103 protein-coding genes and 1 riboswitch (1 of these 104 cut by a window edge) are annotated in these 112528 nt (G+C 67.7%); of the genes, 63 read left to right on the top strand and 40 right to left on the bottom strand.

All coding sequences use genetic code 11. The annotated features are described in order from the left end of the window. The 3 genes from BM198_RS09905 to BM198_RS09895 all read right to left on the bottom strand — a co-directional run. A partial coding sequence (locus tag BM198_RS09905; RefSeq protein ID WP_279626028.1) for a thiolase family protein occupies positions 1-642 on the bottom strand: 642 nt, incomplete at its 3' end. Between the two features lie 105 nt (positions 643-747). Next, positions 748-1404, bottom strand: coding sequence for a CoA transferase subunit B (locus tag BM198_RS09900; protein WP_044405779.1), 657 nt, complete (start codon positions 1402-1404; stop codon positions 748-750). Positions 1405-1434: 30 nt separating this feature from the next. After that, positions 1435-2130: a CoA transferase subunit A gene (locus tag BM198_RS09895; RefSeq protein WP_069560239.1), complete on the bottom strand. Its 696-nt coding sequence runs from the start codon at positions 2128-2130 to the stop codon at positions 1435-1437. A 120-nt stretch (positions 2131-2250) separates the two neighbouring features. On the opposite strand from BM198_RS09895, the gene BM198_RS09890 reads away from it, so the two are divergent. Next, the gene (locus BM198_RS09890; RefSeq protein WP_074969618.1) at positions 2251-3168 is read left to right on the top strand and encodes a LysR family transcriptional regulator; all 918 of its coding nucleotides are present in this window, start codon (positions 2251-2253) and stop codon (positions 3166-3168) included. 46 nt (positions 3169-3214) lie between these two features. Here BM198_RS09890 and BM198_RS09885 read toward each other — a convergent pair whose 3' ends face one another. From BM198_RS09885 to BM198_RS09860, 6 genes are all read right to left on the bottom strand, one after another. After that, on the bottom strand, positions 3215-3817 hold the full coding sequence (locus BM198_RS09885) for a flavin reductase family protein (protein ID WP_074969616.1): 603 nt from the start codon (positions 3815-3817) through the stop codon (positions 3215-3217). Between the two features lie 64 nt (positions 3818-3881). Further along, positions 3882-4496: a LysE family transporter gene (locus tag BM198_RS09880; protein ID WP_074969613.1), complete on the bottom strand. Its 615-nt coding sequence runs from the start codon at positions 4494-4496 to the stop codon at positions 3882-3884. Between the two features lie 65 nt (positions 4497-4561). Then, the gene (locus BM198_RS09875; protein ID WP_074969611.1) at positions 4562-5365 is read right to left on the bottom strand and encodes a helix-turn-helix transcriptional regulator; all 804 of its coding nucleotides are present in this window, start codon (positions 5363-5365) and stop codon (positions 4562-4564) included. Positions 5366-5435: 70 nt separating this feature from the next. Beyond that, a complete protein-coding gene (locus BM198_RS09870; RefSeq protein WP_074969609.1) occupies positions 5436-5720 on the bottom strand; it encodes a hypothetical protein in 285 nt (94 codons plus the stop codon). Positions 5721-5908: 188 nt separating this feature from the next. Next, on the bottom strand, positions 5909-6154 hold the full coding sequence (locus tag BM198_RS09865; RefSeq protein ID WP_044405788.1) for a DUF1145 domain-containing protein: 246 nt from the start codon (positions 6152-6154) through the stop codon (positions 5909-5911). Positions 6155-6255: 101 nt separating this feature from the next. Next, positions 6256-8043, bottom strand: coding sequence for an alkyl/aryl-sulfatase (locus tag BM198_RS09860; RefSeq protein ID WP_074969646.1), 1788 nt, complete (start codon positions 8041-8043; stop codon positions 6256-6258). 98 nt (positions 8044-8141) lie between these two features. Here BM198_RS09860 and BM198_RS09855 point away from each other — a divergent pair, with 98 nt between their 5' ends. Next, positions 8142-9062, top strand: a complete 921-nt coding sequence (locus BM198_RS09855; RefSeq protein ID WP_074969607.1) for a LysR family transcriptional regulator — start codon at positions 8142-8144, stop codon at positions 9060-9062. Position 9063: 1 nt separating this feature from the next. On the opposite strand, the gene BM198_RS09850 is transcribed toward BM198_RS09855, so the two are convergent. Next, a complete protein-coding gene (locus BM198_RS09850; protein WP_074969605.1) occupies positions 9064-9492 on the bottom strand; it encodes a hypothetical protein in 429 nt (142 codons plus the stop codon). Between the two features lie 306 nt (positions 9493-9798). Continuing rightward, positions 9799-9898, top strand: a riboswitch (guanidine-I (ykkC/yxkD leader). Between the two features lie 64 nt (positions 9899-9962). Between BM198_RS09850 and BM198_RS09845 the strand changes: the two genes are divergently transcribed. The 6 genes from BM198_RS09845 to uca all read left to right on the top strand — a co-directional run bounded on the left by BM198_RS09845 (position 9963) and on the right by uca (position 17950). Next, entirely contained in the window at positions 9963-11030 is a 1068-nt protein-coding gene (locus BM198_RS09845; protein ID WP_074969603.1) for a putative urea ABC transporter substrate-binding protein, read from the top strand. 70 nt (positions 11031-11100) lie between these two features. After that, positions 11101-11916 carry an ABC transporter permease gene (locus BM198_RS09840; protein ID WP_074969601.1) on the top strand — a complete coding sequence of 272 codons (816 nt, stop codon included), beginning with the start codon at positions 11101-11103 and terminating at the stop codon, positions 11914-11916. Beyond that, positions 11913-12713: an ABC transporter ATP-binding protein gene (locus BM198_RS09835; RefSeq protein ID WP_074969599.1), complete on the top strand. Its 801-nt coding sequence runs from the start codon at positions 11913-11915 to the stop codon at positions 12711-12713. Before BM198_RS09840 ends, BM198_RS09835 begins: the two co-directional genes overlap by 4 nt. A gap of 13 nt (positions 12714-12726) precedes the next feature. Further along, complete coding sequence (locus BM198_RS09830; protein ID WP_074969597.1) at positions 12727-13455, top strand: urea amidolyase associated protein UAAP1; 729 nt, start codon at positions 12727-12729, stop codon at positions 13453-13455. Between the two features lie 10 nt (positions 13456-13465). Then, complete coding sequence (locus tag BM198_RS09825; protein ID WP_074969595.1) at positions 13466-14101, top strand: urea amidolyase associated protein UAAP2; 636 nt, start codon at positions 13466-13468, stop codon at positions 14099-14101. 207 nt (positions 14102-14308) lie between these two features. After that, complete coding sequence (gene uca / locus BM198_RS09820; protein ID WP_074969593.1) at positions 14309-17950, top strand: urea carboxylase; 3642 nt, start codon at positions 14309-14311, stop codon at positions 17948-17950. A gap of 48 nt (positions 17951-17998) precedes the next feature. On the opposite strand, the gene BM198_RS09815 is transcribed toward uca, so the two are convergent. Genes BM198_RS09815 through BM198_RS09805 form a run of 3 tightly spaced genes read right to left on the bottom strand, consistent with a single transcriptional unit; the run spans position 17999 to position 22921 of the window. Then, on the bottom strand, positions 17999-19123 hold the full coding sequence (locus BM198_RS09815; RefSeq protein WP_044405802.1) for an ABC transporter permease: 1125 nt from the start codon (positions 19121-19123) through the stop codon (positions 17999-18001). Position 19124: 1 nt separating this feature from the next. Beyond that, positions 19125-21851 (bottom strand): ribosome-associated ATPase/putative transporter RbbA, encoded by a 2727-nt coding sequence (gene rbbA, locus BM198_RS09810; protein ID WP_074969591.1) that lies wholly within the window; start codon positions 21849-21851, stop codon positions 19125-19127. After that, entirely contained in the window at positions 21851-22921 is a 1071-nt protein-coding gene (locus BM198_RS09805; protein ID WP_074969589.1) for an HlyD family secretion protein, read from the bottom strand. Before BM198_RS09805 ends, rbbA begins: the two co-directional genes overlap by 1 nt. Before the next feature lie 181 nt (positions 22922-23102). Between BM198_RS09805 and BM198_RS30135 the strand changes: the two genes are divergently transcribed. From BM198_RS30135 to BM198_RS09785, 5 genes are all read left to right on the top strand, one after another. Next, complete coding sequence (locus BM198_RS30135; RefSeq protein ID WP_164707328.1) at positions 23103-23279, top strand: hypothetical protein; 177 nt, start codon at positions 23103-23105, stop codon at positions 23277-23279. A gap of 144 nt (positions 23280-23423) precedes the next feature. Beyond that, positions 23424-24005 carry a murein L,D-transpeptidase catalytic domain-containing protein gene (locus BM198_RS09800; RefSeq protein WP_074969587.1) on the top strand — a complete coding sequence of 194 codons (582 nt, stop codon included), beginning with the start codon at positions 23424-23426 and terminating at the stop codon, positions 24003-24005. Between the two features lie 105 nt (positions 24006-24110). Further along, positions 24111-26120, top strand: a complete 2010-nt coding sequence (locus BM198_RS09795; protein ID WP_074969585.1) for a PhoX family protein — start codon at positions 24111-24113, stop codon at positions 26118-26120. Between the two features lie 104 nt (positions 26121-26224). Continuing rightward, the gene (locus BM198_RS09790) at positions 26225-26725 is read left to right on the top strand and encodes a DUF4442 domain-containing protein (protein WP_074969583.1); all 501 of its coding nucleotides are present in this window, start codon (positions 26225-26227) and stop codon (positions 26723-26725) included. Between the two features lie 34 nt (positions 26726-26759). Further along, on the top strand, positions 26760-27413 hold the full coding sequence (locus BM198_RS09785) for a hypothetical protein (RefSeq protein ID WP_074969581.1): 654 nt from the start codon (positions 26760-26762) through the stop codon (positions 27411-27413). Positions 27414-27446: 33 nt separating this feature from the next. Here the strand turns inward: BM198_RS09785 and BM198_RS09780 are convergent, their stop codons facing one another. After that, the gene (locus BM198_RS09780; RefSeq protein ID WP_074969579.1) at positions 27447-28841 is read right to left on the bottom strand and encodes a pectin acetylesterase-family hydrolase; all 1395 of its coding nucleotides are present in this window, start codon (positions 28839-28841) and stop codon (positions 27447-27449) included. A gap of 565 nt (positions 28842-29406) precedes the next feature. On the opposite strand from BM198_RS09780, the gene BM198_RS09775 reads away from it, so the two are divergent. The 14 genes from BM198_RS09775 to BM198_RS09710 all read left to right on the top strand — a co-directional run bounded on the left by BM198_RS09775 (position 29407) and on the right by BM198_RS09710 (position 44998). Then, complete coding sequence (locus tag BM198_RS09775; RefSeq protein WP_044405810.1) at positions 29407-29820, top strand: NADH-quinone oxidoreductase subunit A; 414 nt, start codon at positions 29407-29409, stop codon at positions 29818-29820. A 10-nt stretch (positions 29821-29830) separates the two neighbouring features. Beyond that, positions 29831-30508: a NuoB/complex I 20 kDa subunit family protein gene (locus BM198_RS09770; RefSeq protein ID WP_074969577.1), complete on the top strand. Its 678-nt coding sequence runs from the start codon at positions 29831-29833 to the stop codon at positions 30506-30508. A 62-nt stretch (positions 30509-30570) separates the two neighbouring features. Next, entirely contained in the window at positions 30571-32352 is a 1782-nt protein-coding gene (nuoC, locus tag BM198_RS09765) for an NADH-quinone oxidoreductase subunit C/D (protein ID WP_044405812.1), read from the top strand. 1 nt (position 32353) lies between these two features. Continuing rightward, on the top strand, positions 32354-32845 hold the full coding sequence (gene nuoE, locus BM198_RS09760; protein WP_044405814.1) for an NADH-quinone oxidoreductase subunit NuoE: 492 nt from the start codon (positions 32354-32356) through the stop codon (positions 32843-32845). Further along, positions 32842-34188: an NADH-quinone oxidoreductase subunit NuoF gene (gene nuoF, locus BM198_RS09755; RefSeq protein WP_044405816.1), complete on the top strand. Its 1347-nt coding sequence runs from the start codon at positions 32842-32844 to the stop codon at positions 34186-34188. The genes nuoE and nuoF overlap by 4 nt, the downstream gene beginning before the upstream one ends. A gap of 96 nt (positions 34189-34284) precedes the next feature. Then, positions 34285-37008 (top strand): NADH-quinone oxidoreductase subunit NuoG, encoded by a 2724-nt coding sequence (nuoG, locus tag BM198_RS09750; protein WP_074969575.1) that lies wholly within the window; start codon positions 34285-34287, stop codon positions 37006-37008. Further along, a complete protein-coding gene (gene nuoH / locus BM198_RS09745) occupies positions 37005-37994 on the top strand; it encodes an NADH-quinone oxidoreductase subunit NuoH (protein ID WP_074969573.1) in 990 nt (329 codons plus the stop codon). The genes nuoG and nuoH overlap by 4 nt, the downstream gene beginning before the upstream one ends. Positions 37995-38004: 10 nt before the next feature. Further along, positions 38005-38553, top strand: a complete 549-nt coding sequence (gene nuoI / locus BM198_RS09740) for an NADH-quinone oxidoreductase subunit NuoI (protein WP_044405822.1) — start codon at positions 38005-38007, stop codon at positions 38551-38553. 11 nt (positions 38554-38564) lie between these two features. Continuing rightward, positions 38565-39065 carry an NADH-quinone oxidoreductase subunit J gene (nuoJ, locus tag BM198_RS09735; protein WP_074969571.1) on the top strand — a complete coding sequence of 167 codons (501 nt, stop codon included), beginning with the start codon at positions 38565-38567 and terminating at the stop codon, positions 39063-39065. 4 nt (positions 39066-39069) lie between these two features. Further along, a complete protein-coding gene (gene nuoK, locus BM198_RS09730) occupies positions 39070-39378 on the top strand; it encodes an NADH-quinone oxidoreductase subunit NuoK (RefSeq protein WP_044405825.1) in 309 nt (102 codons plus the stop codon). Continuing rightward, the gene (nuoL, locus tag BM198_RS09725) at positions 39375-41222 is read left to right on the top strand and encodes an NADH-quinone oxidoreductase subunit L (RefSeq protein ID WP_074969569.1); all 1848 of its coding nucleotides are present in this window, start codon (positions 39375-39377) and stop codon (positions 41220-41222) included. Before nuoK ends, nuoL begins: the two co-directional genes overlap by 4 nt. 25 nt (positions 41223-41247) lie before the next feature. Beyond that, a complete protein-coding gene (nuoM, locus tag BM198_RS09720) occupies positions 41248-42777 on the top strand; it encodes an NADH-quinone oxidoreductase subunit M (RefSeq protein WP_074969567.1) in 1530 nt (509 codons plus the stop codon). A gap of 20 nt (positions 42778-42797) precedes the next feature. Next, positions 42798-44273: an NADH-quinone oxidoreductase subunit NuoN gene (gene nuoN, locus BM198_RS09715; RefSeq protein WP_074969565.1), complete on the top strand. Its 1476-nt coding sequence runs from the start codon at positions 42798-42800 to the stop codon at positions 44271-44273. Between the two features lie 194 nt (positions 44274-44467). Then, positions 44468-44998, top strand: a complete 531-nt coding sequence (locus BM198_RS09710; RefSeq protein ID WP_074969563.1) for an alpha-ketoglutarate-dependent dioxygenase AlkB family protein — start codon at positions 44468-44470, stop codon at positions 44996-44998. On the opposite strand, the gene BM198_RS09705 is transcribed toward BM198_RS09710, so the two are convergent. The 3 genes from BM198_RS09705 to BM198_RS09695 form a co-directional block, all read right to left on the bottom strand. Continuing rightward, on the bottom strand, positions 44995-46062 hold the full coding sequence (locus tag BM198_RS09705; RefSeq protein WP_044405834.1) for an AI-2E family transporter: 1068 nt from the start codon (positions 46060-46062) through the stop codon (positions 44995-44997). The two genes, BM198_RS09710 and BM198_RS09705, sit on opposite strands and share 4 nt — an antisense overlap. 168 nt (positions 46063-46230) lie before the next feature. Further along, positions 46231-47913 carry a methyl-accepting chemotaxis protein gene (locus BM198_RS09700; RefSeq protein WP_074969561.1) on the bottom strand — a complete coding sequence of 561 codons (1683 nt, stop codon included), beginning with the start codon at positions 47911-47913 and terminating at the stop codon, positions 46231-46233. Positions 47914-48030: 117 nt separating this feature from the next. Further along, entirely contained in the window at positions 48031-49350 is a 1320-nt protein-coding gene (locus BM198_RS09695) for a Na+/H+ antiporter family protein (protein ID WP_074969559.1), read from the bottom strand. A gap of 249 nt (positions 49351-49599) precedes the next feature. Between BM198_RS09695 and BM198_RS09690 the strand changes: the two genes are divergently transcribed. Together BM198_RS09690 and BM198_RS09685 are read left to right on the top strand one after the other, a co-directional pair. Next, a complete protein-coding gene (locus BM198_RS09690) occupies positions 49600-51744 on the top strand; it encodes a methyl-accepting chemotaxis protein (protein ID WP_074969557.1) in 2145 nt (714 codons plus the stop codon). Between the two features lie 99 nt (positions 51745-51843). Then, positions 51844-52440 (top strand): NADPH-dependent FMN reductase, encoded by a 597-nt coding sequence (locus BM198_RS09685; RefSeq protein WP_074969555.1) that lies wholly within the window; start codon positions 51844-51846, stop codon positions 52438-52440. 52 nt (positions 52441-52492) lie between these two features. Here BM198_RS09685 and BM198_RS09680 read toward each other — a convergent pair whose 3' ends face one another. Further along, complete coding sequence (locus BM198_RS09680) at positions 52493-53239, bottom strand: anti-sigma factor family protein (protein WP_074969553.1); 747 nt, start codon at positions 53237-53239, stop codon at positions 52493-52495. Then, a complete protein-coding gene (locus BM198_RS09675; RefSeq protein WP_074969551.1) occupies positions 53236-53748 on the bottom strand; it encodes a sigma-70 family RNA polymerase sigma factor in 513 nt (170 codons plus the stop codon). The genes BM198_RS09680 and BM198_RS09675 overlap by 4 nt, the downstream gene beginning before the upstream one ends. Before the next feature lie 130 nt (positions 53749-53878). Here BM198_RS09675 and BM198_RS09670 point away from each other — a divergent pair, with 130 nt between their 5' ends. From BM198_RS09670 to BM198_RS09655, 4 genes are all read left to right on the top strand, one after another. After that, a complete protein-coding gene (locus BM198_RS09670) occupies positions 53879-54937 on the top strand; it encodes a catalase family peroxidase (RefSeq protein ID WP_074969549.1) in 1059 nt (352 codons plus the stop codon). Beyond that, positions 54934-55470, top strand: a complete 537-nt coding sequence (locus BM198_RS09665; protein WP_074969547.1) for a cytochrome b — start codon at positions 54934-54936, stop codon at positions 55468-55470. Before BM198_RS09670 ends, BM198_RS09665 begins: the two co-directional genes overlap by 4 nt. A 137-nt stretch (positions 55471-55607) precedes the next feature. Next, entirely contained in the window at positions 55608-55931 is a 324-nt protein-coding gene (locus BM198_RS09660) for a hypothetical protein (protein WP_044404231.1), read from the top strand. Between the two features lie 68 nt (positions 55932-55999). After that, entirely contained in the window at positions 56000-56302 is a 303-nt protein-coding gene (locus tag BM198_RS09655) for a DUF5629 family protein (RefSeq protein WP_074969545.1), read from the top strand. A gap of 6 nt (positions 56303-56308) precedes the next feature. Here the strand turns inward: BM198_RS09655 and BM198_RS09650 are convergent, their stop codons facing one another. Further along, positions 56309-56899: a helix-turn-helix domain-containing protein gene (locus BM198_RS09650; RefSeq protein WP_074969543.1), complete on the bottom strand. Its 591-nt coding sequence runs from the start codon at positions 56897-56899 to the stop codon at positions 56309-56311. A gap of 60 nt (positions 56900-56959) precedes the next feature. On the opposite strand from BM198_RS09650, the gene rhtA reads away from it, so the two are divergent. The 6 genes from rhtA to BM198_RS09620 all read left to right on the top strand — a co-directional run bounded on the left by rhtA (position 56960) and on the right by BM198_RS09620 (position 65934). Next, positions 56960-57850, top strand: coding sequence for a threonine/homoserine exporter RhtA (gene rhtA / locus BM198_RS09645; protein WP_044404225.1), 891 nt, complete (start codon positions 56960-56962; stop codon positions 57848-57850). Positions 57851-57924: 74 nt separating this feature from the next. After that, positions 57925-58866 carry a serine O-acetyltransferase EpsC gene (gene epsC / locus BM198_RS09640; protein WP_074969541.1) on the top strand — a complete coding sequence of 314 codons (942 nt, stop codon included), beginning with the start codon at positions 57925-57927 and terminating at the stop codon, positions 58864-58866. A gap of 361 nt (positions 58867-59227) precedes the next feature. Next, positions 59228-60721 carry a sensor domain-containing diguanylate cyclase gene (locus BM198_RS09635; protein WP_244165688.1) on the top strand — a complete coding sequence of 498 codons (1494 nt, stop codon included), beginning with the start codon at positions 59228-59230 and terminating at the stop codon, positions 60719-60721. A gap of 94 nt (positions 60722-60815) precedes the next feature. After that, the gene (gene imuA, locus BM198_RS09630) at positions 60816-61442 is read left to right on the top strand and encodes a translesion DNA synthesis-associated protein ImuA (protein ID WP_074969537.1); all 627 of its coding nucleotides are present in this window, start codon (positions 60816-60818) and stop codon (positions 61440-61442) included. Positions 61443-61444: 2 nt separating this feature from the next. Continuing rightward, the gene (locus BM198_RS09625) at positions 61445-62857 is read left to right on the top strand and encodes a Y-family DNA polymerase (protein ID WP_074969535.1); all 1413 of its coding nucleotides are present in this window, start codon (positions 61445-61447) and stop codon (positions 62855-62857) included. Continuing rightward, positions 62854-65934, top strand: coding sequence for an error-prone DNA polymerase (locus BM198_RS09620; RefSeq protein WP_074969533.1), 3081 nt, complete (start codon positions 62854-62856; stop codon positions 65932-65934). Before BM198_RS09625 ends, BM198_RS09620 begins: the two co-directional genes overlap by 4 nt. 50 nt (positions 65935-65984) lie before the next feature. Here BM198_RS09620 and BM198_RS09615 read toward each other — a convergent pair whose 3' ends face one another. The 3 genes from BM198_RS09615 to BM198_RS09605 are packed head-to-tail and all read right to left on the bottom strand — an operon-like array spanning position 65985 to position 67707. Then, the gene (locus BM198_RS09615) at positions 65985-66653 is read right to left on the bottom strand and encodes a DUF799 domain-containing protein (protein ID WP_044404210.1); all 669 of its coding nucleotides are present in this window, start codon (positions 66651-66653) and stop codon (positions 65985-65987) included. Continuing rightward, entirely contained in the window at positions 66650-66997 is a 348-nt protein-coding gene (locus BM198_RS09610) for a DUF4810 domain-containing protein (RefSeq protein ID WP_044404236.1), read from the bottom strand. The genes BM198_RS09615 and BM198_RS09610 overlap by 4 nt, the downstream gene beginning before the upstream one ends. Before the next feature lie 26 nt (positions 66998-67023). Next, positions 67024-67707, bottom strand: a complete 684-nt coding sequence (locus tag BM198_RS09605) for a CsgG/HfaB family protein (protein ID WP_044404206.1) — start codon at positions 67705-67707, stop codon at positions 67024-67026. 533 nt (positions 67708-68240) lie between these two features. Here BM198_RS09605 and BM198_RS09600 point away from each other — a divergent pair. After that, positions 68241-68615, top strand: coding sequence for a hypothetical protein (locus tag BM198_RS09600; protein WP_139233598.1), 375 nt, complete (start codon positions 68241-68243; stop codon positions 68613-68615). Positions 68616-68658: 43 nt separating this feature from the next. Here the strand turns inward: BM198_RS09600 and BM198_RS30765 are convergent, their stop codons facing one another. Then, positions 68659-68880 carry a NotI family restriction endonuclease gene (locus BM198_RS30765; protein WP_394328341.1) on the bottom strand — a complete coding sequence of 74 codons (222 nt, stop codon included), beginning with the start codon at positions 68878-68880 and terminating at the stop codon, positions 68659-68661. A gap of 477 nt (positions 68881-69357) precedes the next feature. Between BM198_RS30765 and dusA the strand changes: the two genes are divergently transcribed. After that, positions 69358-70368 carry a tRNA dihydrouridine(20/20a) synthase DusA gene (gene dusA / locus BM198_RS09590; RefSeq protein WP_074969525.1) on the top strand — a complete coding sequence of 337 codons (1011 nt, stop codon included), beginning with the start codon at positions 69358-69360 and terminating at the stop codon, positions 70366-70368. Here the strand turns inward: dusA and BM198_RS09585 are convergent. Continuing rightward, positions 70338-70640 carry a hypothetical protein gene (locus tag BM198_RS09585; RefSeq protein WP_044404196.1) on the bottom strand — a complete coding sequence of 101 codons (303 nt, stop codon included), beginning with the start codon at positions 70638-70640 and terminating at the stop codon, positions 70338-70340. The two genes, dusA and BM198_RS09585, sit on opposite strands and share 31 nt — an antisense overlap. Positions 70641-70899: 259 nt before the next feature. On the opposite strand from BM198_RS09585, the gene tal reads away from it, so the two are divergent. Continuing rightward, positions 70900-71826: a transaldolase gene (gene tal / locus BM198_RS09580; protein WP_074969523.1), complete on the top strand. Its 927-nt coding sequence runs from the start codon at positions 70900-70902 to the stop codon at positions 71824-71826. 61 nt (positions 71827-71887) lie between these two features. Here tal and rssC read toward each other — a convergent pair whose 3' ends face one another. Further along, a complete protein-coding gene (gene rssC, locus BM198_RS09575) occupies positions 71888-72370 on the bottom strand; it encodes an anti-sigma factor antagonist RssC (RefSeq protein ID WP_044404192.1) in 483 nt (160 codons plus the stop codon). Continuing rightward, complete coding sequence (gene rssB, locus BM198_RS09570; RefSeq protein WP_074969520.1) at positions 72367-73551, bottom strand: two-component system response regulator RssB; 1185 nt, start codon at positions 73549-73551, stop codon at positions 72367-72369. The genes rssC and rssB overlap by 4 nt, the downstream gene beginning before the upstream one ends. Before the next feature lie 216 nt (positions 73552-73767). Here rssB and BM198_RS09565 point away from each other — a divergent pair, with 216 nt between their 5' ends. Beyond that, entirely contained in the window at positions 73768-74070 is a 303-nt protein-coding gene (locus tag BM198_RS09565) for a PilZ domain-containing protein (RefSeq protein WP_044404188.1), read from the top strand. 67 nt (positions 74071-74137) lie between these two features. On the opposite strand, the gene BM198_RS09560 is transcribed toward BM198_RS09565, so the two are convergent. Next, on the bottom strand, positions 74138-74839 hold the full coding sequence (locus tag BM198_RS09560; RefSeq protein WP_074969518.1) for an MlaA family lipoprotein: 702 nt from the start codon (positions 74837-74839) through the stop codon (positions 74138-74140). A gap of 109 nt (positions 74840-74948) precedes the next feature. Here BM198_RS09560 and BM198_RS09555 point away from each other — a divergent pair, with 109 nt between their 5' ends. The 3 genes from BM198_RS09555 (at position 74949) to BM198_RS09545 (ending at position 76564) form a co-directional block, all read left to right on the top strand. Continuing rightward, on the top strand, positions 74949-75377 hold the full coding sequence (locus BM198_RS09555) for an acyl-CoA thioesterase (RefSeq protein WP_074969516.1): 429 nt from the start codon (positions 74949-74951) through the stop codon (positions 75375-75377). Between the two features lie 57 nt (positions 75378-75434). Next, positions 75435-76175 (top strand): HAD superfamily inactivated hydrolase PcrP, encoded by a 741-nt coding sequence (locus BM198_RS09550; protein ID WP_074969514.1) that lies wholly within the window; start codon positions 75435-75437, stop codon positions 76173-76175. A gap of 128 nt (positions 76176-76303) precedes the next feature. Continuing rightward, positions 76304-76564: a DUF4404 family protein gene (locus tag BM198_RS09545; RefSeq protein ID WP_074969512.1), complete on the top strand. Its 261-nt coding sequence runs from the start codon at positions 76304-76306 to the stop codon at positions 76562-76564. Positions 76565-76645: 81 nt separating this feature from the next. Here the strand turns inward: BM198_RS09545 and queF are convergent, their stop codons facing one another. The 4 genes from queF to copI all read right to left on the bottom strand — a co-directional run bounded on the left by queF (position 76646) and on the right by copI (position 80494). After that, the gene (gene queF / locus BM198_RS09540) at positions 76646-77476 is read right to left on the bottom strand and encodes an NADPH-dependent 7-cyano-7-deazaguanine reductase QueF (protein ID WP_074969510.1); all 831 of its coding nucleotides are present in this window, start codon (positions 77474-77476) and stop codon (positions 76646-76648) included. A gap of 84 nt (positions 77477-77560) precedes the next feature. Next, the gene (locus BM198_RS09535) at positions 77561-78262 is read right to left on the bottom strand and encodes a copper resistance protein B (protein ID WP_074969508.1); all 702 of its coding nucleotides are present in this window, start codon (positions 78260-78262) and stop codon (positions 77561-77563) included. After that, on the bottom strand, positions 78249-79928 hold the full coding sequence (locus BM198_RS09530) for a copper resistance system multicopper oxidase (RefSeq protein WP_074969506.1): 1680 nt from the start codon (positions 79926-79928) through the stop codon (positions 78249-78251). Before BM198_RS09530 ends, BM198_RS09535 begins: the two co-directional genes overlap by 14 nt. Further along, positions 79928-80494, bottom strand: a complete 567-nt coding sequence (gene copI, locus BM198_RS09525; RefSeq protein WP_074969504.1) for a copper-resistant cuproprotein CopI — start codon at positions 80492-80494, stop codon at positions 79928-79930. The genes BM198_RS09530 and copI overlap by 1 nt, the downstream gene beginning before the upstream one ends. 142 nt (positions 80495-80636) lie before the next feature. Between copI and BM198_RS09520 the strand changes: the two genes are divergently transcribed. The 9 genes from BM198_RS09520 to BM198_RS09480 all read left to right on the top strand — a co-directional run bounded on the left by BM198_RS09520 (position 80637) and on the right by BM198_RS09480 (position 91448). Beyond that, positions 80637-81317, top strand: coding sequence for a heavy metal response regulator transcription factor (locus BM198_RS09520; RefSeq protein ID WP_044404171.1), 681 nt, complete (start codon positions 80637-80639; stop codon positions 81315-81317). After that, complete coding sequence (locus BM198_RS09515; protein WP_074969502.1) at positions 81314-82645, top strand: heavy metal sensor histidine kinase; 1332 nt, start codon at positions 81314-81316, stop codon at positions 82643-82645. Before BM198_RS09520 ends, BM198_RS09515 begins: the two co-directional genes overlap by 4 nt. Positions 82646-82816: 171 nt before the next feature. Further along, complete coding sequence (locus tag BM198_RS09510; protein ID WP_074969500.1) at positions 82817-83671, top strand: aromatic ring-hydroxylating oxygenase subunit alpha; 855 nt, start codon at positions 82817-82819, stop codon at positions 83669-83671. A 19-nt stretch (positions 83672-83690) separates the two neighbouring features. Beyond that, complete coding sequence (locus tag BM198_RS09505; RefSeq protein ID WP_074969498.1) at positions 83691-85400, top strand: Rieske 2Fe-2S domain-containing protein; 1710 nt, start codon at positions 83691-83693, stop codon at positions 85398-85400. Between the two features lie 8 nt (positions 85401-85408). Further along, positions 85409-86047 carry a glutathione S-transferase family protein gene (locus BM198_RS09500; RefSeq protein WP_074969496.1) on the top strand — a complete coding sequence of 213 codons (639 nt, stop codon included), beginning with the start codon at positions 85409-85411 and terminating at the stop codon, positions 86045-86047. Between the two features lie 127 nt (positions 86048-86174). Further along, positions 86175-87575: an NCS2 family permease gene (locus BM198_RS09495; protein ID WP_083422362.1), complete on the top strand. Its 1401-nt coding sequence runs from the start codon at positions 86175-86177 to the stop codon at positions 87573-87575. 9 nt (positions 87576-87584) lie between these two features. Further along, the gene (locus BM198_RS09490; protein WP_074969494.1) at positions 87585-88934 is read left to right on the top strand and encodes an amidohydrolase family protein; all 1350 of its coding nucleotides are present in this window, start codon (positions 87585-87587) and stop codon (positions 88932-88934) included. 63 nt (positions 88935-88997) lie between these two features. Beyond that, positions 88998-90017, top strand: a complete 1020-nt coding sequence (locus BM198_RS09485; RefSeq protein WP_074969492.1) for a LysR family transcriptional regulator — start codon at positions 88998-89000, stop codon at positions 90015-90017. Between the two features lie 429 nt (positions 90018-90446). Then, positions 90447-91448 carry a DctP family TRAP transporter solute-binding subunit gene (locus tag BM198_RS09480; RefSeq protein ID WP_052807561.1) on the top strand — a complete coding sequence of 334 codons (1002 nt, stop codon included), beginning with the start codon at positions 90447-90449 and terminating at the stop codon, positions 91446-91448. A gap of 249 nt (positions 91449-91697) precedes the next feature. Here BM198_RS09480 and BM198_RS09475 read toward each other — a convergent pair whose 3' ends face one another. The 4 genes from BM198_RS09475 to BM198_RS09460 are packed head-to-tail and all read right to left on the bottom strand — an operon-like array spanning position 91698 to position 100702. Continuing rightward, a complete protein-coding gene (locus BM198_RS09475; protein ID WP_074969490.1) occupies positions 91698-93188 on the bottom strand; it encodes an efflux transporter outer membrane subunit in 1491 nt (496 codons plus the stop codon). After that, positions 93185-96292, bottom strand: a complete 3108-nt coding sequence (locus BM198_RS09470; RefSeq protein WP_074969488.1) for an efflux RND transporter permease subunit — start codon at positions 96290-96292, stop codon at positions 93185-93187. The genes BM198_RS09475 and BM198_RS09470 overlap by 4 nt, the downstream gene beginning before the upstream one ends. A 37-nt stretch (positions 96293-96329) precedes the next feature. After that, complete coding sequence (locus BM198_RS09465; protein WP_074969486.1) at positions 96330-99425, bottom strand: MdtB/MuxB family multidrug efflux RND transporter permease subunit; 3096 nt, start codon at positions 99423-99425, stop codon at positions 96330-96332. Beyond that, positions 99422-100702, bottom strand: coding sequence for an MdtA/MuxA family multidrug efflux RND transporter periplasmic adaptor subunit (locus BM198_RS09460; RefSeq protein ID WP_083422361.1), 1281 nt, complete (start codon positions 100700-100702; stop codon positions 99422-99424). Before BM198_RS09460 ends, BM198_RS09465 begins: the two co-directional genes overlap by 4 nt. 237 nt (positions 100703-100939) lie before the next feature. On the opposite strand from BM198_RS09460, the gene BM198_RS09455 reads away from it, so the two are divergent. Together BM198_RS09455 and BM198_RS09450 are read left to right on the top strand one after the other, a co-directional pair. Continuing rightward, positions 100940-102370 carry a TldD/PmbA family protein gene (locus BM198_RS09455; RefSeq protein ID WP_074969484.1) on the top strand — a complete coding sequence of 477 codons (1431 nt, stop codon included), beginning with the start codon at positions 100940-100942 and terminating at the stop codon, positions 102368-102370. After that, the gene (locus BM198_RS09450) at positions 102370-103710 is read left to right on the top strand and encodes a TldD/PmbA family protein (protein ID WP_074969482.1); all 1341 of its coding nucleotides are present in this window, start codon (positions 102370-102372) and stop codon (positions 103708-103710) included. Before BM198_RS09455 ends, BM198_RS09450 begins: the two co-directional genes overlap by 1 nt. A 37-nt stretch (positions 103711-103747) precedes the next feature. Here the strand turns inward: BM198_RS09450 and BM198_RS09445 are convergent, their stop codons facing one another. Then, positions 103748-104791, bottom strand: a complete 1044-nt coding sequence (locus tag BM198_RS09445) for an amidohydrolase family protein (protein WP_139233596.1) — start codon at positions 104789-104791, stop codon at positions 103748-103750. 102 nt (positions 104792-104893) lie between these two features. Between BM198_RS09445 and BM198_RS09440 the strand changes: the two genes are divergently transcribed. The 3 genes from BM198_RS09440 to BM198_RS09430 are packed head-to-tail and all read left to right on the top strand — an operon-like array spanning position 104894 to position 107214. Next, complete coding sequence (locus BM198_RS09440; protein ID WP_074969477.1) at positions 104894-105853, top strand: substrate-binding periplasmic protein; 960 nt, start codon at positions 104894-104896, stop codon at positions 105851-105853. Positions 105854-105875: 22 nt separating this feature from the next. Beyond that, entirely contained in the window at positions 105876-106295 is a 420-nt protein-coding gene (locus tag BM198_RS09435) for an OsmC family protein (protein ID WP_074969475.1), read from the top strand. 55 nt (positions 106296-106350) lie between these two features. Further along, a complete protein-coding gene (locus BM198_RS09430; RefSeq protein WP_074969473.1) occupies positions 106351-107214 on the top strand; it encodes a pirin family protein in 864 nt (287 codons plus the stop codon). Between the two features lie 92 nt (positions 107215-107306). Here BM198_RS09430 and pobA read toward each other — a convergent pair whose 3' ends face one another. Continuing rightward, the gene (gene pobA, locus BM198_RS09425; protein ID WP_074969470.1) at positions 107307-108494 is read right to left on the bottom strand and encodes a 4-hydroxybenzoate 3-monooxygenase; all 1188 of its coding nucleotides are present in this window, start codon (positions 108492-108494) and stop codon (positions 107307-107309) included. A 192-nt stretch (positions 108495-108686) separates the two neighbouring features. Between pobA and BM198_RS09420 the strand changes: the two genes are divergently transcribed. After that, positions 108687-109577, top strand: a complete 891-nt coding sequence (locus BM198_RS09420) for a helix-turn-helix domain-containing protein (protein ID WP_074969468.1) — start codon at positions 108687-108689, stop codon at positions 109575-109577. 18 nt (positions 109578-109595) lie between these two features. Here the strand turns inward: BM198_RS09420 and BM198_RS09415 are convergent, their stop codons facing one another. Next, on the bottom strand, positions 109596-110096 hold the full coding sequence (locus BM198_RS09415; RefSeq protein WP_044407880.1) for a lactoylglutathione lyase family protein: 501 nt from the start codon (positions 110094-110096) through the stop codon (positions 109596-109598). Positions 110097-110191: 95 nt separating this feature from the next. Between BM198_RS09415 and BM198_RS09410 the strand changes: the two genes are divergently transcribed. Together BM198_RS09410 and BM198_RS09405 are read left to right on the top strand one after the other, a co-directional pair. After that, positions 110192-111070, top strand: coding sequence for a LysR family transcriptional regulator (locus BM198_RS09410; RefSeq protein ID WP_074969466.1), 879 nt, complete (start codon positions 110192-110194; stop codon positions 111068-111070). Positions 111071-111136: 66 nt separating this feature from the next. Further along, positions 111137-111958 carry an ROK family protein gene (locus BM198_RS09405; protein WP_074969464.1) on the top strand — a complete coding sequence of 274 codons (822 nt, stop codon included), beginning with the start codon at positions 111137-111139 and terminating at the stop codon, positions 111956-111958. A gap of 9 nt (positions 111959-111967) precedes the next feature. Here the strand turns inward: BM198_RS09405 and BM198_RS09400 are convergent, their stop codons facing one another. Then, positions 111968-112528, bottom strand: partial view of a helix-turn-helix domain-containing protein gene (locus tag BM198_RS09400; protein WP_074969462.1) — the 3' portion only. The gene runs 381 nt beyond the window's last position; the window shows 561 of its 942 coding nt (coding positions 382-942); the start codon falls outside the window, past its right edge — the gene reads right to left on this strand; it ends in the stop codon at positions 111968-111970.

Below are 112528 nucleotides of genomic sequence, written 5' to 3'. Positions count from 1 at the left end.
GAAGGCGATGGGCTCGCCCTTCTTCTGCGGGATCAGGATGGGGGTGATCTCGTCCTTGAAGCGCCCACCTTCGATGGCCGCGCAGGCCTTCTGCTGGGAGGCGGCGGCGAAGGCGTCCTGGGCTTCCCGGCTGATGCCGTACTTTTCCACCAGGTTCTCGGCGGTGATGCCCATGTGGTAGTCGTTGAAGGCGTCCCACAGGCCGTCCTGGATCATGGTGTCCACCAGCTTGGCGTGGCCCATGCGCAGCCCGGTACGGGCACCGGGCATCACGTAGGGGGCGAGGCTCATATTCTCCTGGCCGCCAGCGATCACCACCTCGGCATCGCCGCAGCGGATGGCCTGGGCCGCGAGGTGCAGGGCCTTGAGGCCGGAGCCGCAGACCTTGTTCAGGGTCAGGGCCGGCACGGCGTGGGGCAGCCCGGCGAGGATGGCGGCCTGGCGGGCGGGGTTCTGGCCGGAGCCTGCGGTGAGTACCTGGCCGAGGATGACCTCGTCGACCTGGGCCCCGTCGAGGCCGGTCTGGGCCAGCAACTGGCGGATCACGGCGGCGCCCAGCTCCGACGCGGGGATGTTGGCCAGCGAGCCCTGGAAGCTGCCGACGGCGGTACGGGTGGCGGCAACGATGACGACGTCTTGCATGTCGATTCCTCCTCTCGGCCACGCCACGACGGACCTGGCCGGTCAATAAAAAACCGCCCCGGGAACCGCCATGCGTGGTGGCGGCGCGTCGGGGCGGCAGGGTAATCAGAAGCTCATTTCGATCACATCGTCCGGCACCACCAACGGGCCGGCGGTCTTGGCGACGATCTCCTCCACGCTCACCCCGGGGGCGCGCTCGCGGAGGATGAAGGTGCCGTTCTCGATCTCCAGGTAGGCCAGGTCGGTGAGCACCTTGCGGATGCAGCCGCACCCGGTCAGCGGCAGGCTGCAATGGCGCAGCAGCTTGGACTCGCCGTCCTTCGAGGCGTGGGTCATGGTGACGATGATGTTGTCGGCACCGGCCACCAGGTCCATCGCGCCGCCCATGCCCTTGACCAGCTTGCCGGGGATCATCCAGGAGGCGATGTTGCCGTTGACGTCCACCTCGAACGCCCCCAGCACGGTGAGGTCCACGTGCCCGCCGCGGATCATCGCGAAGGACTCGGAGGAGTCGAAGATCGCCGCGCCCTTGACCGCCGTGACGGTCTGCTTGCCGGCGTTGATCATGTCGGCGTCCACTTCCGCCTCGGTGGGGAAGGCGCCCATGCCCAGCAGGCCGTTCTCGGACTGCAGCATCACTTCCATGCCCTCGGGCACGTAGTTGGCCACCAGGGTGGGGATGCCGATCCCCAGGTTCACGTAGTAGCCGTCCTTCAGTTCGCGGGCCACGCGCTGGGCCATCTGTTCGCGGGTCAGTGCCATGTCGGTTTCCTCGGATTCGTCGTGTCGTGGTCAGCGAGTGGTGCGCTTTTCGATGCGCTTCTCGAAGGAGCCCTGGATGATGCGGTCGACATAGATGCCCGGGGTGTGGATCTGCGCCGGGTCCAGCTCGCCCGGCTCGACGATCTCCTCCACCTCCACCACCGTGATGCGCCCGGCGGTGGCCACCACCGGGTTGAAGTTGCGCGCGGTGTGGCGGTAGATCACGTTGCCGTAATGGTCGGCCTTCCAGCCCTTGACGATGGCGAAGTCACCGGTGATGGACGGTTCGAGGATGTAGTGACGGCCGTTGAACTGGCGCGCTTCCTTGCCCTCGGCCACCGGGGTGCCGTAGCCGGTGGCGGTGTAGAAGGCCGGGATGCCGGCGCCGCCGGCGCGCAGCTTCTCGGCCAGGGTGCCCTGGGGCGTGAGTTCCACCTCCAGCTCACCGGAGAGCAGCTGCTGCTCGAACAGCGCGTTCTCGCCCACGTAGGAGGCGATCATCTTGCGGATCTGCCGGTCCTCCAGCAGCACGCCCAGGCCGAAGCCATCGACGCCGCAGTTGTTGGAGACCACGGTGAGGTCACGCACCCCGCGCCGCCGGATCTCGGCGATCAGATTCTCCGGAATGCCGCAGAGGCCGAAGCCCCCGGCCAGGACGGTCATGCCATCGGTGAGCCCGTCGAGGGCTTCCGCGTAACTGCCTACACGCTTGTCGAGTCCGCTCATCGCTGATCCTCTGTTGTTGTTCTGCCTGGCCTGCCGGCCGGTGAGTGGGATGCAGCTTCTCGCGCACGGACTCATTTGTTAATTTTGTTTTTCCTCAGCATTGATCCGAAATCCTGATAAATGACCGTCAAGCAACTGCGCGCCTTCCTCGCCGTCGCCCAGAGCCTGAGCTTCGCCCAGGCCTGCGAACGCCTGCACCTGTCCCAGCCGGCCCTCTCCCTGGCGATCAAGACCCTGGAGGAATCCCTCGGCGGGCAGTTGCTGGTGCGCACCACCCGCAGCGTCGCCCTCACACCCGAGGGCGAGACCCTGCTGCCCATCGCCCGGCGCCTGCTGGCCGACTGGGACGACGCCGAAGAGCTGCTGCACCAGCACTTCACCCTGCAACTGGGCAAGGTCGCCATCGCCGCCATGCCCTCCTTCGCCAGCAACCTGCTGCCGGTGGCGCTGAAGGCGTTCCGCGACCGCCACCCGAAGGTGAACGTCGCCGTGCATGACGTGATCAATGAACAGGTACTGGAAATGGTGCGCAGCCACCGCGTGGAACTGGGCATCGCCTTCGAGCCGTCGAGCCTGGAAGGCCTGGCCTTCACACCCTTCTACAGCGACCGCTTCGTCGCCGTGGTGCCGGCCGGCTGCGCGCTGGCCGAACGCGACACGGTGAGCTGGGCGGAGCTGCTGGGCGAACCCTTCATCACCCTGCAACGCCCCTCGGCCGTGCGCCTGCTGCTGGAAGACAGCGTCGCCGCCCGCCACGGCCACCTGCCCGTCGCCTTCGAAAGCCACCAACTGGTCACCGTCGGCCGCATGGTCGCCCAGGGCCTGGGCGTCAGTGCCGTCCCCAGCCTGTGCATCCAGCAGATGGAAGAACTGGGCGCCCGCTGCGTCCCCCTCGACACCCCGCAAGTGGAACGCCGCGTCGGCCTGCTGCGCCTCGCCAGCCACCAACTCTCCACCGCCGCCCAGGCCCTGGCCGACGTGCTGCTGCACCTGCGCGATTGGGAGCACCAGCTGACCCCAGCGCGCCGAGCGCGCTAGAGCAGAAGAGCTGTTTTGGTACTCACAAGGTAAGCGGGCGTACGCCCTATTCCCCGTTCAACAACGCCTTCCCGTCCACACCCTCACCGATCACCAGGTAATGCCCACCGGCGACGTGGTGGAGGGTGCGCAGGTCGTCCTGGCCGTCGAAATGCCAGCGGCCTTCGCTGAACACCCGGCTGTCGGCCTGGGCGGCGATGACTTCGCCGAGGAAGAGGTCGTAGCCCTGCTGAATGTGCGCTTCCGGCAGCAGGCGGCATTCCAGCCAGGCGACGCAGCCGTCGATCAGCGGCGCAGCAACCTGTTCGCCCGGGAAGTGCCCGACCTGCCAGGTGGCGAACTTGTCGTGCCCGGCGGCGTCCAGTTCATGGCCCGAGCTGGAGCCGAGGGTCTGTACCAGGTCCACCTGGTGGCGGGCCGGCACGCTGAGCACGAAATGGCCGTCGGCCTCCAGCAGGCGCCGGGTCCAGGTGGACTTGTCCAACACCACGGCCACCTTCGGCGGGTCGAAGTCCAGGGGCATCGCCCAGGCGGCGGCCATGACGTTGCGCTTGCCGCCATGGGCGGCGCTGACCAGCACGGTGGGGCCGTGGTTGAGCAGGCGATAGGCCTTGGTGAGGGGGACGGGACGGCGGAATTCAGCGGACATGGCACGCTCCAGCAGGGACACGGGCCCGGCAGCCTGCCTCAGCGCGGGCGCCGCCGTCCAGTGGCTACAGCCCGCGCAGAGCGAGCGCTGCCAGGCCCAGCAGGAGCACGCCGCACAGGCCGTGGCTAGCCCGCTGCCAGAAAGCCGAGGCGTTGCGCCGCAGCCAGGCCACCAGGCCGGCGCAGAGGAAGCAGCAGGCCACCGAGGCGGTCATGAAGCCGGCAAAGAAGGTGGCGGTCTGGGCCAGGCTCGGGGCCTCGCCGACGATGCCGGCCAGGGCACTGCCCAGGGCGCCCCAGTAGACGATGTTCTTCGGGTTGGTCAGGGAGATCGCTGCGCCGGTCAGCAAGGCGCCCCGGTCCGCCGCTGGCGCGGCTTCGTCGTCGGCCTCGGGCAGCCTCCAGGCATCCTCCAGGCTGCGCCAGCCGAGCCAGGCGAGGTAGGCGGCGCAGGCCAGGGTCAGCGGCACGCGCACCGCGTCCTGGGCCAGCAGCAGGGTCAGCCCGGCCAGCCCCAGCAGCGCCCAGAGGGCATCGCCAGCCAGGGAGCCCACCTGCACCATCAGCGCCGGGCGGAAGCCATGCAGCAGGCCCCGGCGCAGGGTCTCGGCCAGCACGGCACCGGGCGACAGGCAGAACGCCACGCCGAACAGAAAGGCGGAAATGAACACCATCGACATCGAATGCTCCCAGGGCACGGCCAGAAAGGCGCGAGTATGCCGGCTCGCCCCAGGGCGGACTTGGATCAGATTGCAGCCTGGCCGCGCAGGCGCCGTCCCAGTTCACCGGGGGTGATGCCGTAGGCGGCGCGGAAGTGCCGGTTGAGGTGGCTCTGGTCGGCGAAGCCCAGGGCGTGGGCCACGTCGGTGGCCGGCACGCCCGCCCGCAGCAGCCCACGGGCGCGGCAGGTGCGCAGTTGCATGGCCCACTGGCGCGGGCTCAGGCCGGTTTCCTTCTGGAAGGCGCGCAGCAGGTGGAAACGCGAGACGCCCACCAGCGCAGCCATTTCCTCCAGGTCGGGTGTGTCCTGCAGGCGGTCGGCGAGCAGGGCCTGGACCCGGGCCACCGGGCCGCGCCCGAGGGCGGTGCTGCGCGGCAGGCGTGCGGCGCAGGCATCCACCAGGTGCGCCAGCGCCTCCAGCAGGCGCTCCTCGGCGCGCTCGCGGGCGTGGGGATCGGCCTGCAGGCCCAGCACGACCGCTTCGCTGAGGCACTGGCCCAGGCGCGGCTGGCGCCAGCAGGCACGCTCGAACTCAAGGTGGGCCAGGCCGAAGTCGGCAGCCAGTCGGTCTGCGCAGAGGTAGAGGCCGGCGAAGCGCCAAGGCTCTCCCTCCTTCACGCCGCCGCCCTGGATCTGGCCGGGGTTGTAGAGGGTGATGTCGCCCGGTTGTGCGCTGAAGGTGCGCCGGTCCAGCCACACCTCTTCCACGCCGACGAGGTTGACCCCGACGACGCATTCGTCGTGGCTGTGCTTGGCGAAGCGATGGCCGGTGCCGCTGCAATGGGCGACTTCCATCTGGCCCAGCATGGCCTGTCGGGAAGAGAACATCGCATCCGGCCTCGGTGGGAAAGGCGCCGAGCATACGGCGCCCGCCACCGGGCCGGCAATGTGCAGGCGGTCAGGCCACCTGGGCCGGGGACGGCTCGGCGACGCTGCGGCCCAGTGGGAGGTGGGCCACGGGCAGGCTGTGCAACGCGGTATCGGCTTCCAGGCGCAAGGCATCGGCCTCGTCGAGCAGTTGACGCCACTGCTGGGCGTCGATCACGGCGAAATCGTGCAGCGCATCGATGTAGCCGCGCGCCACCGCGAAGCGGTAGGCAAGCGCCCGGCGGTCCGGCGCGCTGCGCATCAGGGCCAGTTGCGTGCGCGCATTGTTCAACGCCAGTTCGGCGGAAATCTTCATGGTGTGGACTCCTTGCATGCGTCCTCGCAAGTCGGCGCCCCCTGGCGCATCGACAGGGTTTTGAACACGCCACCCCGCTCCAGGTTCAGCCAATCGTTCAACGGACGGGACCCCGCCAGGTGCGACGGGGTCCGACATCTCCTACGCAGTTGCCATTACAGGGCCATGACAGGCGATGGCCCCCGGCCTCAACGCAGGCTGCGCAGGTGCAGGAAGCCGAACAGCAGGACCTGGATGCGCTCCAGCCAGGGCGAAGGCCGGGCCCGCAGCTTGCGGTTGAACAGCGCGGCCTCGCCGACATGGGCCAGGAGGACCAGGGCGGAAACCAGCAGCAGCGGCCGGTGCAGGGTCTCGCCGAAGGGGTAGATGACGTTGAGCAGCGCCACCAGCCAGAACATGGCCAGCGCGCCCTTGAGGAAGGAAGGCAGGTGCATGGTGTCTCCATCGTGAGGGGCGGGAGACAGAGTGTGCCGCCTGGCGGCGGCACGGCTCTCCGCACTTTTGGTTGGCAGGGCGCCCCGGCGCCCTGCCCGGCTCAACGCACGGTGAGGGCGATGGGGGCGTCCTCGAAGTCGAAGCAACCGAGGAAGGTCTTGATGTCCAGCAGGTTGCCGTCGACCTTCACGTCCCCCAGCAGCGCACCCTTGAGCAAGCTGTTCTCGCCGCTGATGACGGTGTCCAGGTAGCGCTTGTCGAGGGTCAGGCGCAGGGGCACGGCGGGGTCGATGCCGGACTTGAGCTGGGCCACGCCGCGGCGCACCTCCAGGGTCCAGGCTTCGTCGATGTCGGGGAAGGCGAAGCCCAGGGCCAGTTCGACGTCGCCGCTCTTCTCCGGGTCGATGCGCGTCACCCAGTTCTGCAGGAAGATGCGTGCCGGCAGGTTCTTCAGCATGTCCGGGGAGAGGAAGGCAGCGCGCACCCGGCGGGACATTTCCAGCGCCACGTCGCCCTCCAGCTTGCCTTCCAGCTCCATGGCACTCATCAGGTACCAGTTGCGCCAGTTGATGTTCATGCTGGCGTAGCCCAGGCGGCGGAAGCTGCGGGCCTTGATGTCGCGGGCGAGTTTGTCGTCGTGGTCGACGCGGATGGCGTAGCCGGACAGTTCGGCCGCCCATTGCCAGTCTCCCTTCAGGTAGGCATCGCCGGCCGCCATCAGCACCTTGTCGCGACCGCCCATGAGGGCGATCAGGCGCTTGGCCTTCTCCGCCGGCGGGATGGGGTCGAGGTCCACCGGGTCGCCCTGGAACCAGCCCAGGTAGCCCTGGTAGATCTGCCGCACGCTGTGCTTCACGGTGCCGTAGTACTCGCGCAGGTAGGGCGTGTAGCCAGCCAGGTGCGGCGGCAGCTTGACCTTCTCCACCAGCTCGTCGGGGGTCAGGCCCTTGTTCATCCAGCGCACGGTCTGGTCGTGGATGTAGGCGATGGCGTCGCGGGTCATGCGCAGCACCTCCTCCACCTTCTCCCGCCCGCTCACCGGCTGGCCGTGCAGCGGCACCATCACGTCGGCCTGGAAGGCCCGCAGCTTGTCCAGGCTCGCCACCCACACCACCGGGTCGCGGAACTTGGTGCCGCGCAGGGTGTGGACGTTGGGCAGGGTCGGGCCCTGGGTCACCTCGGCGCTGATGAGCACGCGGTTGTCCGGCAGGTAGAGGACGATTTCGTCCGGCGCCTCGCTGGGCACGTGGAGGAACTGCACCTTAAGCCCGGCGATGGTGGTGTCGAGGCTGTCGCGGAAGGTGTCGGTAGGGGCGATGAAGGTGGAGGCGCCCTCGTGGGCCAGCGGGCCGAGGCCGGCGTTCATGTCGCGCTTGTCCTCGTCGGAGAGCGCAACGCCGAAGCTGTAGCCCGAGCGCATGGCGAGGATCGGCCCCACCAGCGAGCCCTGGGTGACGACGTTGTCCAGCAGGGTTTCCTGGGCGTAGATGCGCACCTCGCCGTTCTTCACCTGCTCTTCGCTGACGAAGGCCTTCACACCGTTGATGTGGTCCGGGTGGAAGTGGGTGTAGACGATGGCCTTGATGGGCTTGTCGCTGATCTTGCGGAACTCGGCGAGGACCTTGCGCGACTGGTCCACCGACTCGCCGGTGTCGACGATGATCAGCCCCTCGGGCGCCTCGATCATCACGCTGTTGGCGAGGTTCCAGCCCACTGCCGACCAGACGTTGTCGGCCACCTGGTAGACCTTCTGGTTGAAGTGCCGGGTGTGTTCGGCCAGTTCGGGGTTAATGCTGGCTTTCAGGGTTTCGTCGGGCAGGGCGGCGTCGGCCCCCAGGGGCAGGGTCGCGGCCAGCAGCAGGCCGCTGAAGCGGGTAGTCAGTCGCATGGTCGGCTCGTTGTTGTTGTGGATGAGCGCAGACAGGCTGGCAGCGGCCGAATGATAATGCCAATGCATTCTTATCCAGCTTTCAATGCAGGCAACGCATGAACGACCTTCGCCAGCTCCGTCACTTCGTCGCCCTGGCCGAACACGGCCACTTCGCCCGTGCCGCCGAGGCGGTGAACCTCAGCCAGCCGGCACTGAGCCGCAGCATCCAGGCCCTGGAGAACGGCCTGGGCTGCCGCCTGCTGGACCGGGGGCCACGCCAGGTGAGCCTGACCGCCCACGGCCGGCTGGTGCTGGAACACGCCCGGCGCCTGCTGGACGGCGACCGCGCGCTGCGCAGTGCGGTCTCCCAGTTGGACAACCTGGGCAGCGGCGAACTGCGCCTGGGTGCCGGCCCCTACCCCGCCGCCCGCCTGGTGCCCCGGGCGCTGGGGCGCTTCGCCGGGGCACACCCCGGGGTGCGGGTGCAACTGGCCATCGACACCTGGTACAGCCTGCACCAGCGCCTGCTGGACGATGCCCTGGAGCTGTTCGTGGCCGATGTGCGGGAACTGCGCGACGACCCGCAGCTGGAGGTCACGCCGCTGCGCAGCTGGCCCGGGGTGATCTTCTGCCGACCGGGGCACCCGCTGCTGGGCCAACACCAGCACCGGCTGACGGCGGCCGACCTGGCAGCCTACCCGCTGGCCGGCACCCAGGTGCCCGCCGAGGTGGCGCAGGCCCTGGGGCAGTTGGCGGAAAGCGGCCAGCCGCTGGGCATCGAGTGCGACAACTTCATGGTGCTGAAGGCGCTGGTGGCGGAAAGCGACGTGCTGAGCATGGCGCCACTGGACGTGGTGGCCGAAGAGATCGAGGCCGGGCGCCTGGCCCTGCTGGAGCTGGCGCCCGGCCTGCTGTCGCAACGCTCGGCCTACGGCCTGGTCAGCCGCGCCGGGCGCACCCTGTCACCGGCTGCCGAGGCGATGCGCGGGCTGATCCTCGACGAGGACGCCCGCACCCCACCGGCCTCGACCCGCTGAGCTAGCGCCCCCAGCCGCCGCGGCCATCGTGGTCGTGACGGTCGTGGCGGTCACGGCCCTGCCAGTAGCGGGGTCCGCCGTCCGGCTGGCCGCCCCAGTTCTGCAGGCGCGGGGTGTAGTCGTGGCGGCGTTCGTCCCAGTCGTTCCGGGGTTGCTGGCGCCAGTCCTGGCGCTGGTACTCGTGGCGCTCGTAGCGCGGCGGGTCACGCCGTTCCGGCCAGCCGCGCACCACGGGTGGCGGAGGCGGCGGTGCATAGCGGCGCTCGCGGATGATGTAGGTGGGGTACGTCGGGTAGCCGGGATAGGACTCGACGCGGTAGTAGCCGCCGGACTGGCGCGGGTACTCGCGGTAGTCGTCGTAGTCATAGGCGGCGCAGCCCGTCAGGGGCAGGCCCAGTAAAGCCATCAGCAACAGGGTTCGATTGGACATGGCGGCCTCCTTCGACCGCTGGGACGGTGCCCACGAATGTCGGCACCCGGGATTGCTCCCGCCGGATTCGACAGCGGGCCGGTGCGGCGGTGCGCAACCTGCCCTCGGCAAAATCCTTTACGGCGTATTTCCACGCACCACGGCGAGGCAGCACGCCCCATCCCTGGGCGCCGGAGGGCGGCCGACGAACCACGGGGCGGCGCCTGGCCCTTCTGCTGCGGGCCTTTGCCCGTGTTGGCACGGCCTTCGCTTTGTGACTGGCGTGCAGGAGCTACCCGGCCCACCGGGATCGCGGCACCACAATTTGCAATGGCTGGCTAGGGTTCCGGTCCGCGCAGGCGGATGACTGGTCCGAGAGCTGGCGACCTCCAGCGAGGTTACACGGCGGGACAAAAGCCCGGGAGAACGCGCCCCTTGATCGGGATGTGCCGCGCCGCTCCGCCCGCCCTCAACCGAACTGGAGGTACCCCATGCGCAAACCCCGTCTGTTCGCCCTCGCTGCCGCCGCCCTCGCTGCGGCCTTCAGCCTCAACGCCTCCGCCGCCCAGAAGAGCAGCTTCGACGTCTGCTGGACGATCTACGCCGGCTGGATGCCGTGGGAGTACGGTGCCACCCAGGGCATCGTCGACAAGTGGGCGAAGAAGTACGGCATCGAGATCAAGGTCACCCAGCTCAACGACTACGTCGAATCCATCAACCAGTACACAGCGGGCCAGTTCGACGGTTGCACCATGACCAACATGGACGCCCTGACCATCCCCGCCGCCGGCGGCGTGGACAGCACCGCGCTGATCGTCAGCGACTTCTCCAACGGCAACGACGGCATCGTGCTCAAGGGTGAAGGCAAGACCCTCGGCGACCTCAAGGGCCTGCCGGTGAACCTGGTGGAGCTGTCCGTCTCCCACTACCTGCTGGCCCGCGCCCTGGAGCGCGCCCACCTGGCCGAGAAGGACGTGCAGGTGGTGAACACCTCCGATGCCGACATCGCCGCCGCCTTCGACACCGACGAGGTGCAGGCGGTGACCACCTGGAACCCGATGCTCGCCGAGATCAAGGCCAAGCCCGGCACCAGCCTGGTCTTCGACTCCAGCAAGGTGCCCGGCGAAATCATGGACATGATGGTGGTGAACACCGAGACCCTGAAGGACAACCCGGCCCTGGGCAAGGCGCTGACCGGCGCCTGGTTCGAGATCGTCGCGCTGATGAAGGCCGGCACTGTCGAGAGCACCGCCGCCCTGACACACATGGCCAAGGCCTCGGGCACCGACCTGGCGGGTTACCAGGCCCAGCTGGACGCCACCCGCCTGTTCGGCACGCCGGCCGAAGCCCTGGAGTTCGTCACCAGCCCGAAACTGCCGGCGACCATGGACAAGGTGGCCACCTTCTCCTTCGCCCACGGCCTGCTGGGTGAAGGCGCCAAGGACGCCCACGCAGTGGGCATGGGCTTCGCCAAGGGGCTGGTCACCGGCGACAAGGCCAACGTGAAGCTGCGCTTCGACCCGACCTACGTGCAGATGGCCGCCGACGGCACGCTCTGAGCCGCCCCCAACCGCTGGCGGGCGCCACCCCGGCCCCGCCTGCGCCGCCCCACGCCACCGAGTGCTCGCCATGCGCCTGATCAACCGCCACCCGGACCGTGCAGGAAGGCTGCTGCTGATCCTGCTGCCCTTCGCCCTGCTGTTGCTGGCCTACTTCACCGGCTCGGCATCGCGTCTGGCGGAGAACCCCAACGACAAGCTGCTGCCCAGCGCCACTCAGATGGTCGAGGCGGTGCAGCGCCTGGCCTTCACCGAGGACAAGCGCTCCGGCGACTACCTGTTCTGGCAGGACAGCGCCTCCAGCCTCAAGCGCCTGGCCACGGGCCTGGCCATCGCCGCGCTGCTGGGCCTGTGCCTGGGCATCGCCGCCGGCACCCTGCCGCTGTTCGGCGCGCCGCTGTCGCCGCTGCTCACGGTGCTGTCGATGGTGCCGCCGCTGGCGATCCTGCCGATCCTGTTCATCGTCTTCGGCCTCGGCGAGCTGTCCAAGGTGATGCTGATCGTCATCGGCATCACCCCGGTGCTGGCCCGCGACCTGGAGCAGCGCGCCCGGGAAATCCCACGCGAGCTGCTGATCAAGGCGCAGACCCTGGGTGCCAACACATGGACCCTGATCCTGCGCGTGGTGCTGCCGCAGCTGCTGCCGCGTCTGCTCATCTCCCTGCGCCTGGTGCTGGGCTCGGCCTGGCTGTTCCTCATCGCCGCCGAGGCCATCGCCTCCACCGACGGCCTCGGCTACCGCATCTTCCTGGTCCGCCGCTACCTGGCCATGGACGTGATCCTGCCGTACGTGGTGTGGATCACCCTGCTCGCCTGGCTGATGGACCTGAGCCTGCGCCAGCTCACCCGCCTGGCCTTCCCCTGGTACGAAGGAGCCCAGGCATGAGCGCCTTCATCGAAGTGAAGAACCTGTGGCAGGCCTACGGCGACCAGGTGGTGCTGGAGAACCTCAACCTCAAGGTGAACGAAGGCGAGTTCTGCACCCTGGTCGGTGCCTCGGGCTGCGGCAAGTCCACCTTCCTGCGCATGCTGCTGGGCCAGGAAACACCCAGCCGTGGCCAGCTGCTGCTGGACGGCCAGCCCCTGGTGGCCGAGCCCGACGCCAGCCGCGGCGTGGTGTTCCAGCGCTACTCGGTGTTCCCCCACCTGACGGTGCTGGACAACGTCGCACTCGGCCTGGAGCTGCCCCGCTCGCCCCTGCCCGGCCGCCTCTTCGGCAGCGCCCGGCGCGAGGCCCGCGAGCAGGCCGCCGCCATGCTGGCCAAGGTCGGCCTCGGCCACGCGCAGGGCAAATACCCCGCGCAGCTCTCCGGCGGCATGCAGCAGCGCCTGGCCATCGCCCAGGCCCTGGTGATGAAGCCACGCGTGCTGCTGCTCGACGAGCCCTTCGGCGCCCTCGACCCGGGCATCCGCAAGGACATGCACGAGCTGCTGCTGGGCCTGTGGCAGGAAACCCGGCTGACCGTGTTCATGGTCACCCACGACCTGGCCGAAGGCTTCAGCCTCGGCACCCGGCTGATGGTCTTCGACAAGGTCCGCCACGACCCGCACGCGCCCAACGCCTACGGCGCGCGCATCACCTACGACATCCCCCTGAACAGCGACCGCCGCGCCGCGCGCGCCGCCGTCGAAGCCCTGCCGGAGCGGGTCACCCGCGCCCTGCAGACCGCCCCGGCCCATTGAAAGGAGCCTGCCCATGACCGCATCCCTGGCCCTGCGCCCCACCCTCTTTGAGGAAACCGTCCCCGGCGGCGGCCACACCTCCTTCGTCCTCAAGCGCGGCCAGTTGCTGCGCATCAGCGACATCGAGGGCGGCGCCAACGTCAGCCTGCTGCTGTTCAACGCCACCGAGAAGAGCGAGCGCCTGAACCTGCCGGACAGCCTCAAGTGCCAGCACACCGCCAAGCTCACCGCCGGCCACTGCCTGTACTCGGACATGGGCCGCGTGCTCGCCGCCATCACCGCCGACAGCTGCGGCTGGCACGACAGCTTCGGCGGCGTGCTCAACGCCGAGGAAGTGCGCGAGAAGTACGGCCAGGGCCGCTACCAGGAACTGCGCAACGGCTTCTTCCGCAACGGCGTCGACAACCTGCTGGTGGAAATGGGCAAGTGGGACCTGAACCTGCAGGACCTGCTGATGTGCCTGAACCTGTTCAGCAAGGTCACCGTGGACGCCGACGGCTGCTTCCACTTCGCGCCCGGCAACAGCCAGGCCGGCGATTACATCGAGCTGTACGCGCCGATGGACACCCTGGTGGTGCTCACCGCCCTGCAGCACCCCATGGACCCCGACCCCGTCTACGCGCCCAAGCCCGTGCAGCTGGCCTGGCACAAGGTCGAGAGCGACGGCATCACCCTGCTCTGCCGCACCTCGCGCCCGGAGAACGGCCGCGGCTTCCACAACACCGAACGCCTGTACATCTGAGGGCCACCCGATGAACCCGACTCCCAGCGACAAACACCCCGAAGCCGCCGTCTACACCGCCGTGATCGCCGCCGGCGAACCCTTCATGACCGAAGTGAAGGCCGGCCAGACCCTGCGCCTGCTCGACCTGGAGGGCAACCAGGCGGTGGACACCCTCTTCTACAGCGCGCGCAACCCGCGCGAGCGCTATGACGTGCAACGCACCCTGCGCAAGCAGAACCGCGTCTACCTCGGCCCCGGCAGCGTGCTCTGGTCCAACCTCGGCAACCCGATGCTGAGCATCGTCGCCGACACCTGCGGCCGCCACGACACCCTCGGCGGCGCCTGCGCCCAGGAAAGCAACACCGTGCGCTACGCCCTCGGCACCCGCTACATGCACAGCTGCCGCGACAACTTCCTGCGCGCCAGCCTGCACGACGGCCGCCTGGCCAAGCGCGACATCAGCGCCAACATCAACTTCTTCATGAACGTGCCGGTCACCCCCGAAGGCGGCCTCACCTTCGAGGACGGCATCTCCGCCCCCGGCAAGTACGTCGAGCTGCTGGCCCACATGGACATCATCGTCCTCATCTCCAACTGCCCGCAGCTGAACAACCCCTGCAACGGCTGGAACCCGACTCCGGCGCAGGTGCTGGTATGGGACTGATTCGCCGCTGGTTGTTCCTCCTGTGCCAGAGCCGTTCGGGGCAATGCCTCGGCAAGAACCCCGGACCACGACCGTAGGAGCGAGCTCTGCTCGCGAACGCTTCGCCCGCAGAGCGGGCTCCTGCAGGTCACAGCACGCCAGCCACGGACGACCGTGGTGCAGACGAACACGGCGGGACGGCCCGCCATCCCTTTCGAGGGTTCTGCAATGTTCAAGAAACTCCTGATCGCCAACCGCGGCGCCATCGCCTGCCGCATCCTCCGCACCCTGCGCCAGCTCGACGTGCGCGGCGTCGCCGTGTACGCCGAGGCGGATGTCGCCAGCCTGCACATCCAGCAGGCCGACGAGGCCCACAGCCTGGGCGACGGCCCGGCCGCCAGCACCTACCTGGTGGTGGACAAGATCCTCGCCGTGGCCCGTGAGAGCGGCGCCCAGGCGATCCACCCCGGCTACGGCTTCCTCTCCGAGAACGCCGCCTTCGCCGAGGCCTGCGAGGCGGCCGGCATCGCCTTCGTCGGGCCGACGCCAGCGCAGCTGCGCGTGTTCGGCCTCAAGCACACCGCCCGTGCCCTGGCCAAGGCCGAGGGGGTGCCGATGCTCGAAGGCACTGAACTGCTGGAAAGCCTCGACGCGGCGCTGGTGGCCGGCGAGCAGGTGGGCTACCCGGTGATGCTGAAAAGCACCGCCGGCGGTGGCGGCATCGGCATGCGCGTATGCCGCTCGGCCAGCGAGTTGAGCGAAGCCTTCGAGGCGGTGAAGCGCCTGGGGCAGAACAACTTCAGTGACGCCGGGGTGTTCATCGAGAAGTACATCCAGCGGGCCCGCCACCTGGAGGTGCAGGTGTTCGGCGATGGCCAGGGCGAGGTGATCGCCCTCGGCGTGCGCGACTGCTCGGTGCAGCGGCGCAACCAGAAGGTGCTGGAGGAAACCCCCGCGCCCAACCTGCCCGCCGGCATGGCCGAGGCGCTCTGCGCCGCCGCCATCCAGCTGGCCAGGGCGGTCAGCTACCGCAGCGCCGGCACCGTGGAATTCGTCTACGACAGCGAGGCCGAGCGCTTCTACTTCCTGGAAGTGAACACCCGCCTGCAGGTGGAGCACGGCGTCACCGAACAGGTCTGGGGCGTCGACCTGGTGCGCTGGATGGTCGAGCTGGCCGCCGGCACCCTGCCCCCGCTCGCCGAGCTGGCGAAGGGCCTGCGCCCCAGCGGCCACGCCATCCAGGCGCGGCTCTACGCCGAGGACCCGGGCCGCGACTTCCAGCCCAGCCCCGGGCTGCTCACCGCCGTGCGCTTCCCCGAGGCGGACGGCCGCGCCCTGCGCATCGACACCTGGGTGGAAGCGGGCTGCGAGATCCCGCCCTACTTCGACCCGATGATCGCCAAGCTGATCACCTGGGCAGCGAACCGCGATGAGGCCAGCGTCGCCCTCGACCGCGCCCTGGCCGACACGCAGCTCTACGGCGTGGAAAGCAACCTCGACTACCTGCGGCAGATCCTGGCCGATGCGCCCTTCGCCAGCGGCCAGCCCTGGACCCGCTGCCTGGAACACCTCGCCTACCGCGCCCACACCGTCGAGGTGCTCGGCGCCGGCACCCAGACCACCGTGCAGGACTACCCCGGCCGCCTCGGCTACTGGGCCGTGGGCGTGCCACCATCCGGCCCCATGGACAGCCGCGCCCTGCGCCTGGGCAACCGCCTGCTGGGCAACGAGGAAGGCGCCGCCGCGCTGGAAATCACCATGAGCGGCCCCACCCTGCGCTTCAACACCGACGCGGTGGTGGCCGTCACCGGCGCGCCGATCCCGCTCAGTCTCGACGGCCAGCCACAGCCATTGGGCACCGCGATCCTAGTGCCCGCCGGCGCCACCCTCGCCCTCGGCACACTTGCCGGGGCCGGCGCACGCAGCTACCTGTGCCTGCGCGGCGGCCTGCAGGTGCCGGACTACCTGGGCAGCAAGAGCACCTTCACCCTCGGCCAGTTCGGCGGCCACGGCGGCCGGGCCCTGCGGGCCGGCGACGTGCTGCACCTGGCGCCCTTGGCCGACCGCGCAGCCGGCGCCCGCCTGCCCGAAGCCCTGTACCCACCGCTGCCCGAGGTGCGCCGCCTCCGCGTGATCTACGGCCCCCACGGCGCACCGGAATACTTCACCGCGGCCTCCATCGAGACCTTCTTCGCCACCGCCTGGGAAGTGCACTTCAACTCCAGCCGCACCGGCGTGCGCCTGATCGGCCCGAAGCCGGAATGGGTGCGCGAGAGCGGCGGCGAGGCCGGCCTGCACCCCTCCAACATCCACGACAACCCCTACGCCATCGGCGCGGTGGACTTCACCGGCGACATGCCGGTGATCCTCGGCCCGGACGGCCCCAGCCTGGGCGGCTTCGTCTGCCCGGTGACGGTGATCGAGGCCGACCTCTGGCAGCTCGGCCAGCTCAAGGCCGGCGACAAGGTGCGCTTCGAGCCGGTGGATATCGCCACGGCGCGGGAGCTGGCCAAGGCAGGTGACCGCGAATGCAACACTCTTCGTGGGAGCGAATTCATTCGCGATGCGGGTAGCAGCCAAATCGCGGATGAATCCGCGCCTAGAGGCGCGGCCGAGCTTTCGAGCCCCATCGTCCTCGACCTCGGTCAGGACGCCACACGCCTGGTCGCACGCCTCTCCGGCGACACCCACCTGCTGCTGGAGATCGGCGCGGCGGAGCTGGACCTGGTGCTGCGCTTCCGGGGTCACGCGCTGATGCAGGCGCTGGAGGCCGAGGCGCTGCAAGGCGTCATCGACCTCACCCCGGGCATCCGCTCGCTGCAGGTGCACTACCAGCCGGAAACCCTGCCCCTGGAACGCCTGCTGCAAGTGGTCGCGGGGCTCTGGGACGGCGTCTGCGCCGCTGGCGATCTCAAGGTGCCGTCGCGCATCGTCCACCTGCCGCTGTCCTGGGACGACCCGGCTTGCCAGTTGGCCATCGAGAAGTACATGACCACCGTGCGCAAGGACGCGCCCTGGTGCCCGAGCAACCTGGAATTCATCCGCCGCATCAACGACCTGCCCAACCTCGACGAGGTGCAGCGCACGGTGTTCGACGCCCGCTACCTGGTGATGGGCCTGGGCGACGTCTACCTCGGCGCGCCGGTGGCCACCCCGCTGGACCCGCGCCACCGCCTGGTGACCACCAAGTACAACCCGGCGCGCACCTGGACCGCGGAGAACTCGGTGGGCATCGGCGGCGCCTACATGTGCGTCTACGGCATGGAAGGCCCCGGCGGCTACCAGTTCGTCGGCCGCACCCTGCAGATGTGGAACCGCTACCGCGAGGTGGCCGCCTTCGACGGCAAGCCCTGGCTGCTGCGCTTCTTCGACCAGATCCGCTTCTACCCGGTGAGTGCCGAGGAGCTGCTGCGCATCCGCCGCGACTTTCCCCTGGGGCGCTTCCCGCTGCGCATCGAGCACAGCGAACTGCGTCTGGCGGACTACCAGGCCTTCCTCGCCGCCGAGGCCGAGGGCATCGCCGCCTTCCGCGCCCAACAGCAGGCGGCCTTCAACGCCGAGCGGGAACGCTGGCTCGCCTCCGGCCAGGCCCATTTCGACAGCGAGGACCCGGCGCCGGAGCTGGGCGAGGACGCCCCGCTGGACGCCGGCCAGCACGCCATCGAAAGCCATATCGCCGGCAACCTCTGGCAGGTGCAGGTGGAGGCCGGCGCCAGCGTGAAGGCCGGCGATGTGCTGGTGATCCTGGAGTCGATGAAGATGGAGATCCCCCTCACCGCCCCGCGCGATGGCGTGGTCCGCGAAGTCCGCGTGCAACCCGGCTCGCCGGTGCGCGCCGGGCAGCGGGTGGTGGTGCTGGAGGAGGCCTGAGCCACGCGGCGGTGACGGGGACGCCCCCGTCACCGCGCCGGGCCCGCATCAGGCCATCTGCGTGATGGTGGCGCGGAAGCGGCGCAGGGCGGCGAGGAAGAAGGCACTGCCGATGGCGAGGATGGCGAGGAACTGCGGCCAGACGATGTCGAGGCCGGCGCCACGATAGAGGATGCCCTGGGCCAGGGCGACGAAGTGGGTGGTGGGGGCGATCAGCATCACGTGCTGCACCAGCTCCGGCATGCTCTCGCGCGGGGTGGTGGCACCGGAGAGGATCTGCAGCGGCATCAGCACCAGGATGGTGAGCAACCCGAGCTGCGGCATGGAGCGGGCAACGGTGCCGAGGAAGATCCCCATGGAGGTGGTGGCGAACAGGTGCAGCGCGGCCCCTACCAGGAACAGCGAGAGCGAGCCGCTGATGGGCACGGCCAGCCAGCCGCGTACCACGAACACCAGGCTCAGCGCGGTGGCCACCAGCACCACCAGCCCCATGGACCAGACCTTGGCCAGCATGATCTCGAAGGCGGTGAGCGGCATCACCAGCAGATGCTCGACGGTGCCATGTTCGCGCTCGCGGATCAGTGCGGCGCCGGTGAGGATGATGGAGAGCATGGTGATCTGGTTGATCACCTCCATCACCCCGCCGAACCAGGCCTGGGTGAGGTTGGGGTTGAACAGGGTGCGCATCTCCAGTTCCACCGGCATGGCCTGCTGGCCCCGGTGCCGGGCGACGAATTCGTTGACCTCGGTGGAGATGATGTTCTGCACGTAGCCGGCGCCGCTGAAGGCCTGGCCGATCTGCGTGGCGTCGACGTTGAGCTGCACCACCGGGTTGCGCCCGGCGAGCACGTCGCGCTGGAAGTCCGGCGGGATGTCGAGGGTGAAGGTGTAGCGACCGGTGTCCATGCCACGGTCCATGCCGGCCTGGTCGATCAGCTCGGGCGTGCGGAAGTACGGCGGCTGGAAGGCATTGACCAGGCGGTTGGAGAGCTGCGAGCGGTCCTCGTCGACCACGGCGATGGGCGCGTGGTGGAGGGTTTCCGGCAGGCCGGTGGCGGAGCTGTAGACGCCCATGCTGAAGGCCCAGAGGATCAGCGCCAGCATGGCGTAGTCACGCTGCAGGCTGCGGAACTCCTTGAGCCCCAGTTGCAGGATGTTGCTCAGGCTGCCCATGTCAGACCTCCTGCTTCTTCAGCGACAGGACGCTGAGGCCGAGCAGCACGGGGATGGTGATCAGCAGGGGCACGAAGTAGCCGGCCAGGTCGCTGAACCCCAGGGCCTTGGAAAACACCCCGCGGCTGATGATGAGGAAGTGGGTGGCCGGGTAGGCCTGCCCGACCAGGGCGGCCGCCCCCTCCAGGGACGACACCGGGTGGATCAGCCCGGAGAACTGGATCGCCGGGACCATGGTGGCGATGGCCACGCCGAACACGGCGGCGATCTGGCTGCGCATGAAGGTGGACAGCAGCAGGCCGAGCCCGGTGGCGGTGATGACGTAGCACAGCGCGGCCAGCACCAGGGTGACGAAGCTGCCCTTGAGGGACACCCCGAACACCACCACGGCCAGGGCCACCATGAGCAGGAAGTTGATCATGCCCATGGCGACGTAGGGCAGCTGCTTGCCAAGGAGGAACTCCAGGCGGGTGACCGGCGTGACGTAGAGGTTGGTGATGGAACCCAGTTCCTTCTCGCGCACCACACCGAGGGCGGTGAGCATGGCCGGGATCATGATCAGCAGCAGCGGGATCACCGCCGGCACCATGGCTTCCAGGCTCTCCACGTCGGGGTTGTAGCGGTAGCGCACTTCGGTGGTGACTGCCGTGGTGTAGCCGCCGGAGGGCGAGCGCCGCGCCAGTTCGGCGAGGTACTCCAGATGCAGGCCCTGCACGTAGCCCTTGACGGTGTTGGCGCGGGTGGGCATGGCACCGTCGACCCACACGCCGACGGTGGGCCGGGCGCCGCGCTTGAGGTCGCGACCGAAGCCCGGCGGGATCTCCACCGCCAGGCTCAGCTCGCCGCTGCGCATGCGCCGGTCCAGTTCGGCGTAGTCGTGGATCGGTGCGCGCTCGATGAAATAGCGCGAGCCGGCCAGGTTGAGGGCATAGGCCTCGCTGGTGGTGGTCTGGTCACGGTCGAGCACGGCATAGGAGAGGTCTTCGACATCCATGCTGATGCCGTAGCCGATGATGAACATCAGCAGCACGGTGCCCAGCAGCGCGAGGGTCAGGCGGATCGGGTCACGGCGCAGCTCCATGCTTTCGCGCCGGGCGTAGCTGAACAGGCGGGCGAAGCTGAAGCCCCGGTCCTTGCTCGCGCCCTCCCCGCCCTTTGCCAGCACCGGCGCGGCCTGGGGCGATTGGCCGCTGATGCCGGCGGCCTCTTCGAGGTAGGCGATGAAGGTGGCTTCCAGAGTGGGTAGGTTGCGCTTGGCCATGAGGCCGGCGGGGGTGTCGCTGTCCAGCACGCGCCCAGCGTGCATGAGGGAGATGCGGTCGCAGCGCTCGGCTTCGTTCATGAAGTGGGTGGAGATGAAGATGGTGACGCCGTCGTTGCGCGAGAGGTCGATCATCAGCTCCCAGAAGCCGTCGCGGGCCACCGGGTCCACGCCGGAGGTGGGTTCATCGAGGATCAGCAGCTCGGGGCCGTGGATCACCGCCACGGCCAGCGAAAGGCGCTGGCGGATGCCCAGTGGCAGGCCTTCGGGCAGCTCGTCCTGCACGCCGTCGAGGTCGAAGCGCTGGAGCATTTCGTCCACCCGCGGGCCGATGCGCTCGGGCGGGAGGTGGAACAGCCGGGCGTGCAGTTCGAGGTTCTGCCGCACCGTCAGTTCACCGTAGAGGGAGAAGGCCTGGGACATGTAGCCGACCCGCCGGCGGGTGGCCAGGTCGCTGGCGTCGACATCCTGCCCGAACAGGGCGCAGCGCCCTTCGCTGGCCGGCAGCAGGCCGGTGAGCATCTTCATGGTGGTGGACTTGCCGCAGCCGTTGGAGCCGAGGAAGCCGAAGATCTCGCCGCGCTCGATGCGGAAGCTCACGCGGTCCACGGCGACGAAATCACCGAAGCGGCAGGTGAGCCCTTCGGCTTCGATGGCGATCTCGCCGTTGCCGCGCTCGCGGGGCGGGATGCTCAGGCGGTGGTGGCCGCTGCGCTTCTCTTCGGGCAGCAGGGCGATGAAGGCTTCTTCGAGGGTGTCGCAGCCGGTGCGCTGGCGGATCTCGGCCGGGGTGCCGGTGGCGAGTACCCGGCCGGCGTCCATGGCCACCAGGCTGTCGAAGCGGTCCGCCTCTTCCATATAGGCGGTGGCCACCAGCACGCTCATGCCTTCGCGGCCCTGGCGGATGCGCCCGATCAGTTCCCAGAACTGGTTGCGCGACAACGGGTCGACGCCGGTGGTGGGCTCGTCGAGGATCAGCAGGTCGGGGTCGTGGATCAGCGCGCAGCACAGGCCGAGCTTCTGTTTCATGCCACCGGAGAGCTTGCCGGCAGGCCGTTCGCGGAAGGGGTCGAGGCCGGTGCTGCGCAGCAGGTCGTCGATGCGCCGTTCGCGTTCGGCGCGGTCGTGGCCGAACAGGCGTCCGAAGAAGTCGACGTTCTCGAACACGGTGAGCGTCGGGTAGAGGTTCTTGCCCAGCCCCTGGGGCATGTAGGCGACCCGCTGGCAGATGGCACGGCGGTGACGGGCCGAGCGCATGTCGCCGTCGAGCACGCGGATGCTGCCGTCCTGCATGCGCCGGGCGCCGGAGAGCAGCGCCAGGAGGCTGGACTTGCCGACACCGTCGGGGCCGATCAGCCCGACCATGCAGTTGGCGGGGATGGCCAGGTCGACATCGTTCAGGGCGAAGGTGTCGCCGTAGCGCAGCGAGACCCCGCTCAGCTGCGCCACGTGGCTGACGGCGTCCATCAGGGCACCTTGATTTCGAGGTGCTCGGGCCAGGTGGCCGCTTCATCCAGCTTGAGGTAGGCCATGCCGGGTACGCCGGTCTTCACGGCGGTGATGTGCTGCTTGAGCAGCGCCGGGTCGATGCGGGCCTTGACGCGGAACACCAGTTTTTCGCGCTCGCTGGCGGTTTCCACGGTCTTGGGGGTGAACTGGGCGACGCTGGCGACGTAGGAGACCTTGGCGGGGATGACGTACTGCGGCACGGCGTCGATCACCAGCCGCGCTTCGGAGCCGAGGGTGACGCGGCCGGCCTGGGGCGCGGGGAGGAAGAAGGTCATGTAGACGTCGCCCAGGTCCACCAGGTTGAGCAGCTTGCCACCGGCTCCCAGCACTTCGCCGGGCTGGGCGACGCGGTACTGCACGCGGCCGTCGCGCGGGGCCTTGAGCAGGCTGTCCTCGATGTCGGCCGCCAGGCGGGTGACGGAAGCGCGTGCGGCTTCGATGGCGGATTCGGCCTCGATCACCTGGGAACGGGCGGCTTCGATGCCGGCCTTGGCCGAGACCACCTGGGAGCGCGAGGCGACCAGGGCAGCCTGGGCGCTCTGCATCACGGCGCGGTCATCGTCCAGTTGCTGTTGGGGCAAGGCATTGCGCTTGACCAGGGCCTCGGTACGGGTGAAGCGCTTGCTGGCGGCGGTCAGCTCGGCCTCGCGCTGGCCGACCACGGCTTCGGCGGTGGCCTGCTCGCTCTGCCGCTGGGCCACCAGGGCCTGAGCGGTGAGGCGGGCGTTCTCGGTCTGGCGCACCTGGGCTTCAGCCTGGGCGAGCTGGGCCTGGAGCACCTGGGTGTCCATGCGCGCGACCACCTGGCCGGTCTTCACGAAGTCGCCCTCGTCCACGAGGATTTCGGCCACGCGGCCGGCCAGCTTGGTGGCCACGTCCACTTCAGTGGCCTCGATGCGGCCATTGCCGCTGGCGAAGCCCTCTCCCAGGCCGACCGGGCGCAGCACCCACCAGGCGCCGGCGCCGAGCGCGGCGACCACGAGCGCGGTGACGATCCAGCCTCGAACCTGTTTGCTTGGCTGCTTCATTTTTCAGTCCATTTCCTTGTGATGGTGGGGATCATCCGATAACTCCACGGAAATCACCTTGATACAGGTCAGGGTGCCTCCGTCGAGGATGAGGGCGCTTCCAGCGACTTGCGATATGATGGCGCCCGGCCTGATTGGCCAGACTCTCCAGTGACCGGCGCCAAGGCGCCATGGACCTTGTATGAACGACACCCTTCAAGACACCGACGCTCCGGCCGCCCCCGAGACCAGCACCGAGGCGACCGAGAAAAAGCCGAAGCAGAACCTGCCCTGGTACCAGACCCTGAAAGGCCACGACCGTGGCCAGCGCCCCGGCATGCCGCCGCGCGGCTCGCGCCGCTCCATGGGCAAGCGCTGACGCTCCGTGCCCCACCGGCGACCCCTTGCGGGTCGCCTGGGTGCGGCCTTCGATCCCTGGCTGACCGCGTCGATACCTGTCCCTCATCTTGCGTCCTCCGTGACTCCGGGGTTTAGGGGCGGCTGCTCCAACGAGACCGCCTCCATGCGCCGATCCCTCGCCCTCTTCCTGCTGTTGCTCTCGCCTGTTGCCGCCCTGGCCGACGACTTGCGCCAGTGGGTGCCGGCGCGCGAACTGCCTGGAATCCTAGAGCGGCTTCGCCGCGATCACCACCCGCATTTCGCCGTCGTGGATTACGGCCAGCGCTCCAGCGAGCCACGCTTCCTGCTGTTCGAGCGGCGCAGCCACGCGCTGCTGGGGCGGTTTCGCGTGGCCCACGGGCGCGGCTCGGACGCGGACCACGATGGCTACGCGGAGCGTTTTTCCGATCGACCGGGCAGCCTGGCTTCGTCACTCGGGGTGTTCCGCACGGCCGAGGTGTTCCAGAGCGAGGCCCCGGGCCACGGCCTCTCCATGCGCCTGGAAGGGCTGAGCCGCAGCAACCGCAATGCGATGGCGCGGGCCATCGTGGTGCATGCGCGGAACTACATGGAACGCGACTTCATCGAGGCCCACAGTGTGGCGGGACGCAGCAATGGCTGCCTGGTGCTGGCCAGCGCCGACCGTGACCGGGTGATCCGCCAGTTGCAGGGCGGTGCGCTGATCTTCGCCATCGGTCCACGCTGACGATTCTGCGTACCGGCTCACGCTGCTGGATGGCGCTGTCATTTTCCGGTCGCTTTTGGGCTTTAGCGTCAGGTCTCCGTCGATTCGCCCGTATGGAGACATGCCTTGAACCACGAAAACAACGACACCGCCGTGCTGTTCGGCAACGGCGACGAGCTGCCCAGCAACGGCTCGGAAAACCTGCACATCAATGATCTGATCGCCGGCCTGAAGCGCCGTGAGGTGCTGGCCGGTGGCGCCACCCTGGGCGCCCTCGCCTTCCTTGGCGTGAGCCTGCCCGGCCAGGCCCAGGCCACCGAGATCGAGGCCGAGGCACGCGGCCTGGGCTTCCCCTTCCGCCCGCGCAAGCGCCTGGGCTTCGAGGGCATTCCCACCGGCCGCGCCGATACCGTGACGGTGCCGCCGGGCTACAAGGCCACCGCGTTCATTCCGTGGGGTACGCCCATCACCGGCCGCTACCCGGCCTTCGCCGATGACGCCAGCAACAGCGCCCAGGACCAGGCCGAGCAGACCGGCATGCACCACGACGGCATGCACTTCTTCCCCATCGATGCCCGCCACGGCATCGGTGCGCGCTCGGACCACGGCCTGCTGGTGCTGAACCACGAGTACATCGACGCGCCGCTGCTGCACCCGAACGGCCCGACCGTGGTGAACGGCAAGCGCACCAGTGCCGAGGAGGTCCGCAAGGAGATCAACGCCCATGGCGTGTCGGTGGTGGAAATCCGCCGTGACGTGCGTGGCGAGTGGAATGTAGTGCCCAGCCCGCGCAACCGCCGCATCACCGCGGCGACACCGATGCGCATCAGCGGCCCGGCACGCGGCCACGCGCTGATGCAGACCCGCTACAGCCCGGACGGCACCCAGTCGCGCGGCACCCAGAACAACTGCTCCAACGGTTTCACCCCCTGGGGCACCTACCTGACCTGCGAGGAGAACTGGGCCGGCTACTTCGCCACCCGCGACGCCGACCTGCCCCGCGAACTGAAGCGCTATGGCCTGCGTAACACCAGCCGCTTCGGCTGGGAAACGCTGGCGGGCGATGAGTTCGAGCGCTTCGACGCGACCCGCAAGGCCGCCGATGCCAAGGGCGACTACCGCAACGAGCCGAACCAGTTCGGCTGGATCGTGGAGATCGACCCGTTCGACCCCACCTCCATACCGGTCAAGCGCACGGCCCTGGGCCGCTTCGCCCACGAGGGCCTGATCTTCGCGCCGGTGAAACCAGGGCGCCGGGTGGTCTGCTACTCCGGCGACGATTCGCAGAACGAGTACATCTACAAGTACGTGAGCCGCGACACCTTCCGCCCGGGCAAGCGCAACCATCGCCTGCTGGACGACGGCACGCTCTACGTAGCGCGCTTCAACGCCGATGGCAGCGGCCAGTGGCTGGCCCTGGACATCAACGACCCGGTCTTCCAGCAGGCCTGCCAGAAGGCCGGCGTGACCTTCGCCGACCAGGGCGATGTGCTGGTGAACACCCGCCTGGCTGCCGACACCGTGGGTGCGACCAAGATGGACCGCCCGGAATGGGGCGCGGTGAACCCGGACAACGGCGAGGTGTACTTCACCCTGACCAACAACACCGCGCGCACCACGCCGGACGCACCCAACCCGCGCCCGAACAATGCCTACGGTCACATCATCCGCTGGCGCGAGCAGAGCCGTGACTACGCGGGCGCACGCTTCAACTGGAACCTGTTCCTGCTGGCCGGCCCGCAGAGCGACAGCCGTGGCCCGAACGGCCAGCCGCTAGACGCCGGCACCATCCTCGCCAGCCCGGACGGGTTGTGGTTCGACGAGGACGGCCGCCTGTGGATCCAGACCGACATGAGCGGCAGCCAGCTGGCATCCGGCCCGTTCGGCAACAACCAGATGCTGGTGGTGGACCCGCGCACCGGGGAGATGAAGCGCTTCCTGGTGGGACCGCTGGGCGCGGAGATCACCGGGATCACGGCGACGCCGGACTTCCGCACGCTGTTCGTCAACATCCAGCACCCGGGCGAGGGCTCGACCCCGACCAACCTGACCAGCACCTGGCCGGACGGCCCGGGTCGCCGGCCGCGCTCGGCGACGGTGGTGATCACCCGGGAAGACCGTCGGCGCATCCTCTGACCCCTCCGCCACTGGCCGAACTGCCAGGGCACTCCGACCGGCCAGCAATGGCCGGTCCCTTTTGACACTGGAAGACTGGCGGCTCACTCACCACGAGCCTCGCCATGCCGACCAACCGCCTCGCCAAAGCCACCTGGCTGATCACCCGCCTCCCTGCTGCACTGCACACACCCTTGCTGAGCCTGCTGATCGGCAGCCAGGTGAAGTTCGCCGGCACCGGGCGCATCCGCGTCCACCACCTGGGCCGCGACCGGGCGGTGATGAGCCTGGCCAACCGCAAGCGCGTGCAGAACCACATCGGCGGGGTGCACGCCGCTGCCATGGCGCTGCTGGCGGAGTCGGCGACGGGCATCCTGGTGGGCATGAGCGTGCCGGACACCCGCATTCCGCTGATCCGTACCCTGCACGTGGATTACCTGCGGCGGGCGAGTGGCGGCCTCAGGGCCGAGGCGCGGCTCTCACCCGAGCAATTGCGCCGGATCGAAGACGAGGAAAAGGGCGAGGTGACCGTGGAGGTGCGCGTGACCGACGAGAGCGGTGCCGAGCCGATCCGCTGCCGGATGGTCTGGGCCTGGGTGCCGCGTAGGAAGGATCGCGTCGACTAAGCTTCCCGGCATTTCACACCATGCAGGAGGCACGATGCCCAACAAGACACTGCTGCTGAGCGCCATCGCGCTCGCGATTACGACGGCCAGCGCCACCCTCTATTGGCGCCTGCAAGCGGATACCGAGGCAGTTGCTCCCGTTGCAGCGGCACCAACCGCCAGCGCCCCCGCAACAGCCCGCGCCGAACAGCCTGGCGAGCAACCCCCAAAAGCAGAGACAGAGACCAAGCCAGCCGTGGATCCGACGCTGGTGGATGCCTACTCCAAACGCTTGGCGTTCGACAGCGAGTACCGGGGCTTCTTCGACAAGGCCTCCCAGTTGCCGGAGGCGGAACGGGAGGCGGAAGCCGAGCGGTTGCGCAAGGGGCTGGAGGAGCGCGAGGCGCGAGGCGAGCTGGCGGCGAGCGAATCGCTGATGCTGCAGATTGCGCTGATCCAGGCGACCGAGAGCGATCCGGAGGAGCAGAAGAGCCGTGCAAACGCCCTGCTCCGCCGCTACCAGGAGGCCAGCGAGGCCCGCGAGAAAGCACTGGCGCAGCAGCCTTCACCGCAGTTCAAGCGCTACAAGCAGGATGAGAAACGCATCGTCGAGGAAGTGATGGCGTTGGAGGCAATACCGGATGGCCTGTCTCGCAACGAGTACCTGCGCCAACGGCTGCAGGAAGCCCGGGAGCAGGCCTATCAGTGAGGTGACCGGGGCGCGCAAGGCGCCCCGGCAGGTTCAGAGCAGTTTGTTGATGGCGTCGTAGATCGGGTTGTTGGGCTTGGCTCGGTCCGCCGAATCGCTGAGCTCGGAGGCGTCCAGCACCGGACCTTGGCCATTCAGCACGTTGTCGATGAAGTGGCTGAGCTCCAGACCCTGCTCCTGGATATCGCCGTTGGCGAAGTCGACGATGGTGGTGCAGTGGCTCTCGTTAAGAGCCCGGTACTGCGGGAAATAGCCCCCGAAGTTCGGCAGGTTGGCCAGGGTGTCGCGCAGGCGCGCGGTGTCCACCTGCCACTTGGCCTTGATCAGCGCCTCCTTGGCGGCCTTGTCCGGAGCATTGGCGATTTCCGGGTAGAACCGCTCATAGGAATAGGACGAGTAGTTCAGGTCCTGCCAGAAGTGCGTGTGACCCAGGCGGTCCCCCGGGAAGTTGGCCGCCAGGGCCGGGTAGAGGCTGCCCAGGTTGGAGAGACTCACGCCCGGCAGGCGCGACTGCAGGAACTGCAGCGGCCCCTGGTCAAGCCCCCAGGCGCTGCGGATGAGGTTCTGCAGTGGCAGCGAGGGGTAGGTCTGGCTGTCGCCGCCCACGGCAGCGCTGAAAACCGGCCCGGAGTCGTCGATCAGGAAGCCGCGATCAGGCGCGAGGTCCTGGCGAAGCACCGAGTGACTGATCAGGCTGCCCGCACCGCCGGCACTGCAGCCGGTGGAGAGCATCTGGCCGGGGCGCTCCAGGTTGTCCTTCAGCCAGCCGAGCACTGCCCGGCCGTTGCGCAAGCCGTTGTGGTGCCAGACCAGGGGAGGCTTCTTCCCGCTCGGGTCGTCATAGACCGCTACCTTGTCGCCGGCATACAGGTCACCGGTGCAATAGGGGATGTAGACGATGTTCCAGCCCTGGGTCTTCACCCGGGAGTACGGGTGGAGGCGCACGACGAAGGGGCTGACCAGGCTGGCTTGGGGGTTCGCCAGCTTCATGTAGTCATCCGGAATGCCATTGGGGTTGCGCGCGCCGCGGATGCCGGCCTGGCCGGAACAGCTGGCGTAGTCCCAGCAGGCGCCGCCGCCTTCCATGTAGATCAGGGTGTTGCTGGTGTTCGGCATCCGGTTGACGAAGAACTTGTAGGGTGAGCCGTCACCGCATACCGCCCCGGTCTCCGGTGCAAGCTGGACGGTCTGCCAGGCGAAGTAGGCCGTCGGCGTGAAGCCGGACTTGAAACCGGCCGGGTTGGCCAGCATCGGGTAGGGGCCAACGCGCTGCTCGGCCCGCACGGGGTTATCAGCCTTGGGCGGAGAGGTCAGGTTGAGAAGTGTCTTCCAGGCACCGTAGTCACCGAGTTCGGCGTGGGCTTGGAAGGTTGGCAACAGGCAGGACAACAAGATGATGCTGCAGCGCAGGCGCGTAGCGAGCCTCATGGGCAGTTCCCTCTTTTCTTGATGTTTTGATGAGACCACCAAGCCCGGAAAGGCCGAGGACATGGGGGTCCGATTGACCCCCTGAGTACCGCCGGGAAACAGGGGAAACGCTCTGAAAAAGCGCAGCTGGTACGCTAGTACAGCATTCAGGGTGCCTCAATAAGCCGCTGCCAGAATTATTCGGGATAGAAACCGCTACCTTTGTAGTAGTTGGCGCTAATGCACCGGTAACTTTTAGTCGCCTCTGTAGGATTAATTAGGTAGTGATTAAATATTCTCCAGTCAAACGAGAATGAATATCAACTACAGGCCATCTAACTTGCCGCTGCGGCATAGCGACGCAATCCGACCAAGGCCTAACAAAAAACTGAAACCCGCGACCCATCTGGCTTTCATAGCAGTACAAGGTCCTTTTACTGCCCTCGGAGTTAATTTTTCGACCTGAAAAATTTACTTGTTCCCCCTTACGGGCATAAAATTGTTCGAATAGATTGCCGGGTGCTTCTGCTCCGGCATAACCCTAATAACACGAGTGAACGCCGTTCCTTGTAGAAGGAGTTCGGGCATGTCGGAAGCCACTGCCATCCTGTCCCATAACTGGGGTTTCGCTGTTTTCCTGCTGGGCGTCTTCGGCCTGATCGCATTCATGCTCGGCGTCTCAGCCCTCCTCGGTAGCCGCGCCTTCGGCCGCGCCAAGAACGACCCCTTCGAATCCGGGATGCTCCCCACCGGCAGCGCCCGCCTCCGCCTCTCCGCCAAGTTCTATCTGGTCGCGATGCTCTTCGTGATCTTCGACGTCGAAGCCCTCTTTCTCTTCGCATGGGCCGTATCTGTTCGCGAAAGCGGATGGGCCGGGCTCATCGAGGCCACCATTTTCATAGCAATTCTGTTGGCAGGTCTTGCCTATCTCTGGCGCATCGGAGCCCTCGACTGGGCCCCCGAAGGTCGTCGTAATCGGCAGGCGAAGCTAAAACAATGAGGCTTTGGCAATGCAATACAAACTTACTCGGATCGATCCGACTGTTCCCAACGAGCAGTACCCGATCGGCGAGCGGGAGGTCGTCACTGACCCTCTGCTAGAAGATCAGGTCCACAAGAACATCTTCATGGGCAAGCTCGAGGATGTTCTGAGCAACGCGGTCAACTGGGGTCGCAAGAACTCCCTGTGGCCGTACAACTTCGGTCTGTCGTGCTGCTACGTGGAGATGACCACCGCCTTCACTGCGCCCCACGACATCGCCCGCTTCGGTGCCGAAGTCATTCGTGCATCACCCCGCCAGGCTGACTTCATGGTCATCGCCGGCACCTGCTTCATCAAGATGGCGCCGATCATCCAGCGCCTCTACGAGCAGATGCTGGAGCCCAAGTGGGTGATCTCGATGGGCTCGTGCGCCAATTCCGGTGGCATGTACGACATCTACTCGGTGGTCCAGGGTGTGGACAAGTTCCTCCCCGTGGACGTGTACATCCCTGGCTGCCCTCCCCGCCCGGAGGCATTCCTGCAAGGCCTCATGCTGCTGCAGGAATCCATCGGCCAGGAGCGCCGCCCGCTTTCCTGGGTCGTCGGCGACCAAGGCATCTACCGTGCCGAAATGCCGTCGCAGAAGGAACAGCGCCGCGAACAGCGTATTCAGGTCACCAACCTGCGCAGCCCCGACGAAGTCTGATACGGGTCTTTCCACGAGAAGGCCCGTTTCACTCTGTACGTTGACCGAAAGCGACCGAGACCATGACTGCAGACACCGTTCTGTCTATTCCGCCTTACAAGGCTGACGACCAAGATGTCGTCGTTGAGCTGAACTCCCGCTTCGGCGCCGAGAGCTTCACCATCCAGGCAACCCGCACCGGCATGCCGGTGATCTGGGTCCCCCGCGAAAAACTTGTCGAAGTACTGACCTTCCTGCGCAACGCCCCCCGCCCCTTCGTCATGCTGTACGACCTGCATGGCGTCGACGAGCGTCTGCGCACCCAGCGCCGCGGCCTGCCGGGCGCCGACTTCACGGTGTTCTACCACCTGATCTCGCTGGAACGTAATAGTGACGTGATGATCAAGGTCGCCTTGTCCGAGGGCGACCTCAACCTGCCCAGCGTCACCAGGATCTGGCCCAACGCCAACTGGTACGAACGCGAGGTCTGGGACCTCTACGGCATCACCTTCACCGGGCACCCGCACCTGACCCGCATCATGATGCCGCCGACCTGGCAGGGTCACCCGCTGCGCAAGGACTACCCGGCGCGCGCCACCGAATTCGACCCCTTCAGCCTCACGCTGGCCAAGCAGCAGCTCGAGGAAGAAGCCGCCCGCTTCAACCCCGAGGACTGGGGCATGAAGCGCCAGGGCGAGAACGAGGACTACATGTTCCTCAACCTCGGCCCCAACCACCCCTCCGCCCACGGTGCCTTCCGCATCGTGCTGCAGCTGGACGGTGAAGAGATCGTCGACTGCGTCCCGGACATCGGCTACCACCACCGTGGCGCCGAGAAGATGGCCGAGCGCCAGTCCTGGCACAGCTTCATCCCCTACACCGACCGCATCGACTACCTCGGCGGGGTGATGAACAACCTGCCGTACGTACTGGCCGTCGAGAAGCTCGCCGGCATTCAGGTACCGCAGAAGGTCGACACCATCCGCATCATGCTGGCGGAGTTCTTCCGCATCACCAGCCACCTGCTGTTCCTGGGCACCTACATCCAGGACGTGGGCGCCATGACCCCGGTGTTCTTCACCTTCACCGACCGTCAACGCGCCTACAAGGTCATCGAAGCCATCACCGGCTTCCGCCTGCACCCGGCCTGGTACCGCATCGGCGGTGTCGCCCATGACCTGCCGCGCGGCTGGGACAAGCTGGTCAAGGAATTCGTCGATTGGCTGCCCAAGCGCCTGGACGAGTACACCAAGGCCGCGCTGCAGAACAGCATCCTCAAAGGCCGCACCATCGGCGTTGCGCAGTACAACACCAAGGAAGCCCTGGAATGGGGCACCACCGGTGCCGGCCTGCGTGCCACCGGCTGTGACTTCGACCTGCGCAAGGCCCGCCCCTATTCCGGCTACGAGAACTTCGAGTTCGAAGTCCCGCTGGCCCACAACGGAGACGCCTACGACCGCTGCATGGTCCGCGTGGAAGAGATGCGCCAGAGCATCCGCATCATCGACCAGTGCCTGAAGAACATGCCGGAAGGCCCGTACAAGGCCGACCACCCGCTGACCACGCCGCCGCCGAAAGAGCGCACGCTGCAGCACATCGAAACCCTGATCACCCACTTCCTGCAGGTTTCCTGGGGCCCGGTCATGCCGGCCAACGAAGCCTTCCAGATGATCGAGGCGACCAAGGGCATCAACAGCTACTACCTGACGAGCGATGGCAGCACCATGAGCTACCGCACCCGGATCCGGACGCCCAGCTTCGCCCACCTGCAGCAGATCCCCTCGGTGATCCGCGGCAGCATGGTGGCCGACCTGATCGCCTACCTGGGCAGTATCGACTTCGTTATGGCTGACGTGGACCGCTGACATGAGCATTATCCAGACCGACCGTTTCGTCCTCAGCGAAACCGAACGCTCGGCCATCGAGCACGAGATGCACCACTACGAGGACCCGCGCGCGGCGTCCATCGAAGCCCTCAAGATCGTCCAGAAGGAGCGCGGCTGGGTGCCGGACGGCGCTGCTGACGCCATCGGCGAGATCCTCGGCATCCCTGCCAGCGACGTCGAAGGCGTTGCCACCTTCTACAGCCAGATCTTCCGCCAGCCGGTCGGCCGCCACGTGATCCGTGTGTGCGACAGCATGACCTGCTTCATCGGTGGCCATGAATCCGTGCTGGGCCGTATCCAGGAACAGCTCGGCATCGGCCTTGGCCAGACCACCGCCGACAACCGCTTCACCCTGCTGCCGGTGTGCTGCCTCGGCAACTGCGACAAGGCACCGGCCCTGATGATCGATGACGACACCTACGGCAACGTCAGCGCCGACGGCGTCTCGCAACTGCTGGAGGCCTATCAATGAAGACCCTCACCTCCATCGGTCCGTCGAACCGCATCCAGCGCAGCGCGGAAACCCACCCGCTGACCTGGCGCCTGCGTGACGACGCCCAGCCCGTCTGGCTGGAGGAATACCAGCAGAAGAACGGCTATGCCGCCGCGCGCAAGGCACTGGGCGAGATGGCCCAGGCCGACATCGTCCAGCAGGTCAAGGACTCCGGTCTCAAGGGCCGTGGCGGCGCAGGCTTCCCCACCGGTGTGAAGTGGGGTCTGATGCCCGCCGACGAATCCATGAACATCCGCTACCTGCTGTGCAACGCGGATGAAATGGAGCCCAACACCTGGAAGGACCGCCTGCTGATGGAGCAACTGCCCCACCTGCTGGTGGAAGGTATGCTGATCAGCGCCCGCGCGCTCAAGGCCTACCGTGGCTACATCTTCCTGCGTGGCGAGTACGTCGACGCGGCGCGCAATCTCAACCGCGCCATCGACGAAGCCAAGGCCGCCGGCCTGCTGGGCAAGAACATCCTCGGGTCGGGCTTCGACTTCGAGTTGTTCGTCCACACGGGCGCCGGCCGCTACATCTGCGGTGAAGAAACCGCACTGATCAACTCCCTCGAAGGGCGCCGCGCCAACCCGCGCGCCAAGCCGCCCTTCCCCGCCGCCGTCGGCGTCTGGGGCAAGCCCACCTGCGTCAACAACGTCGAGACTCTCTGCAACGTCCCGGCGATCGTTGCCAACGGCGTGGACTGGTACAAATCCCTCGCCCGTCCGGGCAGCGAAGACATGGGCACCAAGCTCATGGGCTTCTCCGGCAAGGTGAAGAACCCCGGCCTCTGGGAGCTACCCTTCGGCGTCAGCGCCCGCGAGCTGTTCGAGGACTACGCTGGCGGCATGCGCGACGGCTTCAAGCTGAAGGCCTGGCAGCCCGGCGGCGCCGGCACCGGTTTCCTGCTGCCCGAGCACCTGGATGCCTCCATGTACGCCGCCGGCATCGCCAAGGTCGGCACCCGCATGGGCACCGGCCTGGCACTCGCCGTGGACGACAGCATCAACATGGTCTCGCTGCTGCGCAACATGGAAGAGTTCTTCGCCCGCGAGTCCTGCGGCTGGTGCACCCCTTGCCGGGATGGCCTGCCCTGGAGCGTCAAGGTCCTGCGCGCCCTCGAGCGTGGCGAAGGACAGGCCGGCGACCTCGAGACCCTCGAGGGCCTGGTGAATTTCCTCGGCCCAGGCAAGACCTTCTGCGCCCACGCTCCGGGTGCCGTCGAGCCACTGGGTAGCGCACTGAAGTATTTCCGACCGGAGTTCGAGGCAGGCATTGCCCGCAACGCACCGGCGAACCGACCCGAAGTGGTCGGCGCATAAGAGCCAGTTCCGACGGTTGGCGGCCGCCACAAGCGGCCCCGATCGCAACCAGATTCCATTAGCCAAGCCCGGTAACGGGCAGATGAAGACTGAACCATGGCCACTATCCACGTAGACGGCAAGACGCTCGAAGTCGATGGTGCAGACAACCTCCTGCAGGCCTGTCTGTCACTCGGACTCGACATCCCCTACTTCTGCTGGCACCCGGCGCTCGGTAGCGTCGGCGCCTGCCGCCAGTGCGCGGTCAAGCAGTACACCGACGAGAACGACAAACGCGGTCGCCTCGTCATGTCCTGCATGACCCCTGCCACTGACAACACCTGGATCTCCATCGAAGACGAAGAGGCGAAGCAGTTCCGCGCCAGCGTCGTCGAATGGCTGATGACCAACCACCCGCACGACTGCCCCGTGTGCGAGGAAGGTGGTCACTGCCACCTGCAGGACATGACGGTGATGACCGGCCACAACGCCCGTCGCTACCGCTTCACCAAGCGCACCCACCAGAACCAGGAACTCGGCCCGTTCATCGCCCACGAGATGAACCGCTGCATCGCCTGCTACCGCTGCGTGCGCTACTACAAGGACTACGCCGGTGGCACCGACCTGGGCGTCTACGGCGCCCACGACAACGTCTATTTCGGCCGCGTCGAGAACGGCACGCTGGAAAGCGAATTCTCCGGCAACCTCGTCGAGGTCTGCCCCACGGGCGTGTTCACCGACAAGACCCACTCCGAGCGCTACAACCGCAAGTGGGACATGCAGTTCGCCCCGAGCATCTGCCACGGCTGCTCCAGCGGCTGCAACATCAGCCCCGGTGAGCGCTACGGCGAGATCCGCCGCATCGAGAACCGCTTCAACGGCTCGGTGAACCACTACTTCCTCTGCGACCGCGGCCGCTTCGGCTACGGCTACGTCAACCGCGAAGACCGTCCTCGCCAGCCGCTGCTGGCAGGTGCTCCGCTGAGCATCGACGCAGCGCTGGACAAGGCCGCCGAACTGCTCAAGGGCAAGCGCGTCATCGGCATCGGTTCGCCCCGCGCCAGCCTGGAAAGCAACTTCGCCCTGCGTGAGCTGGTGGGCGAGGCCAACTACTACTCCGGCATCGCCGCCGGTGAGCTGGCCAACATCCGCCTGATCCGCGACGTGCTGCAGAACGGCCCGCTGCCGGTGCCGACCCTGCGCGAGATCGAAGACCACGACGCCGTCTTCGTCCTCGGCGAAGACCTCACCCAGACCGCTGCACGCGTGGCACTCGCCCTGCGCCAGGCAGTGAAGGGCAAGGCCACCGAGATCGCCGCCTCGATGAAGATCCAGGACTGGCACATGGCAGCCGTGCAGAACGTCGCCCAGCACGCCCTGAACCCGCTGTTCATCGCCAGTGTCACCGAGACCCGCCTCGACGACGTCGCCACCGAAAGCGTGCATGCCGCCCCGGCTGACCTGGCCCGTATCGGCTTCGCCGTGGCCCACGCCATCGACCCGAACGCACCCGCCGTGGACGGGCTGGAGGCCGAGGCCCGCGAGCTGGTCCAGCGCATTGCCGATGCCCTGCTGGCCGCCAAGCGCCCGCTGATCGTCTCCGGCGCTTCCCTGGGCGAAAAAGCCCTCATCGAAGCCGCCGCGAACATCGCCAGCGCCCTGAAGAACCGCGATAAGAATGGCTCCATCAGCCTGGTTGTACCGGAAGCCAACAGCATGGGCCTGGCCCTGCTCCTGGGTGAAGAGCTCGGTGGGAAATCCGTGGACGCCGCCCTGGAAGCCCTGACCTCCGGCCAGGCCGACGCGGTCGTCATCCTCGAGAACGACCTCTACCGCCGCGCCGAAACCGCCAAGGTGGACGCTGCCCTGGCCGCAGCCAAGGCCGTGATCGTCGCCGATCACCAGCAGACCGCCACCACCGAGCGCGCCCACCTCGTGCTGCCGGCCGCCTCCTTTGCCGAAGGCGACGGCACGCTGGTCAGCCAGGAAGGTCGTGCCCAGCGCTTCTTCCAGGTGTTCGAGCCGAGCTACTACGACGCCAACATCCTCGTTCGTGAGGGCTGGCGCTGGCTGCACGCCCTGCACAGTACCTTGCAAGGCAAGCCGGTCGACTGGACCCAGCTGGACCAGGTCACCAGCGCCTGCGCCGAGACCTCCCCGCTGCTCGCCGGCATCCGCGATGCCGCCCCGAGCGCCTCGTTCCGTATCAAGGGCCTCAAGCTCGCACGCGAACCTCACCGTTACAGCGGCCGCACCGCCATGCGCGCCAACATCAGCGTGCACGAGCCCCGCCAACCGCAGGACCAAGACTCCCCGTTCGCCTTCTCCATGGAAGGCTACGCCGGCAGCGCCGAGCCCCGTCAGCAGATCCCGTTCGCCTGGTCCCCGGGCTGGAACTCGCCCCAGGCCTGGAACAAGTTCCAGGACGAAGTGGGCGGCCACCTGCGTGCCGGTGATCCGGGCGTACGCCTGATCGAAGCCAAGGGCAATGTCCTGCCCTGGTTCGCCGTCGCCGCGCCGTTCAACCCGGCGCAAGGCACCTGGCAGGTCGTCCCGCTGCATCACCTGTTCGGCAGCGAGGAGAACTCCTCCCGCGCCGCGCCGATCCAGGCACGCATTCCCGAGGCCTACGTGGCCCTGGCCAAGGATGAGGCGGACCGCCTCGGCGTGAACGATGGCGCGCAACTGACCGTACGGGTCAACGGCCAGGCCCTGCGCCTGCCGCTGCAAGTACGCGAAGAGCTGGCCGTCGGCCTGGTGGGCCTACCCGCCGGTCTGCCGGGCATGCCGGCCGCGCTGGCTGGTGCCACCGTCACCCTGCTGCAGGAGGCCGCGCAATGAGCTGGCTCACTCCCGAGCTGATCGACATCGTCATCGCGGTGGTCAAGGCCGTGGTGATCCTGCTTGCCGTGGTCATCTGCGGCGCCCTGCTCAGCTTCATCGAGCGGCGCCTGCTGGGCTGGTGGCAGGACCGCTACGGTCCAAACCGCGTCGGCCCGTTCGGCATGTTCCAGATCGCCGCCGACATGCTGAAGATGTTCTTCAAGGAAGACTGGACCCCGCCGTTCGCCGACAAGATGATCTTCACCCTCGCTCCGGTGATCGCCATGAGCGCCCTGCTCATCGCCTTCGCCGTGGTGCCGATCACCCCCACCTGGGGCGTCGCGGACCTGAACATCGGCATCCTGTTCTTCTTCGCCATGGCCGGCATCACCGTCTACGCGGTGCTCTTCGCCGGCTGGTCGAGCAACAACAAGTTCGCCCTGCTCGGCAGCCTGCGCGCCTCGGCCCAGACCGTCTCCTACGAGGTGTTCCTGGCGCTGTCGCTGATGGGCATCGTCGCCCAGGTCGGCTCGTTCAACCTGCGCGACATCGTCGAATACCAGGCCCAGCACCTGTGGTTCATCATTCCGCAGTTCTTCGGCTTCTGTACCTTCTTCATCGCCGGCGTCGCCGTGACCCACCGTCACCCCTTCGACCAGCCGGAAGCGGAGCAGGAACTGGCCGACGGCTACCACATCGAGTACGCCGGCATGAAATGGGGCATGTTCTTCGTCGGCGAGTACATCGGCATCGTGCTGGTGTCCGCGCTGCTGGTGACCCTGTTCTTCGGCGGCTGGCACGGTCCGTTCGGCCTCCTGCCGCAGATCCCGTTCATCTGGTTCGCCCTGAAGACCGCCTTCTTCATCATGCTGTTCATCCTGCTCCGCGCGTCGATCCCGCGTCCGCGCTATGACCAGGTGATGGCCTTCAGCTGGAAGTTCTGCCTCCCGCTGACCCTGATCAACCTGCTGGTGACCGGCGCCGTCGTGCTCGCGGCCCAGTAAGGAGAAGCCCATGATCAAGTACATCTATGACGTGGTAGCCGGCACCTTCACCCAGCTTCGCAGCCTGGTGATGGTGTTCTCCCACGGCTTCCGCAAGCGTGACACCCTGCAATACCCCGAAGAGCCCGTGTACCTGCCGCCGCGCTACCGTGGCCGCATCGTGCTGACCCGCGACCCCGACGGCGAAGAGCGCTGCGTGGCCTGCAACCTGTGCGCCGTGGCCTGCCCGGTCGGCTGCATCTCGCTGCAGAAGGCCGAGACCGAAGACGGCCGCTGGTACCCCGAGTTCTTCCGCATCAACTTCTCCCGCTGCATCTTCTGCGGCCTGTGCGAAGAGGCCTGTCCCACCACCGCGATCCAGCTGACGCCGGATTTCGAGATGGGCGAGTACAAGCGCCAGGACCTGGTCTACGAGAAGGAAGACCTGCTGATCTCCGGCCCCGGCAAGAATCCGGACTACAACTTCTATCGCGTGGCGGGCATGGCCATTGCCGGCAAACCGAAAGGTGCCGCGCAGAACGAGGCCGAACCGATCAACGTGAAGAGCCTGCTGCCCTAAGGAGACGTTGCGTGGAATTCGCTTTCTATTTCGCTGCCGGCGTCGCCGTGGTGTCCACCCTGCGGGTGATCACCAACACCAATCCGGTGCATGCCCTGCTCTACCTCATCGTCTCGCTGCTGTCGGTGTCGATGTGCTTCTTCGCCCTGGGTGCGCCCTTCGCCGGCGCCCTGGAGATCATCGTCTACGCGGGCGCCATCATGGTGCTGTTCGTCTTCGTGGTGATGATGCTCAACCTCGGCCCGGCCGTGGTGGAGCAGGAACGCAAGTGGCTCACGCCCGGTATCTGGGTCAGCCCTGCCGCCCTCTCCTTCGCCCTGCTCGCCGAGCTGCTGTACGTGCTGTTCAGCCAGCAGAGCGGCGCTGCCATCGGCCACACCACCGTGGACGCGAAAGCCGTCGGCATCAGCCTGTTCGGCCCCTACCTGCTGGCCGTGGAGCTCGCCTCCATGCTGCTGCTGGCGGCATTGGTCGCGGCCTACCACCTCGGCCGCTACGAAGCGAAGGAGTAATGCCATGAGTGCAATCCCACTGGAACACGGGCTCGCCGTCGCCGGCATCCTCTTCGCCCTCGGGCTCGCCGGCCTGATGGTGCGCCGTAACATCCTCTTCGTCCTCATGAGCCTGGAAGTCATGATGAACTCGGCCGCCCTGGCCTTCGTGGTCGCCGGTGCCCGCTGGGCCCAGGCCGACGGCCAGATCATGTTCATTCTGGTGATCACCCTCGCAGCCGCCGAGGCCAGCATCGGCCTGGCGATCCTGCTGCAGCTGTATCGCCGCTTCCACACCCTCGATATCGACGCTGCCAGCGAGATGCGCGGATGAACCTTCTATTCCTGACCTTCCTGTTCCCGCTGCTCGGCTGGTTCGTCCTGTCGTTCTCCCGCGGGCGTCTCTCCGAAAACGCCTCCGCCGTGATCGGCGTCGGCTCCGTCGGCCTCTCTGCCCTCACGGCGGCCTGGGTCATCTGGCAGTTCCACGTGTCGCCGCCGGAAGGCGGTGTCTACACCCAGGTGCTCTGGCATTGGATGAGCGTGAACAACTTCGCGCCCAGCTTCACGCTCTACCTGGACGGCCTATCGGTCACCATGCTCGGCGTGGTCACCGGCGTCGGCTTCCTGATCCACCTGTTCGCCTCCTGGTACATGCGCGGTGAAGAGGGCTACTCGCGCTTCTTCTCGTACACCAACCTGTTCATCACCAGCATGCTGTTCCTGGTGCTGGGCGATAACCTGCTGTTCCTGTACTTCGGCTGGGAAGGCGTGGGCCTCTGCTCCTACCTGCTGATCGGCTTCTACTACAGCAACCCGAACAACGGTAACGCCGCGCTCAAGGCCTTCATCGTCACCCGCATCGGCGACGTGTTCATGGCCATCGGCCTGTTCATCCTGTTCATGCACCTCGGCACCCTGAACATCCAGGAGCTGATGAAGCTGGCACCCGAGAAGTACGTGGCCGGTGACAGCTGGCTGTGGTTCGCCACCCTGATGCTGCTCGGCGGCGCCGTGGGCAAATCCGCCCAACTGCCGCTGCAGACCTGGCTGGCCGACGCCATGGCCGGCCCGACCCCGGTTTCCGCGCTGATCCACGCGGCCACCATGGTCACCGCGGGCGTCTACCTGATCGCCCGGACCCACGGCCTGTTCCTGCTCACCCCCGAGATCCTCGAACTGGTGGGCATCGTCGGTGGCGTCACCCTGGTGCTGGCCGGCTTCGCCGCGCTGGTGCAGACCGACATCAAGCGCATCCTCGCCTACTCCACCATGAGCCAGATCGGCTACATGTTCCTCGCCCTGGGCGTGGGGGCATGGGACGCGGCGATCTTCCACCTGATGACCCACGCGTTCTTCAAGGCCCTGCTGTTCCTTGCCTCCGGTGCGGTGATCAACGCCTGCCACCACGAGCAGAACATCTTCAAGATGGGCGGCCTGTGGAAGAAGCTCCCCCTCGCCTACGCCAGCTTCATCGTCGGCGGCGCGGCCCTGGCGGCTCTGCCCCTGGTCACCGCGGGCTTCTACTCCAAGGACGAGATCCTCTGGGAAGCCTTCGCCAGCGGTCACCAGTGGCTGCTCTACGCAGGCCTGGCGGGTGCCTTCCTGACCTCGATCTACACCTTCCGCCTGATCTTCATCGCCTTCCACGGCGAAGCGAAGACCGAGGCCCATGCCGGCCACGGTGTGGCCCACTGGCTGCCGCTGTCGGTGCTGATCGTGCTGTCCACCTTCATCGGTGCGCTGATCACCCCGCCGCTGGCCGGCGTGCTGCCGCAGAGCGTCGGCCATGCCGGTGGCGAAGCCAAGCACAGCCTGGAAATCGCCTCGGGCGCCATCGCCCTGGCGGGCATCCTGCTGGCCGCACTGCTCTTCCTCGGCAAGCGTCGCTTCGTCAGCGCCGTCGCCCAGAGTGCACCGGGCCGCTTCCTCGGGGCCTGGTGGTACGCCGCCTGGGGCTTCGACTGGCTCTACGACAAGCTGTTCGTCAAGCCCTACCTGCTGGCCACCCGCCTGCTGGGCAACGACCCGATCGACTCCGGCATCGGCCTGATCCCGCGCCTCGTTCGTGGCGGCAACGGCATGCTGAGCAGCAGCCAGACCGGCCAGCTGCGCTGGTACGCGGTCTCCCTGGTGGGTGGTGCCGTGCTGGTGCTCGGCGCCGTGCTGCTGACCTGAATCTTCTTAAGGAATTGAGCCCGTCATGATTCTGCCCTGGCTAATCCTGATTCCCTTCATCGGCGGCCTGCTGTGCTGGCAAGGTGAGCGCTTCGGCACCACCCTGCCTCGCTGGATTGCGCTGCTGACCATGTCCCTGCTGTTCGGCCTCGGCCTCTGGCTGTGGGCCACCGGCGACTTCACCCTGGCCCCTGCCCCGGGTGCCGATCCGGTCTGGGCGCACGAATTCAAGGTCAACTGGATCGAGCGCTTCGGCATCACCATCCACCTCGCGATGGATGGCCTGTCGGTGCTGATGGTGACCCTCACCGGCCTGCTCGGCGTGCTGTCCGTGCTGTGCTCCTGGAACGAGATCCAGAACCGCGTCGGCTTCTTCCACCTCAACCTGATGTGGATCCTCGGCGGCGTGGTCGGCGTGTTCCTGGCCGTCGACCTGTTCCTGTTCTTCTTCTTCTGGGAAATGATGCTGGTGCCGATGTACTTCCTCATCGCGCTCTGGGGTCACAGCGGCAGCAAGGGCAAGACCCGCATCTACGCCGCCACCAAGTTCTTCATCTTCACCCAGGCCAGTGGTCTGGTGATGCTGGTGGCGATCCTCGGCCTGGTGCTGGTGCACTACAACGCCACCGGCGTGCTGACCTTCAACTACGCCGACCTGCTGAAGACGCCGCTCACGCCCACTGCCGAGTACCTGCTGATGCTGGGCTTCTTCATCGCCTTCGCGGTGAAGTTCCCGGTGGTGCCGTTCCACTCCTGGCTGCCGGATGCCCACGCCCAGGCGCCCACCGCAGGCTCCGTGGACCTGGCCGGCATCCTGCTGAAGACCGCTGCCTACGGCCTGATGCGCTTCGCCCTGCCGCTGTTCCCCAACGCCTCGGCCGAGTTCGCGCCCATCGCCCACTGGCTCGGCGTGTTCGCCATCGTCTACGGCGCCCTGCTCTCCTTCGCGCAGACCGACATCAAGCGCCTGGTGGCCTTCTCCAGCGTCTCGCACATGGGCTTCGTGCTGATCGCCATCTACTCCGGCAGCCAGATCGCGCTGCAGGGTGCAGTGGTACAGATGATGGCCCACGGCCTGTCGGCCGCCGCGCTGTTCATTCTCTGTGGCCAGTTGTATGAGCGCCTGCACACCCGCGACATGCGCCAGATGGGTGGCATCTGGAGCCGCATGCCCTACCTGCCGGCCATCAGCCTGTTCTTCGCTGCCGCAGCCCTCGGCCTGCCCGGCACCGGCAACTTCGTGGGTGAGTTCCTGATCCTCCTGGGCTCCTTCGAGAAGGCCATGTGGGTGACCATCATCGCCGCCACCGGCCTGGTGTTCGGCTCGGTCTATTCGCTGATCATGATCCACCGCGCCCACTTCGGTGCCGCCAAGTCCGACGCGCCGCTGCAGGGCCTCAAGCCCCGCGAACTGATCATGGTGCTCGGCCTCGCCGTGCTGCTGATCCTCCTGGGCGTCTACCCGCAACCGGTGCTGGACACCTCCGCTGCCAGCATGCACGGCGTGCATCAGTGGCTGGATGCAGCCTTCACCCAACTCGCCTCGGCCCGGTAGCTGTCATGGAACATCACGCTGTGGAATTCACGACTCAACACCTGATCGCCCTGCTGCCGCTGCTGGTTGCCTGCGCCACTGTCGTCGCAGTGATGCTGGCCGTGGCCTGGAAGCGTAACCACACCCTCACCTTCGGCCTGTCGGTGGTCGGCCTCAACGCCGCCCTGCTGGCCATCATCCCGGCGCTGGGCGTCACCCCCATCGAGGTGACCCCGCTGCTGAAGGTCGACACCTTCGGCTGCTACTACATGGCGCTGGTACTGGCCTCTACCCTGGCGTGCGTCACCCTGATCCACGCCTACCTGGGCGGCAACACTGGCCAGGGCTACCCGGGCAACCGCGAGGAGATGTACCTGCTGATCCTCCTGTCCGCCTGCGGTGGCCTGGTGCTGGTCACCGCGCAGCACATGGCCGGCCTGTTCATCGGCCTGGAACTGCTGTCGGTGCCGGTCTACGGCATGGTGGCGTATGCCTTCTTCAACAAGCGCTCACTGGAAGCCGGCATCAAGTACATGGTGCTTTCGGCCGCCGGTTCCGCCTTCCTGCTGTTCGGCATGGCCCTGCTCTACGCCGACGCCGGCACCCTGAGCTTCGCCGGCATCGGCGCCAAGTTCTCCGGCCAGGGCGTGCCCGGTGGCCTGGTGCAACTGGGCATCGGCATGATGCTGGTCGGTCTGGCGTTCAAACTGTCCCTGGTGCCCTTCCACCTCTGGACGCCGGACGTCTACGAAGGCTCCCCGGCCCCGGTGTCGGCCTTCCTGGCCACCGCCAGCAAGGTCGCCGTGTTCGCCGTGCTGGTTCGCCTGTACCAGATCTCCCCGGCCACTGCCGGTGGCTGGCTGAACGACCTGCTGGCCGCCATCGCCGTCGCCTCGATCCTGTTCGGCAACCTGCTGGCCCTGCTGCAAAGCAACATCAAGCGCCTGCTGGGCTACTCCTCCATCGCCCACTTCGGCTACCTGCTGATCGCCCTGATCGCCACCAAGGGCATGGCCGTGGAGGCCATCGGCGTCTACCTGGCCACCTACGTGCTGACCAGCCTGGGTGCGTTCGGTGTGGTGACCCTGATGTCCACGCCCTACAACGGCCGTGACTGCGACGCCCTGTACGAATACCGCGGCCTGTTCTGGCGCCGTCCGTACCTGACCGCCGTGCTCACCGTGATGATGCTGTCGCTCGCCGGCATTCCGCTCACTGCGGGCTTCATCGGCAAGTTCTTCGTCATCGCCGCCGGTGTCGAATCCCACCTCTGGCTGCTGCTGGGCGTGATGATCCTGGGCAGTGCCATCGGCGTGTTCTATTACCTGCGGGTCATGGTCACGCTGTTCCTGGTGGAGCCGAACCTGCGTCGTCACGACGCCGACCTGCACTGGGCCCAGCGCGCCGGCGGCATCATGCTGCTGATCGTCGCCCTGCTCACCTTCCTGCTCGGCGTCTACCCGCAGCCGCTGCTGGACCTGGTCCAGCACTCCAGCCTGGTCGCACTCGGCCACTGAGTGCCCCACGGCAGCAACGAAAAAGCCCGGCGAATGCCGGGCTTTTTCATGGCCGTTCACTTCGGGGTCCCCTCCCCTTCCGCCTCCAGGCAGGTGAAACCAGCAAGACCATGGCGCCAGCCGGCAAGTCCCGGCATCATCGGCAGCCTGCTCCAGCGGGCGCCCCGCCGCCGCACCCCATCAAGGACGAAGCCGTGCACCCAAGACCCGACCTGCTGTTCATCCCCGATTTCCTCGACGAGCCGGACAGCCACTTGCGCCAACTGCTCGAAACGGTCACCTGGGACACCCGCATGCGCGCGCGGCGCACTGCCAGCTACGGGGTCGCCTACAACTACTCGCAGATCCACTACCCCGCCACGCCACTACCGGCCTGGGCCCAACGGCTTGGCGAGCGCCTGCAGCCGGTCATTGGCTTCTCTGCCAACAACTGCCTGCTCAACCTCTACGAAGACGGCCAGTCATCCATGGGCTTTCATTCCGATGAGTGCGAGGTGCTGGAATCCGGCACCGGGGTGGCCATCCTCTCCCTCGGGGACTCCCGCGAGATCCGCTTCCGCAGCAAGGCCGACCGCGAGCACGAAGTGGCCTGGACGCTACCGTCCGGCTCGCTGCTCTACATGGACCAGGCCGTCCAGGCCCACTGGCTGCACGCCATTCCCCGGACCGAAGCCGCCGGCCCGCGCATCAGCCTCACCTTCCGCCGCCTGCGGGCAGCGCCTTAAGGCAGGCGGACCCGCCGACGGGTGCTGACGAACAACCCCCAGCTGGCCATGAACAGCGCCGCCACCAGCGGGCCGATGACGAAGCCATTGAGGCCGAACAGCGAAATCCCGCCCAGGGTGGAGAGCAGCACCAGGTAGTCCGGCATGCGCGTGTCCTTGCCCACCAGGATCGGCCGCAGCAGGTTGTCCACCATGCCGATCACCAGCACGCCCACCAGCACCAGCACCACGCCCTGCCAGAGGTCACCGCTGAGCATCAGCCAGGCCGCCACCGGCGCCCAGATCAGCCCCGAGCCCACTGCCGGCAGCAGGGACAGGAAGGCCATCAGCACGCCCCAGAGCAATGCACTGGGGATGTCCAGCAGCCAGAACACCACGCCACCCAACCCGCCCTGGATCACCGCCACCACCACGTTGCCCTTGACCGTCGCCCGCACCACACGGGTGAACTTCAGCTGCAGGCGACGCTTGTGGTGATCCGCCAAGGGCACCGCCGTGCGGATGTGCCGCACGATTTCCGGGCCGTCGCGGAGGAAGAAGAACAGCAGGTAGAGCATCAGGAAGAAGCCGATCACCACCTGGAAGGTGTCCTGCCCGATGGAGAACGCCTGGGTCGCAAGGAACTGGCTGCCCTGGGTGGCGGCACCCACCAGGCGGTCACGCAGGCCGTTCAGGTTGTCCAGGCCGAAGCGCCCCAACTGATGCTGTAGCGCCTGCGGGAGCAGGTCGATGAAGCGTTCCAGGTACATGCCCAGGTCCAGCTCGCCGGACTCCAGACGGCTGTACAGATCGGCCCCCTGCTGCACCAGCAGCAGGCCGATCAGGCACACCGGGATGATCGCCACCAGCAGGCACACCCCCAAGGTCAGCAGCGCCGACAGGTTGCCCCGCCCACCCAGGCGCAGGGCCAGGCGGCGTTGCAGTGGTGCGAACACCACTGCCAGCACCACCGCCCAGAAGGCGGCGCCATAGAACGGCAGCAGGATCCAGATGAAGGCCAGGGAGACCAGCACCAGCAGCAGGATCAGCGAGCGAAGTTCGAGGGGATAGCGAGAGGCGGACATGGGCGGGCGGTATCCAGTGGGGTTACCGGTTTAGTCCGCCAGTGTCGGCACAAAGTGCGAAGACTTTGCAGGTGCAGCGCCCGAAAGCGCCAGGGGTGGAGTCGCCTTGGCCCGGGCTTCAGCCCGGAACACGAATGGCCTCGCGCCCCGAGCCGAACGGGCCGGCAATCAGATGCGGAACTGACGCACCAGTGCACCCAGGCGGTCGCCCAGGGCGGCCAGGGAGCGGGCGGTCTCGGCACCCTGGCGGGTGTCGTCGGCGACGCTGTCCACGGCCACGGCGATCTGGTGCACGCTGCGGTTGATCTCCTCGGCCACCGCCGTCTGCTCCTCGGCAGCGCTGGCGATCTGCGCGTTCATGGCGTTGATGGTGCCGATCAGCCCGGCGATGGCGTCCAGCGAGGCGCCGGCCTGGTTGGCCTGCTCGCTGGTGACCTCGCCGGCATCGCTGGAGCGGCGCATGGCGGTCACCGCTTCCTGGGTGCCCTGTTGCAGGCGGTCGATCATGCCCTGGATTTCCTGGGTGCTCTGCTGGGTGCGGCTGGCCAGGGCACGCACCTCGTCGGCCACCACGGCGAAGCCGCGACCGGCCTCACCCGCGCGGGCCGCCTCGATGGCGGCGTTGAGGGCCAGCAGGTTGGTCTGCTCGGCAATGGAGCGGATCACCCCCAGCACGCTGACGATGGACTGCACGTCCTGCTGCAGGCTGTCCAGGGACACGCCGCTCTCGCGGATGTCACCCACCAGCGAATGGATACGGGTGATGCTGCCGTCCACCACGCGCTTGGCGGCCTGGCCTTCCTGGTCGGTCTTCTGTGCGGCCTCGGCAGCCCCCTGGGCGCTCTGGGCCACCTCATGGGCGGCGGCGCTCATCTCGTTGATGGCCGTAGCCACCTGGTCGGTCTCGTGGCGCTGGCGCTCCATGGCCTGCTCGGAGCGGTGGGCCTGGGCGGACACCTGGTCCACCAGGCCGGTGAGCTGCACGGTCATCTCGACGATCTGGCGCACCAGGCCGTGGATCTTCTCGACGAAGCGGTTGAAGGAGCCAGCCAGCTCGCCCAGCTCGTCCTGGCTGTTGATCGGCAGGCGGTGGGTCAGGTCACCGTCACCGGCGGCGATGTCGTCAAGGTTGGCCTTGATCTGCTGCAACGGACGCAGGAAGGCGTTGGCCAGGGTCGTGCCGACGATGCCGAATACCACCAGCAAAATCACCGCAATCACCACGATGCTGGTGAGGATGGTGCTGATGCGCGCGTCGATCGCCTCCTGCACCTCGGCCACCTGGGCCTCGACGCCGTCCAGGTTCACCGCCGTGCCCAGGGCCATGTCCCACTTGGGCAGGTAATAGCTGTAGGCGAGCTTGGGCACCTGCACGCTCTCGTTGCCCGGCAAGGGCGAGCTGTAGAACACGTAGCGGCTGTCATCCTTGGCGACCCGGACCAGTTCGTCGTTCACGGCCACGCCGTTGACGTCCTTGCGGCCGGAGAAGCTCTTGCCCACGTCCACTGGGCTGTCGCCACGGAACAGGCGGATCACCTGGGAGTCGTAGGCGAAGAAGTAGCTGTCCTTGCCGTACTTGATCTTCTTCAGGATCTCGATGGCTTTTTCGCGGCTCACCATGTCATTGGCGGCCGACGCGTCATACAGCATCTGCACCGAGCCCAGGGCGATCTGCATGTAATGCTGCAGTTCACGGCGGTTCTCATCGATCAGACGCTCGCGGGTTTCCTTCACCTCACCCTCGGCGAGGCTCAGCAGGACCTTGGCTGCTGCGCCGCTGAGCACGACGGCGAACAGTATCACCGGCGCGAGCGCCAGCAGCAGGACCTTGGTTTTGAGTGTCAGGCGCATGTATCCATTCCTCAGGGCGGCAGACCGGGAAAACGAAAGGGGGACAGCCGAGGTATCGGCTGTCCCTTCATTAGCTATAGCGAATCGTGGGGAAAACGCGGCGGAACGAGCGCTCCGTCACAACACCATGGCCGCCAGCCAGCCGAAGGCCAGCAGGGGCAGGTTGTAATGCAGGAAGGTGGGCACCACGGTGTCCCAGATGTGGTTGTGCTGGCCGTCCACGTTCAGGCCGGAGGTAGGGCCCAGCGTCGAGTCGGAGGCCGGCGAACCGGCGTCTCCCAGTGCGCCGGCGGTGCCGACGATGGAGACGATGGCCAGCGGGCTGAAGCCCAGCTGCAGACACAGCGGCACGAAGATCGCCGCGATGATCGGCACCGTGGAGAACGACGAGCCGATGCCCATGGTCACCAGCAGCCCCACCAGCAGCATCAGCAGCGCGCCAAGCGCCTTGCTGTTGCCGATCAGCCCGGCGGAGGCCTCCACCAGGGTGGCCACCTGGCCAGTGGCGCGCATCACCTCGGCGAAGCCGGCGGCGGCGATCATGATGAAGCCGATCATCGCCATCATCTTCATGCCCTCGGTGAACAGGTCGTCCACCTGGCGCCAGCGCACCACGCCGCTGGCGGAGAACAGCAGGAAGCCCACCAGTGCGCCGACGATCATCGAGTCCAGCCACAGCTGCACCACGAAGGCGGCGACAATGGCCGCCCCGGCCGCCAGCAGGCTGCGGCGGTCGTAGGCCACCTCCACCTGCTCGGCAGCGGCGATGCGCTCCAGGTCGTAGACACGCTTGCGCCGATAGCTGAACAGCACCGCGATCAGCAGGCCCGCGACCATGCCCAGCGCCGGGATGGCCATCGCCTGGGTGACGCTGACGCCACTGATGTCCGCCCCGCTGCGGGCCACGTTGGCCAGCAGGATCTCGTTGAGGAAGATGTTGCCGAAGCCCACCGGCAGGAACATGTACGGCGTGATCAGGCCGAAGGTGATCACGCAGGCCACCAGCCGGCGGTCGATCTGCAGGCGGGTCAACACGTACAGCAGCGGCGGCACCAGCAGCGGGATGAAGGCGATGTGGATCGGCAGGATGTTCTGCGAAGCGATCGCAACGCCCAGCAACAGCGCCACCAGGCCCCATTTCAGGGCACCGCCGCCGTTGCCATCCTGGCGCCCCACCAGCGCCAGCACCCGGTCGGCCAGCGCATGGGCTAGCCCGGAGCGGGAAATTGCCACGGCAAAGGCCCCCAGCATCGCGTAGGACAGCGCAACGGTCGCACCACCGCCCAGCCCCTTGTTGAAGGCCTCCAGCGTGCCGTCCACGCCAAGCCCACCCAGCAGGCCGCCCACCAGCGCACCCAGGATCAGCGCCAGCACCACGTGCACGCGCAGCAGGCTCAGCACCAGCATCACGCCGACTGCCACGATCACCGCATTCATTCCACTCTCCCGAAGGCCGCCCTGTTCAAGGAGAGCGGCAAAAAAAGCGGCGTACTCTGCCGAAAGCGAACGATACTGTCAAAACGGATATATGTTCAGAATGCTGAACGATGCGTGCATAATCCTTGCATGCTGCGCCCGCAGCAGTCGTTTCGAGTTGGAAGCTCCATCGCCAGGACCGGCCTGATCAAGTAAGTGGCCAACTGGCCGATAGCCGCCTTGTAGTCTGACGAGAAGAAGGAAAAGACCATGCCGTTCAGTCGCCTTTCCATCCAGTGGAAGATCACCCTGCTCGCCGGCCTCTGCCTGCTGGCCATCGTGACCCTCCTGGTAGGCGCCTCCCTCTACCAGTCCAAACGCAGCGCCGAACTGGTGAAGGCCTCCAGCTCCCAGATGCTCGACCACAGCGCCCGACAACGGATGCAGGCGCGTGGCGAACTGCAGGCCATCCGCATCCAGCGCTACTTCATGGACGCCTACCAGTACGGCAAGGGTTTTTCCCGCCAGATACTGTTCCTCAAGGAACAGGCCGAGAAGCGCTTCCTCGACGCCTTCGACCTGCGCGAGGACCTGACCCGCCAGGTGCGCACCAGCCTGGAGGCCAACCCCAGCCTGCTGGGCCTCTACGTGGTGTTCGAGCCCAACGCCCTGGACGGCAAGGACGAACTGTTCACCGAACAGGGCGAGCTGGGCAGCAACGAAAAGGGCCGCTTCGCCCTCTACTGGTCCCAGGCCACGCCCGGCAAGCTGCTGTCGGAAACCATGGACGAGAAGATGCTCGCGGACGACAGCACCGGCCCCAGCGGCTCGCCCTACAACGCCTGGTACACCTGCCCCATCCAGACCCGCGACTCCTGCGTGCTGGAGCCCTACTTCGACGATGTCGGCGACCGCAAGATCCTCATGACCAGCATCGCCTTCCCGCTGATTCAGAACGACAAGGTCGTCGGCGTCATGGGCCTGGACATCAGCCTCGACAGCCTCCAGCAGCTCAGCCAGCAAGGCAGCCAGGAGCTGTACGACGGCAAGGCCCACATCAGCATCCTCAGCCCCGCCGGCCTGCTCGCCGGCCACAGCCAGGACATCGGCAAGCTCAGCCAGAAGCTCGACGCCGTCTTCGGTGCCGACGCCGCCGCCCTCACCTCTGCCCTCCAGAGCGGCAAGCCCAGCAACGTCGACAAGGACGGCATGCTGCGGGTGATGGAGCCCTTCAAGCCGATCCCCACCGCCTCGCCCTGGAGCGTGCTGCTGGAAGTGCCGGACAAAGTACTGCTCGCCCCCGCCATCAAGCTGCAGCAGGAGCTGGACGCCCAGCGCGACGCCAGCAGCCTGGTTTCGGCCCTCATCGGCCTCGCCGCCGCCGTGCTCGGCCTCGGCCTGATGTGGCTCACCGCCCTCGGCGTCACCCGGCCGATCCTCGGCGTGGCCGCCATGCTGAAGAACATCGCCAGCGGCGAAGGCGACCTCACCCGCCGCCTGGAGTACGCCCGCCAGGATGAACTGGGCGAGCTGGCCGGCTGGTTCAACCGCTTCCTTGACAAGCTGCAGCCGATCATCGCCGACGTGAAGCGCTCGGTTCAGGATGCCCGGGGCACTGCCGACCAGGCCTCCTCCATCGCCGAGCAGACCAGCGCCGGCATGCAGCAGCAGTACAAGGAAGTCGACCAGGTGGCCACCGCCTCCAACGAGATGAGTGCCACTGCCCACGACGTGGCCCACAGCGCCGCCCAGGCCGCCGAAGCCGCACGGGGCGCCGACCTGGCCACACAGGAAGGCCTGGCGATGATCGACCGCACCACCAGCGCCATCGAGCAGCTGGCCAGCGAGATGAGCGCCGCCATGGAAGAGGTGCAAGGCCTCTCCAGCAGCAGCGAGCAGATCGGCTCCGTGCTGGAGGTGATCCGCGCCATCGCCGAGCAGACCAACCTGCTGGCCCTCAACGCCGCCATCGAAGCCGCCCGCGCAGGTGAAGCCGGCCGCGGCTTCGCCGTGGTCGCCGACGAGGTGCGCAGCCTGGCCAAGCGCACCCAGGACTCGGTGGAAGAGATCCGCCAGGTCATCGAAGGCCTGCAACACGGCACCCGCGAAGTGGTCGGCTCCATGCACAGCAGCCACCGCCAGGCCCAGAACAGCGTCGAGCAGGTCGGCCAGACGGTGACCTCGCTGCGCAAGATCGGCGATGCCGTCACCGTGATCACCGACATGAACCTGCAGATCGCCAGCGCCGCCGAGGAGCAGAGCGCCGTGGCCGAGGAGATCAACCGCAACGTCGCCGCCATCCGCGATGTCACCGAATCCCTCTCGGTGCGGGCACGGGAGTCGGCCGAGGTCAGCCAGAACCTAAACCGCCTGGCCAACCACCAGCAGGGCCTGATGGACCAGTTCAAGGTCTGACGCCATCGGCTCCACGCCCTGGCACGCCGGCGCTTGTTCGCCGGCGTGCCGCTCGCTAGCCTGCCCCTCCCCCTTCCTCGTTCCTGCAAGGACAACACAATGCTCAACTACGCCATCGTGGCCGGCTCCAGCCGCGCCAACAGCCAGTCCGGCAAGGTCGCCCGCTTCATCCGCCAACGCCTGGTCGACCTGAAGCTGGCCGATGAGGCCGGCACCTCGGTCATCGACCTCGGCCAGCAACCGCTGCCACTGTGGCCCGCCGAAGACACCGGCCCCTGGGCCGGCTTCCAGCAACAGCTGAAGGCCGCCGACGCGGTGGTGATCATCGCCCCCGAGTGGAACGGCATGGCCTGCCCGGCCATCAAGAACTTCTTCATCTATGCCAGCAAGGCCGAACTGGCCCACAAGCCGGGGCTGCTGGTGGGCGTCTCCTCCGGCATCGGCGGCGGCTACCCGATCAGCGAGCTGCGCGCCTCCAGCTACAAGAACTGCCGCCTCTGCTACCTGCCCGAACACCTGATCGTCCGCGGCGTGGAGAAGGTGCTCAACGGCGCCGAGGTGGTCAGCGAAGACGACCAGCGCATCCGCGACCGCCTGGACTACGACCTGGACATCCTCGCCAAGTACGCCAGCGCCCTGCAGCCGGTGCGTGCCAGCATCGACTTCAGCAACCCCGCCTTCACCAACGGCATGTAAGCGCGCCGGCCCCGCCACAGTACGCGGGGCTGTCCCTCACAGCGCCCGCCCCTTACAGCGAAAGCGCCCGCTGCACCACCGCACCACGCGGATCACCGCTGGGGCCCACCAGCGCGTAGTTGTAGCCATTGCGCGACCAGTAGCGCGCCTCCAGGTCACCGTCCTGGCGGCTGCCGCTGGGCATCTCGGCATAGAGCGCGCCGGGCGAGCGCAGGTACAGGCTGACCCGCTGGCCGTTGGCGTCCTCGAACAGCAGGATCGCCGCCGCCCCCTGCTCGTTGGTCAGCAGCCGCCCACCCACCGGGCGCAAGCCGTAGGGCGACAGGTCGGGAATACGCGACGCGTGGGTGAAACGCCGGTCCAGCCAGGCCTGGAGGTTGCCGGCATCGCCCTGCACATCCACCGCGACGCTGCCCAGGGCGAACAGGCGGTGCGCCTCCAGGGCGTCCTGCATGGGCGGGATGTCCGCCAGCAGGGTCTGCTCACGGGCCTGCCAGCCACCCACGCCCCCCAGCCCCAGGGCCAGCAGCAATGCGGCCGCCGTCGCCCATTGGCGCCGTTGTCGGGCCAGCCGCGCACGGCGGATGGCACGCGGGTCCAGCGCCGGGTTGGGCGGCAGCCCCTGCAGGTCGGCGAGGCCGGTACGCAGGTGCTGCATGTCCTGGCGCCAGCCCTCCACCTGGGCGGCAGCCTCGGGGTGGCGGGCCAGCCAGGCCTCCACCAGGCGGGCCTGCGCGGGGTCAAGCTGGCCGTCCAGGTAGGCGTGAAGATCGTGTTCGCTGGGTTCGAAGGAAGTCATTTGAGTATCCGCAACGAAGGGGATGCGATTTCGCCCTCGGCCAGCGCGCGCAGGGCCTTGCGCGCGCGGGAGAGGCGGGACATGACGGTGCCGATGGGCAGATCCAGGGCCTCGGCGGCCTCCTTGTAGCTGAGCCCCTCCACCCCCACCAGCACCAGCAGCGCGCGCTGCTCGGCCGGCAGGCGGGCGAAAGCGTCGAGGGTCGAGCGTGCCTCCACCTGCGCCTCCAGCGACGGGGTCTCGTCGGCACCGGCCAGGCCGAAGAAGCCCAGCACCTTGGCGTAGCGCCGAGCACGCCGCTGCCCGTCGAGGAACTTGCGGTAGAGGATGGCGAACAGCCAGGCCCGCAGGCTCTCGGCCTGGCGCGGCCCCTGGCGATCGCCCAGGGCGCGCTCCACCGTGGCCTGCACCAGGTCATCGGCACTGGCGGGCTCGCGGGTCAGCCAGAGGGCGAAACGGCGCAGGCGCTGCAGCAGTTCGCGAAGTTCGTCGTCATCGATGTCATGCATGGGGAACGGGGCTCGGGGCAAGGATGCTGTGGAGGAAGACGCCCCAGCCGCAACTTTATTCCAGCCGGCGGGAATAAATCCTCCGCTCGTACGTCCCACCGGCTCAATGACCTGGCCAGAGGAGCCATCCATGACCCCTTCCCCCCTCAGCCGCGCCCAGCTCGCCGGCCGGCTCTCGCTGATCGGCCTGGCGGTCGCCGGGCTGGCCGGCGCCTTCGCCTGGACTGCCGGCTGGATCGGCCCGCAGCGCCTCACGCCGCAGCGCATCATCGACACCTTCGAAGCCAACGCCGGCCACTACCCCGGCTACCGCAAGAACCACGCGAAGGGCCTGTGCATCAGCGGCCAGTTCCAGTCCAGCGGCGCGGCTGCCGCTTATTCCCGCGCCCAGGTCTTCGCCCCGGGCGACATCCCGGTGACCGGGCGCCTGGCCATCGGCGGCAGCAACCCCTTCGCCGCCGATGCCAGCGTGCCGGTGCGCAGCCTGGCCCTGCGCCTGCGCAGCGCCGACGGCCAGGAGTGGCGCACCGGGATGAACACCCCGGCGGTGCTGGCGGTGGGCACGGTGGAGGCCTTCTTCGAGCAGGTGCTCGCCTCGGCCCCCGATCCGGCCACCGGCAAGCCGGACCCGGCGAAGGTGCAGGCCTTCTTCGACGCCCACCCGGAGAGCGCGGCCTTCCGCCAGTGGGCCCAGACCAACAAGCCGTCCAACAGCTTCGCCAACGCCCGCTACCACGGCCTCAATGCCTTCCGCCTGGTGAACACCGAGGGCCAGCCCCGCTACGTGCGCTGGGCGATGGTGCCGGAAGCGCCCTACGAACCCCTGGACGCCCAGGTGGACGACCCGGACTTCCTCGCCCACGACCTCCACCGCCGCCTGGCCCAGGGCCCGCTGCGCTGGCACCTGGTGCTGACCCTGGCCGAGGACGGCGACCCGGTGGACGACCCGTCCCGCGCCTGGCCCGCCGAGCGCCAGCAGGTGGAGGCCGGCACCCTGGTGATCGACCGCGCCCAGCCCGAGGACCGAGGAGACTGCCGCGACATCAACTTCGACCCGCTGGTGCTGCCCGACGGCATCGAGCCCTCGGCCGACCCGATCCTCGCCGCCCGCTCGGCCGCCTACGCCGTGTCCTTCAACCGCCGCACCCACGAAGGCGCCCCCGCCCCTCGCCCCGGAGCCCAGCCATGAATTCCACCCGCCCCGTCTTCACCCCGCTCGCCCGCCTGCTGCACTGGCTGATGGCGATCCTGATCCTGGCCATGCTGTTCATCGGTGCCGGCATGGTGGTGGAGCTCAGCCCCTGGCACACCACCCTGGTGGCCGTGCACAAACCGCTGGGTGTCGCCCTGCTGGTGCTCGCCGTGCTGAGGCTGGGCGTACGCCTGCGCCGGCCGGCGCCGCCACTGCCGACCGACATGCCGGCCTGGCAGCAACGCCTGGCCCATGCCTCCCATGTGCTGCTCTACGGCCTGATGCTGGCCATGCCCCTGGTGGGCTGGGGCATGCTCTCCGCCGGCGGCTACCCGGTGCAGCTGGGCAGCGCCCTGCAGTTGCCGGCCATCGCCCCGCACGACGCCCAGCTCTACGCGGTGCTGCGCAGCGCCCACCGCTGGCTCGCCTACCTGTTGCTGGCCTGCGTCCTGGCGCACCTGGGCGCCGCGCTGTTCCACGGCCTGGTCCGTCGCGACGGCGTGCTCGGCAGCATGCTCGGTGGCCGCTGAACGGCGTGATCCGGCCCAAACCAATCCAGACGGCCGTGGTCTAGGAGCTGTACGCACCCTCCATTCCCGACGCGGCAGGCCGACAAGCGGCCTGTCACGGAATGGGCGGTGCCTGGCCTTCACCCTGGAGAACCTCCGTGAGCCGCACCCCCTGCCTTCTGATCACCCTGCTGTGCTGCGCCGGCAACGCCCTGGCGTCCAGCGACGATGCCTGGAAACAGCACGACCGCCGCGTGCTGGCGGCCTGCACCGCCGTCAGCAAACTCAAGGATGCAAAGCCCGCCGGCCAGACCGTGGTGTTCGACGATCGCCTCGGCCTCACCGCGCTGATGATCACCGGGCGCTACCCCCAGCCGCACATGAAAGGGCGCAGCGGCAACGAGCTGTGCCTGTACGCCCGCAAGACCGGCAACGCCTACATCAGCGAAGCCGATCGCCTGGTGGGCAGCGGCACGCCCTGAGCCCAGGGTCGCCCTGGCGACGGGCGTGCTCTATCATCGCGGCCTTTTCACAGCACCCGAGCCGCACCATGAGCGAACCGACCACCCTCCTCGACACCCTCGGCAACAGCGACATGCTGGAGATCGACGGCCTGCATGCCTGGCAATTCGACCTGGTCGACGGAGCCCTGCGCATCGAATGCATCGACGGCCGCGACCGTCGCGTCTGGCAATTCAGTGCCGAGCAGGTGCAGCAGGCCCGCGCCGAAGCCGATGGCAGCTGGCGGATCGACAGCGACCAGGGCGAGCACCACCTGGTGTGCATGGAGGCCTTCAGCGGCAGCAATGACGACGATGAAGAAGACGAGGACGAGGCGCCCGAGCAGGCCTGAACAGGCTCAGCTCACCACGTTGCGCAGGTAGCGCAGGGGCGCCGTGCCCAGGTTCGAGTAGGCATAGGGCTGGCTGCTGGCGAACACATGGAAGTCCCCCGCTCGGACCGTCACCGGCCCCTCCGGCAGTTCCAGCGTCAGCTCCCCCTCGATGACGTAGACCATCTCCCGCCAGCCCTCGGCATCCGCCTCCGAGGCGTAGCGCTCGCCCGGCTCCAGGGCCCAGGACCACAGCTCCACCTCGCGCCGCGCCGGGGCGCTGGCCAGCAGCACGGCGCGGCTGCGCGGGTCTTCGCCGACCCAGGCCACCGCTTCGATGCGCGAGCGATCCGGGCGGCTCGGCGCCTGCACCAGGTCGGGGAACAGCACCCCCAGGGCCTCGGCAATGCGGTCCAGAGTCGCCAGGCTGACGTTCACGTCCCCGGCCTCGATGCCGACGATCATCCGCCGGCTCACCCCGGATTCCGTAGCGAGCGCATCCTGGCTCATGCCCAGCGCCTTGCGCAGACGGCGAACGTTCTCGGAGACGTGTTCCAGTACGTTGGGTCGGTCCATGGGCTTGGGCAATATATTGCTCATTGAGATGAATTTGCGCATTATGTTGCACATCCCGGCGCACCACAAGCACGCGCCCTTCCCTGCCTGATCCGGAAAACCATGACCCAGTCCCGCAACCTGGCCGCGACGCTCCTGCCCGTCGGCGTGCTGATCATCGCCATGACCTCCGTGCAGAGCGGCGCGTCCCTGGCCAAGAGCCTGTTCCCCCTCATCGGCGCCGAAGGCACCACCACCCTGCGCCTGGTGTTCGCCGCGATCTTCCTGATCCTGGTGCTGCGCCCGTGGCGCGCCCGCATCAACACCGGCGCCCTGGGCAGCGTGGTGGCCTATGGCGTGGCCCTGGGCTTCATGAACCTGCTGTTCTACATGTCCCTGCGCACGGTGCCCCTGGGCGTGGCGGTGGCACTGGAGTTCACCGGGCCGCTGGCGGTGGCGATCTTCTCCTCGCGGCGCCTGCTGGACTTCGTCTGGATCGCCCTGGCGGTGGCCGGCCTGTTGCTGCTCCTGCCGGTGGGTGCCAACGCCAGCGGCATCGACCCGCTGGGCGCTGCCTACGCGCTCGGCGCCGGCGTGTGCTGGGGGCTGTACATCATCTTCGGCCAGCGCGCCGGGGCGGACCACGGCATGCAGAGCGCCTGCCTGGGGGTGATCGTTGCCGCCTTCGCCGCCGCACCCTTCGGCGTGGTCCATGCCGGCACCGACCTGCTCAACCTGGCCCTGATCCCCACCGCGCTGGGGGTGGCGCTGCTCTCCACGGCCATTCCCTACACCCTGGAGATGTACGCCCTGCAACGCATGCCGGCGCGGACATTCGGCACTCTGATGAGCATCGAGCCGGCCCTGGGGGCGCTCTCCGGGCTGCTGTTCCTCGGTGAAAAGCTGACGCTGCTGCAGTGGGCCGCCATCGGCGCCATCATCCTCGCCTCGGTGGGCACCACCGCGAGCATGAAGCGCAAGGAAGAGGTGCAGGGACTGATTCCCGCCGACTGAGCGCAAACCCCTTGCCGAGCGAAGCCCTCCTGCGCAAGGCTATCGCCCTGCCTTGCGCCCTCACAGGATCGTCCATGAACAAGTTCCCCTACGTTTCCACCGGCTGCCGCCCGGTCAACTGGCAGCTGGACCAGATCGTCAGCGAGTTGCGCAGCGCCCGCGAAGAGTGGCGCAGCCGCAACGGTCGCGGCCAGGATCGCGGCGGACGCGAGCTGCCCTCGCGCACCACCATCGGCCAGATCATCGAAGCCATCAGCGGCGCACTCTTCCCCATGCGCCTCGGCCCGGCGGACCTGCGCGAAGAAAGCGAAGACTTCTACGTCGGCCACACCCTGGACGTGGCGCTCAACGCCCTGGCCGGCGAGGTGCGCCGCGAGCTGGGCTACACCGCCCGGCAGAACAGCACCAGCGCCGCCGACATCGAGTGCGAGGCCATCACCATCGTCCAGGGCTTCGCCGCCGCCCTGCCGCAACTGCGCCGCCTGCTGGACAGCGACGTGCTGGCCGCCTTCCAGGGCGACCCGGCCGCCCGCAGCGTCGACGAAGTGCTGCTGTGCTACCCCGGCATCCACGCGGTCATCCACCACCGCCTGGCGCACTACTTCTACAAGAACGGCCTGCCGCTGGTGGCGCGCATCATCGCCGAGATCGCCCACTCGGCCACCGGCATCGACATCCACCCCGGCGCCACCATCGGCAAGAGCTTCTTCATCGACCACGGCACCGGCGTGGTGATCGGCGAAACGGCGATCATCGGCGAGCGCGTGCGCATCTACCAGGCGGTGACCCTGGGCGCCAAGCGCTTCCCCGCGGACGAGTCGGGCAACCTGCAGAAGGGCCAGCCCCGCCACCCCATCGTCGAGGACGACGTGGTGATCTACGCCGGCGCCACCATCCTCGGGCGCATCACCATCGGTAAAGGTTCGGTCATTGGCGGCAACGTCTGGCTGACCCGCAGCGTGCCGGCCGACAGCAACATCACCCAGGCCAGCCTGCAGAGCGATTGCGGCGCCTGACCGGTACGCGCCGTGGCCCCCCGCCACGGCGCGCCCCCGGACGGACGGCACGCGGGCAGCCGATGAATGACCGGTCCTGGCCACTGGCCAGTGGCCTGCATTGATCTAGCATCCAAGGGACGACAGCAGTCACGTCGCTCCCGGTTGCACGACCCGGCCCGGCTCGCCGGGCACGCCATGGACAGGCGCCCTGAAACCATGGCACCCACCGATACAGCTCCAGAGGTCCTACGTGACACCCCCGGCGACGAGCTTCACCCCCCTGCTGCACCTGGTGCGGCGGCTTTTTCGTGTGCGTGCGGCAGCCCTTCTGGGCGCCGAGGGCCTGCTCGCCTGTGACGGATCACCTGCGGAACAGGTCGTGGCCGCCTGCCATGGGCAATCGCCCGAGCTGCGCGCCCTTCATCACCAGCCCCTGCCCGGCACCGACGCCCGCCTCATCCTGCTCGACACCGCCCCCCTGGCAGACAACCTCGACACCACGGCCCTGGCCGACTTCGCCCACTTGGCGGCCGAGTTGCTGGACCAGCAGCAGCGCCTGCAACGCATGCAGGACGAGACCACCGCCCTCAAGGAAAACGAGCAGCGCCTGGCCCTGGCCGTGGCCGGCAGCGGCACCGGCATCTGGGACCGCGACGTGGTCAACGGACGCATCCACTACTCGCCGGGCTGGAAGTCCATGCTCGGCTACGCCGTCGGGGAAATCAGCGACCGCATCGAGGACAGCTACGGCCGCATCCATCCTGATGACCTGGACTACGTGCGTCGCACCATGCTCGACCACTTCGAGCAGCGCACCCCCGACTACCAGGTGGAACACCGCCTGCAACGCAAGGACGGCAGCTACATCTGGGTCAGCAGCCGCGGCAAGGTGGTCGAGCGCGACGAACAGGGCCGTGCCCTGCGGATGATCGGCACCACCACCGACATCACCGAGATGAAGCGCATGGCCCGCCGGCTGGAACAGAACATCGAATTGCTGACGGACCTCACCAACGAGATCCCCGGCATGGTCTTCCAGTACCTGCGCCACCCCGACGGCCGCGGCGAATACCGCTACGTCAGCGCCGGCAGCCTGGACATCTACGGCCTCTCCCCCGAGCAGGTGAAGGTCGGGCGCGAACGCATCCTCGCGCTGATCCACCCCGACGACCTGCCGGGCTACCTCAACGCCCTGGAAACCTCCGCCATGGCCCTCACCCCCTGGCACCGGGAATACCGCGTGTGCCTGGCCAGCGGCGAAGTGGGCTGGCGCCTGGGCAATGCCCATCCCAAGCGCCTGGGCGATGGCAGCGTGCTCTGGCACGGCTTCATCACCGACATCAGCGAGCAGAAGCGCATCGAGGCCGAGCTGCAGGCCCTGGCCATCACCGACTTCCTCACCCAACTGCCCAACCGCCGGCACTTCATGACCCGCCTGGAAGAGCAGCTGGCCCGCCTGCAACGGCCCGGCAACAGCGGCGCAGCACTGCTGATGTTCGACCTGGACCACTTCAAGGGCATCAACGACCGCTGGGGGCACAGCGCCGGCGACGAGGCCCTGCGCCACTTCGCCGCCCTGCTCAGCGAGCAGATGCGCCGGGTCGACTTCGCCGGGCGCATGGGCGGCGAAGAGTTCGCCGTGGTGCTCAACGACGCCGACCACCGCAGCGCCATGGTCTTCGCCCAGCGCCTGCAGCAGCGCCTGGAAGACGTGCCACTGCTGTACCAGGGCGAGCGCATCCCCCTGACGGTGAGCATCGGCATCACCACCCTGGGCGCCGACGACATCACCGCCGCCGGCGCCCTGTCCCGCAGCGACATGGCCCTGTACCGGGCCAAGGCGGAAGGCCGCAACCGCATCGAGGTGCACTGACGCGCCACCCATCCGGACGCCGCACGGCAGCTTGACCGCCTTCGGGGAGTGAAATTACTGTATTTATATACAGTAATTTACGACACACCTTCCCATGTCCACCGTCGTCGCCCTCGACCGCCTGTTCAACGAGCGCCGCCTCTGGCGCGGCCAGGCCACGCCCGCTGCACCTGCCAGCCGCTACCCCAGCGGGCACGCCGCGCTGGACGCCGTACTGCCTGGCGGCGGCTGGCCGGAAGCGGCCCTGAGCGAGCTGCTGGTGGGCCTGCCCGGTGTCGGCGAACTGAGCCTGCTGCTGCCCACCCTTGCCCGCCTCAGCCAGGCCGGTGAGCGCATCGTGCTGGTGGGGCCGCCCCACCTGCCCTACCCGCCCGCCTGGCAGGCCGCCGGGGTGGACCTGGGTCAGCTCAGCCTGGTCCAGGCCCAGGGTCGGGATGCCCTGTGGGCCGCCGAGCAGTGCCTGCGCTCCGGCAGCTGCGGCGCCGTGCTGGCCTGGCCGGACCGGGCCGACGACCGCGCCCTGCGTCGCCTGCAGGTAGCCGCCGAAAGCGGCCAGACCCTGGCCTTCGCCTACCGTTCCCTGGGGGAAGCCCAGAACCCCTCGCCCGCCGCCCTGCGCCTGGCCATCGAAGCCAACCCGGCGCGCCTGCGGGTGATCAAGTGCCGGGGCGGCCAGCCCAGTGCCCGACCGATCCCGCTGGATGCGCGGGTGGGACCCTGACCGTGCGCTGGGCCTGCATCCTCTTGCCCCAGTTGGCGCTGGACGGCGTGCTGCGCGGCCGGGATGACCGCCAGGTGCCGCTGGTGCTGCTCACCGGTCCCGCCCAGCGGCGCATCCTGCAGGCAGTCAGCGAACCGGCGCGGGCCCTGGGGCTGCGCCCGGGGATGGCCCTGAGCGCCGCCCAAGCCCTGACCTCAGGCTTCGAACAGGCCGAGTACGACACCGAGGCCATCGAGCGCTGGCGCCTGTTCCTCGCCGCCTGGGCCTACGGCTTCAGCTCTCAGGTCAGCCTGCACTACCCACGCTGCCTGCTGCTGGAGGTGCACAGCAGCCTGGGCCTGTTCGGCCCCTGGCCACGCTTCGAGGCCCGCCTGCGGGCCGAGCTGCAAGCCCTGGGCTTTCGCCACCGCATCACCCTGGCGCCCAACCCGGCGGCTGCACGCGCCCTGGCCAACGTGCACGACGGCCTGGCCGTGGACGACCCGGCCCTGCCCTCGGCCATCGGCGCGCTGCCGCTCGCCCGCATCGGCCTGGAGCCGTCGCAGGCCACCGCCCTGGCCCGCATGGGCCTGCGCCAGGTGACACAGGTGCTGGCCCTGCCGCGCAACGAACTGGCACGACGCTTCCCGGACGGGGTGCTGCAGCACCTCGACACCCTGCTCGGCCGACAGCCCCAGGCGCTGGCCTTCTACCGCCCGGCGGACCGCTTCAGCACCCGCATCGAGCTGAACTTCGAGGTGGAGTCCGCCCAGGCTCTGCTCTTCCCCCTGCGCCGCATGACCGCCGACCTGGCTGCCTACCTGGCCAGCCGCGACCAGGGGGTGCAGCGCTTCAGCCTGTACCTGGAACACCGCACGGGCGCGCCGACCCTCGTCGAGGTGGGCCTGCTGAATGCCGAACGCGAGGCGGCCCTGCTGCTGGAGTTCGCCCGCGGCCGCCTGGAGGCCCTGCAACTGCCCGGCCCGGTCATCGCCCTGCGCGTGGACGCGGAAGACCTGCCGGCCTTCGTGCCGGACCGTTACAGCCTGTTCGATGACCGCCCCCAGCAGAGCCTCGGCTGGGAGCAACTGCGCGAACGCCTGCGCGCGCGCCTGGGCGACGACGCCGTGCAGGGCCTGATGACCCAGGCCGACCACCGCCCCGAACGGGCCTGGCGCCCGTGCTTCGTGCCCCTGGCGACCCCGCTGCCGGCCACGGGGCCACGCCCGGCCTGGCTGCTGGCCGCGCCCCAGCCCCTGCCGGAAGGCTCGGTGCGCCTGCTGGGCGGGCCCGAGCGCATCGAGTCCGGCTGGTGGGACGGTGACGACATCCGCCGCGACTACTACCGCGTGCTGACCCATCGGGGCCAGCAGGGCTGGGCCTTTCGTCCGCTGGGTGAAACAGGCCCGCTGCAGTTGCAGGGCTGGTTCGCATGAGCGCGCCGGACTACGCCGAGCTGCACTGCCTGTCCAACTTCAGCTTCCAGCGCGGTGCCTCCAGCGCAGCGGAACTCTTCGAGCGCGCCCGGCAACTGGGCTACCGCGCCCTGGCGATCACCGACGAATGCACCCTGGCCGGTGCCGTGCGGGCCTGGCAGGCCGCCAAGGCCACGGACGTGGCGCTGATCCTCGGCAGCGAGCTGCAAGGGCCCGACGGCGAGCGCCTGGTGCTGCTGGTGGAGGACATCGCCGGCTACCAGGCGCTGTGTCAGTTGATCACCCGCGCCCGCCGACGGGCGCAGAAAGGCGACTACCGCCTGCTGGACGCGGACTTCGAAGTGCCCCTGGAGGGATTGCTGGCGATCTGGTTGCCCACGCCGACCAGTTGCCCCGAGGCCGGCCAGCGCTGGCTGGCGCGCTTCCCCGGCCGGCTGTGGCTGGGCGTCGAGCTGCACCGGGGGGCAGACGACGACGTCCGGCTGCAACGTCACCTTCACCTGGCCCGCCAACTGGCGATACCGGCGGTAGCCTGTGGCGACGTGCACATGCATGCCCGGGGCCGGCGCGCCCTGCAGGACTGCATGACCGCCATCCGCCATCACCTGCCTGTCGCCGAGGCCGGGGCACGGCTGTTCCCCAACGGGGAGCGGCACCTGCGCCGCCGCGAGGAGCTGGCCGCGCTCTACCCGCCCGAGCTGATGGCCGAGACCCTGCGCATCGCCGAACGCTGCCGCTTCGACCTGGGCCAATTGAAGTACCACTACCCCCGCGAGTTGGTGCCGGAAGGCCATACGCCCGCCACCTGGCTGCGCCAGCTGGTGGAAGACGGCGCGTGCTGGCGCTGGCCAGGCGGAGCCAGCGAGAAGGTCCGTACCCAGATCGAGCATGAGCTGGCCCTGATCACCGAGCTGGGCTACGAGAGCTACTTCCTCACCGTCCACGACATCGTCCGCTTCGCCCGGGAGCAGGCCATCCTCTGCCAGGGCCGGGGCTCGGCGGCCAACTCGGTGGTGTGCTTCGTGCTCGGCATCACCGAACTGGACCCGGCCCACAGCCGGCTGCTGTTCGAGCGCTTTCTCTCCCGCGAGCGCAAGGAGCCGCCGGACATCGACGTCGACTTCGAGCACGAGCGCCGGGAAGAGGTCATCCAGTACGTGTTCCGCCGCTACGGCCGTGATCGGGCCGCGCTGACCGCCGTGGTCAACACCTACCACGCCGCCGGTGCGGTGCGTGACGTGGCCAAGGCCCTCGGGCTGCCGGCCGATGCCATCAACGCCCTGGCCACCTGCTGCAGACGCTGGAGCGACCACCTGCCCACCGAGGCGCGCCTGCGCGAGGCGGGCTTCGACCCGGGCAGCCCGCTGCTGCACCGCATCCTGGTGCTGTGCGGCGAGCTGATCGGCTTCCCCCGCCACCTGTCCCAGCACCCGGGAGGCTTCGTCATCTCCGAGCACCCGCTGCCGACGCTGGTGCCGGTGGAGAACGCCAGCATGGCCGAGCGCACGGTGATCCAGTGGGACAAGGACGACCTCGATGCCGTCGGCCTGCTCAAGGTGGACGTACTGGCCCTGGGCATGCTCAGCGCCCTGCGCCGCTGCTTCGACCTGCTGGCCGCCTACCGGGGCCAGCGCTGGACCCTGGCCAGCCTGCCCCGGGAAGACGCGGCCACCTACGCGATGATCAGCAAGGCCGACACCGTCGGGGTGTTCCAGATCGAGTCGCGTGCGCAGATGGCCATGTTGCCACGCCTGCGGCCGCAGACCTTCTACGACCTGGTGATCCAGGTGGCCATCGTCCGCCCCGGCCCGATCCAGGGCGACATGGTCCACCCTTACCTGCGGCGGCGTAACGGCGAGGAAAAGGTGGAGTACCCCTCCAAGGAGCTGATCCCGGTCTTCGAGCGAACCCTGGGGGTGCCGCTGTTCCAGGAGCAGGTCATGGAGCTGGCGGTGGTGGCGGCGGAATACACCGCCGGGGAAGCGGACCAGTTGCGCCGGGCCATGGCCGCCTGGAAGCGTCATGGCGGGCTGGAGCCGCACCGCATCCGGCTGACCGAGCGGATGCTGAAGAAGGGCTACACCCCCGAGTTCACCGCGCGCATCTTCGAGCAGATCAAGGGCTTCGGCAGCTATGGCTTTCCCGAGTCCCACGCGGCCAGCTTCGCCCTGCTCACCTACGCCAGCTGCTGGCTCAAGTGCCACGAGCCGGCAGCCTACGCCTGCGCCCTGGTGAACAGCTGGCCGATGGGCTTCTACAGCCCCGACCAGGTGCTGCAGGACGCGCGCCGCCACGGCATCCGCGTGCGCCCGGTGGACGTGCGCTACAGCGACTGGGACTGCAGCCTGGAGGACGAAGGCGAGCCGCAGCCGGCCATCCGTCTTGGCCTGCGCCTGGTGAAAGGCTTCCGCCAGGACGACGCCGAGGCCATCGGACAGGCACGCCGGCAAGCCCCCTTCCAGGACGTGACCGACCTCTGCCTGCGCGCCCGCCTGGATGCCCGCGCCCGTGAGCGGCTGGCCGATGCCGGCGCCCTGCGGGCCCTCGCTGGGCACCGTCACCGCGCGCGCTGGGCCATCGCCGCCGTGGAGCCGCAACTGCCGCTGTTCGCCGCCCTGCCCGCTCCGGTCGAAGCGCCGGTGGCCCTGCCGCTGCCCAGCGTCGGCGAGAACCTGATGGCCGACTACGCCACCCTCGGCACCACCCTGGGGCCCCACCCGCTGACGCTGCTGCGCGGCGCCTTGCGGGCCCAGCGCTGCCGCAGTTCGCGGGAGCTGGCCGAGGTGGAATCGGGGCGCCCCATCAGCGTCGCGGGCCTGGTGGTCGGCCGGCAGCGCCCGCAAACCGCCAGCGGAGTGACCTTCGTCACCCTGGAGGACGAGTTCGGCATGATCAACGTGGTGGTCTGGCGCGACCTGGCCGAACGCCAGCGCCAGGCCTTGCTGCGCTCGCAGCTGATGCGGGTGGACGGTCACTTCGAGTGTGCGGACGGGGTGCGCCACGTGATCGCCGGACGCCTGCGGGACCTGTCCGAGCTGTTGACCGGGCTGGATGTGCGCAGCCGGGACTTCCACTGAGCAGAAGCCCGGCTGGGGGGATGGCGCCCCGTGAAGGGGCGCCGAACGGATCAGTCGGTGCCGTACTTCGGCGAACGCGGACCGTAGAGCAGGCCACCGTTGTAACCGGTGGAAAGCAGCCGGGCACTAGTGATACCGGCGATGGGATAGGCGGCATCCTCGACGGAGCTGTTGATGATCTGCTTGACGGCTGCGGTGACCAGCATGCCGACCAGGCCGCCCCCGTTGTTGTTGTTGCCCTCTTCGCTGGAGGCACTGGCCGAGCCGGTCCACAGGGTGGTGCCGGTCTTCAGGTCCACCAGGCGGGCGCTGGCAGTGACGATGGCGGCGCTGCTGAACACCATGTACTGGGTGCCGTACTGGGTGACGGTGATGTACAGCGCCGCATCAGCCCCGTAGACCTCATGCAGCTTGGCCGGCGGCAGTTGGTGGATATCGCCCGGGGAAGTCAGGCCGTTCTGGCGGAAGGTCTCGTCCACCAGGGCCACCGGCAGCACGTAGTAACCGGCCTCGGCCAGCGGGTAGGTGACCTGGGACATCATGCCGTAGGTGGCCTTGACATCCGGCGACTCGTTCAGCGGCGGCAGCACCAGGATCGAGCGCGGGCGGGCCTCCTTGTAGGCGGAGTAGTCGACGCTCTTCTGGGTCGAGGCGCAGCCGGTGACCAGGGCGCCGAGGACGCAGCAGACCAGCAGTCGGGACAGGTGGCGAAGGCTCATTGCGCACCTCCCTTGGCGTTCTTCAGCAGCATGTCCATGTAGGTGGCGGACTCGGGGAACAACGCCTTCTCGGTTTCGAACTCACGCACCATCTGGTCATCCTTGCCGATGCTGGAATACAGCAGGCCGAGCTGGGCGTGGTAGCCCGGCGGCACGGCGCCGTTCTTGGCCTTGATCTTCTGCAGGTCGGCTTCCAGCGCCTCCACCTGGGCTTCCTTGGACTCGCCCTTGAAGTACTGGTTGACCTGGGTCTGGTAGCCCTCCCACTGGTAGAGGGTCTTGGGCCCGCTGCAGCCGGCCAGCATGGCGCTCGCCAGCAGCAGCGCGGCGAGCGAGGTGTTCATCGGTTGCATTGCATGACGTCCTTGTTTCAGTTCTGCGGTTTCCAGGCGCCGCTGTCGACGGCCGCGACCAGCTTGTTGACGGCTTCGCGCATGGCCAGGTCGAGCACCTTGCCGTTGAGGGTGGAGTCGTAGCTGGCAGTGCCGCCGAAGCCGATCACTTCACGGTTGGACAGGGCGTATTCGCCCGCACCCTGGGTGGAATAGACGACTTCGGAGGTGGAGATGTTGACGATGTTCAGCGCCACCTTGGCGTAGGCGATCTGGGTCTTGCCACGGCCGAGGATGCCGAACAGCTGGTGGTCGCCCACTTCCTTGCGGCCGAACTCGGTGACATCACCGGTCACCACGTAGTCGGCCCCCTTCAGGCGCTGGGCCTGGCCCTTGATGGCGGCTTCCTGCTGGATCTCGCTCATGTTGTCGCGGTCCAGCACGTTGAAGCGGTTGGTCTGCTGCAGGTGGGTGATGAGGATGGTCTTGGCCTGGCCACCGAGGCGGTCGACGCCGTCGGAGAAGATGCCGCGCATGTAGCTGGAGCGGTTGTCGAACTTGCCGACGGCGATGGGTGCACGCGGGCCGCTGTAGGGACGGTTGACGCTCTCGACCTGCTGCACCGCGACGGCGGTGGAGGTTTCGGTGGCGCAGCCGGACAGGCCGGCCAGGGCCATGGCTGCCAGGACCGGCAGCAGGGCACGCTTCGAGACGATGCTCATGGAGACTCTCCTTGTTTTAAAAGCCAAGGCCTTCGCCACCGGCAGACCGGGCGAAGACCGAAATAATGAGGGGGAGCGGCCGCAACCGGCTCATCGGGCAGGACGCGCCAACGAGGGTGCGATCAATAACGGAGAAAGGCGTGAAAAACGACGACATCCGATGTCCTGCGACTGCGACAACTCCTGGATTCACCCCGCCGCCAGTGGGTTGCAGGGCAAGGCCTGGGCCGGGCGCGCGGAGATTAATGGCATTTGGCCTTTACGCGCAGCACCTGCCGACGGACGGCTTGATAGCACGGCTTGCGGGGTGTTGTCGCGGGTGACATGGCAGGGCTGTGACGGACTTGCCGGCACGGCATCGCGTGGTCGGAAATCTCCGAACCAAGATCACCCATCGCGCCCGTTACCAAATGCTGAGCGAAGCGGCTTGCCCCTCCCGGTTCATCTCCTCCCCATCCTTCACAGGTCGATTGCCCAGCCTGCAACTATGCTTGCCGACGAGGTAGCCCGCTGGACAACGAGGAGATGGAACGATGAGAAAGACAATGCATGTGCTGGCCGGAACCGCACTGATCCTGATGAGCGCCGGCGCATCGGCCAGTGATGTCGGCTTCGGGATCGGCATCAGCTACGTGTTTGGCGAAGGCCCTGCCCTGGGGATCAAGGCCTTCTCGAACGACGAGGACAACGAAGCCGTTGTCTCGGTAGGCCTCGATTACGTGTTCTCCAGTCAGTCGATCCGCCCGAACATCGGCGTCGGCTACCAGGGGGAAGGCTATTACGGCGATGCCAACGTGGGTTACTCGCTGGAGAAACAGACCGTGGACTTCGGACTGGGCGGTGGCTGGTCCAACTCCGACGACCATAAGAAGCACCGGCCAGAACCGGCACCGCCCGTGATTATCTGACCAGCGCCCGGCACGTAAACCCTCCCTGGGCCCGGCGTCAAGCCTAGGGACACACCGAAAAGCCCGCCATTACGGGCTTTGCATCAGCGCCAACTGCCAGGCTGCTGGACCAACGGCGAAGTGTTGGACGCGTCCTTGCAGGCGCGGTAAGCAATGGCCTGGGATTTTTCGTCAGACTTGACCGGAAATCCGGCCTCCTCCCCGTTGTATCCCCACTCGCCCAACGCGCAATCGACCCACAAGACCTCCGTGCCGCTGCTTCCATTGTCGAGTTCTATCACCGCCTGGGACTCCGCCAGCAGCTCGACCGAGACCACCTTCAGCCCGCCGCCGATCAGTTCCTCTGCAGACGCAGCGACAGGAATCAGAGCCGCCGCAGCAACCGCCAAGAGCACAATACGCATCGATCACCCCTCCATGGTCTGGAGCAATGACTGTAGTAGAGCACCGCCCATGCAGATACTGCCTAACGAGATAAAGCGCGAATCGCGCTCTCACGACGAGAGGCTTGCTCCAAGAAGCTGCTTTCAATCGATGACTCGGGATTCTTGATAAACTGCGCGCCCTTCGCGCCAGACACGGATCTGAGCGGTGCAACCCACACTACCGTCTTTCCGTTTCCGCTGGTGATCGTGCCCATTTCCCTATTTGCTACACGGCGAGTTTGACTTGCTACCTGTAGCGAGCGCGGCCCGAGAACCAGTGAAACGGGGTAAAACGGGCAGAAATCAGACGTACCAAAATGCCCCTAGAATCAAGCTCTACGCCAGAAACAACGAGCCCTGCGCTGTCCCGCCGCTTCTCCGTGGCGCCGATGATGGATTGGACCGACCGGCATTGCCGCTTCTTCCTCCGCCAACTGTCCCGGCACGCGCTGCTGTACACGGAGATGGTGACCACTGGTGCGATCCTGCACGGGGATCGCGCTCGCTTCCTCCGCCATGACGAGCAGGAGCATCCGCTGGCGCTGCAGCTGGGCGGTAGCGTGCCGGCCGACCTGGCAGCCTGCGCGCGGCTGGCGCAGGAAGCGGGTTACGACGAGGTGAACCTCAACGTCGGCTGCCCCAGCGACCGGGTGCAGAACAACATGATCGGCGCATGTCTGATGGGGCACCCGACGCTGGTGGCCGACTGCGTGAAGGCCATGCGCGATGCGGTGGAGATCCCGGTGACGGTCAAGCACCGCATCGGCATCAATGGCCGCGACAGCTACGAGGCGCTCTGCGATTTTGTCGGGCAGGTGCGGGAGGCCGGCTGCCGGAGCTTCACCGTGCATGCACGCATTGCCATCCTCGAAGGACTCTCACCGAAGGAGAACCGCGAGATCCCGCCGCTGCGCTATGACGTGGCCGCCCAGCTGAAGCGGGACTTCCCGGACCTGGAGATCATCCTCAACGGCGGCATCAAGACCCTCGATGAGTGCGAGGCGCACCTGACTACCTTCGATGGCGTGATGCTGGGCCGCGAGGCCTACCACAATCCCTACCTGCTGGCATCGGTGGATGGGCGCCTGTTCGGCTCGGAGGCCCAGCCGATCACCCGCGCCGCCGCACTGGAGGCCATGCGCCCCTACATCGAGCGGCACATCGCCGAGGGCGGGCAGATGCATCACATCACCCGCCACGTGCTGGGCCTGGCCCAGGGATTCCCGGGGGCACGACGCTTCCGCCAACTGCTCTCGGTGGACGTGCACAAGACCCAGGCGCCGCTGGAACTGCTCGATCAGGCCATCGACCTGCTGCGCGGCCACTGAGCCGCGTTCTGCGGGGCCAGGGCATAGCCCTTGTGCCCCTCCGGCACCACCAGGCCGCTTTCCAGCATCCGCCCCAGCACCTGCCGCACGCTGACCAGGGAGAGCGGCTCGCCGGCGGCGTTCAGCCGCTGGTGCAGCAGGCGGGTGGAGATGCCGCCGTCTTCGTTCTGCGCGTCGCAGAGTATCTCCAGCACCTTCAGGCGCGGCAGGCTGGCCTTCAGGCCGGCGTCCTGCAGCATCTGGCGCAATCGGGAATGGTCGCTGTGGGGCATGGCGAAGCTCCTTCTGGTCTGTTGCCTGTGGCGTGTCGGCACCGAGGCGGCCTTCCTGCGCCACCCCACCCGCTCAGCGGGCCCTCATCAATAAAGACGAACCAGCACGGAAAACCCGCAAGGAAATACGGAATTTTTTTCGCGGCCATGGTCTGACGAACGTGGCGGCAGCGCCGCCATGAAATTCCCCTGGCCGCCCGTTGAGCCCGCCCGGGCTGCTCGGGTAAGGTCACGCAATCTGCAACGACAAGGCCTCGTCATGACTTCCAAGCTGGACCAACTGAAGCAGTTCACCACCGTGGTGGCCGACACCGGCGACCTGGATGCCATCGCCCGCCTCAAGCCGGTGGATGCCACCACCAACCCCTCGCTGCTGCTCAAGGCAGCAGCCCTGCCCCGCTACGCCGATCTGCTGGACCAGGCCGTGGCGGGCAGCGCTGGCGACCTTGGGCTGGCATGCGATCGTTTCGGGGTGGCCGTGGGCCAGGAGATCCTCAAGGTGATTCCGGGGCGCATCTCCACCGAAGTGGACGCGCGCCTGTCCTTCGATACCGAGGCGACCCTGCGCCGTGCCGAGCGCCTGGTGGAGCTGTATGACAAGGCCGGCATCGGCCGCGAGCGCGTGCTGATCAAGATCGCCTCCACCTGGGAAGGCATTCGCGCCGCCGAACGCCTGGAGCGCAGCGGCATCCAGACCAACCTGACCCTGCTGTTCAACTTCGCCCAGGCGGTCGCCTGCGCCGAGGCCGGGGTGTTCCTGATCTCTCCCTTCGTCGGGCGCATCTACGACTGGTACAAGAAGGCCGAAGGCCGCGACTACGCGGGCGCCGAGGACCCGGGCGTGCAGTCGGTCTCGCGCATCTACCGCTACTACAAGGCCCACGGCTACGAGACGGTGGTAATGGGTGCCAGCTTCCGCAACCTGGGGCAGATCGAGGCCCTGGCCGGCTGCGACCGCCTGACCATCAGCCCGGACCTGCTGCAGAAGCTGGCCGAAGATGACGGCCAGCTGGTTCGCCAGCTGAGCGCCGAGGGCACGGCAGAACCGCGCCAGACACTGGATCAGCCGGCCTTCCGCTGGCAGTTCAACGAAGACGCGATGGCCACCGAGAAGCTGGCCGAGGGCATCCGCCTGTTCGCCCGGGATCAGGAAAAGCTCGAAGCCCTGCTCAAGGCACGCGCCTGATACGAAAGCGCCTGGCTGCAACGGCCAGGCGCATCAGGTTCAAGCGGGGAAGGTTGAAAGGTCAGCTGCGCTCGAGCGCGCTGACCAGATCATGGAAGGCTTCGCGGTTGGACTCGTTCAGCCCCATCAGGATGCGGTGTGCTTCGAGCACCTTGGTGCGCACCACGTCCTCGGTCTGGTCCTGGGGCGGCAGGTCCTCCAGGCACTCAGGGCACGGCAGCGGCTTGTCGACGATGTTGAACACCTGATCGAAGCCCATCGACTGCAACAGCCGGGTGATGTCCGGGTGGGTGGTGACGACGGTGGGCAAGAGCCCGACCTTCTGCCGGGAGAGGATCGACAGCTTGGCCAGCAGGCCCAAGGTGGTGCTGTCGATGCTGCGCGTTTCGGTCAGGTCGATGACGATCGCCGAAAAGTTAAGCGCGGAGAAAATCTTCTCGATAGTGGCGTCCAGGGCCGAACACAGGGTCAGGCGGATTTCACCGACGAACTTCAGGACAAAGGTGCCGTCCTGCTCGGCAAACTGGATTTTACCGGTACTCATGCAAGGTTCCTGCTCAACACCAGCAAGGCGATATCATCTGGCATATCCCCCAGGTTGGCCAGGCCAAAGGCCTTCTTGAGGCCATCCAGGGATCCACCGGCTGCCTGCACGATTTCCGGCAGGGCAGCTTCTTTCTCTTTGAGCGTGTCGCCCGGCAAAAGGTCCAGGATGCCGTCGGACATCAGCGTCAGGCTGAACGAGGTCGGCAGGTCCATCACCTGGTCCTCGTAGGCCGCTTCCTCGAACAGGCCAACGGGCAGGCCGCGCCCTGTGAGGTAATGCGCCTGGCCTTCGCTGTACAGCACAGGCAGGGGCAGGTGCCCGCCGATGCTGTAGGTCAGCTTGCCGCTCTCCTCGTCGATCACCCCGCCCAGCATGGTCACGTGCTTGCCCAGCTTGCAGTTGATCAGGCCACGGTTGATGTGGCCGAGCACCTCGGAGGGCTTGAACTCCGGCAAGGTACCGCCACGGCGCGACTCGTAGAGCAGCCGGGTGGTCATGAACTTGAGCAGGACGGTGACGAAGGCGGACGAGGCGCCATGGCCGGAGACATCCGCCAGGTAGAAGGCGATGCGCCGCTCGTCGACCCGGAAGTAGTCGACGAAGTCCCCCGACAGGTAGAGGGACGGGATGATCTGGTGGGCGAAGTGCAGCCCGTCCACCGTCCAGGGCGTGACCGGCAGCATGTTCATCTGCACCTGGCGCCCGGCGTTCTGGTCTTCCTGCAGCAGGTGCAGGCTGGCCTGGAGTTCGCGGTTGGCGGCTTCCAGCTCCTCGCGGTAACGCTGGTTCTCCAGCCGCAGGGCGTGGCGATCCAGCGCGCGGCGCACGGAGTGCTCCAGCACCGCCAGGTCTTCCAGGGGCTTGATCAGGTAGTCCGCCGCTCCGAGGCGCAGGGCTTCGACGGCGTCGCTCATCACACCAGCACCGGACACGACGATCACCGGCGTGTCGGTTTCCAGCTGGTTGATGCGGCGGATGAGTTCCAGCCCGTCGACCTGGGGCATGCGCAGGTCGCAGATGATCAGATCGGGATGTTCCTGCTCGAAGACCTGCAACCCCTGCAGACCATTACCTGCCTGCAGGACGTTGAAACCACTGTCTTCCAGATAGGCTGCGAGGCTGGTGCGGACAACCTCGTCGTCGTCGATGATCAGCAGCTTGGCACTGGTATTGTGCATGGAGTATCCAGGCAAACGGCGCCGGGGGTGGGCTGGTTGAGGCACCGACCTAGGCCGGATGCGGGTAAGGGGTTCGCTTCAAGGCGCAGACGGTACTCCCATCCGCAGGGCGATTCAAGCGTGCGCCGATTGTCGAAACCTGCCTTTACACATGAAAAGAGCGGGAGTTATAAGAGGCCGGGGGTCAGTCCATCCAATACCAGAGGACAGCAGATAATGAGTCAGAACGATCATCGTTCTTACAGCGAGAAGCGCGACTTCATCCGCATGCAGGTCGAGGCGCAGGTCGTTCTGCACCATGGAGGCCGCGAGTACCCGGCCCTGTGCCGCGACCTGTCGAGCACCGGCATGCAGCTGGAAGCCGATGCCCACCTGTCGATAGGTGACAAGGTGCGCGTCCACATCCCGTCCGACCACGCCGAGCTCAAGGGCCTGGACGCCGAAGCCGAGGTGGTCCGCATATCGGCCGGCGACGATGGGCGCATGTCCATCGGCCTCGCCATCACCTCGATGAGCTGATCGGCGCACATAGAAAGAAGGCGGCCCATTGGCCGCCTTTTTCATACCCGCAAAACGAGGGAGGCGATCAGAAATCGTCCTCGACCTCGCCATCGCGCACCTTGAACTCGCGGTTCTGCAGGTAGGCGTTGCGGATGAACACGTACTTGTCGCCGGTGATCATCTTCTCCGCCGACAGCAGGCTGGCACGGGTGTCCACGGTGTTCACCCCGAGGATCACGTTACGGGTCGGCACGTGGTCGATGTAGGGATAGGGCGTGGTGTAGCTGTCGACGAAGCGCGCCGGCGCATCGCGCAGGGTGCTCGGGCCCAACAGCGGCAGCACCACGTAAGGGCCGCTGCCCACGCCCCAGGTGCCCAGGGTCTGGCCGAAGTCCTCGTCGCTGCGCTGCAGCCCCATGCGGGTCGCCACGTCGAACACGCCAAGCACGCCGAAGGTGGTGTTGAAGATCAGCCGGCTGGTGTCCACGCCCGCCGCGTGCAGCTTGCCCTGCAGCAGGTCGTTGGCCAGGTTGCCGACGTCACCGACGTTGCGGAAGACGTTGTGCACGCCGTCTTCCACGAACTGCGGCGTCACGTACTGGTAGCCCTGGGCGATCGGCTTCAGGGCGTAGGTGTCGACCGTGTCGTTGAAGCTGAACACCGCGCGGTTGACGCCCTCCCACGGGTCTTCATCCGCAGCCTGGGCCACCAGCGGCAGCGCCACCAGGCCGGCGACCGCCAGCAGGCGGCCCATTCGATCGAGCCAACCCGCACCGATCATTCGCATTGCAGTCTCTCCTAGGGAAAAGTAGTGTGGCGCCCCCAGCGGGCCGCCCGACAAGGCGCGCAGTATACGGCCATTGGATGGCCAATAGGCAGCATAGGTAACGCGACCAATGGCGGAAAAGAATTTACTCCATGTAGCTCACATCCCCGTGCGCTGGGGCGATATGGACAGCTACGGCCACGTCAACAACACCCTCTATATCCAGTACCTGGAAGAAGCCCGCGTCGCCTGGTTCGAGCGCAATGGCATCGCCATGAACCACGTGGCCCAGGGCCCGGTGGTGCTGCAGACCCTGCACACCTACCTGCGGCCCGTCGTACACCCGGCCACCGTGGTGGTGGAGCTCTACGCCGGCACGCTGGGCAACTCCAGCCTGGTGGTCGAGCACCGCCTGGGCACCCTGGAGGCACCTGGCGTGGTCCATGGCGAAGGCCACTGCAAACTGGTCTGGGTCGACCACGCCAGCAACCGCCCGGTCCCCGTACCGGAAGCCCTGCGGCGCATCTTCCAGGGCCTGCCGGCCGTCACGGAACCGTAACCTGCGCGTCATCCCGGGCAGCTAGGCTGGAAGCGCCCACGTCAGGATGACCCGCCCATGCCCAGCACCCCGCCGCCCCCTTTCACCGCCCTGCTCCTCGGCCTGACCGGCTGCCTGGTGGACTTCGGCGCCCGGACCCTGCCCCTGGCCCTGCAGCGCACCGTTGCGCGCCACACCGACGGGCAGCTGGATGAGGTCGCCCCCCTCGCCCCGACCGACCAGTTGGAAGCGCTGCTGAAACGTCGCCCCCGCCCAGCCGAGCGGGCCCGCCTGCAGGATGCCCTGGTCGAGGCCGCCCACGAGCGTGCCGAACCGGCACCGGGCCTGGACGCCCTCCTCGACCGCCTGGCCAGTCAGAACATCCCCGCTGCCTGGCTGGAAGAGCTACCCGAACACGTCACCACGGTGCTCGCCCAGTCGCTGCCCGACTCGCTCCCACCGGCCCAGGCCGGCACCGGGCGCCCCTGGCCAGCCCCGGACAGCTGCTGGAACGCCCTCGCCGGCCTCGGCGTCGAACGCCTGGAAGGCTGCGTGCTGGTCAGCGGCGAACCCCGCCTGCTCCAGGCCGGCCTCAACGCCGGGCTGTGGACCGTCGGCCTCGCCGCCAGTGGCCGACTCTGCGGCCACGCCCTGGGGGACTGGCAGGCACTGCCGGCCAACGAGCGCGACGCCCGGCGCGCCCGCGCCACCCTGGAGCTGTATCGCCTCGGCGCCCATTCGGTGATCGACCACCTCGGCGAGCTGCCCGACTGCCTCGACGACCTGGCGAGCCGCCGGCAGAAGGGCGAGAAGCCCTGACCCCGTTTTGTAACGGCATTGATCACGATCAGGCAGCGCCGCCCCGCCTGGATTAATCTCACAGGCACCGGGACCTTTTGCCGTCAGACGGCGGTCCACTCCTGAGTCATGTCAAAAGGGAGAACACCATGTCCGAACGCCTGCAGCAGCAACTGAACGAACTGCGCGACCAACTGGCCCAAGACGCCCCGATGGATGCGGAAGAGCGCGCCCACCTCAACGGCCTGATCCGCGACATCGAACTGAAGCTGGCGAACGAAGCCCACACCTCGGAAGACAGCCTGGTGGACGGTGTCAACCTGGCCGTCGAGCGTTTCGAGCTGAGCCACCCGACCCTGGCCGGCACGTTGCGCAACATCATGCAGAGCCTGGTCAGCATGGGCATCTGACCCCCACCCTGAATGCAGGAACCCCGGCCAGGTGCCGGGGTTCTTCGTTTCAGCTTGCCGCCGGGCGCAGCCCGGAATCAGTTACTGCCGCACCAGCCGACCGTTGTCCGGGCTGATGGGGTGCGTGCTGCGGTAGGGGTTGATGTCCAGCCCGCCGCGGCGCACATAGCGTGCCTGCACCGTCAGGTGCTCGGGCTCGAGCAGGCGCAGCAGGTCGAGGAAGACCCGCTCGACGCACTGCTCATGGAAGTCGCAATGCTGGCGGAAGCTCACCAGGTAGGCCAGGAAGCTGGCGTGATCCAGGCGAGCCCCCTTGTACTGCACCACCAGCGTGCCCCAGTCCGGCTGGCCGGTGACCGGGCAGTTGGATTTCAGCAGGTGGCTGTGCAGCGCCTCCTCCACCACCTCGGCGGCATCGGCGCGCAGCAGCTCCGGTTGCGGATGGTCGTAGTGGTCAATGCTCACATCCAGGTCATCGATGCAGATCCCGGCGGCGCGGGCCACACCCTCGGCCTCCACCTCCGCCAGGCTGCGCACGCGCACCTTCACCTCGGCCCCTGCAGCGGCCGACAGGTCCTTCTCCAGCACCGCCACCAGTTCCGCCACCGTGGCAAAGGCGCTCTGGTTGAGGGAGTTGAGGTACAGCTTGAAGGACTTCGACTCGATGATGTTCGGGGAATCGGCCGGGATGGCGAACTCGCCGATGGCCACCACCGGCTTGCCCGACGGGGTCAGCCACGACAGCTCGTAGCAGTTCCAGAAATCCACGCCCTTATAAGGAAGGGTCTCCGCCGTCAGCCCCAACTCGCTCCACTTCGCCACGCGGGAAATGGGGAACAGCAGCTGCGGGCTGTAGGTGCTGATGTACTCACTGGACTTGCCCAGCGGCGAGTGTTCGGCGGGATGCTGCATGAGAGGCGACCTGGCGGGGGAGAGAACCGCGCAATTGTATACAGCCCGGGCCTGCCGCAAAACCTCGGCGACACGCCCGGCCCCTTACAGCCAGAAGCGCAGCCCCAGCACCCAGGCGCCCTCCTCGTCCGGCTCGCCGGCTGCGCGGAGCCAGTCCCCGCTGCGGCCGTGGGTGCGCTCCCACTCATAGCCCAGGTAAGGCGAGAACGCCGGCGTCACCCGCCAGTGCAGGCGCAACCCCGCCTCCAGCGTGCCGCTGCCGGCGCCGCGATCCAGGTCGCGGTCGTCCGCCAGGGCCAGGTCGTATTCCAGCCGGGGCTCCAGCACCAGCCGCTGGGTCAGCAGCACCTGGTATTCCGCCTCCAGGCGCAGCGACGGATCGCCCCGTTCGCTCACCAGCAGGTTGCCCTCCACCTCGAACCACTGCGGTGCCAGCCCCTTGATCCCCACCAGCGCATGGCTGCGCGCCGGCCCTGGCTGGTCGTCATGGGCCACGCCCGCCTGCCAGTCGAAGAAGTCGCTGAACATCCGCCGGTACAGCAGCTCGGTGCGGCTCGACGTGGTCGGCCCACCGGCATCCCGGGCGCCTTCGTTCTTCAGCACCAGCTTGTGGGTGTCGGTGCCGTACCAGCCCTCCAGCTCCCAGGCCAGCTGGGTGTCGTTGCCGTGGAAGCGCTGCTCCAGGTGATCGAACCCCAGGTAGCCGACCGGCATGGCGTCCATCTCCATCGCCCAGGACATCGGGCTGGCCAATGCCGCCAGCACCCCCCATTCAATGACCCGCATGAGCAGCCTCCTCCATCGGTTGCATGGCCTCGCCCAGGGAGCGGCTGCTGCCGTCGGGCGCCTCGACGATCACCTTGCGGAACATGCCGCTGGCCATGTGGTAGATCAGGTGGCAGTGAAACGCCCACTGGCCGATGGCATCGGCCGGCACGTCCACTTCCAGCGTGCTGCCGGGCGCCACGTTGACCACGTGCTTGAGCGGGTTGAGCCGGCCGTTGCCCTTGTCCAGCTGCATCCACATGCCGTGCAGGTGCATCGGGTGGTTCATCATCGTCTGGTTGACGAAGCGGAAGCGCACCCGCTCCCCGTAGCGCAGGCGGATGGGCTCGGCCTCGGAGTACTTCACCCCGTCGAAGGACCAGAAGTAGCGCTCCATGTTGCCGGTGAGCTTCAGCTCGATGGTGCGGTCCGGCGCGCGGTAGCGGGCATCCGGGCGCATCGCCTTGAGGTCGCCGTAGACCAGCACCCGCCCGCCCTCCACCGGCTCGGGGGCGATGCCGCTGCCCGGCGCGTAGTCCGGGTTGCCACCGGCGGCCGGCATCCCGTGGCCCATGGCGGCATGGTCCATCCCGGCCATTTCTGCATCGCCCATACCCGCCATCGCACCGTGGTCCATCCCCGGCATGGCGTGATCCATGCCCATGTCGGCCATGCTCAGCAGGCGCGGCGGCCCGAGGGCCGGCACCTCGGCCACCATGCCCGGCCGGGGCGCCAGGGTGGCGCGGGCGTAGCCACGGCGGTCCATGGAGGCGGCGAACAGCGTATAGGCCCGATCCTCCCGGGGCTGCACGATCACGTCATAGGTCTCGGCCACCGCCAGCCGCACCTGGTCCACCGTCACCGGCAGCACGTCGTTGCCATCCGCCTGCACCACCGTCATCGGCAGGCCGGGGATGCGCAGGTCGTAGTAGCTCATGCCCGAGGCGTTGATGATGCGCAGGCGCACCCGCTCGCCCGGCTTGAACAGCGCCGTCCAGTTCTGCTCCGCGTCGCGGCCGTTGACCAGGAAGCGAAACCCGCTGACATCGGCGATGTCCGTCGGCGACATGCGCATGTCGCCCCAGCCCCAGCGGTCCTTGAGGGTCGCCCAGACGCCATCGCGGGCGGCATCGGCAAAGAAATCACCCAGGGTGCGCTTGTGGTCGTTGTAGTACTCGGCGTCCTTCTTCAGGTTGGCGAGGGTGCGCTCGGGCTTTTCGTCCTGCCAGTCGAACAGCATCACCGTGTACTCGCGGTCGTAGCGGTACGGCTCGCGCCCGCTCGGCTCGATCACCAGCGGCCCGTACAGCCCCTCCTGCTCCTGGAAGTCACTGTGGGCGTGATACCAGTAGGTGCCCGACTGCTGCACGCGGAAGCGGTAGGTGAAGGTCTGCCCAGGCTTGATGCCCGGGAAACTGATGCCCGGCACGCCGTCCTGGTCGTAGGGCACGATCAGCCCGTGCCAGTGCAGCGAAGTGTCTCGGTCCAGGCGGTTGGTCACGCGGATCTGCACCTCCTCGCCTTCCTTGAAACGCAGCTCCGGCGCGGGCGACTGGCCGTTGATGGTCAGCGCCGGCCGGCTGCCATCGCTCAAGGCCACGCGCCCCTCATCGATCACCAGCTCATAGGTGCCGGCCCCGGCGTCGGCCGCCAGGGCCAGCAAGCCAGCGCCCATCAGCGCGCGCATCAGGGCTTGACCTCCATCTTGCCGACCATGCCGGCCTGGTAGTGGCCGGGGATGTTGCAGGCGAACTCCAGCCCGGTGGCCTGGGTGAAGGTCCAGGTCAGCTCGGCCGTCTTGCCCGGCTCCACCAGCACGCTGTTGGGGTCGTCGTGCTTCATCATCGCCCCGTGATCCATGCCAGCCATGTCCATGCCAGCCATGTCGTGCCCCATCTGGCTGTGATCCATGGCGCCCATGTCGTGCTTCATATTCATGCCGGTGGGGGTGAGCATCCCCATCTGCTGCATCTTCAGCATTTCCTGCTGGTGGCGGGCATGCATGGCCGCATCGCCGAGGTTGAACTCGTGGAGCAGGCTGCCGGTGTTCTTCAGCACGAAGCGCACCGTCTCGCCGGCCTTCACCTGCAGGCTGGCGGGCTCGTAGTACATGTCACCCAGGGTGATCTCCACGGTACGGCCGGCGTCGGCGGCCTTGGCCGGGTGGCCGAACGCGAAGGTGGCGGCACCGTCGGCCAGCACGGGCAGGCTGAGGAACAGGCCGCAGGCGAGAACAAGGGCGGATCGTTTCATGACAGGGTCTCCTGATGGACAGGCCCCCATCCTGCCGCCCTGCCACTGGCGCCTGGCTTACCGGCACATTACAACTTTGTCAGCCAGGCCCACCGCGCCGGCCCGGCACGGTATAAAGGAACCCCCACGACACAGGCCCGCCATGAAACTGCTCATCGTCGAAGACGAACCCAAGACCGGTCAGTACCTGCGCCAGGGGCTGGGCGAAGCCGGTTTCCTGGTCGACCTGGCCAGCGACGGCATCGCCGGCCAGCACCTGGCGCTGACCGGCGACCACGACCTGATCATCCTCGACGTGATGCTCCCCGGCCGCGACGGCTGGCAGGTACTGCGCACCCTGCGCGAAGCCGGCCTGGAGACGCCCGTGCTGTTCCTCACCGCCCGCGATGCCGTCGAGGACCGCGTGCGCGGCCTGGAGCTGGGCGCCGACGACTACCTGGTCAAGCCCTTCGCCTTCGCCGAACTGCTGGCGCGGGTGCGCACCCTGTTGCGCCGGGGCACCACCGGCCAGCAGGACACCAGCCTGCAACTGGCGGACCTGCGCCTCGACCTGCTGCGCCGCCGGGTGGAACGCGGCGGCCAGCGCATCGACCTCACCGCCAAGGAGTTCGCCCTGCTGGAGCTGCTGCTGCGGCGCCAGGGCGAAGTGCTGCCCAAATCGCTGATCGCCTCCCAGGTCTGGGACATGAACTTCGACAGCGACACCAACGTCATCGAAGTCGCCATCCGCCGCCTGCGGGCCAAGGTGGACGACGCCTGGCCCACCCGCCTGATCCACACCGTGCGCGGCATGGGCTACGTGCTCGAGGCGCGGGACGCCTGATGCGCCTGTCCCTCGGCGCCCGCCTCAGCCTGCTGTTCGCCGCAGCCACCGCCAGCGTCTCGCTCATCGCCGGCGCCCTGTTCGACCGGGCCAGCGAAGCGCACTTCCTCGAACTGGACAACCAGCTGCTGGCCAGCCGCGCCGAAGCCCTGCGCAGCCTGCTCGGCCCGGTGGGCAGCGCCGAAGCCCTCGCCGCGCGGGAAGACGACCTGCACGCCGAGCTGCAACGCCAACCCGACCTCGCCCTGCGCATCCTCGGCCCCCAAGGCGAGCTGTGGTTCGACAGCCAGGCCGCTGCCGCACACGCCCAGCATGGCGAGACCGCCTGGCGCGCCTACGGCACCGAGTTGCTCCCCGGCCAAGCCGACAGCCCGCGCCTGGACCTGCGGCTGGACATCACCCACCACCAGCACTTCCTCGAACGCATGCAGCGGTTGATCTGGCTCACCGTCGGCCTCAGCGCCCTGGCCACCGCACTGCTCGGCGCCTGGGCCGTACGCAGCGGCCTGCGCCCCCTGCGGCAGATGGCCGAGGTGGCCGCCGGCATCTCCGCCCACTCCCTCACCACCCGCCTCGACCCGGCCAGCGTGCCGGCCGAGCTGAGCGACCTGGTGGGCGCCTTCAACGCCATGCTGGCGCGCCTGGAAGACGCCTTCCAGCGGCTCTCCGCCTTCTCCGGCGACATCGCCCACGAGCTGCGCACCCCGCTGTCCAACCTACTGACCCAGACCCAGGTCACCCTCGCCCAGCCCCGCGACCTGGCCACCTACCGCGAAGCCCTGCACTCCAACCTGGAGGAGCTGCAGCACCTGGCGCAGATGGTCAACGACATGCTGTTCCTGGCCAAGGCCGAGCACGGCCTGCTCACCACCCGCCGCGAGCCCCTGGTACTGGCCGACGAGCTGGAGGCACTGGCCGAGTTCTTCGCTCCCCTGGCCGAGGAAGGCGGCATCCGCCTCACCTGTTCCGGCAGCGGCCAGCTGGAGGGTGACCGCGCCATGCTGCGCCGCGCCCTCTCCAACCTGCTGGACAACGCCCTGCGCTTCACCCCGGCCGGCGGCGCCATCGAACTCAGCGCCCACCCCGCCGGCCCCTCGTTGCGCCTGGAGGTGGCCAACCAGGGCCCGGCCATCCCCGCCGAACTGCAACCACGCCTGTTCGACCGCTTCTTCCGCGCCGACCCGGCCCGCCGCGAAGGCCAGGCCGAGCATGCCGGGCTCGGCCTGGCCATCACCCGCTCCATCGTCCGCGCCCACGGCGGCGAAGTCCGCTGCGTGAGCGCGGACGGTTGGACGCGCTTCCAGATGGACTTCCCGCAAGGAAGCTGACTCGACACCTCTCGCCAGGTGGTCTCGCGCCGAAACGGCCGTCCTGAACAACGGATGGACAAGCGACCCGGCCCGCGAATACCAGCTATGAAGACTATGCGTTAGTCGCCCCTCGCCATTTTTCCTAACGTCGTACCAAACAAGAACAACGAATGCCTGGCGAGGCCCCCAATGACGATCGAATCCATCATCCACGACCAGTGGTATCCCTTGGCGGTCACCGAGGACCTGGCCAACGGAGCGACCGGCCACACCCACTTGCTTGGCCAGCCCATCAGCTACCGCAAGGACCAGCAAGGCCAGTTCAGCGCCTGCTCAACCACCACACCGACGCGACACTACCCCACGCTGACCCGCCACCACACGCATTGGGTCTGCCTGGGCGAACCGTCGGCACCACTGTTCCCGATCCCCGAATTCGACGAGCCCGACCGCCGCATCCTCGGCGCCGGCTCCATGCAGGTGCATGCCTCGGGGCTGCGCGTGATCGAGAACTTCCTCGACATGGCGCACTTCCCCTACGTCCACACCGGGCTGCTTGGCGCTGAACCTCATACGGACATCAGCCCCTACCAGGTGAAGATCGAAGCAGACAGTGACGAAATCATCTCCACCGACTGCCGCATCTTCCAGCCCCTGGCCGCCGCCGCCGCCAAGGAAGGCATGGAGGCCCACTACGTCTACCGCGTCACCCGCCCCTTCTGCGCCCTTCTCTACAAGACCAGCCCGGAACAGCCTCACCGGCGCGACGTCATCTGCCTGTTCGTACAACCGCTGGACGAGGAGCGCTGCATCGCCCACGTCGTGCTGGCCTATATCGACAGCACCAGCAGCGACCGCGACCTGCGACTGTTCCAGCAGACCATCTTCGGCCAGGACCTGATGATCCTCTCCAACCACCGGCCACGAGGCCTGCCCCTGGACCCGCGCTACGAAATCCCGACCCGAGCCGACGCCCTCTCCAGCACCTATCGCCGCTGGCTGCAAGGCAAAGGCATCCGCTACAGCACCTACCAAGCCGACTGAAACACACAGAGGATCGAACATGCCCCCTATCGACGACCGCTGGCATCCGGTCGCGCACAGTCGCGACCTGGCTCCGCGTCATGTATTCCATGGGAAGCTGCACGGCATCGAACTGGCGCTCTGGCGGGACGATGCCGGCCAGGTCAACGCCTGGGAAAACCGCTGCCCCCATCGAAGCGTACGCTTCACCCTTGGCGTCAACCTGGGCGACCAGCTGCGCTGCCAGTATCACGGTTGGCAATATCGCAGCGAGGACGGGCGCTGCACACGGATTCCGGCCGCCTCGCAAAGCACCCCGCCGACCAGCCTCTGCGCCCGGGGGTTCGCGGCCACCGAAACAGGTGGGTACATCTGGGTCAACCTCTCCTTCAGGGCGGGCGAAGCACAGCTCGAACAGCCACGCCCCATCCCTTTGCCCCTGGTACTGCGCAGCCTGCCGTTCCGGGTCGATACCCAAGTGCTGCTCACTGCCCTGGCCGACTACGCCCCGGCAACCTGGGGTGCCGCCACCGCCTCGAAGCCCGATGACCTGGCACTGCAACTGGATTGGCCGGAGGGCCGACGACTGCACTTCTGGCTGCAACCCCTGGACCGGGAGAACACGCTCGTACACAGCTCATGCACCGATGACGGCCGTACCGAAGCCCTTCAACTGCGCGAGCACAACCTGACCTTGAGCGCCCTGCGCCGTCATCTGGAGCGCTCCGCCCGGGCGCTTCCCGAACCCGTCACCCAGTCCGCCGCACCAGCCGCCTCCGCTGTCGTTTCCAGGCTTGTGCCACGTCGCCCAGCCCCAGACCTGGCGGCACGGGTCGTGGCCCGCCAGCTCACCGGCGGCGAAGTCCTCGCCCTTACCCTGCGGACCGAAACCCAACCCCCACACTTCGAGGCCGGCGCCCACATCGAGGTGCTGACACCCAATGGATTCAAGCGCCAGTACTCCCTGCTCAACGGGCCGGACGAGCGTGATCACCTGCTCATCGGCGTCAAGCTCGAACCCGCCTCACGGGGCGGCTCGCGCTCCCTTCACGAACAGGTCACCGTCGGTGACACCCTGAAGATCTCGGCCCCCAAGAACCTCTTCCGCCTGCACCCGGACGCCCCCGCACTGCTCATCGCCGGGGGTATAGGCATCACGCCGCTGCTTGCCATGGGCGCCACCCTGCAGGCTCGCAAGAGCACCTATGAGCTGCACTATTTCGTCCGCAGCGAAGCCCTGGTGGCCTTTCCCGAGCGCCTGCACCAACTGCGACACAGCTGCCTCCACACAGGCCTCACCCCCGAGCAGACCGTTGATCGCCTGCAATTGCTGCTGAGCAATGTCGATGCCGCCACTCACCTCTATGTCTGCGGTCCCGGAGCGCTGATTGACGCCGTGCTCGCACTCGCCGCCCGACTCGGCATCACCGAGGAGCGCGTGCACCACGAGCGTTTCACCAATCCACAGGTACCCGTTGCCGGGCGCGCCTTCAGGGTGCGCCTGCAACGCTCGGGAAAGGAATTCGAGGTGCCCGGCGAAGTCAGCCTGGCGGACGCCTTGAAAGCGCAAGGCATCGCCCTCGACACCTCCTGCGAACAAGGTGTCTGCGGCACCTGCCGCACAGCCGTACTCGATGGCCTGCCCGAACACCGCGACCTGTTCCTAAACGAGGAAGAGCGGCAGCGCAACGACTGCCTGATGCCCTGCGTCTCACGCAGCCATTCCAACCTGCTGGTCCTGGACCTTTGAGGCCGCCGATGATCACGCTCTACAACTACGAACTGTCCGGCAACTGCTACAAGCTGCGCCTGCTGATGAGCCTGCTCGGCGTCAGCTACGAAACCCGCGAAGTCGAATTCCACCCAGGCAAGGAACACAAGGGGGATGCCTTTCTCGCACTCAACCCCCTTGGCCAGCTCCCGGTTATCGACGACAACGGTTTCATCTTGCGCGACGCCCAAGCCATCCTCGGCTACCTGGCCGCACGCTACGACCCCAGCGGCCAGTGGTACCCCCTTGATGACCCGCAACGCTTGGGCGAAGTCAACATGTGGCTGGCCTTCGCCGACGGCATCACCACCACCGCCTCGGCTGCACGCCTGGCAGAGGTCTTCGGCTACCCACTGAACGCCGACCAGGCTCGCCAGGGTGCACACGACCTGTTCCGCGTACTGGAAGAGCGCCTCTGGTTCAGCGAACGCGAGGAAGGCGGCTGGGTCTGCCGTGGCCAGCACCCGACCATCGCCGACATCGCCTGCTTCCCCTACGTGATGCTCGCCAACGAAGGCGGGATCGAACTGCTCGACTACCCGGCAATCCGCCGCTGGACCGACCGCCTCAAACGCCTTCCGGGCTTCGTCGTCATGTCCGGCATCTTCGCTGCCTCGGCGGCCTGACCACTCCCCTGCGAGGAACCCAGCGACCACTTGAAGACTGTCGAGGCCAGGCCTCGGAAAGCACCGCGCTCCCTGCATCCAAAAACAATCAACAAGCCATGAGCCTTGCCGACTCGAGGAGACGCACATGAACCATCAGGTGACCCTGCCCGCCACGCCGACCCGTTGGCCAGGCAAACTCGCGCACTGGCTGGACCACTATTTCCGAATCAGCGCCGAAGGCTCGTCACTGCGACGGGAAACCCTCGCCGGCATCACCACCTTCCTGGCGGCGGCCTATGTCATCGTGGTCAATCCGGACATCAACTCAGCGGCCGGCATCCCGTTTTCCGCCGGGGTGACCGCCACGGTGCTGGTGAGCTTCCTGGGTACCCTGGCCATGGCGCTCTACGCTCGCAACCCGATCCTCATCGCGCCAGGCATGGGCATCAACATCCTCTTCGCCTACACCATGGTGGTCGGCGCCGACATACCCCTGCAGGTGGCCCTGGGCTGCGTGCTCTGGAGCAGCCTGGCCTTCACCCTGCTGGCCTTCTTCAACGTTCGCCAGAAAGTGATCGAAGGCATTCCCGCCAACCTGCGCAACGCCATCGCTTGCGGCATGGGCCTGTTCATCGCGCTGATCGGCCTGGTCAATGCACGCTTCATCGTCAGCCACCCCTTCACCGTGGTCCACGCCGCCCCCTTCGACCCGGTCATCCTGACCTTCCTCGCCGGCCTGGTGGTCACCATCACTCTGGTGGTGCGCAGAGTCCCGGGCGCCTTGATCCTCGGCATCATCACCACGACCCTGATGGCCATCCCCATCGGCCGCCTCTGGGGTGACGCCAGTGCGTTCGCACCGGAAGGCTCGACCAGCGCCACCCTGGTCAACTGGCAAGGCCTGTTCGCCGCACCGGATTTCAGCTTCATCGGCCAGATCGACCTGCTGGGCGCGCTGCACATCGACTACCTCCCCTACATCTTCGTGCTGGTCTTCACCAACTTCTTCGAAGCGCTCTCGGCCTTCCTCGGCATCTCGGAAGCCGGCAACCTCAAGGACGCCAAGGGCGAGCCACGCCGCATCAAGCAATCCATGCACGTCGACGCACTTTCGTCCCTGGCGTCGGCCCCCCTGGGCACCAGCCCCGCCATCGTCTACATCGAATCCATTGCCGGCATTTCCCAAGGCGGTCGCACCGGGATGGTGGCGCTGGTCGCGGCGCTGCTGTTCCTCCCGTTCCTGTTCCTCTCACCCTTGCTGGCGCTGGTACCGGCGATCGCCACAGCACCGGTGCTGGTGATGATCGGCGTGTTCATGATGGACACCATCACCAAGATCGACTGGCTGACCTACGAGGAAGCCATTCCCGCCTTCATGGTGATCGTGCTGATCCCCCTCACCTACTCGATGACGCTGGGTATCGCCCTCGGCTTCATCCTCTACGTGCTGCTCAAGCTGCTCACCGGCAAGGCCGCCACGGTCAAGCCGATCATGTGGGCAGTGGCCGTGCTTTCGGTGTTTCTGGTCGTCCGCGTGCAGTCCTAGGAGATCGCCATGTCCGTCACCGTTATCCGCAACGCCATCATCTTCACCGTCGACCCGCATGACCGGGTGCTCGCTAACGGCAACCTGGTGGTCCGGGACGGCCGCATCGAGGCCATCGGCCAGGGCGCGCAGATGCCCCTGCCAGATGCAGCCAAGGTCATCGACTGCAAGGGCAGGATGGCCCTGATGCCTGGGCTGGTGGACGCCCACTCACACTCCAGCCTGATGCGGGGCGTGGTGGAGAACATGCAGTTGATGGAGTGGCTGCCCCACTACCAGCTGGAGCACCGCGCCATGAATGCCGAGGACGCCTACCACGCTGCCCGGCTCTGCTACCTGGAGGCGTTGCAGAACGGCACCACCTGCGTGATGGACATGTACCGGTTCATGCACCGTTGTGCTGACGCCGCCGGCGAAGTCGGCATCCGCGTGCACCTCGCCCCCTACGCCGCCGACCTCCCGGGCAAGGATTTCTTCGAAAAGCCGGAAGACAACAATCGCCTGGTCGAAACCCACCACATGAGCCATGACGGCCGCGTCCGCGTGTGGATGGGCCTGGAGCACCTGTTCTACTGCTCAACGTACGCCTACACACGTGCCCGCGACTGGGCCCGGGAACTGGGTGTCGGCATCCACACCCATGCCTGCGAACAGCAGGAAGAAGAAGCGGCGGTGCTCGCCCACTTCGGCAAGCGCTCCATCGCCCTGCTCGATGAACGGGGCATCCTCGGGGAGAGCACCCTGCTCGCCCACTGCGTATGGCTGAACGATGAGGAAATCATGCGCCTGGCCGACAGCGGCACCTCGGTGGTCCACTGCCCCAGCAGCAACGCCAAGCTGGCCAGCGGTGTCGCCCGCATTCCTGAGCTGCAAGCAGCCGGCGTCAAGGTCGGCCTGGGCACCGACGGCAATGTCTGCAACAACAGCCTGGACCTGTTCGAGGAAATGAAATTCGCCTCGTTGCTGCAGAAGGTCCACCGCCTGGATGCCGCCGCACTTCCCGCGCCTGTCGCACTGCGCATGGCCACCCTGGACGGTGCGAGGGTGCTGGGCATGGACCGCGAGATCGGCTCGATAGAGGTGGGCAAGCGCGCCGACCTGCTGCTGCTCGACCTCGACCAGCCCAACCTCCGCCCCGTCGTATGGCAAGGCGAGGACAGCAACCTGCTGTGGAATCTTGTGTACTCGGCACGCGGGGCGAATGTGCATACGGTCATGGTCGATGGCCGCATCGTTCTCGAGAACGGGCGCAGCACCCAAGTCGATGAGCACCGCCTCCTGGAGGCTGCCCAGGCACAGGCCCTACAGCTGATGGAGCGCCGCAAGGGGTTCGCGCACAAACAAGTCAGCATGGTCTGAATCGTCGCCATCGTCTTCGAACTGGTATAAAAAGCGCCCCCGCAACGCCAGACGGACGGCCACATGCAGAACGTCGACATGAAGTCCTTGCAGGTATTCCTGTGCATGCTGCGCGAATGCAACGTCACCCGCACCGCGCAGCAGCTCCACATGTCCCAGTCCGCAGTGAGCCACACGCTGACGAGGCTGCGCGCACTGTTCGACGACCCTCTTTTCGTGTCCATGGGCCGCGGCATGCTCCCCACCCAGCGCGCAGAAGCGTTGCAAGCCCCCCTGCAACACAGCCTCGATGCGCTGGAAGCGCTGCTGAAGCCGGTCAACGACTTTGAACCGCAACGCTTCAGCGGCACCTTCAAGATCGCCACCACCGACTACATCGGTTTCATACTCCTGCCGCAATTGATGCAACGCCTGGGCGAGAAGGCACCGGGCGTCGAGCTGACCCTCCAGCCGCTGCGCCCAAAGGACGACCTCGAGCAGCTCAAGGACGGCAAGCTCGACCTGGTGATCTGGAACGAGAAGACCGCACCGGCAAGCTTCCACTCGCGCAACCTGTTTTCCGACCGCCTGAAGTCGGTGGCCCGCATCGGCCACCCCCAGATCAACGGCAGCCTCTCCCTCGAGCAGTTCCGCTCAGCCAAGCACCTGCGCGTCAGCAGCAACCATGGCGCGGTGAAGGAGGCTATCGACGGGCTCTACGAGCAGTACGCCATCCGGTGCAACACGGCGCTCACGGTGCCGCACTTCCTGCTTGCCCATGTGCTGGTGGCGCAGACCGACATGATCGGCATGATTGCCGAGCTGACGGCCCATCGCATCGCCAAGGAAATCCCCCTGCAACTGTTCGACCCACCCGTGACCGTAGAGGACTTCACCGTCTCCCAGGTCTGGCACCAACGGCAACACAGCTCCCCGGCGCACAGCTGGCTGCGCAACGAGATCGCCGCCGTCAGCGCAGAGATCACTGAAGAGTTGGCCCGCTACCGCGCGCAGAAGGTCATAACCGACACCCCAGCGCTCGAAGAACTGACCGTCGACCCAGCCGCCTTCCACCCAGGCGAGCCAGGCCACCAATTCCAATGACCATCTGCGAATCGTCGAGGTACGGCGAAGAGCCCTGACCGGCCAAGCACTCACGGCTTTCAACTTCTCTTTCATGGAGGAACAGTCCGGTGGCGGTCTCACAGCGGACTGATGGCGCTCCAGGGGTTCCCTTGGCGCAAGTAGCTACGCGCCTGCAGATGGACTTCCCCGTCACAACCACGACCGCATCGCAGAACTGAGCAATGCTACCCCTCGTAGCAGCGTCTACTCTGGGATAATCGCCGGTCGGCGAAGGACTGCCTGGCCCTGCCACACCCTGCCGAACCGTCACCTCCCGGCCATGTACCGGACGGGGCGATACCATGAGAACCGCGCCTGTCGGAGCTGCCACGAGCGGCACCGTCCAGCCGGCACTGTCCGCATGTCGCGGCCACCTACTGTCTGCCCAGAACAAAAAAGGCACACACCATGATCAAGAAGTACATCGCTGCCCTGACCTGCGCGCTTACCCTCGCCAGCGGCCACGCCCTCGCGGCGGAAACCGGCCCCATCACCATCCGCTTCTCCCATGTCGTCGCCGACGACACCCCGAAGGGCCAGGGCGCCTTGCTGTTCAAGCAGTTGGTGGAGAAACGCCTGCCCGGCCTGGTGAAGGTCGAGGTCTACCCCAACTCCACGCTGTTCGGCGATGCCGACGAGCTGCAGGCCCTGCAGGACGGCAAGGTGGACATGCTCGCCCCCTCCCTGGCCAAGTTCGACCAGTACACCAAGCAGCTGCAGCTGTTCGACCTGCCCTTCCTGTTCGATGACCAGGACGCGGTCAACCGCTTCCAGAAGCGCGCCAAGGGCCGCCAGCTGCTGCGCGCCATGGAGGACAAGAACATCATCGGCCTGGCTTTCTGGCACAACGGCATGAAGCAGCTTTCCGCCAACCGCCCGTTGCACACCCCGGCGGATGCCAAGGGCCTGGCCTTCCGCATCCAGGCATCCAACGTGCTGGAGTCGCAGTTCGCCCAGATCGGCGCCAAAGCCGTGCCCATGCCCTTCGCCCAGACCTTCGATGCGCTCAAGGGTGGCCAGGTACAGGGCACCGAGAACACCTGGTCGAACTTCGCCAGCCAGAACCTCGACACTGTGCAGCCCTACATCATCGAGACCAACCACGGCGCCCTGGACTACATGCTGGTGAGCAACTCGCGCTTCTGGTTCGCCATTCCGCACCAGACCCGCACCGAGCTGGAAGCCATCATCGACGAGGTCACCTTCGCCGTGAACAACGCCGCCGCCCAGCAGAACCAGGCGGACCGCCAGCGCATCCAGGCGGCCGGCAAGGCCCAGATCATCACCCTCACCCCCGAGGAGCGCGCGGCCTGGCGTGCCGCCATGAAGCCGGTCTGGGACCAGTACACCCCCGACATCGGCGAAGACATCGTCAAGGCCGCCCAGGTGGTCAACCGCAAGTCCCGCTGATCCCCTCGCCCGGCCGGCACTCGCCGCGCCGGGCCTCCCCCGCTGCTGCCCAACCCTCGGCAGCGCTCGATCCGCCCCCGTTACCCACCAGACAGCACGCAGGCCGTAGGCTCTGTACGAAAAGTCGTCGAGCGAAGGTCAGGCAAGGCGAAAACGCTCGAAGAAGCGCAGTTTACGTGCTGTAAATGAGCATTCTGAGAGCGTTTTCAACGCAGCATCACCGATGCGCAGGCACTTGTCGTACAAAGCCTAGCGGGTCGGTAGGTCCTTATCATCCGCATCCACCTGCTCCAGCCCGGCGCGATCCCAGCCACCGCCCATGGCGGCGATGAGCTGCACGCTGGCAGTGAGGCGGCTGCCGGTGAGGGTGAGCACGCTGCGCTCGTTGGACAGCGCCGTGGCCTGGCTGCTGACCACGCTGCTGTAGTCCTGCGTGCCGGCCTTGTACTGGTTGCTGACCAGGCGCAGGGCCTCGCGGGCGGCGTCCAGCGCCTGCTGCTGCACCCCGCTCTCCTCTTCCAGCACGGCCAGTTGCACCAGGTAGTCCTCCACCTCGCGGAAGCTGGTAAGCACGGTCTGCCGGTAGGTGGCGACGGTCTGGTCGTAGCCGGCCTCGGCCTGCTCTACCTGGGAGCGGATGCGGCCGCCGTCGAACAGGTTGAGGGCGAACTCGGGGCCGATGGACCAGAAGCGGTTGGGCGTGGTGATCCAGTCGTGCAGGCTGCTGGTGCGGTAGCCGCCGCTGGCGGTGAGGTTGAGGCTCGGGTAGTACGCGGCCTTGGCCACGCCGATCTGGGCGTTGGCGGCCATGACCTTGCGCTCAGCCGAAGCCACGTCGGGGCGGCGCTCCAGCAACTGGCTCGGCACCAGGGCCGGAACCGCCGGCAGGCTGGGGATGCCCTCCACCTCCGCCAGGCTGAAGGCCGACGGCGGCTCGCCGATCAGCACCGCGATGGCGTTCTCCAGCTGCGCCCGCTGGTACTTCAGGTCGATGGCCTGGGCCTCGGTGCTTCTCAGCTGGGTGGTGGCCTGGGCCACGTCGGCACGGGTGACGATGCCGGCGCGGAACTGGTTCTCGGTGAGCTTCAGGGCGCGCTTGTAGGCCTCGACGGTGGCGTCCAGCAGGCGCTTCTGGGCGTCGAGCACGCGCAACTGCAGGTAGCTCTGCGCCAGCTGCGACTGCTGGCTGAGGCGCACGGCCGCCAGGTCGGCGGCGCTGGCCTGGAGGCTGGCGTCGTCCGCCTCCAGCTGGCGGCGCAGCTTGCCCCACAGGTCCAGCTCCCAGCTCACGCCCAGGGTGGCGCTGTAGCTGTTGGAGATGGCGCCGCTGCCCCCGCCGCTGTTGACGGTGGAGCCGTCGGACAGGCGCACGGTGCTGCTGCCGCCGCCCTGGCCGGAGCGGGTCTTGCTGGCGTTGGCGTTCACCGAGGGGAAGAACGAGGCACTCGCGCCACGGGCCAGCGCCTGGGCCTGGCGGTACTGGGCAACGGACTGGGCGAGGGTCTGGTTGGAACGCTCCAGGCGCTGCTGCAGGTCGTTCAGCACCGGGTCGTTGTACAGCTCCCACCAGGCGCCACGGGCCAGGGTGTCGGCTGGCGCGGCGGCCTTCCAGCCCTCCACGTGCTTGAACTGGGCAGCGCTGGCTGCGTCCGGGCGCTGGTAGTCGGGGCCCACGGCGCAGCCGGCCAGGGCGACCGCAAGGGCCAGGGCCGGGAACAGAAGGCGGGCATGGGGGTTCATAGCGGTGTCTCCAGCGAAGCGTCGGTGCGCACGCCGCGCCAGCGGTTGAAGCGGTGGCGCAGGCGGTCGAGGTACAGGTAGACCACGGGGGTGGTGTAGAGGGTGAGGATCTGGCTCAGCACCAGGCCGCCGATGATGGTCACGCCCAGCGGCTGGCGCATCTCCGCGCCCTCGGCGCCGCCGATCAGCAACGGCACGGCACCGAGGATGGCAGCCAGGGTGGTCATCAGGATCGGTCGCAGGCGCAGCAGGCAGGCGCGGTGGATCGACTCCGCCGGCGACAGGCCGTCGTTGCGCTCCAGCTGCAGCGCCAGGTCGATCATCAGGATGGCGTTCTTCTTGACGATGCCGATGAGCAGGAACAGCCCCAGCAGCGAGATCAGGCTGAACTCGCCACCCAGCAGCTGGATGGTCAGCAGCGCGCCCACCCCCGCCGACGGCAGCGTCGAGAGGATGGTCAGCGGGTGGATGTAGCTCTCGTAGAGGATGCCCAGCACCAGGTACACCAGCAGCAGCGCGGCGAGGATCATCCACGGCTGGTTCTGCTGGCTGCTGGCGAAGGCGTCGGCGGTGCCGCCCAGGCGCGCGATCACGCTGCTGGGCATGCCGATGGCCGCCACTGCCCGTTCGATGGCCACGGTGGCCTGGTCCAGGCTCACCCCTGGCGCCAGGTCGAAGGAAATGCTCTCCGAGGCGAACTGGCCCTCGTGGTTGACCCGGTCGTTCTCCAGGCTGCGCTCGTAGCGGGCGATAGCCGAGAGCGGCACGCGCTGGCCGTCGGCGGTGATCACCTGCACCTGCTCCAGGGTCGACGGGTCCTGGGCGTACTTCGGGTTCACCTCCATCACCACCTGGTACTGGTTGAGGGTGTCGTAGATGGTGGAGATCTGCCGCTGGCTGTAGGCGTTGTTGAGCACCGTGGTAACCATCGCCATGTCGATGCCCAGGCGCTTGGCCGCGTCCCGGTCCACCTTCAGGGTCACCTGCTGGGCGCCCTCGCCTTCCCGCGCGTCGATGGCGGTCAGCTCCGGCAGGGATTTCAACGCGTCGGTCACCTTGGGCAGCCAGGTGCGCAGGTCGGCCAGCTCGCCGGCCTGCAGCACGTACTCGTACTGGGAGCTGCGCTGCTCGCGGGAGCCGCCGGTCATGATGTCCTGGTCGGCCATCAGCATCAGCCGGCCGCCGGGCACCTGGGGCATCTCCTTGCGCAGCCGCTCGATCACCTTCTGGGCGGAGAGCTGGCGCTCCTTGATCGGCTTCAGCCGCACGATCATGAAGGCGTTGTTGATGCCGCCGCTGCCACCGATGAAGCCGGCCACGCTCTCCACCGCCGGGTCCTTGAGCACCGCGCGGCGGAAGATTTCCATCTTCGGCTGCATCACGCTGAACGACAGGCCGTCGTCGCCACGGATGAAGCCGATCAACTGGCCGGTGTCCTGCTGCGGCAGGAAGGTCTTGGGCACGATCACATAGAGCGCGACGTTGAGGCCGATGGTCACCAGCAGGCTGGCCAGGGTCAGGCGCGGGTGGCGCAGGGCCCAGCCGAGGCTCACGTCATAGAGCCGCGTCATGCGCTCGTGGATGGCCTCGCTCCAGCGTTGCATGCGGCTGTCGGCATCCGGCACGTGGGGCTTGAGCCAGCGCGCGCAGAGCATCGGCGTGAGCGTCAGCGACACCAGCAGCGACACCAGGATGGCCGCCGTCAGGGTCAGCGAGAACTCGCGGAACATGCGGTCGATGATGCCGCCCATGAACAGGATGGAGACGAACACCACCACCAGCGACAGGTTCATCGACAGCAGGGTGAAGCCCACCTCGCGGGTGCCCTGCAGCGCCGCCTTGAACGGCGGCATGCCCTCGTTGATGTGCCGGGCGATGTTCTCCAGCACCACGATGGCGTCGTCCACCACCAGCCCGGCGGCGAGAATCAGCGCCATCAGCGACAGCACGTTGAGGGAGAAGCCGCACAGGTACATCACCGCGAAGGTGCCCACCAGCGACACCGGCACCGCCAGCGCCGGGATCAGCGAGGCGCGCAGGCTGCCGAGGAACAGGTAGACGACCAGTATCACCAGCGCCACGGCGATCAGCAGGGTGCGCTCGGCCTCGTGCAGGGTCGCGCGGATCACCGGTGAGCGGTCCATCGCCAGGTTCAGCTTGACGCTGGCCGGCAGCACTGCCTGCAACGCCGGCAGCTGGGCCTTGATGCTTTCGATGGTCTCGATGATGTTGGCGCCGGCCTGGCGGTTGATCACCAGCAGCACCGCGTCCTGGTCATTGAAGAAGCCGCTGTTGTAACGGTCCTCCACGGCGTCGCGCACCTTGGCCACATCGCCCAGGCGCAGGGCCGCGCCGTCCTGGTAGCGGAGGATCAGCGGCGCATAGTCGGCGGCCTTCTCTAGCTGGTCGCTGGCGCCCACCTGCCAGTGGCGCTCGGCGTCTTCCACCGCGCCCTTGGGGCGGCGCTGGTTGGCGGCGGCGATGGTCTTGCGCACGTCATCCAGGGCGATGCCGTACTGGTTGAGCAACTGCGGCTCCAGCTCCACCCGCACCGCCGGCAGCGAACTGCCGCCGATCTGCACCTCGCCCACGCCCTTAACCTGGGACAGGCTCTGGGCCAGGATGGTCGAGGCCAGGTCGTACAGCTGGCCCTTCTCCAGCACGTCGGAGGTCAGCGACAGCACCATGATCGGCGCCTGGGAGGGGTTGACCTTCTTGTAGGTGGGCATGCTGCGCATGCCGCTGGGCAGCAGGTTGCGCGAGGCGTTGATGGCCGCCTGCACGTCGCGGGCGGCGCCGTTGATGTCCCGGTCCAGGTCGAACTGGATGATGATCCGCGTCGAGCCCTGGCTGGTGCGGCTGGTCATCTGGGTGATGCCCGAAAGCGTGCCCAGGGAGCGCTCCAGCGGCGTGGTGACGCTGGAGGCCATGATCTCCGGGCTGGCACCGGGCAGGCTGGCCTGCACGGTGATCACCGGGAAGTCCATCTGCGGCAGCGGGGAGACCGGCAACAGGCCGAAGCTCATGCCGCCCAGCAGCATGATCGCCAGGCTCAGCAGCAGGGTCGCCACCGGCCGGCGGATGAAGGGAGCGGACAGGTTCACGGCGCCGCTCCGGCCGGGGCAGCCGGCACAAGGCGCATCATGCAGCCACCCCTGCCGCGCTGCGGCCGGTGAAGCGCCGCGAGAGGCGGTCGAAGAACAGGTAGATGACCGGCGTGGTGAACAGCGTCAGCACCTGGCTCACCAGCAGGCCGCCCACCATCACCAGGCCCAGGGGCTGGCGCAGCTCCGCGCCGGAACCGCTGGCGAGCATCAGCGGCACGGCGCCGAACAGCGCGGCCAGGGTGGTCATCAGGATCGGCCGGAAGCGCAGCAGCGCCGCCTGGTAGATGGCCTCCTCCGGCGCCATGCCCTGGTGGCGCTCGGCCTCCAGGGCGAAGTCGATCATCATGATCGCGTTCTTCTTGACGATGCCGATCAGCAGGATGATGCCGATGATGGCGATCAGCCCCAGGTCATTGCCCGAGAGCAGCAGCGCCAGCAAGGCGCCGACGCCCGCCGAGGGCAGCGTGGAGAGGATGGTCACCGGGTGGATGTAGCTCTCATAGAGCACGCCGAGGACGATGTACATGGTCACCACCGCCGCCAGGATCAGCAGCAGCGTGCTCGACAGCGAGGCCTCGAAGGCCGCCGCCGCACCCTGGAAGCGGGTCTGGATGCCTTCCGGCAGGCCGATCTCCTGCTGCACCCGCTCGATCACCTGCACCGCCTCGCCCAGGGCCACGCCCGGCGCCAGGTTGAAGGAGAGGTTCACCGCCGGGAACTGGCTGATGTGGTTCACCACCAGGGACGACTGGCGCTCCTGGATGCGCGCCAGGGTCGCGAGCGGCACCTGCACGCCGTCGGTGCCGGCCACCCGCAGCTGCTCCAGGGCCTTGGGCCCGATACGATCACCGGTGGCAGACTCCAGCACCACGCGGTACTGGCTGGCCTGGGTGAAGATGGTGGAGATCTGCCGCTGGCCGAAGGCGTCGTAGAGCGCGTCGGTGATGGCCGAGACCTCCACGCCCAGGCGCCCGGCCATGTCGCGGTCGATGTCCAGGTACACCTGCAGGCCCTTGTCCTGCAGGTCGCTGGCCACGTCAGCCAGCTCCGGCTGTTGGCGCAAGGCGTCCACCAGCTTGCCGGTCCACTCGCGCAGCAGCTCGGCGTCCGGGGACTCCATGCTGAACTGGAACTGGGTACGGCTGACCCGGTCCTCGATGGTCAGGTCCTGCACCGGCTGCAGGTACAGGCGGATGCCCACCAGGCGCTCCAGCTGCGGCTGCAGGCGCTGGATCACTTCGCTGGCGGTGACGTCGCGCTCGCCGTGGGGCTTGAGGTTGATCAGCATGCGCCCGCTGTTGAGGGTGACGTTGTCGCCGTCGACGCCGATGTAGGAGGTCAGGCTGGCCACCGCCGGGTCCTTGAGGATCACCTCGGCCGCCTGCTGCTGGCGCTCGCCCATGGCGCGGAACGACACCGACTGCGGCGCCTCGGTGATGCCCTGGATGACGCCGGTGTCCTGCACCGGGAAGAAGCCCTTGGGCACCGCCAGGTACAGCACCACGGTCAGCGCCAGGGTGCCGAGGGCCACCAGCAGGGTCAGCACCTGGTGGCGCAGCACCCAGCGCAGGCCATGGGAATAGCGCTCGATCATGCCGTCGATGAAGGCGCCGCTGGCGCGGTAGAAACGGCCCTGCTCCTTCTCCTCCGGCTCGGGCTTGAGCAGCCGCGCGCACATCATCGGCGTCAGGGTCAGCGACACCACCAGGGAGATCAGGATGGCCACCGCCAGGGTGATGGCGAACTCGCGGAACAGCCGCCCCACCACGTCGGCCATGAACAGCAGCGGGATCAGCACGGCGATCAGCGAGAAGGTCAGGGAGATCAGCGTGAAGCCGATCTGCCGGGCGCCCTTGAGCGCGGCCTCCAGCGGCGTGGCGCCCTCCTCCAGGTGGCGGGCGATGTTCTCCAGCATGACGATGGCGTCGTCCACCACGAAGCCGGTGGCGATGGTCAGGGCCATCAGCGTCAGGTTGTTCACCGAGAAGCCGGCCAGGTACATCACCCCGAAGGTGCCCACCAGGGACAGCGGCACGGCGATGGAGGGAATCAGCGTGGCGCTGAAGCGGCGCAGGAACAGGAAGGTCACCATCACCACCAGGGCGATGGCCAGCATCAGCTCGTGCTGCACGTCGCGCACCGAGGCTCGGATGGTCTGGGTGCGGTCGGTCAGCACCATCACGTCCAGGCCCGCCGGCAGATTGGCGGTCATCTTCGGCAGCAGCTCCTGGATGCGGTCCACCACCTCGATGACGTTGGCGCCGGGCTGGCGCTGGATGTTCAGCAGCACCGCCTGGTTCTGGTTGGCCCAGGCGGCCAGGCGCTCGTTCTCGGCGCCTTCGACGATGGTGGCCACGTCCTTCAGGCGCAGCGCCGCACCGTTCTTGTAGGCGAGGATCAGGTTGGCGTACTCGTCCGCCGACTTCAGCTGGTCGTTGGCATCCAGCATGGAGGTGCGCGTCGGGCCGTCGAAGTTGCCCTTGGGCTGGTTGACGTTGGACGCGGTGATCAGCGAACGCACGCTGGAGAGGTTCAGGCCGTTGGCCGCGAGTGCCTCCGGGTTGACCTTGATGCGCACCGCCTGGCGCTGGCCACCGGCGATGCTGACCATGCCGACGCCGCTGATCTGCGACAGCTTCTGCGCCATGCGCGTGTCCACCAGGGTGTGCAGCTGCGGCAGCGGCAAGGTCCGCGACATCACCGCCACGGTCAGCACCGGGGTGTCGGCGGGGTTGACCTTGTTGTAGACCGGCGGCGCCGGCAGGTCATTGGGCAGCAGGTTGGTGGCGGCGTTGATGGCCGCCTGCACTTCCTGCTCGGCCACGTCCAGCTGCACGTCCAGGTTGAAGCGCAGGGTGATCACCGAGGCGCCGCCGGAACTGGTGGAGGACATCTGGTCCAGCCCCGGCATCTGCCCGAACTGGCGCTCCAGCGGCGCGGTCACGGCGCTGGTCATCACGTCCGGGCTGGCACCCGGGTAGAGCGTCATCACGCGGATGGTCGGGTAGTCCACCTCCGGCAGCGCCGACACCGGCAGCAGGCGGTAGGCGATCAGGCCGGCCAGAAGGATCGCCAGCATGCTCAGCGTGGTGGCGACCGGCCGCAGGATGAACAGGCGGGAGATGTTCATACGCCTTGTTCAGCCTTGCCGCCCTGCTCGCCCTTGTCGGCGCCTTGCAATTGCTCGCTCGGCGCGGCCGGCACGGCATCGCTGTCGTGCACCACTTCCACTTCGCTGCCGTCGCGCAGGCGGTCGGTGCCTTCCAGCACCACCCGCTCGCCGGCCTTGAGGCCGCTGCGGATCACCGTGCGCTCACCGTCGCTGGGGCCGGTTTCGAGCTTCTGCACCCGCACCTTCTTCTCGCCGTCCAGCACGTAGGCGAAGGTGCCCTGGCTGCCGAACTGCACCGCGGCCGAGGGCACCAGCACGGCCTGGGCCAGGGTGTCGGCCAGCAGGCGCACGTTGACGAACTGGTTGGGGAACAGGGTCTCGCTGTCGTTGGCGAAGCGCGCCTTGAACTTCAGGGTTCCGGTGGTGGTGTCGATCTGGTTGTCCAGGCTCTGCAGCACGCCCTCGGCCTGCTTCAGGGTGTCGCCCCGGTCCCAGGCCTCCACCGGCATCGCCTGGCCGCTGCGGAAGCGGCTGACCACGCCGGGCAACTGGTTCTCCGGCAGGGTGAAGGTGACGCTGATGGGACGGTTCTGGGTGATCACCACCAGCGGCGTGGTGTCGCCGGTGCCGACCTGGTTGCCCAGGTCCACCTGGCGCAGGCCGACGCGGCCGGCCACCGGCGCGCGCACCTGGGTGAAGCTGAGGTTCAGCTTGGCCTCGGCGACGGCGGCCTGGTTGGCCTTGACCGTGCCCTTGTACTGGCCCACCAGCGCTTCCTGGGTGTCCAGGGTCTGCTTGGCGATGCTGTCCTCGGCGTACAGGCCACGGTAGCGGGCCAGGTCGATCTCGGCGTTCTTCAGCTGCGCCTGGCTCTGCAAGAGCGTGCCTTCGGCCTGCTGCAACGCCACCTCGTAGGGGCGCGGGTCGATCACCGCCAGCAGGTCGCCGGCCTTGACCTGCTGCCCTTCCTCGAAGGCCAGCTTGACCACCTCGCCGCTGACGCGGGCCTTGACGTTCACCGTGTTCAGCGCGGTGACCGTGCCGAGGGCCTTGTAGTAGACGGGGAAGTCACCCTGGGTGGCGGCGGCCACGCGCACCGGCACCGGGCCGCTGAACGGGCCGAAGCCCGGGCGCGCCATGCCGGCCGCTCCCGGACGGGTGCGGGGCTCCTCGGCCTTGTAGCCGGAGGCGGCGGGCCACAGCCACCAGATCAGCGCCACCAGGGCGAACAGACAGACGAGGATGAGCGGCCAGCGCCGGGCGGGACGAGCGTGCGGGTCTTGGATCGAGGGCATGATTCTGCGGTCGGTTCGTGCGAGAGCGTGCACGATAAGCACTCGGCGGGGCCAGGCAAAGCCTCTTTACCGCCTATTTACCCATTCCTGACTCCAGCGAAGTCGCGCCCTTGAGCGATGACGGCCCTCGGCGACCCACCGTGCAAATGTCACAACACCTTTCCGCCCCCGTTCTTGTCCATCCGCGCGTGCCGCGCGACCATGCGCGCTCGCCTTTCCGCTTCCTGGGAGTGCCCCGTGTTCGAACGACTCAAGCAGCAGTTCTCCACCCTGCGCAGCCGCGCCGATTTCCACGCCCTGCGCATCGTCCGCCAGAGCGGTGAGCACTGCCAGGTACGGCGCAACGTCGCCGAGCCGCCGTTCTTCTCCAGCGACCTGGGCGCCATGCTCAGCGTGCGCATCGGCGGCGTCGAAGCCTATGCCGCCACCAGCGACCTCAGCACCGCCGGCCTGCAGCGCGCCCTCGACCTGGCCGAAGCGCGCGCCCGGCTGATCGCCCCGTACAACCTGGTCGACGCCCGCGTCGCGCCGCCCCAGGGCCACGCCGACTACCGCTCCCCCGGCCTCGACCGGCCGCTGCCCGGCATCGCCGAGCGCATCGAACTGCTGCGCGAGGAATCCGCCGCGGTGCCCGCCGACCCGCGCCTGGTCAACTGGACCCTGCTGCTCAGCGTCGACCGCCACGAGCAGCTCTACCTCAATAGCGCCGGCGCCGAGCACTGGCAGGAACTGCAATTCGTCTACCCCGGCGCCAGCGTCACCGCCTTCGACGGCCATGACAGCCAGACCCGCAGCTTCGGTGGCTACCACGGCGGCCAGCAGGGCGGCGCCGAGGTCATCCAGCGCCTGGGGCTGCGCGGCGCGGCCCCGCGCGTGGCCGACGAGGCGCTGCAGCTGCTGCTGGCACCCAACACCCCGGAAGGTCCGCGTGACCTGCTGCTGATGCCTGAGCAGATAATGCTGCAGATCCACGAATCCATCGGCCACCCGCTGGAGCTGGACCGCATCCTCGGCGACGAGCGCAACTACGCCGGCACCAGCTTCATCCGCCAGGAAGACTTCGGCCACTACCAATACGGCTCGGCGCTGCTCAACGTCAGCTTCGACCCGGGCATCCCCGAGGAACTGGCCAGCTACGGCCACGACGACGATGGTAGCGCCGCCCGGAAGACCCTGCTGATCGAGAAGGGCCTGCTCCTGCGCCCCCTCGGCGGCGCCCTCTCGCAGCAACGCAGCGGCCTGCCGGGCGTCGCCAACAGCCGCGCCTGCAGCTGGAACCGCGCGCCCATCGACCGCATGGCCAACCTCAACATCGAGCCCGGCGACCAGCGCCTGGAGCAGCTGATCGGCGGCATCGAGCGCGGCATCCTGATGACCACCAACCGCTCCTGGTCCATCGACGACGCCCGCAACAAGTTCCAGTTCGGCTGCGAATGGGGCCAGCTCATCGAGAACGGCGAGCTCAAGGGCGTGGTGAAGAACCCCAACTACCGGGGCATCTCCGCCAGTTTCTGGCGCAGCCTCGCGGCGGTGGGCGATGCCAGCACCTTCGAAGTGCTCGGCACGCCCTTCTGCGGCAAGGGCGAGCCCAACCAGGTGGTGCGGGTGGGCCATGCCTCCCCCGCCTGCGTATTCAGCCAGGTCGACGTATTCGGAGGTGCCGCCTGATGAGCATCCAGATCGACGCCCGCGAAGCCGGCTTCGCCACCCTCGCCGACGCCCTGCGCCAGGCCATGCGCCCCGGCGAGGACTTCACCCTGTGGTACAGCGCTGAGGCCTCCGACTTCATCCGCTTCAACCACGCCCGCGTGCGCCAGGCCGGCCACGTGTCCCAGGCCGGGGCCACCCTGCAGCTGATCGCCGCCGAGCGCCAGGCGCAGATGGCCGTCACCCTCTCCGGCCAGCCGGACGAAGACCGCCAGCGCCTGGCCGACGGCCTCGAACGCCTGCGCGCGGTGATCGGCCAGTTGCCGCCCGATCCCTACCTGATGCCCGACCGCACGCCCTGGCAGCGGCGCCACGTCGACACCCAGCCGCTGCCCGACCCGGCCGCTGTGCTGCCCTGCATCCGCGCCGCCGCCGAAGGCCTGGACCTGGTCGGCATCTACGCCGCCGGCCCGCTCTACCGGGGCTTCGCCAACAGCTGGGGCGCCTTCGGCTGGCACAGCGCCCATTGCTTCAACTTCGACTTCAGCCTGTTCCACGCCAACGGCCAGGCGGTGAAGGCCGACTACGCCGGCCAGGGCTGGAACGACGACGAATTCCATCGCCGCTTCGCCGCCGCCCGCGCCCAGCTGGAGCACCTGGGCAAGCCACTGCGGGTGCTGGCACCCGGCGGCTACCGCGCCTACATCGCCCCGGCGGCGCTGGAGGAGATCACCGGCATGCTCTGCTGGGGCGGCTTCTCCGCCCGCGCCCTGGCGACCAAGGAAAGCCCGCTGCAACGCCTGGACGGCGACGGCGCCCGCTTCAGCCCGCTGCTGGGCCTGCACGAACAGGTGGCCGGTGCCCTGTCCCCGGCCTTCACCGCCGAAGGCTCGCCGCGCAGCGATGTCGCCCTCATCGAACAAGGGCGCCTCACCGGTCGCCTGGTGGGTTCGCGCAGCGCCCGGGAATACGGCCTGGCCGGCAACGGCGCCAGCGGCGACGAGAGCCCCCTGGCCCTGGTGATGGACGCCGGCACCCTGCCCGAGGCGGACGCCCTCGCCGCCCTCGGCACCGGGCTCTACATCGGCAACCTCTGGTACCTGAACTGGTCCGACCTGCCCGCCGCCCGCATCACCGGCATGACCCGCTTCGCCACCTTCTGGGTGGAGGACGGCCGCATCCAGGCGCCGGTCAGCACCATGCGCTTCGACGACAGCCTCTTCGACCTCTTCGGCGAGCAGCTCGAAGCCCTCACCGCCGAACGCCAGCTGCGGCTCTCCGCCAGCACCTACGGCGAACGCCAGACCCTCTCTTCCCTGCTCCCCGGCGCCCTGGTCAAGCGCCTGCAGCTCACCCTGTGAGCCCCCGCCCGGCCCAGGCGCCCTGGGCCGGGCCGGCTCAGTCGGCCGCGCCCTTGGCCGGGCGCACGTGGCGCGGCAGCACGGCGAGGAAGTTGTCCCGTGCCACCTGGCGCGCCACCGCCTCGGGCAAGGCATCAAGGAAGGGGTCGTAGGCGCTCAGGTACTCGCCCAGGCCGTCGAAGCGGCCGACCACGTCGGAGCCGAGCATGAAGCGCTTGGGGTAGCGCTTCACCAGCGCCACCCACTGGGGGTCGGCGCGGCCGTCCCGGTCCAGCAGGTAGGGCTGCAGCACCGTCCAGGACAGGTCGACATACAGGTTCGGGTAGCTCTCCAGCAGGCGCTCCAGGGTCGGCAGGAGGAAGTCCAGCTTCGTCTGGTGGCGGTGGATCTCCTTGCTGGTGCCGGCGTGGGCCCAGATGAAGCGCACGTGGGGGTGGTTGCGCAGCGGCTCTTCCAGCTCCGCCAGGTACAGCGGGTTGCGCTCGCGCTTGGAGGTGATGTTGGAGTGCAGCATCACCGGCAGGTCGTATTCGGCGGCCAGGTGGTAGACGCGGGCCATGGCCTCGTTGTTGGCCCGTGGCGTGTCGCCGTCGATCAGGGCGGTGAGGTCGTCGTGGCGGGTGAACACCTCGCCGATCCCCTGCCACAGCCCCGGGTCCAGCTCCAGCATCCGGCGGATGTGGGCATCGGCGTTCTTGTCGTTGGGGTTGAAGCCGCTGAGGAAGGGATGGAAGCGCCCGCGTTGCGCCTCCGGCAGGCGCTTCACCGCATCGGCCACCAGCACGTCGGTGGCGCTGTACCAGTAGGCGCCGGCATCGTCGCCGGCGTAGTAGCGCGGGCGCTTGGGCTCGTCCTCGTGCCACTTCTTGGCCACCGGCACGCCGGCAATCATCACGTGGTCGATGGCGCCCTTGTCCATGGCCTCAAGCAGCGGGCGCATGCCGTCGCTTTCCTGGAAGAAGTCCACGTAATGCAGGTGCGCGTCGCTGTAGTGGTAGTCACGCGCCTGCGCCGCCAGCGCGCAGAACGCCAGCAGTGTGGCCAGGCAGGTTCGGGTCAGGGGCAAGGCAAGGTCCTCCAGGGTGCTTGCCGAGGTAGACCCGCGCTTCGCTTGCCGGGTTCAGAGAATGATCTGACCGGATTTACGGATTATGCTTGCCCAGCTGCCACGAGAGCCTTCGCCATGAAACGCTGCCTCCCGCTGCTTCTCGCCTGTGTTGCCTGCACCGTCGGCGCCGCCGAACGCCTGGTCTACCCGATGCATTCCCACGGTGCCGACCCGGAGGCATACGTGGTCGAGCTGCTGCGGCTGGCCCTGGACCACAGCGGCGGCGACTACCGCCTGGAGCCCAGCCTCGAACCTGTGCCGCAGTCCCGCGCCCAGTACTCCCTGGAGCAGAACGACGGCAACTTCCAGGTGATGTGGGCCATGACCACGCGGGAGCGCGAAGCGGTGCTCGCGCCCATCCGCATCCCCATCTACAAGGGCCTGATCGGCTGGCGCGTCCCGCTGGTACGGGCAGACCAGGCCCAGCGCCTGGCCAGCATCAACAGCCTGGACGACCTCAAGACGCTGCGCATCGGCCAGCGCCATGACTGGCCCGACACCGCCATCCTGCGTGCCAACGGCCTGACCGTGCTCACCTCGCCGAGCTACGAAGGCCTGTTCCGCATGCTCCAGGCCAAGCGCTTCGAGCTGTTCCCACGCGAGGTGGTGGTGGCCTGGGACGAGGAGCAGCGAGCCCGCGAGCAGGGGCTCAACCTTGTCGTCGACGAGCACCTGGTGCTGCACTACCCCACCGCCCTCTATTTCTTCACCTCGAAGGCGCGCCCAGACCTCACGGCTGCCCTCGAGCGCGGGCTGGAGCGGGCCATTGCCGATGGCAGCTTCGAGAGGCTGTTCCAGCGCCGCCACGGCGAGAGCATCCGCCGCGCCCGCCTGGACCAGCGCCGGGTGATCGAACTGCAGAACCCCGACCTGCCCGACACGGCGCCCCTCGGCCGCGCGGAGCTCTGGTACGACCCGCTGGCGCGCCCGGCCAGCGCCCGCAACGCCATGGCGGACGGAAAATCCCGGGAACACCCGGCCCGCTTGCAGGCTCCAAACACCACGGCCCCCGTGCACACGCCGGGAGCCCCATGAACCCACGACCCGAGGACTGCCGATGACCATCACCGTCACCACCGAATCCGCCGACGGCTACCGCCACGCCATCCGCGTCGACGAAACCCACGAGCTGTTCACCGACATGCCCAAGACCCTGGGCGGCGACGGCAGCGCGCCCGAACCCCATGACTACTTCGACACCGCCCTCGGCGCCTGCAAGGCACTGACCGTCACCTACTACGCGCGCCAGCACGACATTCCGCTGACCGGCGTGGGCGTGGAAGTGGTCCACGACAGCAGCCGCGAGAAGGAGGGCCACTACGGCGTGAGCGTGAAGCTGACCCTGCGCGGCGCCCTCACCGACGAGCAGCGCGCCACCCTGCTGCGCATCGCCGACAAGTGCCCGATCCACAAGCTGATGACCACCACCGAGGTGAAGATCGAAACGCGCCTGGCCGAAGGCAACTTCAGCCAGTGACGCCACCGGCTCCGGCGCGGCGCTATGCTTGTCGCTCAGCCCGCCGGAGCCGCCCATGACCAGCCCCCTCGTGATCCGCCCCCGCCCCGAAGACGTGGCGGGGCTGTCCATCCTCCGGCCGATCCCCTCGGCCCAGTGCCGCAGCGTCGGCCCCTTCGTGTTCTTCGACCACATGCTCGCCACCGCCTTCGCCCCCGGGCAGGGCATGAATGTGCGCCAGCATCCGCACATCGGCCTCTCCACCCTCACCTACCTGTTCGAGGGCACGCTGCAGCACAAGGACAGCCTCGGCTCCGACCAACGCGTGGGCCCCGGTGACGTCAGCTGGATGACCGCCGGCGCCGGCGTCGCCCATGTCGAGCGCACCCCGGCCGAGCTGCTCGCCAGCGGCTCGCGCCTGCACGGCCTGCAGGTGTGGCTCGCCCTGCCCCGCGAGCAGGAGCAAGGCGCCCCCCGCTACAGCCACCACCCCGCCGCCAGCCTGCCGCAGCAGGACAGCCTGGGGGTGAGCATCCGCCTCATCGCCGGCCACGGCTTCTGCCTGGAATCCCCCGTGCCGGTCACCAGCCCCACCCTCTACGCCGAGCTGCGCCTGCAGACCGGCGCCACCCTGCTGCTGCCCGACGAACACCCGCAGCGCGCCCTCTACCTGCTGGACGGCGAAGCCCTGCTCGACGACCAGCCCCTGGAACGCCACAGCCTCACCGTGCTCCCCGAGGGCGAGACCTTCAGCCTCAGCGCCTGCAGCGAAGCGCACCTGGTGATGATCGGCGGCGCCCCCCTGGACGGCCCGAGGCGGATGAACTGGAACTTCGTCGCCAGCGACCCGGCCCTGATCGACGCGGCCCGCCAGCGCTGGGCAGCGGCCGACTGGCCGGTGGTGCCGGGGGAACAGGAGCGGATCGAACTGCCGCGTTAGGCGGGCGAGCGCCGCAGCAACAGCACTCGACTCATGAAAAAGCCCCCGGCAACCTGGGTCACCGGGGGCCTTCCACAGCTGCCGAACAGGCCTCACTCCACCCGTTCGTAAGGCAGGCCCACATAGTTCTCGGCGATGTTCACCAGCCCCGCCCGGGAGCTGAGGAAGTACTCGCGGTCGGCCTGCTGCATCTTCTGGTCCCAGGCGTCCTGGTGGCCGTTGAAGTCGTGCAGCAGGTTGGTCATGAACCAGCTGAAGCGTTCGCCCTTCCAGACCCGGCGCAGGGCCAGTTCGGAGTACTTCTCCAGCAGGTCGGTGCGGCACTCGCGGTAGACCTTGACCAAGATGCGGTAGAGGTAGCAGACGTCGGACGCCGCCAGGTTCAGGCCCTTGGCGCCGGTGGGCGGGACGATGTGGGCGGCATCCCCCACCAGGAACAGGTGGCCGTACTGCATGGGCTCCACCACGAAACTGCGCAGCGGGGCGATGCTCTTCTCCAGGGACGGCCCGGTCACCAGACGCTCGGCCACCTCCTCCGGCAAGCGCGCCTTCAGCTCGGTCCAGAAGCGCTCGTCGGACCAGTCCTCCACCTTGTCCGTCAGCGGCACCTGCAGGTAGTAGCGGCTGCGGGTCAGGGAACGCTGGCTGCACAGGGAGAAGCCGCGCGGGTGCTGGGCGTAGATGAGTTCCTCGTGAACCGGCGGGGTGTCGGACAGCAGGCCCAGCCAGCCGAAGGGGTACACGCGCTCGTACTCGGTGAGCACACCGGCCGGGATGCTCTGGCGCGACACGCCGTGGAAGCCGTCGCAGCCGGCGATGTAGTCGCAGTCGACCCGGACCCGCTCTCCAGCGTGCTCGAAGGTGACGTAGGGGCGCTCGCCCTTCAGCTCGTGCAGCGCCACGTTGCTGGCACCGTAGAGGGTCGGCGCACCGCTGGCGGCGCGGGCCTCCATCAGGTCGCGGGTGACCTCGGTCTGGCCGTAGACCATCACGCTCTTGCCGCCGGTGAGTTCGCTCAGGTGGATCGGCACCCGCTTGCCGTCGAACACCAGCTCGACGCCCTCGTGCACCAGCCCCTCGGCGTCCATCCGGGCACTCACGCCGGCCTCGCGGAGCATGTCCACCGTGCCCTGCTCCAGCACGCCGGCACGGATGCGGCCGAGAACGTAGTCGGGGGTCTGGCGTTCGATGATGAGGGTGTCGATACCGGCCTTGTGCAGCAACTGGCCGAGCAGCAGGCCCGAAGGACCGGCACCGATGATGGCAACCTGGGTTTTCATTGTTCTTGTCTCTCAGTGAGGCGTTGCGGCCCGATGGCTGGCAGCGACCGCAAACGAGTGGCTTGGATGCCTCTGCATTTTTGCTGACAAGAATGGGAAAAGAAGGGTGTTTTCCGCACCAGGAATTGCACTTTTAAAAACAGCGTCCGATTATCGGGCAGCCATCCACCGCTGATCCGTACCAGGCCCTCCATGACCGACCGCATCCCCGGCGTGCCCGTGTTCAAGCTCTACGGCGAGAACCAGGCCTGGCCGACCCCCGACCTGCTGCATTGCGAGTCCATTCCCAAGCGCAGCAGCCTGCACCACTGGGAGATTAAGCCGCACCGCCATGCCGACCTGTTCCAGCTGCTCTACGTGCAGCGCGGCCAGGCGGTGGTGGAGGTGGAAGGCCGGCGCAGCCCGGTCGACGAACCCTCCATCCAGGTGACGCCGCCGCTGTGCGTCCACGGCTTCCAGTTCTCCGAGAACATCGAGGGCTACGTGCTCAGCCTCGGCGCGCCGCTGGTGGAACGCCTGGAACAGCAGCTGGGCGCGCCGCTGGCGGTGCTGGCCTCCTCGGGCTGCTACCCGGTGGGCCGCGACCGCCGCTACATCAGCACGCTGTTCGCCGCCCTGTTGCAGGAGTACGAAGGCAGCGCCGCCTCCCGCGACCTGGTGCTGGCGTCCCTGGTCAACGTGCTGGTGGTATGGATCACCCGCCAGCGCCAGCAGAACACCCCGCCCAGCGGCCGCGACGAGCGCAACCGGCAGTTGCTGGGCCGCTACATCAAGCTGGTGGAGCAGCACTACCGCGAACACCTCACGGTGGAGACCCTCGCCCACCGGCTGGACCTCTCCAGCGTCCACCTCAATACCCTGTGCCGCCGGCTGGCGGGCCAGAGCGCGCTGCAGATCATCCACCAGCGCCTGTTGCTGGAGGCGCGGCGCAGCCTCATCTACACCAACATGACCATCACCCAGGTCTCCGACAGCCTGGGCTTCAGCGATCCCACCTACTTCTCGCGCTTCTTCCGCCGCCTCAGCGGCCAGTCGCCCAACGCCTTCCGCCAGGCCAACGACCGCCCCGCCGAGCACGGCTAGGGCGGCCGGCGCAGCCGGTCACTGGTAGGCGCCAGCGGCGTAGGTCAGCTCATAGCTGTGGCTGTAGATCTCCAGGATGTTGCCGAAGGGGTCTTCCATGTAAACCATCCGGTACGGCTTCTCGCCGGGGAAGTACTCACGGATCGGCATGCGCTGCTTGCCGCCGGCGGCGACGATCCGGGCCGCCAGGCCCTCCACGTCCGGGTCCTGCACGCAGAAGTGGAACACCCCGCCCTTCCAGTACTGGAACTCGCCGGACGGACGCTCGGCATTGGGGAACTGGAAGATCTCCACGCCGATGCGATCACCGGTGGACAGGTGGGCGATGCGGAATGAGCCCCACCCCGCACCGAACACGTCGGTGCACATCACGCCGATGGCCGAGTCGTCCTCGGTGATGGTGGTGGGCGGCATGATCAGGTACCAGCCGAGCACCTCGGTGTAGAAGGTCACCGCCGCATCGAGGTCGGTCACCGAAAGGCCAATGTGGGAAAAGCTGCGGGGATAGGTCGCGGTCATGGCGAAAGCTCCTGTCGTTGATGATGGGAGCAGCCTAAGGACGCATCGCTATAATTAGAACCACGCCACGATTATTGAATTGATAAGTTATCGTTATGCTTAATCCCCAATGGCTGTTGACCTTCGAACACCTGGCCGAGCTGGGCAACTTCACCCGCACGGCCGAACGCCTCGACCTCACCCAGGCTGCAGTCAGCCAGCACATCCGCCACCTGGAAGAACGCCTCGGCCCGCTGCTGATCCGCCGGCCCCGGCAGATCGAACTGACACCCGCCGGCCACGCCCTGCTGGACTACTGCAGCGAACTGCAGCGCGCCGACCAGCGCCTGCGGCAGCGGCTGGACGAGGCCCGGGCCGACGAGGGCGACATCAGCCTCATCAGCCCCGGCAGCATCGGCCTGGTGCTCTACCCCCTGCTGCTGGACCTGCAGCAGGCCAATCCGGGCCTGGTGGTGCGCCACCGTTTCGCGCCGGACAGCGAAGTGCTCGCCGCCGTGCTGGACAACCGCTTCGAGCTGGGGCTGGTCAGCCTCAGGCCGGACGACGCCCGCCTGGAGGCCCGGCTGTTCGCCGAGGAGCCCCTGGAGCTGGTCCTGCCGGCGGGCGAACAGGCCCGCGACTGGAGCGACCTGCAGCGCCTGGGCATGATCGACCACCCCGACGGCCAGGCCATGGCCGGCCGCCTGCTGAGCCGCTGCTTCCCCGGCCATCCGGGCCTGCACAGCCTGCCGCTGCGCGGCTTCAGCAACCAGGTCGGCCTGATCCTCGAACCCGTCGCCCGTGGCCTCGGCTTCGCCGTGCTGCCGCGCTACGCCCGCCAGGCCTTCGCCAACCAGGCCGCAATCCAGGTCGCCACGCCGGAGGCGCAGGTGGTGGACAGGCTCTGGCTGATCCACCGTGCCGAGTGGCCCCTGTCCAGCCGGGCCGAACGGGCCATCGAGCACCTCCAGCGAGGCCTGGTCGCGCTCCCCTGACGGCCTGCATCGTTTTCCCTCGCCTGTGGTCTCATAAGGCCCCTCCCCCTGACCAGGAGCCTCACCATGGCCGTACTCGGCGTCGATGTCGGCGGAACCAAGCTGCTCATGCTTGCCGGCGAGCCCGGCAACCCCCGGAGCCGCAAGGTGGCCACCGGCCCGGACTTCACCCCGGCGCACCTGAAACAGGCCCTCGCGGCGTTCATCCAGGACCTGGGCGAGCCGGTGGAGCGCATCGGCATCGCCCTGCCGGGGCTGGTGATCGGCGACCACGAACTGCGGCTGTCGGACGTGCTGCCCGCCCTGCAGGGCCTGAAGGCCGACGACCTCGCCTCCCTCGCCGGCCGGGTGCGACTGATCAATGACGTCAGGGCCGCCCTGCACCACGAAACCGCCGCCGAACCGAACGTCGACACCGCCGTCGTCATGATCGGCACCGGCATTGGCGCGGCCATCCAGCAAGGCGGCCGGGTGCTGGAGGGCAGCCGTGGCTGGGCGGGCGAACTGGGCAGCATCCCCCTCGCCACCGACGACGGCCCGCGCACGCTGGATCAGTTGGCCAGCGGCGCCAGCCTCCTGGCCCGGGCCGGGGTGGATGCCGCCACCCTCAACGCCCGGCTGGCCGCCGGCGATCCGGCCACCCAGGCCCTCGTCCGCCAGGCCGGCCACTGCCTCGGCCTGGGCATCGCCACCCTGGTCAACCTGCTCAACCCCCAGCGCATCGTTCTGGGCGGCGGCACCCTGCACTACCCCGGCTACCTCCAGGCCGCCCTCGACGCCGCACAACGGCACAGCCTGGAAGACCTCTGGAACGCCTGCAGCATCACCCGCTCGGGCAACCCCGAGCAGATGGCCGCCCTGGGCGCCCAGCGCTTCGCCGCCCATTGAGGCGCCCGTTCAGGGCCGCCGCGTTTCCGAGGGGCATTCGCCAAACAGCTCGCGGTAGCGCGCCGAGAAATGGCTGAGGTGATAGAAGCCCTGCTCCGCCGCCGCCTCACCGACGTTCAGCACGCTCGCGGGCGTGCTGGTCAGGCGGCGGCGCACCGCATTCAGGCGCAGGGTGCGCAGGTATTCCACCGGGCGCATGCCGGCCACCAGCTGGAAGCTGCTCTGCAGGGTGCGACGGCTGACCCGCAGTTGCTCGCAGAGCGCGAGGATGCTCGGCAACTCGTCGGTGTTGGCCAGGGCGATTTCCTGGCACTTGCGCACCAGGTAGGCCGACACGGCGACATTGCCACGGCGGTCCCGGGGGGTGTCCCGCGCATGGATGAACAGGTCGAGGAAGGTCTCCAGCAACTGCTCTTCAAGACGCGCCTCGCAGGCCCGGTCCAGGGCGATGTCACCCTTGACCAGCGCGCTGAACACCGGCTGGATCCGGCTCCGCACCCGCTCCAGCACCGCACGGGAGACGGCCATCTGCGGCTGCGTGCGCAGGGCACCGAGCTGCTCGCGGGACAG

The sequence above is a fragment of the Metapseudomonas otitidis genome, from assembly GCF_900111835.1.
Taxonomy (GTDB): Bacteria; Pseudomonadota; Gammaproteobacteria; order Pseudomonadales; family Pseudomonadaceae; genus Metapseudomonas; species Metapseudomonas otitidis.
This window is presented reverse-complemented; position numbering and strand designations above follow the sequence as displayed.

Coding starts and splice junctions, on each gene's coding strand:
- BM198_RS09460 (WP_083422361.1), bottom strand. CDS start 100,702: ATGCCCTCGATCCAAGACCCGCACGCTCGTCCCGCCCGGCGCTGGCCG.
- BM198_RS09680 (WP_074969553.1), bottom strand. CDS start 53,239: ATGACTTCCTTCGAACCCAGCGAACACGATCTTCACGCCTACCTGGAC.
- BM198_RS09780 (WP_074969579.1), bottom strand. CDS start 28,841: ATGAGGCTCGCTACGCGCCTGCGCTGCAGCATCATCTTGTTGTCCTGC.
- nuoF (WP_044405816.1), top strand. CDS start 32,842: ATGAAGACCCTCACCTCCATCGGTCCGTCGAACCGCATCCAGCGCAGC.
- BM198_RS09830 (WP_074969597.1), top strand. CDS start 12,727: ATGACCGCATCCCTGGCCCTGCGCCCCACCCTCTTTGAGGAAACCGTC.
- BM198_RS09535 (WP_074969508.1), bottom strand. CDS start 78,262: ATGCGGGTCATTGAATGGGGGGTGCTGGCGGCATTGGCCAGCCCGATG.
- BM198_RS09420 (WP_074969468.1), top strand. CDS start 108,687: ATGACCGACCGCATCCCCGGCGTGCCCGTGTTCAAGCTCTACGGCGAG.
- nuoE (WP_044405814.1), top strand. CDS start 32,354: ATGAGCATTATCCAGACCGACCGTTTCGTCCTCAGCGAAACCGAACGC.
- BM198_RS09650 (WP_074969543.1), bottom strand. CDS start 56,899: ATGCGCAAATTCATCTCAATGAGCAATATATTGCCCAAGCCCATGGAC.
- BM198_RS09895 (WP_069560239.1), bottom strand. CDS start 2,130: ATGAGCGGACTCGACAAGCGTGTAGGCAGTTACGCGGAAGCCCTCGAC.
- BM198_RS09890 (WP_074969618.1), top strand. CDS start 2,251: ATGACCGTCAAGCAACTGCGCGCCTTCCTCGCCGTCGCCCAGAGCCTG.
- BM198_RS09615 (WP_044404210.1), bottom strand. CDS start 66,653: ATGAGCCTTCGCCACCTGTCCCGACTGCTGGTCTGCTGCGTCCTCGGC.
- BM198_RS09690 (WP_074969557.1), top strand. CDS start 49,600: ATGCCGTTCAGTCGCCTTTCCATCCAGTGGAAGATCACCCTGCTCGCC.
- BM198_RS09695 (WP_074969559.1), bottom strand. CDS start 49,350: ATGAATGCGGTGATCGTGGCAGTCGGCGTGATGCTGGTGCTGAGCCTG.
- rssC (WP_044404192.1), bottom strand. CDS start 72,370: ATGAGTACCGGTAAAATCCAGTTTGCCGAGCAGGACGGCACCTTTGTC.
- BM198_RS09610 (WP_044404236.1), bottom strand. CDS start 66,997: ATGAACACCTCGCTCGCCGCGCTGCTGCTGGCGAGCGCCATGCTGGCC.
- BM198_RS09825 (WP_074969595.1), top strand. CDS start 13,466: ATGAACCCGACTCCCAGCGACAAACACCCCGAAGCCGCCGTCTACACC.
- BM198_RS09600 (WP_139233598.1), top strand. CDS start 68,241: ATGAGAAAGACAATGCATGTGCTGGCCGGAACCGCACTGATCCTGATG.
- pobA (WP_074969470.1), bottom strand. CDS start 108,494: ATGAAAACCCAGGTTGCCATCATCGGTGCCGGTCCTTCGGGCCTGCTG.
- BM198_RS09800 (WP_074969587.1), top strand. CDS start 23,424: ATGCGCCGATCCCTCGCCCTCTTCCTGCTGTTGCTCTCGCCTGTTGCC.
- rbbA (WP_074969591.1), bottom strand. CDS start 21,851: ATGGACGCCGTCAGCCACGTGGCGCAGCTGAGCGGGGTCTCGCTGCGC.
- BM198_RS09530 (WP_074969506.1), bottom strand. CDS start 79,928: ATGCGCGCGCTGATGGGCGCTGGCTTGCTGGCCCTGGCGGCCGACGCC.
- BM198_RS09850 (WP_074969605.1), bottom strand. CDS start 9,492: ATGTCCAATCGAACCCTGTTGCTGATGGCTTTACTGGGCCTGCCCCTG.
- nuoM (WP_074969567.1), top strand. CDS start 41,248: ATGATTCTGCCCTGGCTAATCCTGATTCCCTTCATCGGCGGCCTGCTG.
- queF (WP_074969510.1), bottom strand. CDS start 77,476: ATGCAGCATCCCGCCGAACACTCGCCGCTGGGCAAGTCCAGTGAGTAC.
- BM198_RS09870 (WP_074969609.1), bottom strand. CDS start 5,720: ATGAAGATTTCCGCCGAACTGGCGTTGAACAATGCGCGCACGCAACTG.
- BM198_RS09560 (WP_074969518.1), bottom strand. CDS start 74,839: ATGCGAATGATCGGTGCGGGTTGGCTCGATCGAATGGGCCGCCTGCTG.
- BM198_RS09875 (WP_074969611.1), bottom strand. CDS start 5,365: ATGTTCTCTTCCCGACAGGCCATGCTGGGCCAGATGGAAGTCGCCCAT.
- BM198_RS30135 (WP_164707328.1), top strand. CDS start 23,103: ATGAACGACACCCTTCAAGACACCGACGCTCCGGCCGCCCCCGAGACC.
- BM198_RS09835 (WP_074969599.1), top strand. CDS start 11,913: ATGAGCGCCTTCATCGAAGTGAAGAACCTGTGGCAGGCCTACGGCGAC.
- BM198_RS09430 (WP_074969473.1), top strand. CDS start 106,351: ATGACCAGCCCCCTCGTGATCCGCCCCCGCCCCGAAGACGTGGCGGGG.
- nuoI (WP_044405822.1), top strand. CDS start 38,005: ATGATCAAGTACATCTATGACGTGGTAGCCGGCACCTTCACCCAGCTT.
- BM198_RS09550 (WP_074969514.1), top strand. CDS start 75,435: ATGCCCAGCACCCCGCCGCCCCCTTTCACCGCCCTGCTCCTCGGCCTG.
- BM198_RS09585 (WP_044404196.1), bottom strand. CDS start 70,640: ATGCCCCACAGCGACCATTCCCGATTGCGCCAGATGCTGCAGGACGCC.
- BM198_RS09880 (WP_074969613.1), bottom strand. CDS start 4,496: ATGTCGATGGTGTTCATTTCCGCCTTTCTGTTCGGCGTGGCGTTCTGC.
- BM198_RS09840 (WP_074969601.1), top strand. CDS start 11,101: ATGCGCCTGATCAACCGCCACCCGGACCGTGCAGGAAGGCTGCTGCTG.
- BM198_RS09785 (WP_074969581.1), top strand. CDS start 26,760: ATGCCCAACAAGACACTGCTGCTGAGCGCCATCGCGCTCGCGATTACG.
- BM198_RS09465 (WP_074969486.1), bottom strand. CDS start 99,425: ATGAACATCTCCCGCCTGTTCATCCTGCGGCCGGTCGCCACCACGCTG.
- BM198_RS09900 (WP_044405779.1), bottom strand. CDS start 1,404: ATGGCACTGACCCGCGAACAGATGGCCCAGCGCGTGGCCCGCGAACTG.
- BM198_RS09565 (WP_044404188.1), top strand. CDS start 73,768: ATGAGTCAGAACGATCATCGTTCTTACAGCGAGAAGCGCGACTTCATC.
- BM198_RS09845 (WP_074969603.1), top strand. CDS start 9,963: ATGCGCAAACCCCGTCTGTTCGCCCTCGCTGCCGCCGCCCTCGCTGCG.
- BM198_RS09805 (WP_074969589.1), bottom strand. CDS start 22,921: ATGAAGCAGCCAAGCAAACAGGTTCGAGGCTGGATCGTCACCGCGCTC.
- BM198_RS09700 (WP_074969561.1), bottom strand. CDS start 47,913: ATGCGCCTGACACTCAAAACCAAGGTCCTGCTGCTGGCGCTCGCGCCG.
- nuoL (WP_074969569.1), top strand. CDS start 39,375: ATGAACCTTCTATTCCTGACCTTCCTGTTCCCGCTGCTCGGCTGGTTC.
- BM198_RS09860 (WP_074969646.1), bottom strand. CDS start 8,043: ATGCGACTGACTACCCGCTTCAGCGGCCTGCTGCTGGCCGCGACCCTG.
- dusA (WP_074969525.1), top strand. CDS start 69,358: ATGCCCCTAGAATCAAGCTCTACGCCAGAAACAACGAGCCCTGCGCTG.
- BM198_RS09865 (WP_044405788.1), bottom strand. CDS start 6,154: ATGCACCTGCCTTCCTTCCTCAAGGGCGCGCTGGCCATGTTCTGGCTG.
- rssB (WP_074969520.1), bottom strand. CDS start 73,551: ATGCACAATACCAGTGCCAAGCTGCTGATCATCGACGACGACGAGGTT.
- BM198_RS09435 (WP_074969475.1), top strand. CDS start 105,876: ATGACCATCACCGTCACCACCGAATCCGCCGACGGCTACCGCCACGCC.
- BM198_RS09545 (WP_074969512.1), top strand. CDS start 76,304: ATGTCCGAACGCCTGCAGCAGCAACTGAACGAACTGCGCGACCAACTG.
- BM198_RS09655 (WP_074969545.1), top strand. CDS start 56,000: ATGAGCGAACCGACCACCCTCCTCGACACCCTCGGCAACAGCGACATG.
- BM198_RS09705 (WP_044405834.1), bottom strand. CDS start 46,062: ATGTCCGCCTCTCGCTATCCCCTCGAACTTCGCTCGCTGATCCTGCTG.
- copI (WP_074969504.1), bottom strand. CDS start 80,494: ATGAAACGATCCGCCCTTGTTCTCGCCTGCGGCCTGTTCCTCAGCCTG.
- BM198_RS09775 (WP_044405810.1), top strand. CDS start 29,407: ATGTCGGAAGCCACTGCCATCCTGTCCCATAACTGGGGTTTCGCTGTT.
- BM198_RS09620 (WP_074969533.1), top strand. CDS start 62,854: ATGAGCGCGCCGGACTACGCCGAGCTGCACTGCCTGTCCAACTTCAGC.
- BM198_RS09490 (WP_074969494.1), top strand. CDS start 87,585: ATGTCCGTCACCGTTATCCGCAACGCCATCATCTTCACCGTCGACCCG.
- BM198_RS09485 (WP_074969492.1), top strand. CDS start 88,998: ATGCAGAACGTCGACATGAAGTCCTTGCAGGTATTCCTGTGCATGCTG.
- BM198_RS09675 (WP_074969551.1), bottom strand. CDS start 53,748: ATGCATGACATCGATGACGACGAACTTCGCGAACTGCTGCAGCGCCTG.
- BM198_RS09415 (WP_044407880.1), bottom strand. CDS start 110,096: ATGACCGCGACCTATCCCCGCAGCTTTTCCCACATTGGCCTTTCGGTG.
- BM198_RS09815 (WP_044405802.1), bottom strand. CDS start 19,123: ATGGGCAGCCTGAGCAACATCCTGCAACTGGGGCTCAAGGAGTTCCGC.
- BM198_RS09665 (WP_074969547.1), top strand. CDS start 54,934: ATGAATTCCACCCGCCCCGTCTTCACCCCGCTCGCCCGCCTGCTGCAC.
- BM198_RS09605 (WP_044404206.1), bottom strand. CDS start 67,707: ATGAGCATCGTCTCGAAGCGTGCCCTGCTGCCGGTCCTGGCAGCCATG.
- BM198_RS09410 (WP_074969466.1), top strand. CDS start 110,192: ATGCTTAATCCCCAATGGCTGTTGACCTTCGAACACCTGGCCGAGCTG.
- nuoC (WP_044405812.1), top strand. CDS start 30,571: ATGACTGCAGACACCGTTCTGTCTATTCCGCCTTACAAGGCTGACGAC.
- BM198_RS09855 (WP_074969607.1), top strand. CDS start 8,142: ATGAACGACCTTCGCCAGCTCCGTCACTTCGTCGCCCTGGCCGAACAC.
- BM198_RS09480 (WP_052807561.1), top strand. CDS start 90,447: ATGATCAAGAAGTACATCGCTGCCCTGACCTGCGCGCTTACCCTCGCC.
- BM198_RS09770 (WP_074969577.1), top strand. CDS start 29,831: ATGCAATACAAACTTACTCGGATCGATCCGACTGTTCCCAACGAGCAG.
- BM198_RS09885 (WP_074969616.1), bottom strand. CDS start 3,817: ATGTCCGCTGAATTCCGCCGTCCCGTCCCCCTCACCAAGGCCTATCGC.
- epsC (WP_074969541.1), top strand. CDS start 57,925: ATGAACAAGTTCCCCTACGTTTCCACCGGCTGCCGCCCGGTCAACTGG.
- BM198_RS09505 (WP_074969498.1), top strand. CDS start 83,691: ATGCCCCCTATCGACGACCGCTGGCATCCGGTCGCGCACAGTCGCGAC.
- tal (WP_074969523.1), top strand. CDS start 70,900: ATGACTTCCAAGCTGGACCAACTGAAGCAGTTCACCACCGTGGTGGCC.
- BM198_RS09475 (WP_074969490.1), bottom strand. CDS start 93,188: ATGAACCCCCATGCCCGCCTTCTGTTCCCGGCCCTGGCCCTTGCGGTC.
- BM198_RS09495 (WP_083422362.1), top strand. CDS start 86,175: ATGAACCATCAGGTGACCCTGCCCGCCACGCCGACCCGTTGGCCAGGC.
- BM198_RS09500 (WP_074969496.1), top strand. CDS start 85,409: ATGATCACGCTCTACAACTACGAACTGTCCGGCAACTGCTACAAGCTG.
- BM198_RS09670 (WP_074969549.1), top strand. CDS start 53,879: ATGACCCCTTCCCCCCTCAGCCGCGCCCAGCTCGCCGGCCGGCTCTCG.
- uca (WP_074969593.1), top strand. CDS start 14,309: ATGTTCAAGAAACTCCTGATCGCCAACCGCGGCGCCATCGCCTGCCGC.
- BM198_RS09520 (WP_044404171.1), top strand. CDS start 80,637: ATGAAACTGCTCATCGTCGAAGACGAACCCAAGACCGGTCAGTACCTG.
- BM198_RS09510 (WP_074969500.1), top strand. CDS start 82,817: ATGACGATCGAATCCATCATCCACGACCAGTGGTATCCCTTGGCGGTC.
- nuoK (WP_044405825.1), top strand. CDS start 39,070: ATGAGTGCAATCCCACTGGAACACGGGCTCGCCGTCGCCGGCATCCTC.
- BM198_RS09685 (WP_074969555.1), top strand. CDS start 51,844: ATGCTCAACTACGCCATCGTGGCCGGCTCCAGCCGCGCCAACAGCCAG.
- imuA (WP_074969537.1), top strand. CDS start 60,816: ATGTCCACCGTCGTCGCCCTCGACCGCCTGTTCAACGAGCGCCGCCTC.
- BM198_RS09405 (WP_074969464.1), top strand. CDS start 111,137: ATGGCCGTACTCGGCGTCGATGTCGGCGGAACCAAGCTGCTCATGCTT.
- nuoG (WP_074969575.1), top strand. CDS start 34,285: ATGGCCACTATCCACGTAGACGGCAAGACGCTCGAAGTCGATGGTGCA.
- BM198_RS30765 (WP_394328341.1), bottom strand. CDS start 68,880: ATGGAAGCAGCGGCACGGAGGTCTTGTGGGTCGATTGCGCGTTGGGCG.
- BM198_RS09450 (WP_074969482.1), top strand. CDS start 102,370: ATGAGCATCCAGATCGACGCCCGCGAAGCCGGCTTCGCCACCCTCGCC.
- BM198_RS09555 (WP_074969516.1), top strand. CDS start 74,949: ATGGCGGAAAAGAATTTACTCCATGTAGCTCACATCCCCGTGCGCTGG.
- rhtA (WP_044404225.1), top strand. CDS start 56,960: ATGACCCAGTCCCGCAACCTGGCCGCGACGCTCCTGCCCGTCGGCGTG.
- nuoH (WP_074969573.1), top strand. CDS start 37,005: ATGAGCTGGCTCACTCCCGAGCTGATCGACATCGTCATCGCGGTGGTC.
- BM198_RS09440 (WP_074969477.1), top strand. CDS start 104,894: ATGAAACGCTGCCTCCCGCTGCTTCTCGCCTGTGTTGCCTGCACCGTC.
- BM198_RS09790 (WP_074969583.1), top strand. CDS start 26,225: ATGCCGACCAACCGCCTCGCCAAAGCCACCTGGCTGATCACCCGCCTC.